At 67.9% G+C, this 114,196-nt stretch carries 99 protein-coding genes, 3 rRNA genes and 4 pseudogenes (2 of these 106 cut by a window edge); 57 read left to right on the top strand and 49 right to left on the bottom strand.

Annotated features, from left to right (window positions below):
* A protein-coding gene (gene araD, locus NQK81_RS14365; RefSeq protein WP_257488590.1) for an L-arabinonate dehydratase crosses the window boundary here: on the bottom strand, positions 1–821 show its start. It extends 898 nt beyond the left edge of the window; 821 of the gene's 1,719 nt are visible here — the first part of the coding sequence; it begins with the start codon at positions 819–821; its stop codon lies beyond the left edge, outside the window.
* Between the two features lie 35 nt (positions 822–856).
* Here araD and NQK81_RS14360 point away from each other — a divergent pair, with 35 nt between their 5' ends.
* The 3 genes from NQK81_RS14360 to NQK81_RS14350 are packed head-to-tail and all read left to right on the top strand — an operon-like array spanning position 857 to position 3,030.
* The gene (locus NQK81_RS14360) at positions 857–1,516 is read left to right on the top strand and encodes a GntR family transcriptional regulator (RefSeq protein WP_257488589.1); all 660 of its coding nucleotides are present in this window, start codon (positions 857–859) and stop codon (positions 1,514–1,516) included.
* On the top strand, positions 1,516–2,019 hold the full coding sequence (locus NQK81_RS14355; RefSeq protein ID WP_126735485.1) for a metallophosphoesterase family protein: 504 nt from the start codon (positions 1,516–1,518) through the stop codon (positions 2,017–2,019). Before NQK81_RS14360 ends, NQK81_RS14355 begins: the two co-directional genes overlap by 1 nt.
* Positions 2,020–2,037: 18 nt before the next feature.
* Entirely contained in the window at positions 2,038–3,030 is a 993-nt protein-coding gene (locus NQK81_RS14350; RefSeq protein WP_257488588.1) for a PHP domain-containing protein, read from the top strand.
* A gap of 244 nt (positions 3,031–3,274) precedes the next feature.
* On the opposite strand, the gene NQK81_RS14345 is transcribed toward NQK81_RS14350, so the two are convergent.
* Positions 3,275–4,444 carry a saccharopine dehydrogenase family protein gene (locus tag NQK81_RS14345; protein ID WP_257488587.1) on the bottom strand — a complete coding sequence of 390 codons (1,170 nt, stop codon included), beginning with the start codon at positions 4,442–4,444 and terminating at the stop codon, positions 3,275–3,277.
* Positions 4,445–4,464: 20 nt separating this feature from the next.
* A complete protein-coding gene (locus tag NQK81_RS14340; RefSeq protein ID WP_257488586.1) occupies positions 4,465–5,106 on the bottom strand; it encodes a GOLPH3/VPS74 family protein in 642 nt (213 codons plus the stop codon).
* A gap of 188 nt (positions 5,107–5,294) precedes the next feature.
* Between NQK81_RS14340 and NQK81_RS14335 the strand changes: the two genes are divergently transcribed.
* The 6 genes from NQK81_RS14335 (at position 5,295) to hrpA (ending at position 14,054) form a co-directional block, all read left to right on the top strand.
* Positions 5,295–6,764 carry an APC family permease gene (locus tag NQK81_RS14335; RefSeq protein WP_257488585.1) on the top strand — a complete coding sequence of 490 codons (1,470 nt, stop codon included), beginning with the start codon at positions 5,295–5,297 and terminating at the stop codon, positions 6,762–6,764.
* Positions 6,761–7,333 carry a GNAT family N-acetyltransferase gene (locus tag NQK81_RS14330; protein ID WP_257488584.1) on the top strand — a complete coding sequence of 191 codons (573 nt, stop codon included), beginning with the start codon at positions 6,761–6,763 and terminating at the stop codon, positions 7,331–7,333. The genes NQK81_RS14335 and NQK81_RS14330 overlap by 4 nt, the downstream gene beginning before the upstream one ends.
* Before the next feature lie 23 nt (positions 7,334–7,356).
* On the top strand, positions 7,357–7,668 hold the full coding sequence (locus NQK81_RS14325) for a hypothetical protein (RefSeq protein WP_257488583.1): 312 nt from the start codon (positions 7,357–7,359) through the stop codon (positions 7,666–7,668).
* A gap of 40 nt (positions 7,669–7,708) precedes the next feature.
* On the top strand, positions 7,709–8,917 hold the full coding sequence (locus NQK81_RS14320; RefSeq protein ID WP_257488582.1) for a cation:proton antiporter: 1,209 nt from the start codon (positions 7,709–7,711) through the stop codon (positions 8,915–8,917).
* A gap of 13 nt (positions 8,918–8,930) precedes the next feature.
* Entirely contained in the window at positions 8,931–10,094 is a 1,164-nt protein-coding gene (locus NQK81_RS14315; RefSeq protein WP_257488581.1) for a lactate 2-monooxygenase, read from the top strand.
* A gap of 123 nt (positions 10,095–10,217) precedes the next feature.
* Positions 10,218–14,054: an ATP-dependent RNA helicase HrpA gene (gene hrpA / locus NQK81_RS14310; RefSeq protein ID WP_257489757.1), complete on the top strand. Its 3,837-nt coding sequence runs from the start codon at positions 10,218–10,220 to the stop codon at positions 14,052–14,054.
* A gap of 464 nt (positions 14,055–14,518) precedes the next feature.
* On the opposite strand, the gene NQK81_RS14305 is transcribed toward hrpA, so the two are convergent.
* The gene (locus NQK81_RS14305) at positions 14,519–16,225 is read right to left on the bottom strand and encodes a bifunctional 3'-5' exonuclease/DNA polymerase (RefSeq protein ID WP_257488580.1); all 1,707 of its coding nucleotides are present in this window, start codon (positions 16,223–16,225) and stop codon (positions 14,519–14,521) included.
* A 150-nt stretch (positions 16,226–16,375) separates the two neighbouring features.
* Between NQK81_RS14305 and NQK81_RS14300 the strand changes: the two genes are divergently transcribed.
* Complete coding sequence (locus NQK81_RS14300; RefSeq protein WP_257488579.1) at positions 16,376–18,010, top strand: acyl-CoA synthetase; 1,635 nt, start codon at positions 16,376–16,378, stop codon at positions 18,008–18,010.
* Here NQK81_RS14300 and NQK81_RS14295 read toward each other — a convergent pair.
* Complete coding sequence (locus tag NQK81_RS14295; RefSeq protein ID WP_126735509.1) at positions 18,007–18,963, bottom strand: hypothetical protein; 957 nt, start codon at positions 18,961–18,963, stop codon at positions 18,007–18,009. The genes NQK81_RS14300 and NQK81_RS14295 overlap by 4 nt on opposite strands.
* A gap of 260 nt (positions 18,964–19,223) precedes the next feature.
* Here NQK81_RS14295 and NQK81_RS14290 point away from each other — a divergent pair, with 260 nt between their 5' ends.
* The 5 genes from NQK81_RS14290 (at position 19,224) to NQK81_RS14270 (ending at position 23,975) form a co-directional block, all read left to right on the top strand.
* Positions 19,224–20,474 (top strand): S8 family peptidase, encoded by a 1,251-nt coding sequence (locus tag NQK81_RS14290; RefSeq protein ID WP_126735511.1) that lies wholly within the window; start codon positions 19,224–19,226, stop codon positions 20,472–20,474.
* A gap of 102 nt (positions 20,475–20,576) precedes the next feature.
* Positions 20,577–21,329 carry an SDR family oxidoreductase gene (locus NQK81_RS14285; protein WP_126735513.1) on the top strand — a complete coding sequence of 251 codons (753 nt, stop codon included), beginning with the start codon at positions 20,577–20,579 and terminating at the stop codon, positions 21,327–21,329.
* Complete coding sequence (locus NQK81_RS14280) at positions 21,326–22,390, top strand: phosphotransferase family protein (protein WP_257488578.1); 1,065 nt, start codon at positions 21,326–21,328, stop codon at positions 22,388–22,390. The genes NQK81_RS14285 and NQK81_RS14280 overlap by 4 nt, the downstream gene beginning before the upstream one ends.
* Positions 22,391–23,047 carry a histidine phosphatase family protein gene (locus NQK81_RS14275; RefSeq protein WP_257488577.1) on the top strand — a complete coding sequence of 219 codons (657 nt, stop codon included), beginning with the start codon at positions 22,391–22,393 and terminating at the stop codon, positions 23,045–23,047.
* Positions 23,048–23,057: 10 nt separating this feature from the next.
* On the top strand, positions 23,058–23,975 hold the full coding sequence (locus NQK81_RS14270) for an SMP-30/gluconolactonase/LRE family protein (RefSeq protein WP_126735518.1): 918 nt from the start codon (positions 23,058–23,060) through the stop codon (positions 23,973–23,975).
* Here the strand turns inward: NQK81_RS14270 and NQK81_RS14265 are convergent.
* The 3 genes and pseudogenes from NQK81_RS14265 to NQK81_RS14255 form a co-directional block, all read right to left on the bottom strand.
* Positions 23,967–24,188 (bottom strand): annotated as a pseudogene (locus tag NQK81_RS14265) (VOC family protein); the annotation flags it as partial. The gene NQK81_RS14270 and the pseudogene NQK81_RS14265 overlap by 9 nt on opposite strands.
* A gap of 30 nt (positions 24,189–24,218) precedes the next feature.
* On the bottom strand, positions 24,219–25,145 hold the full coding sequence (locus NQK81_RS14260; RefSeq protein WP_257488576.1) for a helix-turn-helix domain-containing protein: 927 nt from the start codon (positions 25,143–25,145) through the stop codon (positions 24,219–24,221).
* 930 nt (positions 25,146–26,075) lie between these two features.
* Complete coding sequence (locus NQK81_RS14255; protein WP_257488575.1) at positions 26,076–26,444, bottom strand: recombinase family protein; 369 nt, start codon at positions 26,442–26,444, stop codon at positions 26,076–26,078.
* Positions 26,445–26,602: 158 nt separating this feature from the next.
* On the opposite strand from NQK81_RS14255, the gene NQK81_RS14250 reads away from it, so the two are divergent.
* Together NQK81_RS14250 and NQK81_RS14245 are read left to right on the top strand one after the other, a co-directional pair.
* The gene (locus NQK81_RS14250; protein ID WP_257488574.1) at positions 26,603–27,772 is read left to right on the top strand and encodes an NsdA family TPR-like regulatory protein; all 1,170 of its coding nucleotides are present in this window, start codon (positions 26,603–26,605) and stop codon (positions 27,770–27,772) included.
* Positions 27,773–27,781: 9 nt separating this feature from the next.
* Positions 27,782–28,372: an NUDIX hydrolase gene (locus NQK81_RS14245; RefSeq protein ID WP_257488573.1), complete on the top strand. Its 591-nt coding sequence runs from the start codon at positions 27,782–27,784 to the stop codon at positions 28,370–28,372.
* On the opposite strand, the gene NQK81_RS14240 is transcribed toward NQK81_RS14245, so the two are convergent.
* Positions 28,316–29,452, bottom strand: a complete 1,137-nt coding sequence (locus NQK81_RS14240) for an NsdA family TPR-like regulatory protein (protein WP_257488572.1) — start codon at positions 29,450–29,452, stop codon at positions 28,316–28,318. The two genes, NQK81_RS14245 and NQK81_RS14240, sit on opposite strands and share 57 nt — an antisense overlap.
* Before the next feature lie 182 nt (positions 29,453–29,634).
* Positions 29,635–30,015, bottom strand: a complete 381-nt coding sequence (locus NQK81_RS14235; protein ID WP_257488571.1) for a helix-turn-helix domain-containing protein — start codon at positions 30,013–30,015, stop codon at positions 29,635–29,637.
* Between the two features lie 167 nt (positions 30,016–30,182).
* Between NQK81_RS14235 and NQK81_RS14230 the strand changes: the two genes are divergently transcribed.
* From NQK81_RS14230 to NQK81_RS14200, 7 genes are all read left to right on the top strand, one after another.
* Complete coding sequence (locus NQK81_RS14230; RefSeq protein WP_125735442.1) at positions 30,183–30,374, top strand: helix-turn-helix domain-containing protein; 192 nt, start codon at positions 30,183–30,185, stop codon at positions 30,372–30,374.
* Entirely contained in the window at positions 30,371–30,691 is a 321-nt protein-coding gene (locus tag NQK81_RS14225; protein ID WP_257488570.1) for a WhiB family transcriptional regulator, read from the top strand. Before NQK81_RS14230 ends, NQK81_RS14225 begins: the two co-directional genes overlap by 4 nt.
* Positions 30,688–31,023 (top strand): hypothetical protein, encoded by a 336-nt coding sequence (locus NQK81_RS14220; RefSeq protein WP_257488569.1) that lies wholly within the window; start codon positions 30,688–30,690, stop codon positions 31,021–31,023. Before NQK81_RS14225 ends, NQK81_RS14220 begins: the two co-directional genes overlap by 4 nt.
* Positions 31,020–31,793, top strand: coding sequence for a hypothetical protein (locus tag NQK81_RS14215; protein ID WP_257488568.1), 774 nt, complete (start codon positions 31,020–31,022; stop codon positions 31,791–31,793). Before NQK81_RS14220 ends, NQK81_RS14215 begins: the two co-directional genes overlap by 4 nt.
* Positions 31,783–34,092: an FtsK/SpoIIIE domain-containing protein gene (locus NQK81_RS14210; RefSeq protein ID WP_257488567.1), complete on the top strand. Its 2,310-nt coding sequence runs from the start codon at positions 31,783–31,785 to the stop codon at positions 34,090–34,092. The genes NQK81_RS14215 and NQK81_RS14210 overlap by 11 nt, the downstream gene beginning before the upstream one ends.
* A gap of 590 nt (positions 34,093–34,682) precedes the next feature.
* Positions 34,683–35,519 (top strand): MFS transporter, encoded by an 837-nt coding sequence (locus NQK81_RS14205; RefSeq protein ID WP_257488566.1) that lies wholly within the window; start codon positions 34,683–34,685, stop codon positions 35,517–35,519.
* A 255-nt stretch (positions 35,520–35,774) separates the two neighbouring features.
* Positions 35,775–36,242, top strand: a complete 468-nt coding sequence (locus NQK81_RS14200; RefSeq protein WP_257488565.1) for a hypothetical protein — start codon at positions 35,775–35,777, stop codon at positions 36,240–36,242.
* Here NQK81_RS14200 and NQK81_RS14195 read toward each other — a convergent pair whose 3' ends face one another.
* Both NQK81_RS14195 and NQK81_RS14190 read right to left on the bottom strand, forming a co-directional pair.
* Positions 36,243–37,724: a recombinase family protein gene (locus tag NQK81_RS14195; protein WP_257488564.1), complete on the bottom strand. Its 1,482-nt coding sequence runs from the start codon at positions 37,722–37,724 to the stop codon at positions 36,243–36,245.
* A gap of 37 nt (positions 37,725–37,761) precedes the next feature.
* Positions 37,762–38,025 (bottom strand): annotated as a pseudogene (locus NQK81_RS14190) (VOC family protein); the annotation flags it as partial.
* Positions 38,026–38,087: 62 nt separating this feature from the next.
* Here NQK81_RS14190 and NQK81_RS14185 point away from each other — a divergent pair.
* Positions 38,088–39,047 (top strand): helix-turn-helix transcriptional regulator, encoded by a 960-nt coding sequence (locus NQK81_RS14185; RefSeq protein ID WP_257488562.1) that lies wholly within the window; start codon positions 38,088–38,090, stop codon positions 39,045–39,047.
* Positions 39,048–39,204: 157 nt separating this feature from the next.
* Here NQK81_RS14185 and NQK81_RS14180 read toward each other — a convergent pair whose 3' ends face one another.
* The 4 genes from NQK81_RS14180 to NQK81_RS14165 are packed head-to-tail and all read right to left on the bottom strand — an operon-like array spanning position 39,205 to position 42,942.
* The gene (locus NQK81_RS14180) at positions 39,205–40,032 is read right to left on the bottom strand and encodes an enoyl-CoA hydratase family protein (RefSeq protein ID WP_257488561.1); all 828 of its coding nucleotides are present in this window, start codon (positions 40,030–40,032) and stop codon (positions 39,205–39,207) included.
* The gene (locus NQK81_RS14175) at positions 40,029–40,721 is read right to left on the bottom strand and encodes an SDR family NAD(P)-dependent oxidoreductase (RefSeq protein ID WP_257488560.1); all 693 of its coding nucleotides are present in this window, start codon (positions 40,719–40,721) and stop codon (positions 40,029–40,031) included. The genes NQK81_RS14180 and NQK81_RS14175 overlap by 4 nt, the downstream gene beginning before the upstream one ends.
* Positions 40,718–42,220: a benzoate-CoA ligase family protein gene (locus tag NQK81_RS14170; RefSeq protein ID WP_257488559.1), complete on the bottom strand. Its 1,503-nt coding sequence runs from the start codon at positions 42,218–42,220 to the stop codon at positions 40,718–40,720. Before NQK81_RS14170 ends, NQK81_RS14175 begins: the two co-directional genes overlap by 4 nt.
* The gene (locus NQK81_RS14165; RefSeq protein ID WP_257488558.1) at positions 42,217–42,942 is read right to left on the bottom strand and encodes a creatininase family protein; all 726 of its coding nucleotides are present in this window, start codon (positions 42,940–42,942) and stop codon (positions 42,217–42,219) included. The genes NQK81_RS14170 and NQK81_RS14165 overlap by 4 nt, the downstream gene beginning before the upstream one ends.
* A 48-nt stretch (positions 42,943–42,990) precedes the next feature.
* Between NQK81_RS14165 and NQK81_RS14160 the strand changes: the two genes are divergently transcribed.
* The 4 genes from NQK81_RS14160 (at position 42,991) to NQK81_RS14145 (ending at position 47,011) form a co-directional block, all read left to right on the top strand.
* Complete coding sequence (locus NQK81_RS14160) at positions 42,991–43,812, top strand: PaaX family transcriptional regulator (protein WP_126735532.1); 822 nt, start codon at positions 42,991–42,993, stop codon at positions 43,810–43,812.
* Positions 43,809–44,591, top strand: coding sequence for a tryptophan 2,3-dioxygenase (locus NQK81_RS14155; RefSeq protein ID WP_257488557.1), 783 nt, complete (start codon positions 43,809–43,811; stop codon positions 44,589–44,591). The genes NQK81_RS14160 and NQK81_RS14155 overlap by 4 nt, the downstream gene beginning before the upstream one ends.
* A complete protein-coding gene (locus NQK81_RS14150) occupies positions 44,588–45,781 on the top strand; it encodes a PLP-dependent aminotransferase family protein (protein ID WP_257488556.1) in 1,194 nt (397 codons plus the stop codon). Before NQK81_RS14155 ends, NQK81_RS14150 begins: the two co-directional genes overlap by 4 nt.
* A 159-nt stretch (positions 45,782–45,940) precedes the next feature.
* Entirely contained in the window at positions 45,941–47,011 is a 1,071-nt protein-coding gene (locus NQK81_RS14145; RefSeq protein ID WP_126735538.1) for a Glu/Leu/Phe/Val family dehydrogenase, read from the top strand.
* A gap of 272 nt (positions 47,012–47,283) precedes the next feature.
* On the opposite strand, the gene NQK81_RS14140 is transcribed toward NQK81_RS14145, so the two are convergent.
* Both NQK81_RS14140 and NQK81_RS14135 read right to left on the bottom strand, forming a co-directional pair.
* Positions 47,284–47,472, bottom strand: a complete 189-nt coding sequence (locus NQK81_RS14140) for a DUF5302 domain-containing protein (RefSeq protein ID WP_076164687.1) — start codon at positions 47,470–47,472, stop codon at positions 47,284–47,286.
* A gap of 74 nt (positions 47,473–47,546) precedes the next feature.
* Complete coding sequence (locus NQK81_RS14135; RefSeq protein ID WP_257488555.1) at positions 47,547–48,512, bottom strand: winged helix-turn-helix transcriptional regulator; 966 nt, start codon at positions 48,510–48,512, stop codon at positions 47,547–47,549.
* A 97-nt stretch (positions 48,513–48,609) separates the two neighbouring features.
* Between NQK81_RS14135 and NQK81_RS14130 the strand changes: the two genes are divergently transcribed.
* A complete protein-coding gene (locus NQK81_RS14130; protein WP_257488554.1) occupies positions 48,610–50,085 on the top strand; it encodes a carotenoid oxygenase family protein in 1,476 nt (491 codons plus the stop codon).
* Here NQK81_RS14130 and NQK81_RS14125 read toward each other — a convergent pair.
* Together NQK81_RS14125 and NQK81_RS14120 are read right to left on the bottom strand one after the other, a co-directional pair.
* Positions 50,034–50,513 carry a hypothetical protein gene (locus NQK81_RS14125; RefSeq protein ID WP_257488553.1) on the bottom strand — a complete coding sequence of 160 codons (480 nt, stop codon included), beginning with the start codon at positions 50,511–50,513 and terminating at the stop codon, positions 50,034–50,036. The two genes, NQK81_RS14130 and NQK81_RS14125, sit on opposite strands and share 52 nt — an antisense overlap.
* 90 nt (positions 50,514–50,603) lie before the next feature.
* A complete protein-coding gene (locus NQK81_RS14120; protein WP_257488552.1) occupies positions 50,604–51,473 on the bottom strand; it encodes an alpha/beta fold hydrolase in 870 nt (289 codons plus the stop codon).
* A 61-nt stretch (positions 51,474–51,534) separates the two neighbouring features.
* Here NQK81_RS14120 and NQK81_RS14115 point away from each other — a divergent pair, with 61 nt between their 5' ends.
* Positions 51,535–52,272 carry a TetR/AcrR family transcriptional regulator gene (locus tag NQK81_RS14115; RefSeq protein WP_257488551.1) on the top strand — a complete coding sequence of 246 codons (738 nt, stop codon included), beginning with the start codon at positions 51,535–51,537 and terminating at the stop codon, positions 52,270–52,272.
* A 276-nt stretch (positions 52,273–52,548) separates the two neighbouring features.
* Here the strand turns inward: NQK81_RS14115 and NQK81_RS14110 are convergent, their stop codons facing one another.
* The gene (locus tag NQK81_RS14110) at positions 52,549–53,181 is read right to left on the bottom strand and encodes a TetR/AcrR family transcriptional regulator (RefSeq protein WP_126735552.1); all 633 of its coding nucleotides are present in this window, start codon (positions 53,179–53,181) and stop codon (positions 52,549–52,551) included.
* Positions 53,182–53,382: 201 nt separating this feature from the next.
* The gene (locus NQK81_RS14105) at positions 53,383–54,747 is read right to left on the bottom strand and encodes a sensor histidine kinase (protein ID WP_257488550.1); all 1,365 of its coding nucleotides are present in this window, start codon (positions 54,745–54,747) and stop codon (positions 53,383–53,385) included.
* A gap of 77 nt (positions 54,748–54,824) precedes the next feature.
* Here NQK81_RS14105 and NQK81_RS14100 point away from each other — a divergent pair, with 77 nt between their 5' ends.
* Genes NQK81_RS14100 through NQK81_RS14090 form a run of 3 tightly spaced genes read left to right on the top strand, consistent with a single transcriptional unit; the run spans position 54,825 to position 57,105 of the window.
* On the top strand, positions 54,825–55,337 hold the full coding sequence (locus NQK81_RS14100) for a P-loop NTPase family protein (protein ID WP_257488549.1): 513 nt from the start codon (positions 54,825–54,827) through the stop codon (positions 55,335–55,337).
* Complete coding sequence (locus NQK81_RS14095) at positions 55,334–55,993, top strand: ATP-binding cassette domain-containing protein (protein ID WP_257488548.1); 660 nt, start codon at positions 55,334–55,336, stop codon at positions 55,991–55,993. Before NQK81_RS14100 ends, NQK81_RS14095 begins: the two co-directional genes overlap by 4 nt.
* Positions 55,990–57,105 (top strand): ABC transporter permease, encoded by a 1,116-nt coding sequence (locus NQK81_RS14090; RefSeq protein ID WP_126735558.1) that lies wholly within the window; start codon positions 55,990–55,992, stop codon positions 57,103–57,105. Before NQK81_RS14095 ends, NQK81_RS14090 begins: the two co-directional genes overlap by 4 nt.
* Here the strand turns inward: NQK81_RS14090 and NQK81_RS14085 are convergent.
* The 5 genes from NQK81_RS14085 to NQK81_RS14065 all read right to left on the bottom strand — a co-directional run bounded on the left by NQK81_RS14085 (position 57,099) and on the right by NQK81_RS14065 (position 62,498).
* On the bottom strand, positions 57,099–57,803 hold the full coding sequence (locus tag NQK81_RS14085) for a response regulator transcription factor (protein ID WP_126735560.1): 705 nt from the start codon (positions 57,801–57,803) through the stop codon (positions 57,099–57,101). The two genes, NQK81_RS14090 and NQK81_RS14085, sit on opposite strands and share 7 nt — an antisense overlap.
* Positions 57,804–57,879: 76 nt before the next feature.
* On the bottom strand, positions 57,880–59,352 hold the full coding sequence (locus NQK81_RS14080; RefSeq protein WP_257488547.1) for an apolipoprotein N-acyltransferase: 1,473 nt from the start codon (positions 59,350–59,352) through the stop codon (positions 57,880–57,882).
* A 69-nt stretch (positions 59,353–59,421) separates the two neighbouring features.
* Entirely contained in the window at positions 59,422–60,228 is an 807-nt protein-coding gene (locus tag NQK81_RS14075; RefSeq protein WP_257488546.1) for a sugar phosphate isomerase/epimerase family protein, read from the bottom strand.
* A complete protein-coding gene (locus NQK81_RS14070; RefSeq protein ID WP_257488545.1) occupies positions 60,228–61,379 on the bottom strand; it encodes a dihydrodipicolinate synthase family protein in 1,152 nt (383 codons plus the stop codon). Before NQK81_RS14070 ends, NQK81_RS14075 begins: the two co-directional genes overlap by 1 nt.
* Before the next feature lie 78 nt (positions 61,380–61,457).
* Positions 61,458–62,498 (bottom strand): LacI family DNA-binding transcriptional regulator, encoded by a 1,041-nt coding sequence (locus NQK81_RS14065; protein WP_257488544.1) that lies wholly within the window; start codon positions 62,496–62,498, stop codon positions 61,458–61,460.
* Positions 62,499–62,536: 38 nt separating this feature from the next.
* Here NQK81_RS14065 and pip point away from each other — a divergent pair.
* The 4 genes and pseudogenes from pip to lpdA all read left to right on the top strand — a co-directional run.
* Positions 62,537–63,427, top strand: a pseudogene (gene pip, locus NQK81_RS45520) (prolyl aminopeptidase); the annotation flags it as partial.
* Between the two features lie 111 nt (positions 63,428–63,538).
* Entirely contained in the window at positions 63,539–63,946 is a 408-nt protein-coding gene (locus NQK81_RS45515) for a nitroreductase family deazaflavin-dependent oxidoreductase (protein ID WP_443092897.1), read from the top strand.
* Between the two features lie 63 nt (positions 63,947–64,009).
* Positions 64,010–64,780 (top strand): lysophospholipid acyltransferase family protein, encoded by a 771-nt coding sequence (locus tag NQK81_RS14055; RefSeq protein WP_257488542.1) that lies wholly within the window; start codon positions 64,010–64,012, stop codon positions 64,778–64,780.
* 47 nt (positions 64,781–64,827) lie between these two features.
* Entirely contained in the window at positions 64,828–66,213 is a 1,386-nt protein-coding gene (gene lpdA / locus NQK81_RS14050) for a dihydrolipoyl dehydrogenase (RefSeq protein WP_257488541.1), read from the top strand.
* A 520-nt stretch (positions 66,214–66,733) separates the two neighbouring features.
* Here the strand turns inward: lpdA and NQK81_RS14045 are convergent.
* Positions 66,734–67,105, bottom strand: coding sequence for a PH domain-containing protein (locus NQK81_RS14045; protein ID WP_257488540.1), 372 nt, complete (start codon positions 67,103–67,105; stop codon positions 66,734–66,736).
* 84 nt (positions 67,106–67,189) lie between these two features.
* Here NQK81_RS14045 and NQK81_RS14040 point away from each other — a divergent pair, with 84 nt between their 5' ends.
* Positions 67,190–67,960, top strand: coding sequence for an FHA domain-containing protein (locus NQK81_RS14040; protein ID WP_257488539.1), 771 nt, complete (start codon positions 67,190–67,192; stop codon positions 67,958–67,960).
* 19 nt (positions 67,961–67,979) lie between these two features.
* Here the strand turns inward: NQK81_RS14040 and NQK81_RS14035 are convergent, their stop codons facing one another.
* The 3 genes from NQK81_RS14035 to NQK81_RS14025 form a co-directional block, all read right to left on the bottom strand.
* Entirely contained in the window at positions 67,980–68,276 is a 297-nt protein-coding gene (locus NQK81_RS14035) for a hypothetical protein (protein WP_034312745.1), read from the bottom strand.
* Between the two features lie 74 nt (positions 68,277–68,350).
* The gene (locus tag NQK81_RS14030) at positions 68,351–69,430 is read right to left on the bottom strand and encodes a winged helix DNA-binding domain-containing protein (RefSeq protein WP_257488538.1); all 1,080 of its coding nucleotides are present in this window, start codon (positions 69,428–69,430) and stop codon (positions 68,351–68,353) included.
* A gap of 2 nt (positions 69,431–69,432) precedes the next feature.
* Entirely contained in the window at positions 69,433–70,560 is a 1,128-nt protein-coding gene (locus NQK81_RS14025; protein ID WP_257488537.1) for an epoxide hydrolase family protein, read from the bottom strand.
* Positions 70,561–70,621: 61 nt separating this feature from the next.
* On the opposite strand from NQK81_RS14025, the gene NQK81_RS14020 reads away from it, so the two are divergent.
* Positions 70,622–71,575: a helix-turn-helix transcriptional regulator gene (locus NQK81_RS14020; RefSeq protein WP_126735600.1), complete on the top strand. Its 954-nt coding sequence runs from the start codon at positions 70,622–70,624 to the stop codon at positions 71,573–71,575.
* On the opposite strand, the gene NQK81_RS14015 is transcribed toward NQK81_RS14020, so the two are convergent.
* The gene (locus tag NQK81_RS14015; protein ID WP_257488536.1) at positions 71,553–72,014 is read right to left on the bottom strand and encodes a GNAT family N-acetyltransferase; all 462 of its coding nucleotides are present in this window, start codon (positions 72,012–72,014) and stop codon (positions 71,553–71,555) included. The genes NQK81_RS14020 and NQK81_RS14015 overlap by 23 nt on opposite strands.
* Positions 72,015–72,113: 99 nt before the next feature.
* Here NQK81_RS14015 and NQK81_RS14010 point away from each other — a divergent pair, with 99 nt between their 5' ends.
* Positions 72,114–73,025, top strand: coding sequence for an NADP-dependent oxidoreductase (locus NQK81_RS14010; protein WP_257488535.1), 912 nt, complete (start codon positions 72,114–72,116; stop codon positions 73,023–73,025).
* A 13-nt stretch (positions 73,026–73,038) separates the two neighbouring features.
* Here NQK81_RS14010 and NQK81_RS14005 read toward each other — a convergent pair whose 3' ends face one another.
* A complete protein-coding gene (locus NQK81_RS14005) occupies positions 73,039–73,551 on the bottom strand; it encodes a hypothetical protein (protein WP_257488534.1) in 513 nt (170 codons plus the stop codon).
* A gap of 246 nt (positions 73,552–73,797) precedes the next feature.
* Between NQK81_RS14005 and NQK81_RS14000 the strand changes: the two are divergent.
* Positions 73,798–75,064 (top strand): annotated as a pseudogene (locus NQK81_RS14000) (HNH endonuclease signature motif containing protein).
* A gap of 207 nt (positions 75,065–75,271) precedes the next feature.
* Here the strand turns inward: NQK81_RS14000 and NQK81_RS13995 are convergent.
* From NQK81_RS13995 to pstC, 4 genes are all read right to left on the bottom strand, one after another.
* Complete coding sequence (locus NQK81_RS13995; protein WP_257488533.1) at positions 75,272–76,828, bottom strand: substrate-binding domain-containing protein; 1,557 nt, start codon at positions 76,826–76,828, stop codon at positions 75,272–75,274.
* Entirely contained in the window at positions 76,825–77,616 is a 792-nt protein-coding gene (locus tag NQK81_RS13990; RefSeq protein WP_192746877.1) for a phosphate ABC transporter ATP-binding protein, read from the bottom strand. Before NQK81_RS13990 ends, NQK81_RS13995 begins: the two co-directional genes overlap by 4 nt.
* A 101-nt stretch (positions 77,617–77,717) precedes the next feature.
* A complete protein-coding gene (gene pstA / locus NQK81_RS13985) occupies positions 77,718–78,842 on the bottom strand; it encodes a phosphate ABC transporter permease PstA (RefSeq protein WP_257488532.1) in 1,125 nt (374 codons plus the stop codon).
* The gene (pstC, locus tag NQK81_RS13980) at positions 78,842–79,831 is read right to left on the bottom strand and encodes a phosphate ABC transporter permease subunit PstC (RefSeq protein ID WP_257488531.1); all 990 of its coding nucleotides are present in this window, start codon (positions 79,829–79,831) and stop codon (positions 78,842–78,844) included. The genes pstA and pstC overlap by 1 nt, the downstream gene beginning before the upstream one ends.
* 259 nt (positions 79,832–80,090) lie before the next feature.
* On the opposite strand from pstC, the gene NQK81_RS13975 reads away from it, so the two are divergent.
* From NQK81_RS13975 to NQK81_RS13965, 3 genes are all read left to right on the top strand, one after another.
* On the top strand, positions 80,091–82,445 hold the full coding sequence (locus NQK81_RS13975) for a hypothetical protein (protein ID WP_257488530.1): 2,355 nt from the start codon (positions 80,091–80,093) through the stop codon (positions 82,443–82,445).
* Positions 82,442–83,350 (top strand): sortase, encoded by a 909-nt coding sequence (locus NQK81_RS13970; protein ID WP_257488529.1) that lies wholly within the window; start codon positions 82,442–82,444, stop codon positions 83,348–83,350. Before NQK81_RS13975 ends, NQK81_RS13970 begins: the two co-directional genes overlap by 4 nt.
* Before the next feature lie 252 nt (positions 83,351–83,602).
* Positions 83,603–85,495: a S8 family peptidase gene (locus tag NQK81_RS13965; protein WP_257488528.1), complete on the top strand. Its 1,893-nt coding sequence runs from the start codon at positions 83,603–83,605 to the stop codon at positions 85,493–85,495.
* Positions 85,496–85,567: 72 nt separating this feature from the next.
* Here NQK81_RS13965 and NQK81_RS13960 read toward each other — a convergent pair whose 3' ends face one another.
* Together NQK81_RS13960 and NQK81_RS13955 are read right to left on the bottom strand one after the other, a co-directional pair.
* Complete coding sequence (locus NQK81_RS13960) at positions 85,568–86,659, bottom strand: substrate-binding domain-containing protein (RefSeq protein ID WP_257488527.1); 1,092 nt, start codon at positions 86,657–86,659, stop codon at positions 85,568–85,570.
* Positions 86,660–86,815: 156 nt separating this feature from the next.
* A complete protein-coding gene (locus NQK81_RS13955; RefSeq protein ID WP_126735611.1) occupies positions 86,816–87,223 on the bottom strand; it encodes a YegP family protein in 408 nt (135 codons plus the stop codon).
* Between the two features lie 221 nt (positions 87,224–87,444).
* Between NQK81_RS13955 and NQK81_RS13950 the strand changes: the two genes are divergently transcribed.
* Positions 87,445–88,185, top strand: a complete 741-nt coding sequence (locus NQK81_RS13950; RefSeq protein WP_257488526.1) for an SDR family oxidoreductase — start codon at positions 87,445–87,447, stop codon at positions 88,183–88,185.
* Between the two features lie 202 nt (positions 88,186–88,387).
* On the opposite strand, the gene NQK81_RS13945 is transcribed toward NQK81_RS13950, so the two are convergent.
* Entirely contained in the window at positions 88,388–89,422 is a 1,035-nt protein-coding gene (locus tag NQK81_RS13945; protein WP_257488525.1) for an SDR family oxidoreductase, read from the bottom strand.
* Positions 89,423–89,493: 71 nt separating this feature from the next.
* Between NQK81_RS13945 and NQK81_RS13940 the strand changes: the two genes are divergently transcribed.
* Positions 89,494–90,393 (top strand): LysR family transcriptional regulator, encoded by a 900-nt coding sequence (locus NQK81_RS13940; protein ID WP_257488524.1) that lies wholly within the window; start codon positions 89,494–89,496, stop codon positions 90,391–90,393.
* Here NQK81_RS13940 and NQK81_RS13935 read toward each other — a convergent pair.
* The gene (locus NQK81_RS13935; RefSeq protein WP_257488523.1) at positions 90,373–91,815 is read right to left on the bottom strand and encodes a peptide ABC transporter substrate-binding protein; all 1,443 of its coding nucleotides are present in this window, start codon (positions 91,813–91,815) and stop codon (positions 90,373–90,375) included. The two genes, NQK81_RS13940 and NQK81_RS13935, sit on opposite strands and share 21 nt — an antisense overlap.
* A 100-nt stretch (positions 91,816–91,915) precedes the next feature.
* On the opposite strand from NQK81_RS13935, the gene NQK81_RS13930 reads away from it, so the two are divergent.
* Genes NQK81_RS13930 through NQK81_RS13920 form a run of 3 tightly spaced genes read left to right on the top strand, consistent with a single transcriptional unit; the run spans position 91,916 to position 94,387 of the window.
* The gene (locus tag NQK81_RS13930; protein ID WP_257488522.1) at positions 91,916–93,253 is read left to right on the top strand and encodes an LVIVD repeat-containing protein; all 1,338 of its coding nucleotides are present in this window, start codon (positions 91,916–91,918) and stop codon (positions 93,251–93,253) included.
* Positions 93,254–93,267: 14 nt separating this feature from the next.
* The gene (locus NQK81_RS13925; protein WP_257488521.1) at positions 93,268–93,708 is read left to right on the top strand and encodes a hypothetical protein; all 441 of its coding nucleotides are present in this window, start codon (positions 93,268–93,270) and stop codon (positions 93,706–93,708) included.
* Between the two features lie 28 nt (positions 93,709–93,736).
* Positions 93,737–94,387 (top strand): DUF6518 family protein, encoded by a 651-nt coding sequence (locus tag NQK81_RS13920; RefSeq protein WP_257488520.1) that lies wholly within the window; start codon positions 93,737–93,739, stop codon positions 94,385–94,387.
* On the opposite strand, the gene NQK81_RS13915 is transcribed toward NQK81_RS13920, so the two are convergent.
* The 5 genes from NQK81_RS13915 to NQK81_RS13895 all read right to left on the bottom strand — a co-directional run bounded on the left by NQK81_RS13915 (position 94,377) and on the right by NQK81_RS13895 (position 101,482).
* Positions 94,377–94,919, bottom strand: coding sequence for a DUF4232 domain-containing protein (locus tag NQK81_RS13915; RefSeq protein ID WP_257488519.1), 543 nt, complete (start codon positions 94,917–94,919; stop codon positions 94,377–94,379). The two genes, NQK81_RS13920 and NQK81_RS13915, sit on opposite strands and share 11 nt — an antisense overlap.
* A gap of 236 nt (positions 94,920–95,155) precedes the next feature.
* Positions 95,156–96,934: a choline/carnitine O-acyltransferase gene (locus NQK81_RS13910; RefSeq protein WP_257488518.1), complete on the bottom strand. Its 1,779-nt coding sequence runs from the start codon at positions 96,932–96,934 to the stop codon at positions 95,156–95,158.
* Positions 96,931–97,779: a class I SAM-dependent methyltransferase gene (locus tag NQK81_RS13905; protein ID WP_257488517.1), complete on the bottom strand. Its 849-nt coding sequence runs from the start codon at positions 97,777–97,779 to the stop codon at positions 96,931–96,933. The genes NQK81_RS13910 and NQK81_RS13905 overlap by 4 nt, the downstream gene beginning before the upstream one ends.
* Positions 97,780–97,935: 156 nt before the next feature.
* Positions 97,936–98,787: a HalD/BesD family halogenase gene (locus NQK81_RS13900; protein WP_257488516.1), complete on the bottom strand. Its 852-nt coding sequence runs from the start codon at positions 98,785–98,787 to the stop codon at positions 97,936–97,938.
* Between the two features lie 139 nt (positions 98,788–98,926).
* Complete coding sequence (locus tag NQK81_RS13895; RefSeq protein WP_257489756.1) at positions 98,927–101,482, bottom strand: bifunctional FO biosynthesis protein CofGH; 2,556 nt, start codon at positions 101,480–101,482, stop codon at positions 98,927–98,929.
* Between the two features lie 185 nt (positions 101,483–101,667).
* Here NQK81_RS13895 and NQK81_RS13890 point away from each other — a divergent pair, with 185 nt between their 5' ends.
* Positions 101,668–103,320: an IS1634 family transposase gene (locus tag NQK81_RS13890; protein WP_257488515.1), complete on the top strand. Its 1,653-nt coding sequence runs from the start codon at positions 101,668–101,670 to the stop codon at positions 103,318–103,320.
* Here NQK81_RS13890 and NQK81_RS13885 read toward each other — a convergent pair.
* The gene (locus tag NQK81_RS13885; protein ID WP_257488514.1) at positions 103,259–104,017 is read right to left on the bottom strand and encodes an SDR family oxidoreductase; all 759 of its coding nucleotides are present in this window, start codon (positions 104,015–104,017) and stop codon (positions 103,259–103,261) included. The two genes, NQK81_RS13890 and NQK81_RS13885, sit on opposite strands and share 62 nt — an antisense overlap.
* Complete coding sequence (locus NQK81_RS13880) at positions 104,017–104,820, bottom strand: alpha/beta fold hydrolase (RefSeq protein WP_257488513.1); 804 nt, start codon at positions 104,818–104,820, stop codon at positions 104,017–104,019. Before NQK81_RS13880 ends, NQK81_RS13885 begins: the two co-directional genes overlap by 1 nt.
* 460 nt (positions 104,821–105,280) lie before the next feature.
* On the opposite strand from NQK81_RS13880, the gene NQK81_RS13875 reads away from it, so the two are divergent.
* From NQK81_RS13875 to rrf, 3 genes are all read left to right on the top strand, one after another.
* A 16S ribosomal RNA gene (locus NQK81_RS13875) occupies positions 105,281–106,797 on the top strand.
* Positions 106,798–107,122: 325 nt separating this feature from the next.
* Positions 107,123–110,259: ribosomal RNA gene (locus tag NQK81_RS13870) — 23S ribosomal RNA — on the top strand.
* An 82-nt stretch (positions 110,260–110,341) separates the two neighbouring features.
* Positions 110,342–110,458 (top strand): 5S ribosomal RNA (gene rrf / locus NQK81_RS13865).
* The 16S, 23S and 5S rRNA genes sit together here, the layout of an rRNA operon.
* 455 nt (positions 110,459–110,913) lie before the next feature.
* Here the strand turns inward: rrf and cobF are convergent.
* Positions 110,914–111,678 carry a precorrin-6A synthase (deacetylating) gene (gene cobF, locus NQK81_RS13860; protein ID WP_257488512.1) on the bottom strand — a complete coding sequence of 255 codons (765 nt, stop codon included), beginning with the start codon at positions 111,676–111,678 and terminating at the stop codon, positions 110,914–110,916.
* Positions 111,679–111,774: 96 nt separating this feature from the next.
* Here cobF and NQK81_RS13855 point away from each other — a divergent pair, with 96 nt between their 5' ends.
* The 3 genes in view from NQK81_RS13855 to NQK81_RS13845 are tightly spaced (at most 41 nt apart) and all read left to right on the top strand, a layout consistent with a single transcriptional unit that may run on beyond the window.
* On the top strand, positions 111,775–111,981 hold the full coding sequence (locus tag NQK81_RS13855; RefSeq protein ID WP_126729947.1) for a heavy-metal-associated domain-containing protein: 207 nt from the start codon (positions 111,775–111,777) through the stop codon (positions 111,979–111,981).
* The gene (locus tag NQK81_RS13850) at positions 111,978–112,136 is read left to right on the top strand and encodes a hypothetical protein (RefSeq protein WP_185926948.1); all 159 of its coding nucleotides are present in this window, start codon (positions 111,978–111,980) and stop codon (positions 112,134–112,136) included. Before NQK81_RS13855 ends, NQK81_RS13850 begins: the two co-directional genes overlap by 4 nt.
* A gap of 41 nt (positions 112,137–112,177) precedes the next feature.
* Positions 112,178–114,196, top strand: partial view of a heavy metal translocating P-type ATPase gene (locus tag NQK81_RS13845; protein WP_257489755.1) — the 5' portion only. It continues 174 nt past the right edge of the window; 2,019 of the gene's 2,193 nt are visible here — the first part of the coding sequence; it begins with the start codon at positions 112,178–112,180; its stop codon lies off the right edge, out of view.

The raw sequence follows: 114,196 nt of genomic DNA, 5'->3' as shown, positions 1-114,196 counted from the left end.
TTGGTGGAGCCGCCCAGCGCCAGCACGGTGGTGATCGCGTCGGCGTACGCGCGGTCGTCGAGGATCTTCGTGATGGTGAGGTCCTCCCGGACCATCTCGACGATCCGGGCGCCGCTCGCCGCGGCCATCCGGTGGTGCGCCGAGTCGACGGCGGGGATCGACGCCGCGCCGGGCAACGTCAGCCCGAGCACTTCGGCGACCGACATCATCGTGGACGCGGTGCCCATCGTCATACAGGTTCCGGGAGAACGGGCCAGCCCACGCTCCAATTCGGACAGTTCGTCGTCGCCGATCAGCCCGGCTCGCTTGTCGTCCCAGTACTTCCACATGTCGGTGCCGCTGCCGAGCACTTCGTTCCGCCAGTGCCCGCGCAGCATCGGGCCGGCGGGGACGAAGATCGCGGGCAGTCCCGCGCTCGCCGCGCCCATCAGCAACGCCGGTGTCGTCTTGTCGCAGCCGCCCATGAGCACCGCGCCGTCGACGGGGTAGGACCGCAGGATCTCCTCGGTCTCCATCGAAAGCAGGTTCCGGTAGAGCATCGGTGTCGGTTTCTGGAAGGTCTCCGACAGGGTCGCGACCGGGAACTCCAGCGGGAATCCGCCTGCCTGCCACACTCCGCGTTTGACCTGTTCCGCCCGCTCGCGCAGATGCATGTGGCAGGGATTGATGTCGCTCCACGTGTTGAGGATCGCGATGACGGGCTTGCCGAGGTGCTCCTCCGGGTTGTAGCCGAGCTGCCTGCTCCGGGCCCGGTGGCTGAAACCGCGCAGTTCGTCGCCGCCGAACCAGCGGTGACTGCGGAATTCCTCAGGGTTCCTCATGAAGCCGAGTATGGCATCTCATATATGATCGCCCCATGTCCTCGACCTTCAGCCTGCCCGCTTCCCGGACCGAAGTGGTGCTCGAAGAGATCCGCCGCGGCATCCTCACCAGGGAGCTGAAGCCCGGGCAGCCGCTGGTCGAAGCCGAACTCGCCGCCCGGCTCGGAGTGTCGAAGACGCCCGTGCGCGAGGCGCTGAAGGTGCTCTCGAACACCGGACTGGTGACTTTCAGTCCGTACAAGGGCGCTTCGGTGTGCGTGGTCGACGCCGAGCTGGCGAAGTCCGTCTACGACGTTCGCATGGTGCTGGAGCCCGAAGCCGTGCGCCGGTCGGTCGAGCGCCGCTCGCCGGACCTGTTCGAAGACGCCGCGGAGGCACTGAAGGAGGCGTCGGCGGCGATCTCGGGCAAGGACCAGGCGGCGCTCAGCCTGCTCAACCGCCGGTTCCACCGCGCGCTCTACAGCGGCTGCGGGAACCCGCTGATGGTCTCCATCCTGGACGACCTCAAGGACCGCGCGGCGCTGATCAGCGTGGTCGGCTGGGCGGCGAACCCCAGCTGGCGCCGGGAATGGGCCGAGCACAAGGCGGTGCTGGCGGCGGCGAAGAAGGGGGACGCCGACGGTGCGGCCGGCCTGTTGCGCGCCCACATCGGCGACTTCCTGGCCCGGATCCTCGAGACCATCGGAGACGAATGATGCGCCTGCTGCTCATCGCCGACACGCATCTTCCGCAGCGCGCGAAGAAGCTGCCGGCCCAGGTCTGGCGCGAGGTCGAGGCCGCGGACGTCGTCATCCACGCCGGTGACTGGGTCGAAGTCGCCCTGCTCGACGAACTCGAAGCCCGGAGCAAGCGGCTCATCGGGGTCTACGGCAACAACGACGGCGCCGACCTGCGGGCGCGGCTCCCCGAGATCGCGCGGGCGGACCTCGGCGGCGTCCGGCTGGCGGTCATCCACGAAACCGGCGGCAAGCAGGGGCGCGAGCGCCGTTGCGACGAGCAGTTCCCGGACACCGACGTCCTCGTGTTCGGCCACAGCCACATCCCCTGGGACACGGTCACGCCGAACGGGTTGCGGCTGCTGAACCCCGGCTCGCCGACCGACCGGCGGCGCCAGCCGTTCTGCACCTATCAGACCGCCGAGATCCGCGACGGCGAGCTGCGCGAAGTAGCTCTTCATGAGCTGCCGCTTCGGCGCTGACCGGGTAGACAGGTAGCCATGGAACCGGCGCAGGCGTTGAGGGAGATCGCGTTCCGGCTGGAGCGCGCGGGCGAGCCGACCTACCGGGTGCGGGCGTTCCGGCAGGCGGCTTCGGTGATCGCCAAGGTCGAGCCCGACGACCTGCGCAAACGCGCCAAGGCGGGCACGCTGACCGCGTTGCCGAATATCGGCAAGGCGACCGCGGCCGTCGTCGAAGACGTGCTCGCCGGGCGTCGTCCCGCGTACTTCGAGAAGCTCGGCGAGCCGAAGCTGCCCGACGGCGGCCCGATGCGGGCGGCGTTGCGCGGCGACTGTCACACGCATTCGGACTGGTCCGACGGGGGAAGCCCGATCGAAGAGATGGCGGAGGCCGCCCGCTCGCTCGGCCACGAATGGATGGTGCTGACCGATCACTCGCCGCGGCTCACCGTCGCCAACGGTCTGTCGCCGGAACGGCTGCGGCGGCAGATGGACGTCGTCGCGGAACTGAACGAGACGATGGCGCCGTTCCGGATCCTGCACGGTATCGAGGTCGACATCCACCTCGACGGCACGCTGGACCAAGAGGAAGAACTGCTGGAGCAGCTGGATTTCGTCGTCGCGAGCGTGCCCTCGAAACTGCGGATGCCCGCGAAGGAGATGACGCCGAGGATGATCGCCGCGGTGCAGCACCCGCGGGTCCGCGTGCTGGGGCACTGCACCGGGCGGCTGGTGATGGGGGCGCGCGGGAAGCGGCCGGAGTCGGAGTTCGACGCCGAGGCGGTGTTCACCGCGTGCCGGGACAACGGGGTCGCCGTCGAGATCAACTCGCGTCCCGAGCGCCGCGACCCGCCGACGCGTTTGCTGAACCTGGCCGTGGACCTGGGCTGCGACTTCGCGATCGACAGCGACGCGCACGCGCCGGGGCAGCTGGAATGGCTGGTCTTCGGCTGCGAGCGGGCCACCGAGCTGGGGATCGAGCCGGACCGCGTGATCAACACACGGACCGCTGAGGACCTGCTGGCCTCGTGAGTGGTGAGGACGGTTCCAACCGTCCTCACCACTCACGAGACCGGACCCACTCGGTACCGCGGCTCGGCCGGGGGTTGCGAAAGCCACTTTCGCAACCTTCAACGTTGCGAAAGCCACTTTCGCAACGTCGGCCGCGCCCGGGCCCTGGTGATCATGTCGCGAAAGCCACTTTCGGGACATCAGACGTCCCGAAAGTGGCTTTCGCGACACCGGCTCCAGACCACCCGCGGTCAGAACCGCCCACTCACGAGAGCGTTGCGAAGCGCAGGCCCGCATCGCTCAACCGGTCGATCAGCGCCTGCCCCATCGCGGTCGCCGTGGTGACCTGCCCGGCCGTCGCGGGCAGGTCGTCCAGCGCCAGGCACAGCGCGGACTCGCCGAGCATCTTCGCCGTCTCGCCGTACCCCGGGTCGCCGCCGGACACCTCGGTGACGACGCGTTCGCCGCCGCTCTCGGCGTGGAACCGCACGGAAAACCACGACCGCGCCCGTCGCTGCTCGTCCGGGCCGCCGCCGGGCTTGAGCAGCTTCGACAGCGCCCGTCGCGCGGGCGGGATCTGGGCGGCGGCGAAGACGAGACCCATCCCGGCCGCGCCGGCGGCCACCACCGGAAGCCGTTTGATCGCGGCGAAATGCCGGTACGTGAAGTCGGGGCCGTACACCGGGAGCGCGGCGGCGGACCGCTCGACGATCATCGGGTCGATGGTCGGCAGCGGCACCGCCCAGAAACCGTCGGGGCTGCGATGCGGTGTGCCCAGCGGGGCGCGCGCACGACGGCCCTCCGGTCGCGGTTCGGCCGCCGCGCGGTCCCGGGCGGCGCGGAAACTGGACGGCAGCCGCGAGAACGCCGTCAGCGCCGAGAGGAAGGTGCCGCCCGAGGGTGCCGCGCCCGCGCGGACGTACCCGTCGATCCTGATCGGTTTCCCTTGCGGCAATCGGGAAACCGTGAAGAGCGCGCCGAGGTCGTGCGGGATCGAGTCGAAACCGCACGCGTGCACGAGCCGCGCACCGGTCTCGACGGCGCGGGCGTGATGGGCGAGGTACATCTTGTCGACGAACTCGGGCTCGCCGCAGAGGTCGGCGTAGTCGGTCCCCGCCTCGGCGCACGCGGCGACCAGTGGCTCTCCGAAGTGGACATACGGACCGACCGTGGTGGCGACGACCTTCGTCGACTCGGCGACCCTCCGCAGCGAGTCCGCGTCGGCGACGTCGGCACGCAGCAGCGGCAGTTCGGAGAGCGCCGGGTTGATCGAGAAAAGCTTTTCCCGCAACGCCTCCAGCTTGCCGGTGTTCCGCCCGGCCAAGGCGAGGCGCAGACCGGGCGGCGCGGCGCGGGCGAGGTATTCCGCCGTGAGGCCACCGGTGAACCCGGTGGCGCCGAACAGGACGACGTCGTGGTCACGATCGGCAGGCATGGGCGTCAGGCTACCGCCGGTCATCGCCTGTCGCCGGTGTAGACGACGGCGGCGCTCACCGCGTCCACCCCCGAGATCAGTTCGGCGAGCGCCTTCGGGAGTTCCCGGTGCGTGGACCCGGCCCAGGCCCGCAGGCCGGCGCGGTCGAGTTCCGGTTCGCAGAAATCGTCGATACCGATGGTCCAGGCCAGTAACGCGAGACAGACCGAATGCGGATCCGGCTGTTCGGTGCCGAGGACGGCCGCCCGCACCTTGCTGCGCGCGGCCGTCGACATCAGCAGATCCCGCGGCGGATACCGGTGATTCTTCCGCAGGAGCATCCGGTCGGTCGCGCGGTCGATCACTCCCGCGGCGAGCAGGTTCTCCGCGACCGTTTCCCCGAGATCGTGGCGGAGATGACCGACCCATTCCCGGACGGTGTGCCGCTCGGGTTCGCGGAGGATTTCCGAGAACACCCTGTCCAGCGGTGGATGGGCGAGGCCGCGGCGCGACAACGGCCGGATTCGTTTGCGTTCCACGGTGATCCGCTCGGCGAGGAGGAGATCGCAGAGCGCGGAACCGGCCATTCCGATGCCGAGTCCCGTGCGGCGCAGCGCGGGTTTTCCGGTGAACTCGTCGTGGGCGAGGAAGAACAGGGAATCGACCAAGGTCAGCCGACGCATGAATGGCACGCCCCCCGGCGTCGTAGTGCGGGACGGCCAAAGTAGCGGTAGCGCGCGGACCACTGCGACCCGAGGTCCGTTTTTAGCCTGAACGGACGTACCTCGCCGAGGTGGCCGGCCCTAGGGTGGGATGGCTCTCGCAAGATCAAGAAACTCCAGCGCCAAACCTACGTCCGGGGGACGGGTTCATGGGTACGCAAAGACCGCGGCGCGGTCTCGGCCATCGACGACTCGGAGCCGCTCAGATCGTGTTCTTCGTGGTGGCCGCGGCGGGTCCGTTGTTCGCCATCGCGGGCGGCGTCCCGACCAACTACGCGGTCACCGGCAGTATCGGCGTGCCGCTGTCGTTCCTCCTGCTCGCCCCGATCCTGGGACTGTTCGCGGTCGGATACGCCGCGATGAGCCGCTACATCACCAACGCGGGCGCGTTCTACCCCTACGTCGCCAACGGGATCGGCAAATCCACCGGCGCCGGGATCGCGTTCGTCACGCTGATCTCCTACAACGCCATCCAGATCAGCATCTACGGTCTGTTCGGCTGGTCGGTGTCGACCTGGCTCGGCACGCTCACCGGATCCCCGCCGCCGTGGTGGCTGTGCGCGCTGGTGATGGTGCTGATCATCGGCGCGCTCGGTGTCCTGCGGGTCGATCTCAACGCCAAGGTGCTCGGGGTGGCGCTGTGTCTCGAAGTCGCCGTCGTCGCGATCATCGACATCGCCTTGTTCGCGAATCCCGCCGGTGGCGGCGTTTCCTGGGTTCCGCTGGAGCCGTCGAGCCTGTTCACCACCGGGGTGGGCGCGGTGTTCGCGTTCTCCGCCGCCGCGTTCATCGGTTTCGAGGGTGCGGCGACCTACGGCGAGGAGACCCGGGAACCCAGCCGCACGGTCGGCCGCGCGACATACGCGGCGATCGGGCTCACAGCGGTGCTCTACGTCGTCTCGTCGCTCGCGCTGGCCGTGGGGACCGGGCCGGACGTCATCGTCACCACCGCGGCCGCGCAGGGCCCGGACCTGCTGTTCAACCTGGCGGGCGAGCACCTCGGCGAAACGTTCTCCAATGTGGCGTACACGCTGTTCGTGACCGGTCAGTGCGCGGCGCTGCTGAGCTTCCACAACGCGGTCGCACGGTACTTCTTCGCCCTGGGCCGGGAAGGGCTGCTGCCGCGCTCGCTGGCCAAGACCAGCAAACGCACCGGCGCCCCGGTGGCCGGTTCGCTCACGCAGACCGCGCTCGCGCTCGTGGTCGTGTCACTGTTCGCGATCGCGGGCCGCGATCCGGTGACCGAACTGTTCACCTGGCTCGGCACGACGGCGTCCACCGGGGTCGTGGTGATCATGATCGCCGTCTCCCTGTCGGTGATCGGCTTCTTCAAACGGCGCCGCGGCGCCGAAAACGCCTGGCGCCGCTGGATCGCGCCGGGCGCGGCGATGCTCGCGTTGTCGGCCGTCCTCGCGCTGATCCTGTTCAACTTCGATCTGCTGCTCGGTCCGGCCGGGACGTTCCTGTTGCGCTGGGGGCTGCCCGGTCTCGTGCTCGTCGCGGCTCTTGCCGGCTTCCTGCGCGCGGAAGTGTTGCGGACGAGGGATCCCGAGACCTACGCGGCGATCGGTGGCCCGCTCGAAGACGACGAACCCGTCAAGCTGGAGGTGGGACGATGATCATCCGCGCCGCTGAAGAGTCCGAAATGGACACCGTCGTCGACGTATTGTCCGAGGCCTTCCATGAAGACCCGGTGAGTATGTGGGTCTTTCCCGGTGACGAGCGCCGCGCGGTGGCGCTGCCGATCTTCCATCGGGCGGTCGTGCTGGGGATGCTCGCCGTGGGCGGCCACGTCGACGTCACCGACGACCTCTCCGGCGCCGCGGTTTGGGCGCCCGGTGGCGACGAGGACATCGACGACGAAGCGTTCGCCGGCCTCACCGGGGAGGAAATCGGCAGGCTCATGATGGTGTTCGAGCTGATGACGGAGCGCGCCCCCGCCGGCGAGTACCACCACGCGCAGTTCATCGGCGTCCGCAAGAACGCGCAACGGCGAGGGATCGGCGCACGGTTGCTGAAGCACGGCCTCGACCGGTACGGCGCGATGCCCGCGTACCTGGAGGCGAGCAGCGCGGAGAGCGCGAAACTGTACCGGCGCCTGGGTTTCCGCGATCACGGGCCGGCTTTCGCGGTCGAGGGTGGGCCGCCGATGCTGCCCATGTGGCGGGAGCCGTCGATTTGTCTATAAAGGACTGGTAAAGTGGCGGGCAGATGACGACGAACCGTGCCCCCGCCACACGGCACCGTTCCGTCTTCTTCCTGCTGATCTTGCTCGTCTTCGCCTTCGTCACGCCGACCGTCCCCCACGGGCACGGGCGGGCCGCGACGGAAGACCCCGTCGCCGTCTTCGCGACCCATCCGCTGCCCGCCTTCCACGGCGGGCAGGCCGTTCCCCTCGCCGACGCTCCTTCCGAAGCGGAGACCGTCGACCTCCCCGACGCGGGCCACGCCCCTGAGCAGGGCGAACCCGTCGTCATCACCCGAGCGGTGCCCCAGGCGCCCGCACGGGCACCTCCGCGCTGACCGGTCCCCAAGCCGCATCAGCCATCCATCGGAGGTCTCCATGAGTTCCGGTCATGCCCTGCTGGCCGTCGGCGGGGCGTTCCTCGCCGCCGGTGTCATCGCCAGAGCGGGCGCCCGTATCGGGCTGCCGACCATCCCCCTGTTCATGCTGGCCGGTTTCGTCTTCGGCCCCAACACCCCCGGACTGTCCCTTGTGGACGATCCGGCCGAACTCGGCGTGCTCGCCGGGCTCGGTCTCGTCTTCCTCCTGTTCTACCTCGGCCTCGAATTCTCCCTCGACGATCTGGCCAAGGGCGGGCGCAAACTCGTCTGGTCCGGGCTGATCTACCTGATCCTGAACATCGGCGGCGGTCTCGCGTTCGGCTTCCTGCTGGGCTGGGGGACCAGGGAAGCGCTGGTCATCGCCGGTGCCATCGGGATCTCGTCGTCCGCGATCGTCACCAAGCTCCTGCTCGAATCCCGCCGGATGAACAACCCCGAGTCCCGGCTGATCATGGGCATCATCGTGATCGAGGACCTGTTCCTCGCGTTGTACCTGGCGTTGCTGCAGCCGGTGCTCTCCGGCGCCGGGAGCTTCGGTACGGCGCTCGCCGACTTCGGCAAGGCCTTCGCGTTCCTGATCGTGATGGCCGCGCTCGCCCGCTGGGGTGGCCGGGTGATCTCGAAGCTGTTCGGTTCGGCCGACGACGAACTGCTCACCGTCTGCTTCGTAGGTGTCGCGGTGATGGGTGCCGCCGTCGCCGAAGAGGTCGGGGTGTCCGACGCCATCGGCGCGTTCATGGTCGGCATGATGCTCGGCGGTTCGAAGGTCGCGCCGCGTATCCACAAGCTGGTGCTCCCGCTGCGCGACGCGTTCGGCGCGTTGTTCTTCTTCATCTTCGGGCTCAGCATCGATCCGAACGCGGTCGGCTCGGTGGTCGTGCCGGTGCTGATCGCGGTGGCGCTGACGATCGTGCTGAACCTCGGCGCGGGCGCGCTGGCCGCACGAGTGAACGGTTTCGATCGCCAGGCCGGGGTGAACATCGGGCTCACCGTGCTCACCCGCGGCGAGTTCTCGCTCGTGCTCGCCGCGATGGCGACCGCGGCCGGGCTGGACTCGCGGGTCGCGCCGTTCGTCGCGGGCTACGTCCTCCTGCTGGCCGTGATCGGTCCAGTCGCGGTCATCCGCTCGGAGAAACTCACCTGGTTGCTACCGGCGAGTATTGTCCGAGGCTCGACCCGCCGCGACGAGCCGGCCAGGGCGACGTGACGAGGAGGCCTGGGTGACCGAACGGTTCGGCGGCTACCAGAACGAGATCTACCTGCAGGGGCTCGGCGGGACCTTCCCGCCGTGCTCCACCGACGCCACGAAGCTGGAGGAGTCCGCGCGGGAGATCCTCGAGCCCGGGCCGTTCTGGTACGTCGCGGGCTCGGCAGGGTCCGGCGCCACCGCGCGGGCCAACCGGGAGGCGTTCGACCGCTGGCGTCTCGTGCCCCGGATGCTCACCGGCGCCACCGAACGCGATCTGTCGACGACCGTGCTGGGGACGCCGGTACCGGCGCCGGTGCTGCTGGCGCCGGTCGGCGTCCAGTCGATCGTGCACGAGGGCGCCGAACCGGCGGCCGCGCGGGCCGCGGCGTCGGTCGGCCTGCCGTATGTCATGTCGACGGCGTCGTCCACGAGCATCGAGGACGTCGCCGAGGCCGGCGGTGAGGGGCCGCGCTGGTTCCAGCTGTACTGGCCGACCGACAACGAGGTCTGCGCGAGCATCCTGGCGCGGGCGAAGGCCGCGGGCTTCACCACACTCGTGGTCACGCTCGACACCTGGACCCTCGCGTGGCGCCCGAACGACCTCGACCACGCGTACCTGCCGTTCATCAAGGGCGTCGGGCTCGGTGTCCCGCTGAGCGACCCGGTGTTCCGCGGCCTGCTGGAGAAGACGCCGGAGGAGGATCCGCCCACCGCGATCCTGCGGTGGATCTCGATGATCACCGGTACCGACAGCACCTGGGACCGGCTGCCGTTCCTGCGCGAGCACTGGGACGGGCCGATCGTGCTCAAGGGCATCCAGCACCCCGACGACGCGCGCCGCGCCGTCGAGGCCGGGATGGACGGGATCGTCGTGTCCAACCACGGCGGCCGTCAGGTCGACGGCGCGGTCGCCTCGCTCGACGCGCTCCCGGAGATCGTGGCCGCGGTCGGCGACCGGCTGGAGATCCTGTTCGACTCCGGTATCCGCACCGGCGCCGACATCGCCAAGGCGCTCGCGCTCGGCGCGAAGGCCGTGCTGGTGGGGCGGCCGTGGGTGTACGGCCTGGCGCACGCGGGGGAGGAGGGCGTCCGGCACGTGCTGCGGAGCCTGCTCGCCGATCTCGACCTGACCATGGGCCTGTCCGGGCACCGGACCCTGGCCGACCTCACCCCGGGGGCGCTCACCCGCTCCTGACCAGCGCGATGTCGCCTCCGGCATATTCGGAGGCCCGGATCGTCACGCACGGCTATCCTGGTGCCGGTCATGGCTTCTCAACCTTCCCCGCTCGGCGCCCTGCGCGCTCGCCTGCCCGAACTCATGTCGCGCGACGAGCACCGCCTCCGGCGCCGGCTCGACGGTGCCCGGAAAGCGCGGAACGCCGAGTCGATCGCCGCCCAGCTCGAGGCCGACATCGAGGCCGCCGAGCTGCGGGTCACCCGCAGGCGCGACGCCGTCCCGAAGATCTCGTTCCCCGAAGAGCTGCCCGTCAGCCAGCGCAAGGACGAGATCGCCGCCGCCATCCGCGACCACCAGGTGGTGATCGTCGCGGGCGAGACCGGCTCCGGGAAGACGACCCAGCTGCCGAAGATCTGTCTCGAACTCGGCCGCGGCATCCGGGGCCAGATCGGGCACACGCAGCCGCGGCGGCTGGCCGCGCGCACGGTCGCCGATCGCATCGCCTCCGAGCTGAACACCGAGCTGGGCGATGCCGTCGGCTACAAGGTCCGGTTCACCGACCAGTCGGGCCAGGACACGCTGGTCAAGCTGATGACGGACGGCATCCTGCTCGCCGAGATCCAGACCGACCGGATGCTGCGGCAGTACGACACGCTGATCATCGACGAGGCGCACGAGCGCAGCCTCAACATCGACTTCATCCTCGGCTACGTCAAGCAGCTCCTGCCGCGCCGCCCCGATCTCAAGGTGATCATCACCTCCGCGACGATCGACCCCGAGCGGTTCTCCAAGCACTTCGACGACGCGCCGATCGTGGAGGTCTCCGGCCGGACTTATCCGGTCGAGGTCCGGTACCGGCCGATCATCGACCCCGACGACCCGGACGCCGACCAGGATCGCGACCAGACGCAGGCCATCTGCGACGCCGTCGACGAACTGCAGCACGAGGGGCCCGGCGACATCCTGGTGTTCCTCTCCGGCGAGCGGGAGATCCGCGACGCGGCGGACGCCCTGTCCAAACAGGACCTGAGGAACACCGAGATCCTGCCGCTGTACGCCCGGCTTTCGTCGTCGGACCAGCATCGGGTGTTCCAGCGCCACACCGGACGCCGCGTCGTGCTCGCGACGAACGTCGCCGAGACGTCGCTGACCGTGCCCGGTATCAAGTACGTCATCGACCCCGGCACCGCGCGGATCTCGCGCTACAGCCACCGCACGAAGGTGCAGCGGCTGCCGATCGAGCCGGTGTCGCAGGCGTCGGCGAACCAGCGCAAGGGCCGCTGCGGCCGGACGTCCGACGGTATCTGCATCCGGCTGTACTCCGAGGACGACTTCGACGCGCGGCCCGAGTTCACCGATCCGGAGATCCTGCGGACCAACCTCGCGTCGGTCATTCTGCAGATGACCTCGCTCGGCCTCGGCGACATCGCGGCGTTCCCCTTCGTGGAGCCGCCGGACCGCCGTCAGGTGACCGACGGTGTCCAGCTGCTGCAGGAACTCGGCGCGTTCGAGATGTCGGACGGCAAGAAGCTCACCGAGACCGGCCGCAAGCTCGCGCAGCTCCCGGTCGACCCGCGGATGGCGCGGATGGTGCTGGAGGCGTCCCGCAACGGCTGCGTCCGCGAAGTGATGATCATCGCCGCCGCACTGTCCATTCAGGACCCGCGCGAGCGTCCGGCGGAGAAGCAGCAGGCGGCGGACGAGCAACACGCGCGGTTCGCGGACAAGACGTCCGACTTCCTCGCGTACCTGAACCTGTGGGAGTACGTCACCGAGCAGCAGAAGGCGTTGTCCACCAACCAGTTCCGCCGGATGTGCCGCAACGAGTACCTGAACTACCTGCGCATCCGCGAATGGCAGGACATCTTCAGCCAGCTGCGTCAGCTGGCCAAACCGCTCGGCATCACCCTCAACACCTCCGGCCCGGTCGATCCGCAACGGGTGCACACGTCGCTGATCGCCGGGCTGTTGTCGCACGTCGGCCTCAAGGATCCGGCCAAGGGCGACTATCTCGGCGCGCGCGGGGCGCGGTTCTCGGTGTTCCCGGGGTCGGCGCTGTTCAAGAAGCAGCCGCGGTTCGTCATGTCGGCCGAACTCGTCGAGACCTCACGGCTATGGGGCCGGGTCAACGCGCGGATCGAGCCGGAATGGGTCGAGCCGCTCGCCGGGCACGTGGTGAAGCGGAACTACTCCGAGCCGCACTGGGAACGCAAGCAGGGCGCGGTGATGGCGAAGGAGAAGGTGACGCTGTACGGCGTCCCGCTCGTCGCCGACCGCCGCGTCAACTACGGCCGGATCGACCCCGAGGTGAGCCGCGAGCTGTTCATCCGGCACGCGCTCGTCGAAGGCGATTGGGAGACCCGGCACCACTTCTTCCGCGAGAACCGCGCGCTGCTCGAAGAGGTCGAGGACCTGGAGAACCGGGCCCGCCGCCGCGACATCCTGGTCGACGACGAGACGCTTTTCGAGTTCTACGACCAGCGCGTCCCGGCCGACGTCGTCTCCGCGCGGCATTTCGACAGCTGGTGGAAGAAGGCGCGCCACACCCAGCCCGACCTGCTGAGCTTCGAGAAGACGATGCTCATCAACGAGACCGCGGGCGGCGTGCGCGAGGCCGATTACCCCGACTTCTGGACCCAGGGCGGCCAGACCTTCAAACTCACGTACCAGTTCGAGCCGGGCGCGGACGCCGACGGTGTCACCGTGCACATCCCGCTGCCGGTGCTGAACCAGGTGACCCCGGACGGCTTCGACTGGCAGGTCCCCGGCCTGCGCGAAGAGCTGGTGACACAGCTGATCAAGTCTCTGCCCAAGGCGATCCGACGCAACTTCGTGCCGGCGCCTGATCACGCGAAGCTGGTGCTCTCGCGGGTCGGCCCGGCCGACGGGCCGCTGCTGCACGTCGTCGCCGACGAGCTGGAAGCGTTGCGCGGGGTGGTGATCCCCGACGACGCCTGGCAGCTGTCGATGGTTCCCGAGCATCTGAAGATGACCTTCCGCGTGGTCGACGTCCGCGGCAAGAAGGTGTCCGAGGGCAAGGACATCGAGGCGCTCAAACGGGATCTGAGCGGGCAGGTGCGCGCGACGATCTCCAAGGCCGCCGACAGCATCGAGCGCGAGGGCCTGACGACGCCCGCGTTCGGTGAGCTGCCGAAGGTGTTCGCGAGCAAGCAGCGCGGGCACGACGTCAAGGCGTATCCGGCGCTGGTCGACGAAGGCGCTTCCGTGGCGGTGCGGCTGCTGGACACACCGGGCCAGCAGGAACAGTCGATGTGGGCGGGCACGCGGCGGATGCTGCGGCTGAACATCCCGTCGCCGATGAAGTTCATCACCCGTAACCTCGGCAACTCGTCGAAACTCGTGCTGAACCGGAATCCGCACGGCTCCGTGGCGGCGTTGCTCGAAGACTGTGTGGACTGCGCGGTCGACAAGCTCGTGGCCGACAACGGCGGACCGCGCTGGGACGAGGCCGGCTTCGCGGTCCTGCTGGAGACGGTGCGCGCCGGGCTGAACTCCGGGGTGCTCGACGTGCTGACCAACGTCGAGAAGATCCTGCGCGCCGCGAACGACGTCGAAACGCGGCTGGCCGACACGCGCGGTCCGAAGGACTCGCTCGCGGATATCCGCTCGCAGCTGGATGGCTTGGTGCACAAGGGTTTCGTCACCGAAACGGGGCAGGACAGGCTCAAGCACGTCGTCCGGTACCTGCGAGGGATCGAACGGCGGCTGGAGAAGCTCCCGACCGAGCCGACGCGCGACATCCAGCGCACCGGCGACATCGCGTGGCTCCGGAACGAGTATCAGGCGGCGCTGGACGCGCTGCCGCCGGGCACTTCGTCGCCCGCGCTGCGGGAGATCCGGTGGATGATCGAGGAACTTCGGGTGAGCTTCTTCGCCCAGACGCTCGGTACCGCCCACCCCGTCTCCCTCAAGCGGGTCATCAAGGCCCTGGACGATGCCGCCGCCCCCCGCAATTAGCCAGCTAACTGCGGCGCTCTGCAACCTTCCCCCACTCACGCGACTTACGCCCCCACCCACGCGAGTCCCGCCCCCACGCACGCCAGTTACGCCCCCACCCACGCGAGTTACGCTTCCAAACACGCGAGTTACGCCCCCAATCACGCGAGTTCGCCGCCTGATCACGCGTGTCGTCCGTTCAATCACGCGCGTCGTCCATCTGATCACGTGAGTTCGCCATCTGGTCACGTGTTCCCGTCGCCTGAAAACGGGACTCGTGTGATCGAGGCCGGAACTTGCGTGATTGAGGGCGTAACTCGCGTGACTGGAGGCGGAACTCGCGTGATCCGATGGACGACGCGCGTGATCCGATGGACGACACGCGTGATCAGGCGGCGAACTCGCGTGATTGAGGGCGTAACTCGCGTGATTGAAGGCGTAACTCGCGTGATCAGAGGCGTAACTCGCGTGATCGGGGGCGTAACTCACTTAGCGTCGGCGTAGGTGTCCACGGAGGCGATGTGCAGCGGGAACCGGACCGGGCAGGCGGGACCGAAGAGCATCCGCGCCGCCTCGGCCATACTGTCCACAATGGACTCCGAGACCTCGTCGGCGAACTCGGCCGGGGTGTGTACCAGGACCTCGTCGTGCTGGAAGAACACCAGGTGCGCGGGGGAGGGGAGCCTGCTCCGCAGGGTCGCCAGCAGGACCGCGGTCATATCCGCCGCGCTCGCCTGCACGACGAAGTTCCGGGTGAAACGCCCCCAGTTGCGGGACGCCTGCCGCGCCTTCAGCTCGCCCGCCTCGTCCTCCGCGACGCCGCCGGTCAGCGCGCGCCAGGCCTCCGACGGCGCGGGCGACGTCCGGCCCAGCCGCGAACGGACGCGCTCACCGCGTTCCCCGGCCTGCGCGGCACGCTCCACATAGGACACCGCGTCCGGGAACCTCGTGCGCAGCAACGCCAGCAACGGTCCCGCCTCGCCGGAAGTGCCGCCGTACATCGCCGACAGCATCGCGATCTTCGCTCGATCCCGGTCGTCCCTGTCGTCCCAAGCGGGCACCGGCACGCGGCGCACACCGGAGAACATCGCCTCGGCGAGGCTCGCGTACAGATCCGTGGCCGCGGCGACCTCGGCCAGCTTCCGGTCGCCGGACAACGCCGTCAGTACCCGCGGCTCCAGCTGGGCGGCGTCGGCGACGACCAGCTTCCAGCCGGGATCGGCCCGGACGCAGGTCCGCAGGACCTTCGGGATCTGCAGCGCACCCCCGCCCCGGCTCGCCCAGCGGCCCGAAACGACCCCGCCGACGACGTAGTGCGGACGGAACCGGCCGTCGTGCACCCACTCGTCGAGCCACGTCCAGCCGTTGGCCGAATGCAGCCGCGCGAGCTCCTTGTACTCCAGCAGCGGCGGGACGGCGGGGTGGTCGATGTCGCGCAGCAGGTACTTCCTGGCCGACGAGACCTCGATGCCCTCCCGGCCGAGCGCCCGCACGACGCTGGCCGGGGCGTCCGGGTTGACCGGGCGTCCGCCGAACGCGTCGCTGATCTTCGCCGCCAGCTCGACCAGCCGCTTCGGCCGGTGCCCCGCCGGGACACGCGGCCCGAGCTGCTCGGCCAGCAGCGCCAAGTGCAGGTCGGCTCGCCAAGGCAGCCCGTCGGCCGACATCTCCGCGGCCGCCAGCGCGCTCGCCGACTCCGCCGCGAAAAGCAACCGGAGCCGCTCCGGACGCTCGGTGAGAGCGACTCGCTTCTCCTGCTCGGCCAGCACCCGGCGCGCCGCGTCGATCACCGTGACACCGGACGGCAGCCGCGGCCCCCGGGTCTCGAAAAGCGTGGGCTGGTCGTCCTCGGCCCAGAGCGGCGGCTCGTCGGCGGGCGCCTCTTGCCCGTTCGCCCTGGCCAGCGCGGCACGCAGACTCCGCGATTCCTGCGGGCGCCCTTCGTGGGCCAGGAGCAATCCCTCGGTCAGCGCCAGGTCGTGACAGCGCCGCACCCGCACACCCGCCTTGATCAGCGCCGGATACGTCCCTTCGACCGACGGGAACACCCAACGGGGTGAGTGCTCCGCCTCCAATCGCCGTACTTCGCCGACGAACTCCGGGAGCTTCATCCCCCGCCGCGCCGGCTGCCCGGAAAAAGCGATCGCGAAGTCGCCATCCTCCTCTTGACCTGCGATCGCCTGCACACTCACATTGTGGTGGTTCCCTCCGACATTTCTGTCACCAGACGGCTAGTGCGCCTGCGCTATCGGTCGGCTACTGTCGAGTAGCAACCCCATACCGCCGGTACGCGAACCGCCGGGGGCATGGTGTCTCGCCGCAGCAGCAACGGAGGTGCCCGGATGAGAAACCCCACCGGCCTCGCCACCCTGGTGGCGGGCAAGGTGACCGAGACCGTGCGCAGCATCGACGTGATGCGCCAAGCGGGCCTGCTCCCCATCCCGCGCGTCGACGAAGGTCTGCGTTCGCTGGTCATGGTGCGCAAATGGGGCCCGTTCGCCGGCGCGAACATGATCGCCGCCCGCCGGGACCCGACCGCGACCGGCATCATCGACGAGCTCGGCCCGCTGACCTTCAAGCAGCTCGACACCCAGTCGAACGCGCTGGCCAGGGCGTGGTCCGAACGCGGCCTCGGCCCGGGTTCGGTGATCGCCGCGCTGTGCCGCGATCACCGTGGTCTCGTGCTGACGATGCTCGCCTCGGGCAAGCTCGGCGCCAAGCTGCTGCTGATGAACACCGGGTTCGCCAAACCGCAGCTCGCGGACGTCGCCAAGCGTGAAGGCGTCACCGCGCTCGTGTACGACCAGGAGTTCACCGGCCTGCTGGACGCGGTCGAGGGCGACGTCGAGCACTACCTCGCGTGGGTCGATTCGGACACCGCACGCCCGGCAGGCGTCCCCGTCGTCGCCGAACTGGTCGCCAGCACCGACGACCGCGCGTGGCCCGCGCCCGCCAAACCCGGCGGGTTCATCCTCCTGACCAGTGGCACCACCGGGACGCCGAAGGGCGCGCCGCGGCCGCACACCTCCGCTCTCGCCTCCGCACAGTTCCTAGACCGCATCCCGCTGCGGACCGGTGAGGCGACCTACATGGGCGCGCCGCTGTTCCACGGCACCGGGTTGTCGCAGTTCATCCTGTCGTTCGCGCTCGGTTCGAAGGTCGTCATGCGGCGCAAGTTCGTGCCGGAGGAGACGTTGCGCGGCGTCGCGGAGAACCGCTGCACCACGCTGGTCCTCGTGCCGACGATGCTGCAGCGGATCGTCGACCTGCCCGAGGAGGTCCGCGCCAAGTACGACACCTCGTCCCTGCGGATCATCTTCGTCGCCGGCTCCGCGCTGTCACCGGATCTGGGGAACCGTGCGACCGCCGCGTTCGGCGACGTCGTCCACAACCTCTACGGCTCCACCGAGGTCGCGGTCGCCACCGTCGCGACCCCCGAGGACTGGCGCAAGGCGCCGGGCACCGTCGGCCGCGCGCCGGTGGGCTGCAAGGTCGCGCTGTACGACGAAAAGGGCGAGAAGATCACCGAGCCGCATGTCACCGGCCGGGTGTTCGTCGGCAGCGGGCTGAGCTTCCAGGGCTACACCGACGGGCGCAACAAGGAGATCATCGACGGCCTGCTCTCCAGCGGCGACGTCGGCCATTTCGACGAGGACGGCCTGCTGTTCATCGACGGCCGCGACGACGAGATGATCGTCTCCGGCGGCGAGAACGTCTTCCCGATCGAGGTCGAGAACCTTTTGGTCGAACGCGAGGACGTGCTCGAAGCCGCCGTGATCGGGGTCGACGATCCCGAGTTCGGGCAGCGGCTGAAGGCCTTCGTGGTGCGGGCCGAGAAGTCGGATCTGGACGTCGACGGCGTGCGCGAGTACGTCAAGGCCAACCTCGCCCGGTACAAGGTGCCGCGCGAGGTGGAGTTCCTCGACGAGCTACCGCGCAACGCGACCGGGAAGGTGCTGCGCAACAAGCTGCACTAGTACTCCCAGTCGATGCCGAACACGCCGGGGCCGAAGTCGAGCGCCACGGCGTGGACGCCGTTGCCCTGGTCCGGTTTGAGTTCCTTCCGGTCCCTCGGCCCCGCCGAGGCGCCGTGGGCGCTGTACTGCCAGCATTTCGCCGGCACGGTGCCCGGATCGAACCGGACCTCCAGCAGGTACTCGCGCACGGGACGCCGGAACTCGCGGTAATGCGTGTTCCGGCATTCCGGGTACGGCGGCCCGGGGTTGGTCAGCGAGTACTCGATCAGGTGGGTCTCGCCGCGGTCGATGGGCCGGTCGAAGAGCAGTTCGGCCACCGTGAGCCCGTGCTCGTCGTCGACCTCGGCGCGGCCGACGTGACAGTTGCGCAGCGTGTTCAGCACCGGCGGCCCGGCCTCCGGATCGCCCTGGGCGTAGACCAGCAGCCAGCGGTCCTGCCCGTCCGCGCCCGCCTGGAACACCGCCCGCGCGGTCACCGCGCGTTGCCCGCCGTCCTCGGCGATCTCGCACAGGTCGTGCAGGCCGACGAGTTTCAGCTGATGGTGTTGTTCGAGCGCGTTGGGCGCGCCGACCTTCTCCAGCAGCGCCTGGAGCGCTTCGAGCGGGAAGGTCAGCGGCTGCTCGGTGGTCGCCCGGCTGCGGCGTGACGACGCCCCGCGCGGTCGCGGCGGCGGCAGCAGGCTCAGCAGCGAACCGGCGGGGATCGCCAGGACCTCTTCGAGGACCCGGACCGCGGACAGCGAACTCTGCCGTTCCGGCTGACGTTTGCCCGATTGCCAGTAACTCAGCGCGGTCACGCTCACCGACGCGCCGCGCGCGAGCAGCCGGGCTTGGATACGGTCGAGACTCAGGCCGCTGGTGGCGATGGCCGATCTCAACGCGGTGGCGAACGCGGTACGCGGCTGATCTTCATCGTCCGTGGTCACTCGGTCCGCCGCGCTCCCCGCCACCATATGCTGCCCGACCGCCCCCGTCTGCCGTTCCCTGACACCGCCCGGTTGATAACAACACGAATAACTTTAACAGTCTGAGGTAACGCTTCAGGGGCGCCTTCTGCCAGGCGAAAACGACTTTACGGACGAGCGCGGTTACTCCGGATGGCCTAGTACTGGTAACTGTGAATCATTGCCCGCCACCAGGGCACCGGCTTGCATGGCTCTCAACAACGATCATCCTCCCGGGTGATCCGCACGGCGCGGCAGGAAGGGAACCAGTGAGCAAGTCCCGGAAGAACCTGAAGTCCCGAAAGACCCGTAGCGGCCTCGTGGCGGGAGTCGCCCTCGCCGGGGTGACCGCGGCGGTCGCCACGTTCGGCGCGGGTGCGGCCAACGCCGAGCAGCAGGGCGAGATCCGCGGCGCGGGTGCGGCCAACGCGGTCGGCGGCAGCTACATCGTCGTGCTCAAGCCCACCGCGGTCGGCCAGGGCGTGGCCGCGGCGCACGAGATCACCGCGAACGTGGCCGCCAAGGCGCAGGGCCTCACCGGTCAGTACGGCACCACGCTGTCCCGCACGTTCGGTTCGGCGCTGAACGGCTTCTCGATCAAGGCCGACGAAGCCGCCGCGAAGCGTCTCGCCGCCGACCCGCAGGTCGCGTACGTCGTCCAGAACAAGACGTTCAAGATCAGCGAGACCCAGGACAACCCGCCGTCGTGGGGCCTGGACCGCGTCGACCAGGCGGACCTGCCGCTCGACGACAAGTACACCTACCCGACGAAGGCCGACAACGTCACCGCCTACGTCATCGACACCGGTGTCCGCGGCTCGCACAAGGACTTCGGTGACCGCGCGACCGGTGGCAAGGACTTCGTCGACAACGACGACACCCCCAACGACGAGCACGGCCACGGCACGCACGTCGCCGGCACCATCGGCGGCACGGACCACGGCCTGGCCAAGGGTGTCAAGATCGTCGGCGTCCGCGTGCTGGACGCCAACGGCAGCGGCACCACCGAGGGTGTCGTCGCCGGTGTCGACTGGGTCGCGGCGAACGCCAAGGGCCCGTCGGTCGCCAACATGAGCCTGGGCGGCGGCGCGGACGACGCGCTCGACGCGGCGGTCAAGGGCGCCATCGACAAGGGCGTGACCTTCGCGCTCGCGGCGGGCAACGAGTCCTCCGACGCCGGCACCACTTCGCCCGCCCGGGTGAAGGAGGCCATCACGGTGGCCGCCAGCGACAAGACCGACAAGCAGGCCAGCTTCTCGAACTACGGCTCGGTCGTGGACCTGTACGCGCCGGGTGTCGACATCACCTCGTCGTGGGCGACCGGTGACGACGCCACCAACACCATCAGTGGTACCTCGATGGCCGCGCCGCACGTCGCCGGTGCCGCCGCGCTGTACCTCTCGGCGAACCCCGAGGCCACCCCGGCCCAGGTCGCCGAAGGCCTGGTCGGCGCCGCCGCGGACGGCAAGATCAGCAACCCGACCGGCGGAACGGCGAACAAGCTGCTCCAGGTCAAGTAAGACCCTTGTGGACAGGCTGCCCCCCGGCGAACCCCAGGCGCCGGGGGCAGCCCCATGTCCGAGGGGGTCCCAGACTTGTTACCAACGGGTAAGCTCCCTGCCATGGTCCTGCGGAAGAACATCCTGATCACCGGGGCGAGCTCCGGACTCGGCGAGGGAATGGCCAGGCAGTACGCCGCCAGAGGCCGCAACCTGGCGCTGGCCGCCCGTCGTGTCGACCGACTCGAAGCGCTCGCCGCGGAACTCAAGAAGGCGTACCCCGGCATCACCGTGGTCACCCGGAAGCTGGACGTGAACGACCACGACCAGGTCTTCGCCGTCTTCGAGGAGTTCCGCGAGGAACTCGGCTCACTCGACCGCGTGATCGTGAACGCCGGGCTCGGCAAGGGGCAGCGCATCGGCACCGGCCGGTTCGACGCCAACCGCGAGACCCTCCAGACGAACTTCCTCGCCGCGGCCGCCCAGATCGAAGCCGCCGTCGGCATCTTCCGCAAGCAGAAGAACGGCCACCTGGTGGTCGTGTCCTCCTTCCTCGCGCTGCGCGGTGTGCCCGGCAACGCGACCGCGTACGCCGCCTCGAAGGCGGGTATCTCGTCGTTCGCCGAGGGCACCCGGATCGAGCTGCTGAAGACGCCGATCAAGGTCACCACGTTGCATCCCGGGTTCATCGAATCGGAGATGAACGAAGACATCTCGAAGCTCCCTGGCGCCGTCAGGGCGGAGCCCGGCGCGCAGGCGCTGGTGAAGGCGATCGAATCCGAGACGGCGAAGGCGTTCGTGCCGACGTGGCCCTGGAGCGTGCTCTCGAAGCTCTTCCCGTTCGTCCCGGCGCCGTTGCTGAAGAAGTTCGGATGACGGTGGCCCCGGACAAGACCGTCGAGGTACGCGGAGAGGACTCGTTCGACCCGGCCGCGGTGCACGCGTGGCTGGCCGGACGGGTGCCCGGACTCGGCGACGCGCCGCCCGAGGTCCGCCAGTTCCCCGGTGGCGCCTCGAATCTCACGTACCTGCTGACTTACCCGGATCGCGAGCTGATCCTGCGGCGCCCGCCGCTCGGGCACAAGGCCGCGTCCGCGCACGACATGCGCCGCGAATTCCGGGTCCAGCAGGGTTTGCGGCCCGTCTTCCCGTACGTGCCCGAGGTGCTCGCCTTCTGCGACGACGAAACCGTGCTCGGCGGCGACTTCTACGTGATGGAACGGCTCGAAGGCCTGATCCTGCGCGGAGATCTGCCCGCCGGTCTCGAACTGTCGCCGGAGGATGCGCGCGAGTTGTGCGGCAAGGTGGTCGACAGGCTGGTCGAGCTGCACGCCGTCGACGTCGAGGCCGCGGGGCTCGCCGACCTCGGCAAGGGCGCCGGCTACGTCGAGCGCCAGGTGCGCGGCTGGTCGGAGCGATTCCTCAAGGCGCGCACGGAGAATGTCCCGGACTGCGCCGAGGTCATGGCGTGGCTGAAAGAGAATCAGCCGGCCGAGGTCAAGATCTGCTTGATCCACAACGACTACCGCCTCGACAACCTGGTGCTCGACGACGCTCTCGACATCGTCGGCGTGCTCGACTGGGAGATGGCCACCCTCGGCGATCCGCTGATGGAACTGGGCAGCACCCTGGCGTACTGGGTGCAGGACGACGATGACGACGTCATGAAGCTCAGCCGCCGTCAGCCGACGCACGTGCCGGGGATGTACACGCGCGAGGAGTTCGTGCGCCGGTACGCGGAACGCTCCGGCCTCGATATCGGCGACTGGACGTTCTACGAGGTGTACGGCCTGTTCCGGCTCGCGGTGGTGATCCAGCAGATCTACTACCGGTTCCACAGTGGACAGACGACCAATCCGGCGTTGAAGGACCTGTGGCAGTTCGTCGGTTACCTCGACGGGCGCTGCCGCCGGATCATCGGAGGAGGAACCGCGTAGATGGGTGCGATCTACCTGGTCCGGCACGGGCAGGCCTCGTTCGGCGCGGCGAACTACGACCAGCTCTCGCCGCGCGGCTTCGAACAGTCCACTGTGGTCGGTGAGGAACTGCTGCGGCGCGGTGTCGAATTCACCCAGGTGCGAGCGGGTTCCCTTGCCCGCCAACGGGACACGGCCGCGACGGCGTTGAAGGTGCTCGGCTCCGGGATCGCCGTCGTCGAGGACGAGCGCTGGAACGAGTACGACCACGTCGACATCGCGAAGCATCACGCGGCCGGTGTCCAGCAGACCGATTCGCGGGCGTATCAGGCCGCTTTGGACGGTGCGCTGAACGCCTGGGTCTCCGCCGGCGAAGACAGTCCGTGTGCCGAGACCTGGCCCCGGTTCTTGGAGCGGGTCAAAGGCGCGCTGGCCGACGTCGTGGCGTCGCTGGGCAAGGGCGAGCACGCCGTGGTCTTCAGCTCCGGCGGCGTGATCGCGACGGTCTGCGGCGCGCTCATGGGTACGCCGGAAGCGGGGCTGCTGAAGCTGAACCGGGTCACCGTGAACGCGGGCATCACCAAACTCGTGTCCGGCCGCGGCGGGGTGACCTTGCTGTCCTTCAACGAACATCCGCATTTCGAGGCGGAAGCCGCACAACTGCTCACTTATCGGTAGGAGACACGCGATGGCGTTCGGCGAGGTCACGGTCATCCCGGTCAACGGGCACGGTCCCGAGGACGTCGTGGTCGACGACCAGGGGCGGATCTACACCGGCGTCGACGACGGGCGGATCCTGCGCGTCACGCCGGACGGCAGACGGATCGACGTCCTGGGCGACACCGGCGGGCGTCCGCTGGGGCTGGAATTCTACGGCGAAGACCTCCTGATCTGCGACGCCAAGGCCGGTCTGCTCACCATGCCGCTCGCGGGCGGCCCCGTGACCACTTTGGCGACGTCGGCGGTGGGGCTCGATTTCGTGTTCTGCAACAACGCCGCCGTCGCCTCCGACGGCACGGTGTACTTCACCGACTCGTCGCGCCGCTTCGGCATCGAGAAATGGCGCGACGACCTGATCGAGCAGACCGGCGGCGGGCGGCTCCTGCGCCGCACGCCGGACGGCAAGATCGAGCAGCTCGCGGACGGTTTCCAGTTCGCCAACGGCGTCGCGCTGCCGCCCGACGAGTCCTATGTTGCCGTCGCCGAGACCGGCGCCTACCGGGTCGCGCGCGTGTGGCTCACCGGGGACAAGGCGGGGACGCGGGACTACCTCGTCGACGACCTGTGGGGCTATCCGGACAACATCTCGACCGGCAGCGACGGGCTGATCTGGATCACCGTGGCGAGCCCGAAGGTCCCCGCGCTTTCCCTGGTGCAGAAGCTCCCCGCGCCCCTGCGGGCCGGAGTCCGGGCGCTGCCGACGGCCCTGCAGCCCGCACCCGCGCGGGAATGCGGGGTGCGGGGCGTGACTCCGGACGGGAAGCTGGTCCACGAACTGCGCGGGGAGATCGACGGGTTCCATGTGCTCGTCGGCGTCCGCGAGCGGGCCGGGACCCTCTACTTCGGCTCGCTGGAGGACAACGCGATCGCCGTCACCTCAGTCTAGGCAGAATTCGTTGCCTTCCGGGTCGTTCATCACGATGAAGCCGAGGCTCAGCGGCTGCTCGGGCTCGAAGCGCTGAATCCGCTTCGCCCCGAGCGCGACGAGCCTGTCGCATTCGGCTTCGAGCGCCGCCATACGCTCGTCTCCCACGAGGCCGGGCGCGGCGCGGAGGTCGAGATGGACGCGGTTCTTCGCGATCTTGTCCTCCGGCAGTTGTAATAGAGACGTAACCGGGCTGCAAGTGCCCTACCAGGCGGAACCCGGCCGTCCGACCCCACGGAGTACGACGCCCTCGGCGAGCAGCACGCGGCGGGTCCGGCTATAGGTCATGTCGTGCTTTGTGGCTAGTTGCCGAATCGACCAGCCATGGTTATAGGCGTTGACCATTCCCGGTGGCGTCGGCGGTAGCTGTATCTTCGGGGGGCGCATGGTCACCCCCGCTTCCAGTAGTAGGTTGCGAACTGCTCGGTAGCTGCGGGAATACTCTTCGGCCAATCCTTCAAGGGTTTGTCCGCCGTTGTATTTGCGCACCATTTCGGCAGTCGTACTATCTGGGTCGACTTGGCTATCGGCGTTAATGGGCTTCGCGGCGATAGACGGTGTTCGTGCTGCCTTACCCTTGGCTGGATTGCTTTTCGGGCGCAGTTTCACTCCAGCCGCTATAAGCATGCGCCGGGCGGCATCATAGCTAACGCTGTACTCTTTTGCTACATCGTGAATGCTCGAACCGTTTGAGTAACTATTGACCATTTCTGGAGGTGCCGAGGGCGGTGTTGGTCCATTGCGTCGCAGTAATACGCCCTCGGCTAAGAGAGTTTCCCGTGCAGAGTAAAAAGTCAGGCCGTGAGAGTCGGCGAGTTCCCTGATTGTTGCCCCTGCCCTGTAATCTTGCGCTAATTTCTTTCCGGTATCGCCCGCGGAGCGGTCGTTCTGCTGAAAGGATTGGAGGCATTCTTCGGCTACTGCGAATAGGCGACGCGATGCATCGATGTGACTGGACAGCTTCTCTTTGCCCAGTTCCGTGAGTCGCCAGTAGGAGTGTTGACCTGCTCGCTTTGTCTCGGCATAGCGACGGCCGTTCAGCTTTTGTAGGTGGCCGGATAGGTCGCTCGATGTCATGCGCGTGGCTTCGGCAATAAGAGCGTACTCATGCCACTGTAGATCTACTAGCATCGTTGCAATGATTAGCCGCACTGGGAGCATGAACGTCCTATCTAGGCCAGCGGCGTAGTTGGAAGGCTTCAATAGGCGCGACGCTTCAAGGGTATTCGGTTTCATGATTCCTAGAGGGTTGTGGCCGGGGATTGTCCGGCTCAAGTGAAATCGGCTTATTTAAGGAGGAGCCGTCCGCATCTGCCTGCTAAGACGCGGACGGCTCGACTCCGGGTGTCCCTCTGGTCGCAGGTGGATCACTGCGGGGAGTAAGGAGTTAGACCCGCTCACCACCTTGGATTCCGCTTTCCCGGGGACGATGAATCCGGGGGGCGGTGACTTTAACGACACGTTGGGAAGGTTTAGCGGGAACGGTCAGAACGTTCTCTTTGATCCCCTCGGGTACAAGTGGGCGCGTAATGTCGTGGCCGTTTTGAGGACGGCAGGATTCCGGATCGTTGCCCTTCCTGAAGTGGGTCCGGCCCCGGCGCTCCATGTCGAATCTTGGGTATTGCTTGAGTGTCGTCGTTAGCTAATTCGAGTTCGACGCGTTTGCGTATGCCGGACACGGAGCGGTGCTCGTATTTAAGAAGGAACTTTCGTTGTCGGCGGTTGCTTGCGTACTCGTTAAGTGCCCACACAAGTGCTGCGATCATGGGAACTGCGACGACTGCTATCGAGAATAGTCCCCACCCGATCATTAGTCTGATCCCTCCTTTTTTAGTGAGGCGTACTCGTGGATCAGGTCGGATAGCTCTTTTAGCATGTCGGCGTACTTTCGCAGCCTTTCGGGTGTCATCTTTCCTAGCGTTAAAGCTTCGGCGATTGGTCCTGCGTATTCGGATACTGCTTGAAGAGATTCAATGAGTGCCTCAGTGTCTTCGTTCATTGCAGGATCGCTATTGCTCTTCGTGGGCTCTAGGTTGTTTTCCATGGTTCGTCGAAACCTGCCTATTCGATTGCTGTTCTAAGCCGCATCGCCAGAACTTGGGCGCGCGCTTTGAAGCTCAAGTGCTCTAACATTTGGTCTTGAAGCAGTCCATTTTGAGCAAGATGACGAAGGCTTGGCACGACTACGTGATGCGCGTCAGTGCGAACCAATTCGGCAACTAGTTCGTCGAAAGCTTCACGTGATCCACAATGGAACTCGAAAAAGAAGCCGACGAATCGGAGGCCGTTATTTTCGGCGAATGCGACTACTTGGTTTTCGAGCTTTCGAACCTTTTCGTCAGAAACATCGCAAGGAACACGCATGTAGCCGTAAGCGGGCGGTGTCGTCGCAGGGCGATCGAGAACCGCCGTTGACCTCGTTTCGCTCATGATCATTCCACTCGACTTGTCGTCCTGACCAGCCACAACGGCCGGATACGCTGAGATCAGCGTTCCAGATACACTGATTTCAGTGGAGGCTCTTGCGGGGCCATCTGCGGGCCACGTGAGGGCCACGTGAGGGCCATACAGAGCGGAAGGGGTGCAGCATGAGTGACGAGACGCAGTCACGTCGTCCGCATACGCTGCTTGAGCAACTGATTTGGGAACGGCGGGAAACCTTCGCCGACTTCGCCGAGTTCGCAACGAGGTTTGCCCGCGACTGCGGCGAGCCTGGGACCCTCAGTGTGCGCCACGTTAAGCGGCTGGCATCCGGCAAGGGGGACGGCGGGAAGCCTCTCGGGCGCCCTCAGCAACCTACCGCCAGGCTTTTAGAGCGGATCTTCGGCGTCGGGATAGATGACTTGCTTGCGCCCCCTCAGACTCTCCCTGTGCAGTCCGACGAAGATGCGGAGTTTCGCGCTCTGCTGCGGGCATCCGGTCGGATCGATGGTTCCGTGCTGCAACTCTTGCGCGATCAGTTGACCATGACGCGGAGGCTTGATCGGCAATTGGGCGCTGTACTCGCTCATGATGAGGTCGTCACCAAAATCGGGCAGGTCGGCAGGCTTATGGGGCACAGCGTCATGCCGTCGACACGCGAAGAACTGGCGGCCCTGCTCTCCGAGTTGAGAACGCTCGCCGGTTGGCAAGCGCTGGACCTTGGGCACGTGGCGCAATCCTGGCGGTACTACGAAGACGGGAAGATGGTCGCGAGGGAGTCAACTAACCCTGCGTTCGAGGCGCACACCAGCGCGGGACAGGCTTTCGTGTTGGTGGACTTCGGGGAGACGGCCTCCGCTGCCGAGTTGATGGCGAGCATTCGTCGGCGGGTCGACCGGAAGACTGATCGGCCGGTTAGGGCGTGGCTTGCTGCTGCGCACGGCGAGACGCTCGCCGCCGATGGACAACGTTCTGCGAGCCTCCGCGCGTTCGATCATGCCGCAGCGTTGCTGCCGGACGACGTTGGGCAGGATGATGGGCCGTATCTCGCCTTAGATTCGGTCCACCTTGCTCGCTGGCGTGGCCACGCACTCGCGAGAGTCGGTGAACCGGAAGCGATCGATGTGCTTACCGACGCTCTTGTCCGACTCGATCCCACGTTCGTCCGCGCGGAGACGGCGCTGCGGGTTGACCTGGCAACGGCGTTTGCGGAGATCCGTGAGCGTGATCAAGCTCATGTGCACATTGGACGTGCGCGGACGCTTGCCGCTGATATCGGCTCTGCGCGCCAGAATCGCCGACTAGAGGCGCTTATGACACGCGTAGGTTCGCGCTAGGCTCCCTGCGTGACTGGAGATGTTGGGTCCTGGAAGACCTTTGGTGAGCGGACTGTCTATGACAACAAGTGGGTACGCCTCGGGCTGACCGACGTTCAGGCGCCGAACGGGGAGCGGTGGGAGTACCACGTTGTGCACCTGGCACCCATCGCAATCGGGCTGATCGTGGATGATCAAGATCGTGTCTTGATGTTGTGGCGCTACCGGTTCGCAACGGACCAGTGGGGGTACGAGCTGTTAGGTGGCCTTGTTGAAGACGGCGAGGAACCCGCCGCGACTGCCGCCCGCGAGATCCGGGAGGAGAGCGGCTACCAGCCGATCGGTGAAGCGGAACACCTGATCGGCTTCGAGCCGCTTCCCGGACAGGTCACGGCGCCGACGGACGTCTACTTGTGGCGCGACGCTGAGAAGGTCGGCGAACCGACGGACACCGAGGAAGTTGGTCGGCTTGAGTGGGTTCCCCTCAGTCGAATCCCGGAATTGGCTCAGCGTAAGGAAATTCTCGGCGCTGGAGCGTTGGTCCCGCTGCTGTACTACATCGCCTCACGCAATGTCGCTGATGCTGCTTCCGGGCAAGATCAGCCCACCGAGACGGCGTAGTTGCCGGTCTGACTTGATCTGTGCGGCGAGTCGCCGCGCCTGCCGGGCATAGTCGAGTGAAGCATCTCGGTCGCCTGCTGCCGCGAAGGCGAAAGCTAGGTCCACCAACATGCCAGTCTTGGCGCGGATGAAATCCGATGGCAGGCGCGGTAACGCGTCGGTGAGCCGCTGGATTGCGTCAGGTTCACCGAGCTTGCTCAGCGCGTTGCCGCGCCATCGGTCGAGGTGTGCACCCCCTAGGAATAGGAAGGGTAGAGCGGGGTCCACGGGGTCAGTGGGCAAGTGGCTGTCTGCCGAGTCGAACGCGCGTAGCGCGTCGTCCCTCTGACCCGCCGCCGCGAGTCCCTCCCCGTGTGCCGCCGCCATCCAAGCTCGCAGGACTGGCGGAGCCGTGCGGTCGGCAAGCGCGCGTGCTTCGGCAAGTTGCCCGACGGCCGAATCTACTTCGCCGAGGTCAATCAAGATGAACGCCTGTTGCGCGGTCGAGTGCGCAAGCAGGAGCGGTGACCCCGCTTCGCGGGCGGCCGCCTTCGCTGTCTCGTGGTGCTCCCATGCCTGCCTGATCGCGTTGCGGTCGAGAGCTTCCCAACCGGCGAGCGCCGATGCCTCGGTAAGGACTCCGGCGAGCGCTTGGCGTTGACCGTGCATCGTGCTGAATCCAAGCAGGCTCTGTATCTGCTCGATGTTGCTGCGTAGCTGATCCAGTAGTGCCACGCCGCCGAACCGACGGTCCACGTGCCGAGCTTGGTCAACCTGCCGCTTGAAAATCTCGACTGTCTCAGCGTCAACCGAGCGCGCTAGCGCGAGTCGCGAGATCAGTTCGTCTGCCTCGTCGTTCACTTCCTCTTCGGGGAAGCCAAGTTCTTCGTTGGTGCGGCCGTAGACGTCGCGGAACAGGCGACGGTACGGCTGGCTGACAGCCTCACGGCCGTTCTCCCATCGGGAGAGTTTGGTCTTGAGGCTCGTTGCCGACATGACGGGAACAGCCAGACTGTCGGCACGGCGCAAGAGCATCTTTATGACGTCCTCGGCCTTGTAACCGAGCTGCCTGCGTACGGCTTGGAGTCTAGTCTCAGCCATCGGCCGCCGCCCGCCGATAACCGCGTTGAGCTGCGTAGTTAATCGTAGTTAATGGTTCCGCGGTTAACCCCAGCCACCTGCGCAGGGGCGCCTTGCTGCCGTTTCCTTGAGTCATGAACGACACCGGAAACCAGCTGACGCGATCCACGCGAAGGCAATCGAAACCGCTCGCCATTGGACTCCTAAGGTCCGCCCGGCCGGCTCAGCACGTCGGCAATTTCTGCCCGAAGTGCGGAGAGCTGTTCAGTAACGTCCGTAAGGCGTCGCTCAATGACGGCCAGTCGTGCCGACACTGCGTCTTCCATGTCCTCACGCGGTTGACCCGGCGCGGGGGGAATCCGACCGTGCAGCACCGCAAGCAGATGCTGCGGGTGCAAGCCGAGAGCCAACGCCAGAGCTTCCAACGTACGGTCACTTCGCTTGCGCTCCACGGTGTGGTTCTGGATCTCGCGAACGATCGCCTGGGAAACCTGCGAGCGTTCCGCCAGTTCGCGCTGTTTCCATCCGAGCTCGTGAACGCGCTCGTTGATGGCCTTCGCGACCGACGCCCAATCTTCCGACACCCATTCCTCCGTGGTCCGCCTCAGCGCCGAGATTAGCGCTTCCGGCTTTGCGTGGCGGCGAGATCGACACCGCGTCGCGCATTCGGACCACCTGCACGCCTAAATGCGACTAAATCAGCTCAAATTATGCGATGAAATCATCGCATCTGACTTAAGGACACAATCTAATGACGAACAACTTTCCCGCCGCCGGTGACCCGGCGTTCTACTCCTTGGCCGATGCCGCGTGGATTCTTGGTGTCGACCGCAATGAGGTTCACCGCGCTATCCGTGTCGGCACGCTGCGCGCCGTACGCCGACGTTCCAAGCTCGTGATTCCCGCCGCCGAACTGCGGCGTGTGCTTGGCGGTGCGCGATGACTGAAGACGAATACACGGAGTTGGCTGCTCAGCTTGACCGGTTGTCCGCCGTGCCGGATGACGTGTTGTCCGAAGTGGTGGCAAGGGACGGCCTGTGTTTGTGGGCGTTCGACCGGAGTGACTTCCCTGCGGAGGAGACGGACAGGGCGACTGCGGCACGGATGTGTGCCGGGTGCCCGGTGATAGATCAGTGCTTGGAACTCGACTTGCGCACGGCCGGTGAGAACACGGTCGGGGTGTGGGGCGCGCTGCCGGATACCGATCGGCGGTCGCTGTTCCCGGTGTGGCTGCGTCGTCGGGGTGGTGAGGCACGATGACTGTCTCTCTGACGACGACACAGATTCTGGCCGGGGCTGGTGTCCTGGTGCTGCTGTTCACGGTCTGGCGGGCCAGTGCCCGCAAGGCGCGTGCGGCGGCCGACGCGGCACGGGCTAGCGCCCGGGTGGTGTCGCTGGCCGGGCGGGTGCTGTTCACGGGTGCCGCGTTCGTGGGCGTTCAGTGGCTGGTGATCACGCACCCGGGTAGCCCGCTGCTGCTGCTCGTGGTGCTGGCGGTGCCGGACCTGATCGCGGCGCATGTCCTGACTCGGGCGCTGACGGTGACCACGGTGGACAACGCGCCGAGGCGTCGGGGTGGTGGTCGCCGATGATCACGAGCGAGAGTACGAGGGCTGATCGGCTGGCCCGTGAGGCGGCCGACGCTGCCGAGGTTCGGCGCTGGCAGTCCCACCCGGATGTGATCGCGTGGCGGGTGGAACGGGTCCGTCGTCAGGTGGACCGGTTGTGCTGGGCGGGGATCGTGCTCGGGTTGGCGTTCACGACGGCGAACGTTCAGTGGTTCGCCGCCGCTGGCGCCGATGTGGGTTCGCTGCCGTGGCTGACGGCGTGGCTGCTGGACCCGACGGTGTGCCTGGTCCTGCTGGCCATCCTGCGGGCCGAACAGATCACCGCGCGGTACCAGGTCCATACGGGACGGTGGGTGCGTGCGGCGAAGTGGCTCACGCTGGCGGCCACGTATGTCATGAACACGTGGTCATCGTGGGCGGCCGGTTCGCCTGCGGGGGTGGTGCTGCACTCGGTGCCCCCGGTGGTGGTGTTCGTGGCCGCCGAGGCGGTCACCGACCTGCGGGACAAGCTCACGGACGCGGTTCACGTCGCGGTCTCCACGTCCACGAACCGAACGGAAGTTCATGAACCGGCCGCGACCGAACCGGCCGTGGACGTGGCCGAGGCGGCGCGGCCGGAACGGCGGAAGCTGTTCGCCGACTATCTGGCCGACGCGCGGGCCGTGTGGTCGGCGGACGTGGCGATCACTCCGGCATGGGTGCGGGAAGCCACCGGGTGTTCGCGTGGTCTGTCGTCCCGGCTGGCCGCCGCGCTGGCGGCCGAGGTGGCCGAGGGGGTGCGCCATGACCAGTGACGCACGTAAGTCCGAAATGGAGTACGTCGGCCCGATCCTTGACGGCGAGTTGGTGGATGACACGTTGCCACAGCCACGTCGGCGGACGGTGCGGCGCCGTGTCGGCCGGTGGCTGCGTCGGGTGTGGCAGTCCGCGCCGGTGGTGCGGGCGCGGTCGCTGGCCGCCTACCGGGTTCGGCAGGCTCCGCGCGATGTGGTGCGGCTGGTCTGGTTCGTGGCGCGCGGCGTGTGGCGTTGGCTGCTGAAATTCTGGCAGTGGGCCACGTATGCCGACCTGCGGGCGGACGCGCGGCGGGCGCGGCTGGCAGGCGACGCCGAAGCACGCCGCGCCGCGCAAGAGTTGATCCGCTCCGACGCGACGGCACGATGGGCAAAGGTAGGTATCGCGCTACGGCGGCTGGTGATCGCGGTGCGGGTGGCCGCGCCGGTGGTGGCGGTGTTGTGGGCGGTGGCCGCGTTCATGGAACGGGCGGACATGTGGACGTGGCTCGCCGAGGTCTACACCGGACTCGACGCGGCATGGTCCGTGCTGGTGTTCCTCGGACCGGTGGTGTTGTGGGCGCTGCCGTTGGCTCTGGTGATCGCGGCCGCGTTCGAGGGACGCGACCGGACACCGGGCGCGGGGTGGCTCGTGCAGCCGGACCGAGACGACGCGGATTCGTGGATTGACGAACGGATGATCTCCCGCGCACTCGCTCACCTCGGTATCGCTCCGCTGGACAAGTTCTACCGCGACGGCGGGGAACTCGTGTACACGGTGGCCGCCCGCAAGGACGGCGACGGCACCGCCGCGCAGATCCGGTTGCCGATGGGTGTCACGGCCGACATGGTGGCCGCGCGCCGATCCAGGTTGGCGGCGAACCTCGGACGCGCCGCGCTGGAAACGTGGCCCACTAAGGGATCCGAGGACGGAATCCTAGATCTGTGGGTTGCGGACAAGGGTGTTCTCGGTGGCCGCGGCGCCGGCGACTGGCCCTTGGTTCACGATGGACAGGTCGACCTTTTCGAGGGTGTCCCGTTCGGACTCTCGCAACGCGGGCTGGTCATCAACGCGCCGTTGCTCGGGGTCAACTGGCTGATCGGAGGCCGCCCCGGGCAAGGGAAATCCTCGGCGCTGCGCACGCTCGTGCTCGGTGCGGCACTCGACCCGACGGCCGAGTTGTGGGTGTTCGTGATGGGCGAGTCTCCGGACTTCGCTCCGTTCGAGCCCCGGTTGTCCCGCTACCGCATGGGAATGGATGACAGCGTGGCCGAGGCGGCGACGCAAGCACTGGCGGACTTGCTGACCGAAATGGAGCGACGCGGCAAGGTCCTCGGCGAACAACCGGGACGGCCGCCGAAGGTGTCGCGCAAGCTCGCCGACAAGCGCGCGTTGGGCTTGCACCCGCTGGTGTGTGCGATCGATGAGTGTCACGAACTGTTCCAGCACCCCAAGTTCGGGAAGCGGGCGGCGGAGCTGGCGGTGCGGCTGATCAAACGCGGCCGGAAGTACGGCGTCGTTCTCCTGCTGGCCACGCAGTCGCCCACCAAGGACAGCATTCCCCGGGAGATCACGCGCAACATCTCCTGCGGCGTGGCGTTCTCCGTGGCCGATCAGGTAGCCAACGACGGGCTGTTGGGTTCGGGCCGGTACGCGGCTGGTGTCCGCGCGACCGAACTACGGATCAACACCGACCGGGGAACCTGTGTCGCCGTCGGCATCACCGATGAGGTTTTCGAGTTGGTGCGCACGTTCTATGTGCCGTTCGAGGACGGGGCCGACGACGTGACACCGGTCATCGCCCGCGCCATGGCGTCCATTGAGGACGCAGGCCACGCCATCGAGACCAGCGCACGGCCGGAACTCGACGCGGCACCCGCCGCCGTCGACCACCTGGCCGACGTGGACACGGTGATGAACGGCGAACGTCGCGTTCGGACACAGGTCGTCCTAACGCGGCTGACACAGCTCAACCCGGACGAGTACGAGGGATGGACGTTCCGGGACCTGACAGCCGCACTCACCAACTCCGGAATCACTCCGGTCAAGTCGGACGGAGTGAAGGTCATCCGCGCCGAGGACGTGTCCGCCGCGCTCGCCGACCGTGTCCGCGACCGCAGGGATTCGAGTGGGGACCCGGCAGGGACGCAGGGAGATCTCCCTGCCGAGTCCCTCCACGAAAGTCCCGACGTTGACCAGGGCGAACGCGGTTCAGGGACCCCAGGGACCCGCCGACCGCACGCCCCGGAAACCGGCCGAAACCCGGGTGTTTCCGGGACCCGCGAAGGTCCCTCCCTCACCACGGACGACGGGAGGTGACCGCCCTTGCCTGACCCTTCCCGTTCGACACGACCAGCGACCGCAGACACCCGCTCGAAAGGCAGCGACCATGACCACGACACCGACGAATCCGAGGACGGACACGGCACCGCAGACGGCCGACCGAACACACAGGACGGTGGCCACGCCGACGGCCCGCAGAACGCGGACCAGCCAGACGCCGACTCACTCCGGGACGGCGGACAGGGCACCGCCACCCGGAGCGCTCAGAGCGTCGTGGGGCCGGTTTTGGCCCTAGACGACCCGCTCACCCTCACCAGGGCCGCGCGGATCGTCCGGGCCGCTCTCGCGCGGCGTTACGACGCAGTTTGAGAGCTGCCTCATGTGGAAGCGCCCCTCCGGCCGTATGGCCGGAGGGGCGCTCTGTTCTTACTGCGGACGATGAGAGGACCGTAGACGGCGGCGACCAGCGCCGATAGGTGGCGTTCCGGCTGATCCGGGCGCATCCTGAAGTGATGGGTGGAGGACCAGGGTTCTTTGATCGGATGGCAGAGGCTGGCGAACGTGCCGCCGCTCGTGAGCGGTGGCACGCTGCCATTGAGCGGGGTCTCAGATACCCCGCGCTCGGGGTGGCGCTGCTGCTGGCACTGGTCGCGTGGGGGCTCTCGGGCTGGCAGATGTGGCCTTGGTTGTTCGGCGGCGTCGGCGGCTTGGTCGTCATGCTGCTGCTCGGGCGCGGCGTGCCGCTGGCGTGGCGGCTGACGGTGCCGCTGCTCGTGGTCGCGGTGTGGCTGTTGACCTATGTGGACCCGTGGTGGTGGGCCGTGATCGCGGGAGCGATCCTGGTCGTCGCCGCGATGATCGCCGCCGTCCACTTGCGACTCCGCACCCGCCGATCACAGACGCTCGGGGCGCTGGTCCTCGGGCTGGCCCTGGTGACGGCCGGTTCGGTCATGCTGGCCGTGCACGCGGCCGAGGAGACCCGCCAGACACAGGACGAACTAAATCAAGCTCATGCGGAAGCGGTCGCGCGGATTCTGCCGCCCACCCCGAACGCACTGGTATGGAACTTGGCCGTCCGACTGTCAGATCAGGCCACGGGCGGCCGACAAGCGGCGGCATCCGGAACCAGTGCCGCCGCCGACTTTTGCTTTCATTTCAGCCCGGAAGCGGCGGCCGCATTCGCCACTGCGCGGAGCGCGGTGGACTGTCCAGGCGCGTTCCTGGCACTGGCCGCCGAGGTCACCAACCCCCGCGACTACGTCACGCGCCTGTCGGTCCCCGGTAGCGCTGTGCGGTTCGAGCCGGATCGCATCACCAGCGTCGTGAACGCGTGCCGTCTGGAATTCGGGTCCGTCTTGGACGACACGCCGACCACCGCGCCCGGCCCGCAACTCGGCGAACTGACACTCAGACAGCAACTCGGGCAAGGGCATCTTGTGATCGGATATCAACCATGCACGTGATCTGTGAGTTTTGGGTCATGCCTGACGACCACCGGCGATGGCCTGTGCAGCTCTACAGCAAGACTATCGACGTTGAGCCTCCGTCAGGAGCAACACGGGACTACTGGGACGGCATCGCCGCGTCGTGGCTTGATGAGCAGCTAGCTCGCCTCACTTCGGACGGCCCGAAACGCGCGCAGGTCCGGAAGGCTCCGCAAAGCCCTATCCTTGGGGCTGCGGAGCGAGTCCACAAGAACGCAGGGGAGGGAGAAGGGCATGACGCGGAAGGTCTCGCGTGATGAGGCGGCCGAATTGTTCGGTGAGGTGGTGCACCGCTGGCCTGATCACCTTGAGGTGGTCGTCTGGTGTGATCAGTTGGTAGTTCAGGACGCCGCAGGTCGAGAGTACGGCTACACGCCCCGCGAAGGTCGCGAGCGCGGCCAGTACTTCGCCCTCGTTCCTGCGGGGCCGAACGTCAGTTCCCGGTACATGCAATCGAAACACTTGCCGTCCGCCCCAGACGACCCTATTGAAGCTGTGCGACTAGCGAGCGCGGATATTGAAAACCCGCTAGCCGGTGTGCTCGCCGACATTGGGGGCGTGTGGAGCGAGAACCCGAAACGTGTCTCACAGACGCCACCTTACGGCCACGATTCCCGGAATGCTCAGCATGCGGCAAGCGACCACGACGAAGATTTGGATGGGCTGGGTAGTCTTCATGCCCAGCGAACCGACGGTTTCTGATCAGCGGGGATCGGCTGGTGTGCGCCGTAGCGATCGCCACGTTACTTTCACTCGCTCCGGGTCATACGTCCGGAACGTACCCGGCGTTGCAGGGTGCACGGTGACTTTCTCGATGAACAGGCGCACGAACGCGCGTTGTTCGTCCAAGGTCATATCCGGCCATGCTTCGCGCGCACCCTGAATGTCCACATCGATCACCGGGGGCGGCAGTTCCGCGTACTCCGTGCGCAAGCGCTGTTCGTTTTTCGCGATCGTGCTCCGCGCCTTATTCCACTCTGTCATGGTCAACTCTCCTGGGGTTGCCCACAACGTCGCCAACTCCGCGCGCTGACGGTCAAGTGCTGCGAGTTGCTTAGTGATCTCCTCCCGGCGCGAACCGTGCTCATCGGCTGCGATCGCGTTCAGGAAGTCGTCTTTGTCGAGTTCGTCAAAGAGTCGGTCCACGACAACCTCCTCGGTCCTCTCCAGGATGATTCCGACACATCCACGGCCGCCGAGGTTGGGGTGACAGCTGAGATACGGAACCCGCCTCTTCCCGATCTTCTTTGGCGCGCCCGTCAGCCGATGCTTACAGACGCCACACACCGCTAGACCGCCCGTCAGCAGATACTTGCGACCAGTCGAATTGCCCTGGTGACGCTCGCTGATCTCATAAGTGCCCTTGCCGTCGGAACGTTTCACCCGGCGCGGCTGAGACAGCTTGAGCCGACATGCCTGCCACGTCTCCTCATCCAAGATCGGTTCCCAATTGCCTTTAGCGACGATCTGACCTCGGTACACTCGATGGCCCGCCACTGTTGGAACAGTCACCATGTTCTTAACGCCATTGGGGCCGATCTTGCCTCCGTGTGCTCCCCGCAATCCGCGCTCTTGCAACTGCTTCGCGATGTTCGCCAACGACCACCCCGAAAGCACCCATTCAGCAACCTGTCGGATGGCCGCCGCTTGCTCGGGTATCTGCTCGTAAGTCTTGGTGCCATCTTCGGTCTTCGAATGCCGATAGCCGAACGTGTGACTCCCCGGGGGCTGCCCCAACGCGGCTTTGTCCGCCAAAATGTCGTTGATCCGCCCCTTGAGACGGCGTACTTCGCCCGCGCCCAAAACGGCCTTGATTCCGGCTACGTCGTCTCGCACCCGGACAATGCCGTCCCGGTTGGTGTGGAGCTCGCCGATACCGGCCGCGTCCATTATCGCGGCGAACTCGAACCACTGAATTTCGCGACGCTCTACCCGGTACTGTTCCACCGTCCACACATGGACGATCTCGCCACGTTCGATCGCAGCACGCAATGCGTCATAGCCGGGCCGGACTACGTCGTCGGCCGCTGCTGACAGGTCGTTGTCTGGGAATACGCGAACAGGAACACCCGGCCATGTCTTCTCGGCGTACGCCCGCCCCCATCGCTCTTGAGCCTGGACACCCTCTTTGCGGCCAGAGCGGTCAACCGAAATCCGGCAGTACAGTGCAACGTACCTGGTCATGGGTCCATGTTGAGCCGCTTACGTCTCCGATGCAACTGCCATCCGGGACCTGCTGGAAGAAGATCCTCGGCCCTTCGCCGTCCGGGTCTTCGAGGGCGGAGCGGGTGTTGCGCTGATCCTCGGGCACTCCGACCCGTTCGAGGAACTCGTCCCACGCGTCCAGCGGATCGGTGCCTTCGGGAACCTCCACGCCGGGAGGGCCGGGGTGGACGTAGCCCAGGGCGTCACGCCAGAAGGTCGAGAGGGCTTTCGGGTCGTGGGCGTCGAAGCTGACCTGGAATTCGCGGCTCTTGCGGTTCATGGGAGAAGTCTGACACGCCTAGCGGACAGGATCGGTCCGCTATCTCTGGCACAGTGTCTGACATGGAGGACGAGCGCGGGACGACCGAGCGGGTGCTCACCCTGCTCGGCCTGTTGCAGCAGCGCGCGGTGTGGACCGGCCCGGAGCTGGGCGAACGGCTCGGCGTCACGGCGCGCACGATCCGGCGCGACGTCGAACGCCTGCGCGCGCTCGGGTATCCGGTGCAGGCGAGCAACGGCGTCGGCGGCGGCTACCAGCTCGGGCCCGGCCACGACATGCCGCCGCTGCTGCTGGACGACGAGGAGGCGATCGCCACCGCGGTGTCGCTGCTCGCCGGCGCGGGCAGCGGGGAGGCCGCGCTCCGGGCGCTGACGAAACTCGACCGGGTGCTGCCGACCAGGCTGCGCCGCGAGGTGAGCGCGCTGTCCGGCTCGGTGGTCGCCTTCGACGGAAGCCGCGCGCCGATCGACCCCGACGTGCTCATGACCCTGGCCCGCGCGTGTCGCGACGAGGTCGAAGCGGCCTTCGAATACCCGTCTTCGGGTTCCACGGTGCGGCGGGTCGAGCCGTATCGGCTGGTGGCTTCCGGGCGGCGCTGGTATCTGCTCGCCTACGACCTTGACCGCGACGACTGGCGCACCTTCCGCGTCGACAGGATGACCGGCGTTTCCGCGCGGTCGTGGCGTTTCCGCCCGCGCCCGGCACCCGACGCGGCGGCCTACGTGCAGGAGAACATCGCGAGCCGGGTCTACCGGCACCAGGCGCGATTCCTGGTGCACGCGCCCGCTCCCGTTGTGCGGGCGCAGATTCCGGCGTCGGCGGCGGTGGTGCGGGAACGGGGCCGTTCGCGGTGCGAGGTGCTGAGTGGAGCTGGGGATCTCGACTTCCTGCTGATGCACGTGGTGGTGCTGGGGCACGCGTTCGAGGTGATCGAACCGGCGGAATTGGGGGAGCGGTGCCGGGTACTGGCCGAACGTCTCTTGGGCGCGGCTGGTGCTTCTTCCCCGCACTTAGCCGACTGATCGCGGAGCGTCGGGTGCATGACCGGCCCGTTCAGGCATGACTGTGTGGGTTTCAGGTCATCTAACGTCCCGAAATCCACACAGTCGGGCCTCGCCGGTCCGGTCACGACCGGGGGTCGCCGCAGTTAGCCGACTAACTGCGGAAGAGGGGAAGAGCTCACCGGCCGGTCCATTGGGGCGAACGCCCAGCCGTCCAGGCCGCATAGAACTCCCCGTGGTCCTTCGCCGTCATCAGCAAAGCCTGCGTGATCGCCTCCAGTTCGATGGAGCTCCCCAGATCCATGTCCAGCTCACGCGTCAGCAGCACCTTCGTCGTGCTGTACGCCAACGCCGGCCCATCGGCCAAACGCCGCGCCAAAGCAGAGGCGGCGGAAGCCAACTCGGAGTCGGGAACGACCTGGGAAGCCAGCCCGATCGCCTCCGCGCGAGCCGCGTCGATCTTGTCGCCCAGCATCAGCAATTCGGTCGCCCGGCCCAGGCCCACCAGACGCGGCAGCAAGTACGCCGAACCCATGTCCGCACCGGCCAGGCCCACCTTCGTGAACAGGAAGGCGAACTTCGCCGACGACGCCAGCAGCCGGAAGTCGCTCGCCAGCGCGATCACCGAACCCGCGCCCGCCGCGACACCGTTCACCGCGGCGATCACCGGAATGGGGCACTCCCGCAGCGCCTTCACCACCGCGCCGGTCATCCGCGTGAACTCCAGCAGTTCCGCGGACTCCATTTTCTGCAACTCGCCGATGATCTCTTCGACGTCGCCGCCGGAGCAGAAACCACGCCCCTGTCCGGTGATGACCAGCACCCGGACGTCGCCGCGGTGCGGCAGCTCGGCCAGCAGATCGCGCAGGTCGGCGTAGCTGTCGAAGGTGAGCGCGTTCAGTTTGTCGGGGCGGTTCAGGGTGACCGTGGCGACGCCGTCGTCCACGGTGAACTCGAAGTGCTCCCAGTCCGTCGTGATCGGCGGCGTGGCGCGGAACGGGCTCATGACTGGATCCCACCTCCATCGAGGACGAGTGTCTGTCCGTTGATCGCGGCGGCTTCGGGTGCCGCGAAGAAGGTCACCGCGTGGGCGACCTCGTCGGGTTCGAGCAGACGGCCGAGCGGCGACGCGGCGGCGAGGGCGGCCTCCGCATCGGCTTCGTCGCGGCCGGTCCGTTCCTGGATCCGGGCGACCGAGGCGGCGGTCATGTCCGTGCGCACGAAGGCCGGGCAGACGGCGTTCGCGGTGACGCCGGTGCCCGCCAGTTCCGCGGCGGTCGCCCGCATCAGCCCGACGGCGGCGTGCTTCGACGCGGTGTACCCGGCCGTGTAGCGATAGCCGATATGCGACGCCGTCGAGGCGACGGTGACGATCCGGCCGGTGTCGCGCGACCGCATCCCGGGCAGAACCGCCCGTGTGCACAGGAAAGCGCCGGTCGCGTTGACCTCGATCTGCGTGCGCCACTGCTCCAGCGACGTCTTCGCCAGCGGCGCGCTCGCCGAGATCCCGGCGTTGTTCACCAGCACGTCCACCGCGCCGAGACCGTCGAAGTACCGCGCGACGGCGGCTTCGTCGGTGACGTCGCAGTCGGCCCGGCCGGGCGCGTGCACCTTGTCGCCGGCGGCCCGGAACCGTGCGGCGATGGCCGCGCCGATCCCGCGGGTCCCGCCGGTGACGACGACGATCCTGCTCACTCTGCCTCCACCCGGCGCAACGCGCGCCGATCGAGTTTTCCGTTGGCGGTGCGGGGGAGTTCGGTCACGAACACCACCTCGCGCGGGTATTTGTGCTTCGCCAGGTGGGCGCGCGCGTGGTCTTTCAGTTCCTCGGCCGTCGCGGAAGCGCCCTCGGCCAGGACGACGCACGCCCGCGGGACGACCAGGCCGTCGACCGTCACGCCCAGTACCGCGCAGTCGACGACCGCGGGATGGCCGATGAGACAGTCTTCGATCTCGCTCGGCGCGACGAACACCCCCGACACCTTCAGCAGGTCGTCCGCGCGGCCGTGGTGGTGGAAGTACCCATCGCTGTCGCGGCTGAACAGGTCGCTCGTGCGCAGCGTGTCGCCGTGGAACGTCCGCGCGGTCTTCTCCGCGTCGCCGTGGTACTCACGGGCGATGGTCGGCCCGGACACCTCCAGGGTGCCGATCTCCCCATCCGGTAAGGGATCGCCGCTCTCGTCCAGGACACGAGCGGTGTAGCCGGGCACCTCGCGGCCGAGGCTGCCGACCCGCTGCGCGCCGGGCACGTTGGACAGATAGATGTGGTACGCCTCCGACGAGCCGATCCCGTCGATCACCGGGACACCGAACACGTTGTCCCACTTGCGATGCAGCTCCGAAGGCAGCGCCTCGCCCGCCGACGTCGAGAGCCGCAGCGAGCTCATGTCCACAGTAGACGCCGCCGGATGGGCGATCATCGCGCTCATCATGGTCGGCACGTTCACCAGGATCGTCGGCCGGTACCGCTCGATCAGCGAGAACAGCAGATCGGCGGTACTGCGCTGCGGGAACACGATCCCGGACGCGCCGACGCCGAACGGGAACAACGCGGTCAGATCGCGCGCGTAGCCGAAGAACAGCTTCGGCACGGCCAGCACCCGGTCGTCCTCGCGGAGGCCGAGCACGCCGAGCGCGTACCGGTCGAAGCTTTCCAGCGCGCTGCGCGCCGGGTGGACGCACGCCTTGGGGGAACCGGTACTCCCGGTGGTGAACTTCCAGATCGCGACGTCGTCCAGCGTGGTCGGCGCGGGCTCCAGTTCGGCCGACGCCGAGGCGGCCAGCGAGTCGAACGAGTGCTCGCCGGGCTCCAGCGCGACATCGCCGACGACCAGCAGGTTCCGCGCGCCGGCTTCCCGCAGCGCGGGCAACGTCGAGCCGTCCGCGATGACGACGACGGCCTCGGTGTAGTCCAGGTAGTAGGCGTAGTCCTTGGCCTGGAGGAAGGAATAGACCTCGGCGGTGACCGCGCCGATCTTCTGCGCCGCGTACCAGACGGACACGAACTCGACGCCGTCGTTCAGCGCCAGCAGGACCCGCTGTCCACTTCGGACACCCAAGTCCCGCAGCACGTTCCCGGCCCGGTTCACCCGCGCCGCCAGCTCCGCGTAGGTGACTTCCTCGTCACCGCACAGCAACGCCGTCCGCTCGCCGGGGAGCCGGTCGACGAAATGGGTCGCCAGATTGAAGGTCATACGAGGTCTCGGATCGCTTCGACCAGGATGTCGGTGAGCGCCGAGAAGGTCTTCTCGCCTTCTTCGGCGGTCGCCTGGGCGGGCGTGCCGCAGTAGGCCTCGGTCATCCCGGCCGAGACGAAGTCCGCGGCATCGCTGCGCGCCAGGTCGACGTGCACCGGCGGTAGGTCGCGCTGGACGGCGGCGTCGACGAGATCGGGCCGGTCGGCGAGCACCAGCGACGTTTCGTACTGCCCGGCGTGACATTCACCGGAACGGAACTCGTCGGTGAGCCGCTCGGCGTACCGGCGGCGGACCAGGTCGACGAAGCCGACGCCCGCCGCCTCGGCCACGCGCCGCAGCACCGCCAGATGCGCCGGCTCGAAATGGTTGTTGACCAGAAGGATTCGCGTGAGGCCCTGCTCGGTGAGCGCGCCGCAGATCTCGGTCAGCAGCGCGTACAGGGTCTCTTCGCCGATCGAGATTCCGCCCGCGAACCCGGCGGCGAACCGCGTCACCCCGTACGGCACCTCGGGCAGGATCAGCACCCGGACACCGGGATCACCCGCCAGCCGCGCGGCGGCGCGTTCGCACATCCCGCGTGAGATCAGGGGATCGGTGCCCAGCGGCGCGTGCGGTCCATGCGGCTCGACGGCGCCCACCGGCAGCAACAGCACGGGAACGCGCTCGTCGGACGCGAGCGCGGCGACCTGAGGTGAGCTCAACTCCGCGAAGTACGTCACCCGAGTCAAGCTACACCGCAGCGGCCTGAGGTGTATAGAGTTGCTCGTATGCCCGAACCGGCCGCGCCCCACGGCGACCCAGGTCCCCAGGAACTGGTGATGACGCTGCTCGGCACCTACGTGTCGCCGCGTGAGAGCCGCCGTGTCTGGTCCGGCGGCCTGGTCGGCGTGCTCGCCGGGCTCGGCTTCTCCGACGGCGCCGCGCGGATCGCGCTGGCCAGGCTCGCCCGCCGTGACCTGCTCGCGCGGCACAAGGCGGGCAGGCTCGTCCACTACTCGCTGACCCGCCGCACGATCGCGCTCCTGGAGGACGGCGACCGCCGGATCTTCTCCCTCGGCAGGCGCGAACGCGAGGTCGGGGAGTGGACCGTGCTGTGGCAGAGCATCCCGGAGAGTCGCCGCCAGGCCAGGGAACGGCTGGTGCGGCGGCTGCGCTTCCTAGGTTTCGGGCCCGTCCAGGACGGCACCTGGATCGCCCCGCACGATCGTGAGGCCGAGGTGCTCGCCCTGCTGGAGGAGCTGGACGTCTCCGAACACGCCGGGTTGATGCTCGGGAAACCGTCGGCGGGCCTCGACGTCCGGCGCTTCGCCGCGCGGGCGTGGAACCTCGACGGCCTCGCCGCGCGGTACGACGCGTTCGTCCGGGATTTCAGTGGGTATCCGGGAGACCTGCCCGACGCCGAGGCGTTCCGGGTCCGAACCTGGCTGACGCACACGTTCCGCGCCTTCCCGTCACTCGATCCGGAGCTCCCGGTCGGGCTGGTGCCCGCTCCGCCGAGCCGGGCGGCCGCGGTCGAGGTGTTCCACGATCTCTATCACGCGCTGGCCCCGGCGGCGCAACGCCATTTCGACGAGGTGACAGAAAAATGAACGACACTCAGGCCGCATTGAGTTACACGTCCTACCTTTCACTGGACGAATTGCTGGACGCGCAGCATCCCCGGTCCGACGAGCACGACGAATTGCTCTTCATCGTGATCCACCAAGTGTATGAACTTTGGTTCAAACAAGTTCTCCACGAGGCGCTTTACCTGCAGGAGCAGCTCGAAGCGGGTAACACCGCTCACGCCGTCCGCACATTGAGGCGAATCCTGACTATCTTCAAGGTGGTGGTCGCGCAGATCGATGTGCTCGAGACGATGACTCCGAGCCAGTTCACCAGTTTCCGTGCGCGACTCGACGCGTCGAGCGGGTTCCAGTCGGCCCAGTTCCGTGTTCTGGAGGCCGTCCTCGGCCGCCGGGACGAGCGGGTGTTCGCGCATTACCCCGAAGGCGGTGACCAGCGTGCCCAGATCTCGGACGCGATGGCACGGCCGTCGCTCTTCGACTCCTTCGTCACCTACCTCGCGGTGAAGGGGTACGACGTCCCGACCGGGCGCGATGTCACCAAGCCACTCGAACCCTCTCCGGCGCTCCAAGAAGTTCTGTTGCGGGTCTACCGCGACGACACCGGGCCGTCCGTCGTGGCGGAGCACCTGGTCGATCTGGACGAAGGGATGCAGGAGTGGCGGTATCGGCACGTGAAGATGGTCGAGCGGACCATTGGAGACAAGACCGGGACGGGGGGTTCGTCGGGAGCGCACTATCTGCGTACGACGCTTTTCTCCCCGATGTTCCCGGATCTCTGGGCTGTGCGGAGCAGGCTTTGACGAACCTCGACGATCTCCGCCGCGATCCCAACGCGCTCGCGGCGCACTACACGGAATTCGGTGTGGCGGACCGGATGCTGTTGACCGGGCACTCGCACCAGGCCTGGCCGGACGTCGCACGCGAAGGTGTTCTCGAAGCCTTCGCCGACGCCGCCGAAGAGGTCGACACCAAATGGGCGCGGGCCTTCGCCAAGGCGGACGAGATGCGGGCCGGGTTCCGGGCGCTGCTCGGTGACCCGCGCGGCGACATCGCGCTCGGCGCCAGCACACACGACCTGGTGATCCGGTTCCTCTCGGCGATGGACCTGCCGCGCCGCCCGCGGCTGGTCACCACCGACGGCGAGTTCCACACGCTCCGCCGTCAGCTCGGCAGGCTGGCCGAAGAAGGGGTCGAGGTGGTCCGCGTCCCCGCGGCGCCGGTCGCCACGCTGGCCGAACGCGTCGCGGCCGAGGTCACCGAAGACACCGCCGCCGTGCTCGTCTCGGCCGTGCTGTTCGAGACCTCCCGCCTCGTGCCGGGTCTCGCGCATCTCGCCGACGTCTGCCTCGCGAAGTCGGTGAACCTCGTCGTCGACGCCTACCACGCGCTCGGCGTCGTCCCGTTCTCGCTGCACGACCTCGGGCTCACCAACGCCTGGGTGCTCGGCGGCGGCTACAAGTACCTCCAGCTCGGCGAGGGCAACTGCTTCCTGCGGATGCCCGCGCACGCGCAGGAACTGCGGCCGGTCGTCACCGGCTGGTACGCCGAGTTCGGCGCGCTCGCGGACGAGCGCCGTCCCGGCCAGACCGCGTACGCCTCCGGATCGGACCGGTTCGCCGGAGCGACCTACGACCCGACGAGCCACTACCGGGGCGCCCGCGTCTTCCGGTTCTTCGCCGAGCACGGGCTCACGCCCGAGTTCCTGCGGGAGGTTTCGCGGCATCAGGTGGGCTACCTCGCCGAGGGCTTCGACAAGCTGGGGCTGCCCGAGGACGTCATCACCCGTGACCGGGAGACGCCGCTGGACCGGATCGGCGGATTCCTTTCGCTGAAGTGCGCCGACGCCGGAGCGCTGCAGGCCGCCCTCGACGAACGCGGCGTCCGGACCGACAGCCGAGGCGCGTACCTGAGGTTCGGGCCGGCGCCGTATCTGTCCGACCGGCAGCTCGACTCCGCGCTCCACGTCCTCAAAGAGGTCGTCGACGGCTGAGACGGCTCGCCCCCGGCTTGGCGAACGGACCGGGGCGATCTAGGTTTGCGATGTGGCACCGTCGCCGCCGGACGACCTTCGTCGGGGACCGTGCCTTGTTGCAGGAACTTCGCACGTGAGCCACAAGCAGCGTGCATCCCAGGACAAGGAGTCACCACAGTGACCGAAGTGTTCGGCCAAGGTACCGGCCATGAACAGGTCGTCTTCTGCCAGGACCAGGCCACCGGCCTGAAGGCCATCATCGGGATCTACTCGACGGCGCTCGGGCCGTCGCTCGGCGGGACCCGGTTCTACCCCTACGAATCCGAAGACGCCGCGCTCGCGGACGTCCTCGCGCTGTCGAAGGGGATGGCCTACAAGAACGCGCTCGCCGGGCTCGACCTCGGCGGCGGCAAGGCCGTCATCATCGGCGACCCCCAGAAGCACAAGACCGAAGCGCTGCTTCGCGCCTTCGGCCGGTTCGTCCAGTCGCTGGGCGGCCGCTACATCACCGCCTGCGACGTGGGCACCTACGTGCAGGACATGGACATCGTCGCCCGCGAATCGGAGTTCGTCACGGGCCGCTCGCCGGAGAACGGCGGCGCCGGCGACTCCTCGGTGCTCACCGCTTTCGGTACCTACCAGGGCATGCGTGCCTCCGCGGACGCCGTCTGGGGCGTCCCGGACCTCGCGGGCCGCAAGGTCGGCGTCGCCGGGGTCGGCAAGGTCGGGCACATCCTGGTCGGGCATCTGATCGAGGCGGGCGCGCAGGTGGTCATCACCGACGTCTCGCCCGCCGCGATCGAACGCACCCGCGCGGCGTACCCCGGTGTCGAGGTCGTCGAAGACCTCGACACGCTGATCCGCACCGAGCTCGACGTCTTCGCGCCGTGCGCGCTGGGCGGGGTGCTCACCGACGAGACCGTCGGGCTGCTCCGGTCCAAGATCGTCTGCGGCGCGGCCAACAACCAGCTCGCGCATCCGGGCGTCGGCAAGCAGCTCGACGACCGCGGCATCCTCTTCGCGCCGGACTACCTGGTCAACGCCGGTGGCGTGATCCAGGTCGACGACGAGCGGCACGGTTTCGACTTCGCGCGCGCCAAGCGCAAGACGACGGCCATCTTCGACACCACCAAGGAGGTGTTCGCGCTGGCCAAGGCCGACGGCGTGCCGCCGGCGACGGCGGCCGACCGGCTGGCCGAGCGCCGGATGGCCGAGGTCGGCGGGCTGCGGTCGATCCTGACCGTGTAGCCGCTCCCTCCCTGAACGCCAGGAAAGGTCCCTTCCTTGCGAATTTCGCCAGGAAGGGACCTTTGCCGTGCCGCCTCCCGGAACGGCGCGGAGCTGAGGCCGGGGGTTGCGAAAGCCACTTTCGCAACCTTCAACGTTGCGAAAGTGGCTTTCGCAACGCCCGCAACCTCAGCTCCGCGCCGCCACAGGGCCCGGATGCCGCGAAAGCCACTTTCGGGACACCAGATGTCCCGAAAGTGGCTTTCGCGGCATGTTCGCCCAGGCGTGAGACCTCAGCCGCTCTTGCGACGGAAGGTGCGCTTGTTCGCCGCCGGACCGTGCGCGTGCAGGTTCTTCCCGCCGGCGTTCTCGTGCGCGGAGCCCGAGCGGGCCTGTGCCTGCTTGCGCTCCAGGGCCTCGCGGAACTTGCGCTTGGTGTCGTCCTCTTCGCCATCCGCTGGGGACGGTGCCGGTTCAGTCATTGCTACCTCCGAGGTGACGACATGTGACGTTCTCACCCTGTCAGGAACCGACCGGCTTGGCGAGTCGATTTACGTCACCTGGGCGGCGTGGGCAGCTGGACCGGGCCGCCGAACCGGACCCGGTTCCGCAGCAGCGGCCGCCAGCAGTGGTCGCACAGCAGGATCGGCTTCAGCCGGTTGCCGCAGTCCACGTGGTCGAGCGTGATGTCCGGCTCCTGGCCAGGGACCTCGAAACCCCGTGACCACTCGGCGATGAAGGCCAGCGCGGGGAAGAACGCGAGCCCCTTCGCCGTCAGCCGGTAGTCGTGCGCGTCGGTGCGGGTCTTCGCGGTGCCGGTCCGCAGCACGCCGACGTCCACGAGCTTCGACAGCCGTCCCGAAAGCACGCTTGGCCCGATGCCGAGTTCGCGTTCGAACTCCGAGAAGTGCCGTGCCCCGAGCAGCGCGCTCACCACGAGCCCGGTCGACCACCGGTCGCCGAGAAGTTCCATGGTGTCCGGGAAGAACATCAGCGGGTCGCCCGCGAGGGAGTCGGCGTCCTTGCGGCGGAAGCGTTTCGACGCGGTCGCTTCGACGACGCCGGTGTCGTCGAGCCGCCGCGCGCGGACGTCGCGGGCGTCGACCCGCCGTTCGCAGGCGGCGCAGCCGAGCGGTGCCGAGGTGGCCAGTTCGCAGTCGAGGTGGATCAGCGTCGGCAGGACGGCGCGCCGCCCCTCGACCCATTCCCGTTCCCAGGCCCAGATCGAGATCAGCAGCGGCCACAGTTCGAGGCCGCGTTCGGTGAGCCGGTACTCGTGCCGGGTGCGGCGCGCGTCCCGGTACGGCGTGCGGACGAGCACGTCCGCCTCGACCATCGCGCGCAGCCGCCCGGACAGCGCGGTGGGGGAGATCCCGAGCCGTAGCCGGAGTTCTTCGTAGCGGCGGAAGCGCAGGAAAAGGCTCTGCAGGATCAGCAACGTCCACTGATCCCCGAGCAGTTCGAGCGCGCGGCGCAGTGGATCGCCCGCCGGTCTGACGCGGTGCGCCGTCGCCTCTGTCACGTGCTTCCTTCCGAGGGGGTGTCGCGGTCAGCGTACTACTGACTACAGCAGTAGAAGCCTATTGACACCTGACTACAGCAATCGTAGTGTCTCGGCCATGACGAGCACCTCCGAGCAGCCGGTGCTGGTGGCAGCCCCCACCGGCGAATCCGAGGTCAACCCGTATCTGATGGGCGTCTACGCCCCGGTCGGGGAGGAGATCGACGCGAGCGATCTCGAAGTCGTCGGCGAGATCCCCGCGGACCTGAACGGCGTGTACCTGCGCAACGGGCCCAACCCCCGGTTCGAGCCGCGGGGGCGCTACCACTGGTTCGACGGCGACGGCATGATCCACGCCGTCCACCTGGAGAACGGCAAGGCCCGCTACCGCAACCGCTGGATCCGCACCAAGGCCTTCGAGGCCGAATCCGCGGCGGGCAAGGCGCTCTGGAAGGGCGTCATGGAATCGCCCGAGGGCAACCCGTTCGGCAACACGCACGGCCTGAACGTCAAGGACAGCGCCAACACCGACCTGATCTTCCATCGCGGCAAGGTGCTCTCCACCTGGTACCTGTGCGGCACGCCGTACGCGGTCGACCCGCTGTCGCTGGAGACGCTGGGCGCGGAGGACTTCCTCGGCACGCTGGTCGGCGACATGATGGCCCATCCGAAGGTCGACGAGCGCACCGGCGAGATGTTCTGGTTCGACTACGGGCCGCGGCCGCCGTACCTGCGTTACGGCGTGATCGGCGCGGACGGCGAGGTCGCGAGCACGACCGAGATCGAACTCCCCGGCCCGCGCCTGCCGCACGACATGGCGATCACCGAGAACCACGCGATCCTGATGGATCTGCCGCTGATCCAGGACAGGGAAGCGGCCCGCAACGGACGGCACAAGCTGCTGTTCGACCGCTCACTGCCGAGCCGGTTCGGGGTACTCCCTCGCTACGGTGACGGTAGCCAGATCCGCTGGTTCGAAGCCAGCCCCTGCTACATCTACCACGTCGTCAATTCCTGGGAGCAGGGCGAGGAGATCGTCCTCGACGTCTGCCGCGTGCAGCGGCCGCGGCCGCGCGCCGACGCGCACACCCCGCTCGCCAAGATGCTGTCGTACCTGCGGCTGGACGCCTCGCTGCACCGCTACCGGTTCAACCTGCGGACCGGGCAGTGCCTGGAGGACCAGCTCGACGACGACAACACCGAATTTCCGTCCGTCGACTCGAGGGTGGTCGGCGGCCGGAATCGCTTCTCCTACGCGGTGCACATCTCGCCGGATTCGACGCTCAAGTTCGACGGCCTGGTGTGCTACGACAATCGTGCCGGCGCCAAGACCGAACACCGTTTCGGTCCGGGCCGGTGGGGCAGTGAGGCGCCGTTCGCACCCCGCGACGGCGCGGCCGCCGGTTCCGACGACGGCTATCTGGTGACCTTCGTCCAGGACGAGCGTGAGGGGCGCTCGGAGCTGGACATCTTCGACGCCGCCGATCTCGCTGCCGGACCCGTGGCCAGGGTCCTGTTGCCCCAGCGTGTCCCGCTCGGTTTTCACGCGACCTGGGTCCGGGCGGACCAGCTGGAACCTTCCCGTAGCCGATGATCCCCTTCGTGCCCGCCCACCGGAGGGGTGTGGGCAGGCGCAGGGCCGGAAAGCCGTGTCCGAGTCGCCCCTTCCAGGGGGTGGGGCGACTCGGGCTCGGCGGCCGCCAGCCGGCGCCGTACCGCTCCGGCCAGTGAGCCGAACGCGGTCGCGGCGGCGAAAACGACCGCGGCGACACCGGTCTCGGTGGTGAACTGCAGCTCGCCCAGCGAGCCGACGGTGAATCCGGAATGGACACCCCAGGCGATCACCGCCGTCCCGGCGGTCGCGGTCGCGCTCGTCGCGATACCGGTGGCGAGTACGACCAAACCCAATGCCAGCAAGGAAATGATGTGATGTCGCGCCGAGCCGAGCAGCCCGGCCGCCGACGCCGCGACGACGACGGAGACACAACCGAACGGGAAGCCGAAACACTCGGGTTTCCTCATCCGTCCAGGGAACACCACGTCACCGGGCAGACCACCGGAGTGAACGGCTTTTCTACGCCTCCGCCGGGATTCTTGACGGGATGCTGACCCTCAGGCCTTACGCGCGTGCGCGACGATCGCGTCCGCGATCGCGGGCCACAGCTGCCGCGGCAGTTCGTGCCCCATCCCCGGGAACAGCAGCAGTTCGGCGTCCGGGATCGCTTCCGCGGTCGCCTTCCCGCCGCTGACGTTGATGAGCGGATCGCTCTCGCCGTGGATGACGAGCGTCGGGACGCGGACCTCGCGCAGTTTCGCCGTGCGGTCACCGGAAGCGACGATGGCGGCGGCCTGCCGCAACGCTCCTGCGGGGTGATTCGCCCGGTCGTAGTTCCGGGTGGCCTTCATGCGCAGGAATTCGTCGTCGGACGGGTGACCGGGTGAGCCGACGAGTTTGAACCACTCGACACCGTCTTCGATCGCCTGCTCCCGGGTGGCCGCCGGTGGCCGCGTCAGCCCGGCGAGCGCGGCGGGCTCGGGATGCCCGACCGAGGGATCCCCGGTGGTGGACATGATCGACGTCAGGCTGAGCAGCCGCTCCGGCGAGTCGATCGCGAGCTGCTGCACGATCATCCCGCCCATCGACGCGCCGACGACGTGCGCGCGGCCGAAGCCGAGCGCGTCGAACAGCCCGGTGACGTCGGCGGCGAGATCGGACAGCAGATACGGCGCGGACGTCTGGTCGCCCGCGGCGAGCGCGGCCAGATCCGGCGTGGGGAGATCGTCCAGATAGGACGAAAGACCGACGTCGCGGTTGTCGAACCGGACGACGTGGAACCCGCCGGCCGCGAGCAGCTCGCAGAAGCCGACCTCCCACGTCACCATCTGGGCGCCGAGGCCCATCACCAGGACGAGTGGCGGGTCCGCGGGGGAGCCGAAGGTGTCGTACTCGAGTTCGAGGCCGTTGACACGCGCGCGGGGCATGGCACGATCCTGCCGGAAGCCCCCGCCGGACGACCAGCCGAATGCGGATACGGTAGCCCGCATGCCGACTTTCCCCGAAGACGCGGGTCCCCGCCCCAGGTCCCGCGCGGCTTCCGGACGGCCGGCCGTCACCAGGGACCGGATCGTCGACGCCGCGCTGGAGCTGTCGGCCGAATCGGGACTGGAGAACTGGACGCTGCGGCAGCTCGCGGCCGCCGTCGACGCCTACCCCGCGGTCGTCTACCACCACGTGGGCGACCGGGACACCGTCGTCGTCGCCGTGCTCGACCGGGTGGTCGGCGAACTGACCCTGCCCGACGAAACCCTGCCGTGGCGGGAGTGGTTCGCCGAGTTCCTGCCGACCGTGCGGAAGGTGCTGCGCCGCTATCCCGGCTCGGCGCGGCGGCTGGCCCTGTTCGGGCCGTCGGTCGCCGCCGCGGTGCCGACCATGAACACCGGTATCGGCCGTCTGCTCGCGGCGGGTTTCGGCACCGAGTCGCCGTTCGCGTACAACCTGCTGCTCGCCACCGCCTGCCAGTTCGTCGCGATGGAGGACGACCGCGAGAGCGCGATGGCGCTCCAGCTCGACCGCTGCGAGGGCTACGCGTCGTACCGCACGCGCGAGGACTTGCCGGGGATGGCGGCGCTGGGCGAGTCGATCTCGGCGCTGGTCGCGGATCCCGACCTCGCAGCCGGTTACTACGAGCGTCTCTACGATTACGCGGTGCAGCGCTGCCTCGACGGACTGGCGCTCAGGCTCACCCAGTTGAACGCACTCGGAAGTTTGACAGAGCCGTGACAGCGAATCGGCGTAGTGTGGAGGAATACCGGTGCTCGTCACCGGTCATGAAGCCCCTGGCACCAACCTCCCCCTCGAGGTGCCGGGGGCTTCTCTATGGCTGAGGTCGCCGGTCCGTGAAGGCCTCCTTGCCTACCCTGAAGGTAGTGAAGAAGGCCTTCGCGGACTATGCGATCGCCGGCTCAGCCGAGGAAACTCGACGCGCAGTACATGAAGGCTCCTTTCCTTGCGCCAGGCGCAAGGAAAGGGGCCTTCATGTACTAGGGCGGGGCTTCTCTAGGCCCGCGGAGCCGCGCGCTGGATCTCGGGAAACACCTCGCCGACCAGCGTGACCAAAGACTTGCTGAGCAGCGTGTGCACCTGTGAGCGATCGAGCGAGCCGCGCACGAGCCATTCGCGGCCCGCCGCCTTGACCATCCCGCCGAACGCGCGGACCAGCGCGTTCAGCTCCTGCCCGTGTTCGCTCTCGCGGGAGAGCCCGACCGCTTCGAGTACCCGGTCGGCCGATTCGCGATCGGCCTCCTCCAGGATCCGTTCGACCTCGAGGTCGCGGCCGATGCCCTCCGGCGCGATCGCGGCCAGCCACATCTTCTCCTGGCTGGTGACCATGTCCAGGAACCAGTCGATGGCGACGTCGGCACGCAGTTCGAGCGGCCCTTCCGGCAGGATCTCGACCGCGAGCCGCGGCACGGTCAGCGCGCGCCGGATGATCTCCAGATAGAGCTCGCGTTTGGTGCCGAAGTAATGGTTGATCAGCCCCCTGGCGACCCCGGCCTCCGCCGCGATGTCCGAAGTGGACACTTCCGAGTACGGGCGGTCGGAGAAAAGGCGGGCCGCGCAGGCGAAGATCTGCTCCTTGCGCTCGTCCGGTTCCAGTCTCCGCCATCTCGGCGCCGGCTCGGTGGTCATGCGGACAATCTTCCCACGATCGATTCAGCCCGGCTGGGCAGTGGGCGAATCCCTGTGACATCAAAAAGCAAAGTGTCAGTTAATCCGGCGTGTACCGTCTGTTGGCCCGCTGGTCTTTACCGTCTTCATTCAGGTGGCATGCCGTGCGCGCTGTCGGGGCGCGTTTGCCTCCTACCGGCCCGGCCTGGCGAGTAACCCCCCCTAGCTCGCCAGGACCGGGCCTTCTTCTCGCGGTGAGGGACGTTCGGCTGGCAAGAGCAGCGTGAACGTCGTCGGCGACGGGCTGGTCAGCCGCAGCCGCCCACCCTCCGCTTCGGCCAGGCTCCGCGCCAGCCGCAGCCCGATCCCGTTGCCCTCGTGTTCCTCGGTCCGCTCGGCGGTCGCGAACGGATCGTGCCCGTCCGGGATGGCGCCCTCGTCGCTCACGTCGATGGCCAGCGCGTCCCCGGCGTCGCGCGCCAGGACGGAGACCGTGCCGCGCCCGTGCGTCGCCGCGTTGTCCAGCAGGACGGCGAGCACCTGCCGGACGGCCGCGTCCGCCGCCCGCGCCGGGAGCGCCTCGCGTCCGCTGATCCGCAGTGCCCGGCCCCGTCCGGCGAGCAGTCCGTGCCAGGTCTGCCGGACCTCTTCGAAGAGTTTGCCCAGGTCGAGCCGCGCACGCGGGGCCCTGGTCTGCTTGGCCAGCGCCAGCAGGTCGTCGATGGTGCGTTCCAGGCGGTCGGCCGACGCGATGCCGTCGCGGATCGTCGCGTAGGGGTCGCGATCAGGGCTTTCCAGCGCCGCCTCGAGTTGCAGGCGCAGCCCGGTCAGCGGCGTCCGCAGCTGGTGGGAGGCGTCGGCGGAGAAGGTCCGCTCGCGTTCCAGCGTCTCGCCGATCCGCTCGGACGTGACGTCGAGCGCTTCGGCGACCTGATCGATCTCGCGGACCCCCGTCCGGCGAGCGCGGACGGTGAAATCGCCCTCGCCGAGGCGTTCGGCGGTGGCGGCCAGATCCTCCAGCGGCCGGGCCAGCCGGGTGGCGATCCGCCGCCCGATCAGCCAGCTGGCCCCGATCGCGACCACGGCGAGCACGATCATCTTGAGCCAGGTCAGCCGGATCTGGGCGTCCAGTTCGGACCGGGGATGGGCGGCGCGGACGACCCCGACCAGCGACTGCCCGCTGAGCACCGGGACGGCCAGGACGACCTCGTCCTCGCGGGTCCCGGTCGCCATGTCGGTGTAGTGCGCTTCGCGGACGAAGCGGTCTTCGCTGGCAGGGCCGTTGCCTGCCAGAATCCTGCCGGTCGGGGTGTAGACCGCGACCCTGATCCCGCGGATGCGGTCCTTGTCCGGTTTGATCGGCAGGAGTTCCGGCACCCGGCCGTTGGCGAGATCGCCGGTCACGTCGAGCACTACGGCGTCGGCGACCCGTTCGAGGTCGTGGGTCGAATTGCCCTCGTGGAACCGGGCGACCGCGACGGCCAGCGGCGCCCCGAACAGGGTGATCGCCAGCACCGCGGCCAGCACGGTGAGGGTGACGATCCGGCGGCGCACGGACAGAGTGTGGCCGACGAGCGCGAGGATCACCCACTCGACGCGATATTTTGCCGTCCGTTGACCTGAGATCAAGGCGATGTTGACCCCGTTCGCCTTACCTTGGGGCCATGCGCCGACGTGCCGCCGTCATGGCAGGCCCGGGGCCCGGATCCGTCCCCCTCGTCCGGTTCGCCGTCCCGGGCGAGTGTGTGGCCGTGCTGCCCGCCGGAAGTGGCGACGCCCCCGGCGGCGCTCCAGGTGCCGGCATGCTGCTCAGGCGCGGCAACCTCTTCGATCACCTCACCGTCGCGCGGAACGTCGTGCTGGCGGGACGGCTGGCCGGCCGCTCCCTCCGCGCCGCGGACGACCTGCTCGAACTGGTCGGGCTGGCCGGCCGCGGCGACGACTATCCGGGCACGCTGTCGGCGCTGGAAAGCGCCCGTGCCGGAGTCGCGGTCGTGCTGGCCGGAGCCCCGGATACGGTCGTCGCCGACGAACCCGCCGGAGAACTCGACGGGCTCGCCGCGCTCGAACTCATGGATCTGCTGTGCGCCGTCGCGGCTCGCGGGACGGCCGTCGTCGTGGCGACCCGCGACCCCGAGATCGCGGCGGCCGCGCACCGGATCGTGAGAGTGGCGTGACGGCACCACTGGTCCGCACCGACGAGCTGGCGCACACCTACGGTTCCGGGCTGACCGCCGTGGTCGCCGTGCACGGCGTCACCTGCGAGATCCGCGCGGAGACCCGCGCGGTGGTGACCGGCAGGGCGGGCGCCGGGAAGACCACGCTGCTGCATCTGCTCGCCGGGATGAAGAAACCGACGGCGGGCACCGTCGACTGGCCCGCCTTCGATCCGTCGCCGCCGGGCCCCGACCTGATCGGGCTGATGCTGCAGGACGGCGGGCTGCTGCGGGATCTCGACGTCCGGCTCAACGTCGCCCTGCCGCTCGTGCTCGCCGGCCGGACCGGTACGGCGGTCCGCGACGCCGTCGACGGCGCGCTGGAGCTGGTGGGCCTGGCGGGGTTCGCCAAGAAGGCGCCCCGCGACCTGACCGGTGAGCAGATCCGGCTCGCCGTCCTCGCCAGGGCGCTCGCGCCCTCGCCGAAGCTGATCCTCGCCGACGACCCCGCGGGCTGGCTCGACCAGCGCGAGGGGGAGCGGCTCCTCGGCAGGCTCGTGCTGGCCGCGGACCAGCTGGGCGCCGGGCTGCTGGTGGCCACGGCCGAAGAGGCCCCGGGCGGGTTGTTCGGCGAGCGCTGGTCGATGGTCGACGGGAAGCTGGTGCGGGACCGGTGATCGCGGCGATGGCGTTGTGGGTCGGCGGGATCGCGCGCGTGCGCCCCGCCAGGCTCGGTGTCCCCGCGGCCGGGGTCGCGATCGTGACCACGCTGCTCGCGGTGCACGACTGGACCGGGAACCTCGCGCCGCGCTGGGTGCCCGCGATGGTGCTCGTGGTGCTGCTGACCACGCCCTCTGCGCGGGTGCTGCGGGCGGATCAGGATCTCCTGCGTGCCCGCGGCGCCACCGGTGGGCAGGTACTCGGCCTGGCCGCCGCCGAAGCCGTGACGGCGGGCCTGGCAGGTGGCGTCGCCGGGGCCGCCCTGTCGCTGGCCTGTGGCTTCTCGTCCGGCTCCGGGTTCGCGCTCGTCCGGGAAATCGTTCTCTTGCTGCTCGCCGGCACACTCGTGGCGGTACTGGCCATCCTGCCCCCGGCGCTGCGCGAGTGGTACTTCGTCCCGGCCGACGGCGGTCCGCCCTGGTGGTCGCCCTACGGCCTCGACTTCATCCTGCTCGCGCTCGCCTTCGTCTGGCCGTTGTTCGGCTGGGCGGGCGGCACGATGCTGCTGTGGCGCTTGGTGGAGCTGGGGCTGCGCAAGGGAAAGCGGGTCATCGGTGGTCTGCTCCGGCCGCTCGTCTCCGGGCTGGCGGGGGTGCTCGCGCTGTCCATTTCGTGGCGGAGCGCGCTTCTGGCGCGGTCCGTGGTGCTGGTCGCGCTGGCGGTGGCGTTCGCCATTTCGACCGCCTTCACCAAGGACGGTTGCGGCGAGGCCAAGGTGGACCTGATCGCTTCGCTGATCCTCGCGGCCGCCGCGGCGGGGCCCTCGTTCGGCGCGGCGCTCAACGAACGCAGGCGCGACCTGCTGATCGTGAGCACGCTCGGCGGGAAACGCCGCCAGGTGGCCGCGTTCATCGCGGGCGACGCGCTGGTCGTCGGGGGCGGGGGCCTGATCGGCGGGCACCTGCTCGGGGTGCTGTTCGTCTTCGTCGCGGGCCTGGAGCGAGTGCCTTCGCCGCACGGGTACTTCGGGCTGCTGGCGGCGGTGGTGGTCGTGTCGTGCGTGGCGGCGTCGGCGTGGATCGCGCGGCTCGCCGCCCGGGACGAGGTCTCCGACCTGCGCGACTACTGATTCTCGAAGGGCTGTTCGAGACGGTAGCCGTGGCCGCGCAGCGTCGAAATCCTCGGCGCCTGCTCGGGCGTGGGCGCCGACTCGGTCAGCTTCCGGCGCAGCGCGGCGATGTGGACGTCGAGGGTCTTCGTCGAGCCGTACCAGTGCGCGTCCCACACCTCCGACATCAGCGTGTCCCGGCTGACCGCGACGCCCGGCTGCTCGGCCAGCCGGGCGAGCAGATCGAACTCCTTGGCCCGCAAGGAGATCTCCCGTCCGCCGACGCTGACCCGGCGGCCGGCCGTGTCCACCCGCAGATGGCCGATGGCGATCGCGGGCCTGCTCTCCGGCGGAGCCGTCCCGCGCCGCAGATGCGCCCGGACCCTGGCGAGCAGCTCGCCGAGCCGGATGGGTTTGGTGAGGTAGTCGTCGGCGCCGGCCTCCAGGCCCACGACGACGTCCATCTCCTCCTGCCGTGCGGTCAGGATGACCAGGACGGCGCCGGGAAGCTCCGCCCGCAGCCGACGGCAGACCTCGACGCCGTCCAGATCCGGCAGGCCGAGATCGAGCAGGACGAAGTCGATGTCGCCGTCCGCGGCGGCCGCGAGCGCGGTGCGGCCGTCGCGCTGCCACGAAACCTCGTAGCCGTGCAGGCGGAGGGTCGATTCGAGGACACCGCCGATCGCGTCGTCGTCTTCCACCACCAGCAGTTTCGGCATGCGGGGGAGCTTAACCGTTGAACACTGTTCTTTTCGGGTATGACGTTAGGAACACCACCTCTTCCGTAACGGGGCGCTAACGTTTCCTTCGATATGTCCATAAAGGACAGAGTGCGGCCGCCGCGAGGCACAGCCAGGCGAACACGTCACCGACACGGCTGTACACGGTCTGTGTTCTCGGCTGCACCGGCAGATCCGCGACGAGCGTCTGCTGATCGGTGCGGTAGAAGTCGGCGTGCCCGAGGACGCGGCCCTGGCTGTCCACAGCTGTGGACTTCCCGTGGGTGGAGTGCCGGAAGAGGGCGTAACCGTTTTCCACCGCGCGGAAGCCCGCCTTTTCCGCGTGCAGCGTGCCGAAGCCCGGCCAGTCGTTGGCGGGGACGAGCATGAGCGAGGTCCCCTTGTCCGCGGCTTGGCGCATCAGGCCGGGGAAATCGGCGTCGTAACAGATCACCGCCGCGAGCCGTCCGTACGGTGAATCCGCGGTGGGGACATCGCCCGGGCCGGGGGTCATCGGTTCCATCGGTGTCGGATGCGTCTTGTCGTAGGTCCACAGCGCCTCACCGGACGGCGCGACGAGCACGACCACGTTACGGATGTAAGGAGCCTGCGACGTGTAGAGCGCGTACGCGAGCCCGACGTGGATACCGGCTTGCTTCGCCTGGTCGCCGACCCGCTTCAGCAGTGCCGCCTGATCGCGTTCCAGGACGCGGGCGTGGGTCTCCGGCCAGAGCACGATCTTCGCTCCCGCCGACGCCTGCTGCCCGGTCCTCGTCACTAGATCGTCGGTGACCGGCGCGAACGCCGCACCGACCGCGGCCGGGTCGGCGGCGGCGACTTCCTCGGCGCGCCAGTACTTGACCCCGGCGCGGTCCAAGGCTTCGGAACCGGCCCGGTCCGCCTCGGCCGACGGGCTGATCCCCGCGATCCGCACGGTCTCGGTCGTGGGAGCGTCGAGCAGCAACCGCAGGCCACCGGCCGCGAACACGACGCCGAGCAGGCAAACGTGGACGACGACCGTGCGCTTGACCGGCCGCCACCCTTCCGCCCAGACGGTGTTCGCCACCGAGGCGAACCACGCGAGGACGAAGGTGAGGCCGTACACGCCGGTCACGGACGCCGTCTGGAGCAACGGCAGGTTCGTGGCCTGGGTGCTGCCGAGCGCGCCGAAGTCCCCGAAGCCGGTGATCACCGTGAAGAGGTACTCGCCCGCGACGAGCGTCACCGGGAACACCAGCGTCCTCAGCGCCCCGGCGCGGCCGGCGAGCAGCCGATCGGCCAGGAACGCCGTCGTCTGCAACACCGCGAGCAGAGTGAAGGCGAGCAAGGCGGAGAGCACGAACAGCAGACCGGTGACCCCGAGCCAGAACAGCTGCCCGATCAGCAGGGACAGGCCCACCATCAGGATCGCGCGCCGCACCGGCACCAGGCGGGCGTAGTGGAGCAGGAAGACCGGGAACACCCAGGCCGCGAGCGGAACGTTCCAGTCGGTGTGGACGGCGAGCAGGAGCAACGCTGTGCCCAGCCACCAGAGCAGCCGTGGTTTCATACCGCGAACGGTAGGAAACCACGGCCGCCCGGACAGCGGACCTTGGGCAGCGAGGGACCCTTACTTTCGTCAGGAAACGTGGTCCCGGTAGGCCTGGACGGTCTCCGCGAGCACCTCGCCGCCGGGACGCCGCCAAAGGTCGGCGTCGAACACCTCGACCTCGATCGGTCCGGTGTACCCGGCGGCTTCGACGCACGCCTTGAGGTGCCGGTGGTCGATCGGGCCGTCCCCGGGCAGCGCGCGGCCGAGCAGGGTGTCGGTCAGCGGGACCTTCTGGTCGCAGACGTGGAATCCGGCGATCCGGCCCGCCGCCGCGGCGATCGACTCTTCGATCCGCGGGTCCCACCAGACGTGGAACTCGTCGACGATCACGCCGACCTGATCGGCCGGATGCTCACGTGCGATCGACAGCGCCTGGTCCACAGTGGACAGGACCGAGCGTTCGGCGCACTGCATGGGGTGCAACGGTTCCAGGCCGAGGAGGACCCCGCGTTCACCGGCGTACGGCGCCAGCTCGCCGACCGCGTCCGCGACCCGCTGCCGCGACGAGGCCAGGTCGCCGTTCACCCCGCCGACGACCAGGACGAGGACGTCCGCGCCCAGCGCGGCGGCTTCGTCGATCGCCTCCCTGGTCTGCGCGACACCGTCCACAGGGGACCCTTCGGGAGTGACCCCGGTGAAGAAACCGCCACGGCACAACGACGACACGCCGACGTTGTACTCCTTGAGCAGCCGGGCGGTCTCCTCGACACCGGTCTCGGCGACCTTGTCCCGCCACAGGCCGATCCAGCGGACGCCCGCCTCGGCGCAGCCCGCGACGGCTTCCGGCAGCGACCACGCCTTGGTGGTGATCTGGTTCAGGCTCAGCCGGTCCATCAGGCCACCCCCGCCGCGGCCAGCAGCGGCCGCATCCGCGCGACGGCGAGATCCGGGTCGGTGAGCGCGCCGGCGGCGTCCGCCAGGCGCAGCAGCTCGGCCAGATGCGTGATGGAGCGGGCCGACTCGCGGCCGGCGACCATACGGAAGTGATCCTGGTGCCCGTTGAGATAGGCGAGGAAGACGACGCCGGTCTTGTAGTTCCTGGTGGGCGCGCGGAAAATGGCGCGGCTCAGCGCCACCGTCGGGTCCAGCAGGCCGTGGAAACCGGCCTTGTCGCCTTCGTCGAGCCGGGCGAGCGCGGCGCCGGCGACCTGCGCGACGGCGTCGAAGATGCCCAGAAGCGCTTCGCTGTGGCCCTGGTCGTCCCCGGCGATGAGCTCCGGGTAGTTGAAGTCGTCGCCGGTGTAGCACTTGACGCCCTCGGGGAGCGCGCGGCGGAACTCGGTCTCGATCGACGCGTCGAGCACGGAAACCTTCACTCCGGCGATCACGTCGGCGTGCTCGGCGCAGAGCCTGCCCAGTTCCTCGGCCGCCTTACGGACATCGCCGTGTCCCCAGTAGCCCGCCAGTGCGGGGTCGAACTGCTCACCCAGCCAGTGCAGCAGGACCGGGCGGTCCGCGCCGGAGAGCAGTTTCCCGTACGCGGCATGGTAATCCGCGGGTCCGGAAGCCGACGCCGCCAGCGCCCGGCTGGCCATCACGACCGGGACCGCCCCGGCCTCGCCGACCAGGTCCAGCTGCTCGCGCCAGGCATCCACAATGGACCCCGCGGTAGCTTCGCCGTCGGGGAGCTGGTCGGTGCCGACACCGGCCACCCACGGCCGTCCGGCGGCGAGCGCCCCGGTGCGCCGGATGAGGTCCTTGGTGGTCGCCCAGTCCAGGCCCATCCCGCGCTGCGCGGTGTCCATCGCTTCGGCGACGCCGAGACCGCAGGACCACAGGTGCTCGCGGAAGGCGAGCGTGGTGTCCCAATCCAGTACCGCGCCTTCTTCGGGATCGGCGGGGGCGAGCGGGTCGGCGACCACGTGCGCGGCCGCGTAGGCGATCCGGGAGGTCGGCGGCGACGCCGGTTTCGCGGGCGTTTCCGCCCCTCGGGGCGTCCACTCCGCCAGTCCGCCGTCGGCGGTGGGCAGGGCGATCAAGGTCATCGGGTCTCCGTGGCGCGGGGGTGAGAAAGCGCTTTCTCGGGCCACGGTAAGTCACCTCATGGGCCGTACACAAGGGTTTCAGCGAGCGGGAGCGGCGGTGCTGCGGCGCAGGACGACCTCGCCGGACATCCGCACCATCCGCGGCCGGGTGCCGGGGGAGGCCTTGAGTGCCAGGTCCATGGCCCGTTCGCCCAGCTTCTCCAGCGGCAGCGCGACCGTGGTCAGCGCGGGCGTGAGATCGCGCACTACCGGGATGTCGTCGAAACCGGCGATCGACATCTCGCCGGGCATGGAGACACCGGCGTCGCGCAGCGCCGACATCGCGCCTATGGCCATCACGTCGGTCACCGCGAACACACACGTCGGCCACTGCTTCCGCGGCCGGGCGAGGACCTTCTCCATCGCCTCGTAACCACCGTCGCGGGTGAACGCCGCCTCGACGACGTCGTCCTCGGCCAGTTCGACGCCGTGCTCCAGCAGCTCCGCGGCGAAGCCGTCGAGGCGGTCCACGACGGTGGTCAGGCTCTTCGGCCCGGCGAGCACGGCGAACCGCCGGTGCCCGAGGTCGAGCAGGGCCTTCGCCAATTCGGCGCCGCCACCGCGGTTGTCGGGCTGGACGGTGTCCACCTTGAGCCCGCGATGCCTGCTGACCGCGGCGACGTGCCCGCCGCCGCGCCGGTACGGTTCGAGTTCGGCGGCCATCGCCTTTTCCCACGCTTTGTCCTCGAACGCGGAACCGATCAGCAGAATGGCCGACGCGCGCTGGGCGCGCAGCGTCGAAACGTAGGCGACCTCCTTGGCCGGATCGCGGAAAGTGCTCGCGAGCATCACCAGAAGATCGTTTTCGTTCGCCACCCGCATGACCCCGCCGGCGATCGCGGCGAAATACGGATCGCCGACGTCGTGGCAGATCACCCCGACGGTGGGCTGTGAGCCACCGGCCAATGCCTGAGCGTGAGCATTGGGGGTATAGGACAGCTCGGAGGCCGCGGCGATCACTCGTTCGCGGAGATCTCCCCGGACGGTGGCGGTGCCGTTGAGTACGCGGGACGCGGTCGCGAGCGACACGTCCGCGGTGCGCGCCACGTCCTCCAGCGTCACGTGGGGGCGAGCCTTCATCGATCCTCCAAGCGGGCGTTTGGGGCATAGTGGCGGACATGCTCGGCCTTTACCCGGAAATCGAACCTTACGTCCAAGGGATGTTGCCTGTCGGTGACGGCAACGAGATCTATTGGGAGGAGTGCGGTGATCCCGGGGGCAAGCCGGTGATCTTCCTCCACGGTGGCCCCGGTGGCGGTTCGACGCCGAGACATCGCAGATTGTTCGACCCCGAGCGATACCGGATCGTCCTTTTCGATCAACGCGGTTGCGGGCGCAGCACGCCGAACTGCGCCACCCCGGAGGCCGATCTCTCGGTCAACACGACGTGGCATCTGGTCGCCGACATCGAGCGCTTGCGCGAGCATCTGGACATCGAACACTGGATGGTCTTCGGTGGCTCGTGGGGGAGTGTGCTCGGGCTGACCTACGCGGAAACCCATCCCGGACGGGTCACGGAACTCGTTCTCCGCGGCATCGCCACCTTGCGGGTGAAGGAACTCCAATGGCTCTACGGCGGGGGAGCGGCGTACCTCTTCCCGGAGGCGTGGTCGCGTTTCCTGGCCCCGGTGCCGTTTTCGCGCCGGCAGGAGAACCTGATCGAGGTCTATCACGAACTGCTGAGCCATCCGGATCCCTCGGTGCACGGCCCCGCCGCGATCGCGTGGAGCCGCTGGGAGGGGGAGACGGTCAAACTGCGCCCCCAGGACGAGGTGATCGACGCGTTCAGCGATCCTTCGTTCGCCCTCGCGATCGCGCGGATCGAGAACCACTACTTCCGGCACGGCGGCTGGCTGGCCGAAGATCAGCTGCTGCGCGACGCCGGGAAGCTCCGGGACATCCCGTGCGTTCTGGTCCAGGGACGCTACGACGTGGTCACCCCGGCCATCACCGCGTGGGAGCTCAGCCAGGTGCTGCCTTCCGCCGAACTGGTGATGGTCGGCGACTCGGGTCACGCGTTCGACGAACCCGGCACCCTGCACGAGTTGATCAGCGCGACCGACCGGTTCGCGTCAGACTGGGAGGGCGCCGGTACACCCCAGGACGAGAGGAACGCAGACATGCTTTTCGGTGACGAGCACGTCCGTCGCTACGAAGAGACCGACGGCGAGGTGGGCCACGACTGGGAGAAGGGCGCGCCCTGCCTCGTCCTCACGACGAAGGGCCGCAAGACCGGTGAGGACCGCAAGTTCGCGCTGATCTACCAGTTCGACGACGAGGGCAACCCGGTGATCGTGGCGTCCAAGGGCGGCGCGCCGGAGGACCCGGGCTGGTACAAGAACCTGCAGGCCAACCCCGAGGCCAAGGCCCAGGTCAAGGCGGACAAGTTCACCGTACGGGCCCGGACCCTCGAAGGTGAGGAGCGCGCGAAGCTGTGGGAGAAGCTCGCCGCGGTCTGGCCGGACTACAACGAGTACGCGAAGAAGACCGACCGCGAGATCCCCGTGGTGGTGCTCGAGCGCGTGTGATCCGCGCCGCGTTCGCGCGCGGTTCCAGCCGAACCGGGGCTGGTTCGGCTACGAATTACGTCCATGGTGCTGAGACCCCGTGAACGCTGGACCGCGCTGAGCCCCGCTTCGGGTGACCTGCTGACGTTCCGCCAGATGATCGCCTTCGGCCGGCGCTTCGCCCGCGCCGGCCGGGGCGCCTGGTTCGCCTTCGCGATCAACGTCGTGTGGCCGTTCCTGGTGCTGTTCACCCGGTTCCGGGTGCGCGGCGGGGAGCACCTGCCGTCGTCGGGCGGCTTCCTGGTGGCGTCGAACCACCTCTCGTTCGCCGACCCGACGACGGTGACGGCGTACTGCCTCGCGCACGGACGCGTGCCGCGCTACCTGGCGAAGGCGAGCCTGTGGGACGCGCCCGTCATCGGCTCGGTGATGCGCTCCGGCAAGCACATCCCCGTCTACCGCGGCGCGGCCACGGCGTCGGACGCGTACCGCGACGCCGTCAGCGCCGTCCGTGAGGGTGAATGCGTCGTCATCTTCCCGGAGGCGACCTTCACGGATCACCCGGATGGGTGGCCCATGCGCGGCAAGACCGGCATCGCCCGGATCGCGCTGGAAACCGGTGTCCCGGTGATCCCGCTGGCGAACTGGGGCACGCACCACCTGCTGCCGTCCGACGCCGTGCTCCCGCGCGCCTTCCCACGCAAGACGGTGAACCTGGTCGCCGGGCCGCCGGTGGACCTCTCGGATCTCGTGACGCCCTCGCCGTCCCGTGAGGTACTGGAGGAGGCCACGAAGCGGATCATGACCGCGGTGACCGACCTGCTGATCGAGATCCGCGGCTCGCGGCCCGAGTAGGCAGTCTCACCCTTCGGACCGTCCCGGCGAGGGGTAGGTTTCGAGGTATGAGTGCACACTATGACGTCGTTGTCCTGGGGGCCGGAGTCGGCGGTTACGTGGCGGCGATCCGGGCGTCGCAGCTGGGGCTGAGCGCGGCGGTCGTGGAGGAGAAATACTGGGGCGGTGTCTGCCTCAACGTCGGCTGCATCCCGTCGAAGGCACTGCTGCGCAACGCCGAACTCGCGCACATCGTGACCAAAGAGGCGAAGTCGTTCGGGATCCAGGTCGAGGGGAAGGTCAGCTTCGACTACCAGGCCGCCTTCGACCGCAGCCGCAAGGTCGCGGACGGGCGCGTCAAGGGCGTGCACTTCCTGATGAAGAAGAACAAGATCACCGAATACGACGGGCACGGCACCTTCCTCGACGCCAACACCATCGAGGTCAACGGCGAACGGGTCACCTTCGACCACTGCGTGATCGCCACCGGCGCCACCGCGCGCCTGCTGCCGGGCACCACGCGCAGCGACCGCGTGGTCACCTACGAACAGCAGATCATGGAAAACGAGCTGCCGGAGAGCATCGTCATCGCCGGCGCGGGCGCGATCGGCGTCGAATTCGCCTACGTGCTGCACAACTACGGCGTGAAGGTGACCATCGTCGAGTACCTCGACCGGATGGTCCCGCTCGAAGACGCCGAGGTCTCCGCGGAGCTCGCGCGCCGCTACCGGAAGCTCGGCATCGAGGTGCTGACGTCGACGAAGGTCGAGTCCATCGACGACACCGGCTCCAGCGTGCGCGTGACCGTGTCGAAGAACGGCGAGTCCCGGGTACTGGAAGCGGACAAGGTGTTGCAGGCCATCGGTTTCCAGCCGCGGGTCGAGGGATACGGCCTGGACAAGACCGGTGTCGAGCTGACCGAACGCGGCGCCATCGCCGTCGACGCGCGGGGCCGCACCAACGTCCCGCACATCTTCGCGATCGGCGACGTCACCGCGAAACTGATGCTCGCGCACGCGTCCGAGTCCATGGGCGTCGTCGCCGCCGAAACCATCGCGGGCGCCGAGACCATGGAACTCGACTTCGTCATGATCCCGCGCGCGACCTACTGCCAGCCGCAGATCGCCAGCTTCGGCTGGACCGAAGAACAGGCCCGCGAAAAGGGCTTCGACGTCCAGGTGGCGAAATTCCCCTTCACCGCCAACGGAAAGGCACACGGCCTCGGCGAGGCTGTCGGCTTCGTGAAGATCCTGAGCGACGCTACGCACGGCGAGCTGCTGGGCGCGCACCTGATCGGCCCCGAGGTGACCGAACTGCTGCCGGAGCTGACTTTGGCGCAGCAGTGGGACCTTACGGTGCACGAAATCTCGCGGAACGTGCACGCTCACCCGACTCTTGGGGAAGCGGTGAAGGAAGCCGTGCACGGCCTCGCGGGCCACATGATCAACATGTAAGGCCTCGTGAGTGGTAAGGAAGGTCAGAACCGTCCTTACCACTCACGAGCTGGTTCTGGCCGCACCGGCGGTTCCCCGTGATCCGGCGGACGACACGCGTGATCAGAAGGACGACACGCGTGACTGCATGGACGACACACGCGTGACGGGGTTCCGCAGCGAGTCGTCCGTCTGGTCACGCGAGTCGTCCGCCCAATCACGTGTGTCGTCCGTCCGATCACGTGAGATCGCCATTCGCGCACGACAGCGGATATCCGGGGCACGGTGGCTCTGGCGGCCCGAGCCACTCGCGACAGGCAGGCCGAAGGTGACCGGGCGTTGCGAAAGCCACTTTCGCAACCTTCAATGTTGCGAAAGTGGCTTTCGCAACGCCCAGAGCCGCCGGAAGCCGCAGGAGCCAGGTGGGTCGTGAGTGGCGATCAGGGTTAGAACCCGAATCGCCACTCACGACCCACCCGGCCCAACGCCCACCGCAGCCCACCCAGCCCAACGCAAGTAGTCGACTAAATGCGGGAGGGGGCTAAAGAGTGTGCGTGGCGATCAGTTGGCCGATCGCCCGGATGTCCGAGCCCCGGAACTCCAGCCGCACGTTTCCCAGCCCGCTGAACCAGAGGTCCAGCTCGGCGTCGAGGTCGAAGGTGCCCGCGGTTTCGATCGAGAAGGCCTGGATCCTGTTGTACGGCAGCGAGGTGAAGTCCTTCTTCTTGCCCGTCATGCCCTGGACGTTCACCGCGATCAGCCGCTTGTTCGTGAACACCACGAAGTCGCGCACCGCCTTGAACGACGAGAAGATCTCCTCGCCGGGGATGATGATCGGCTGCACCGTGGGCGCGATGTCCTTCGGCTTGCACGGCGTGAGCTTGAAGACGGTGTCCTTGGAGAAGTCAATCATGTACTCCAACATACGGATGAACGCGATATCGGGACCCGTCCCCGGCGGCGTCCCGCATACTGCCGGGCAACAGGAGGAGGCACGATGAAGCGGCTCACGACGACGCACGAGAGCCTGGCGCTCGGCGTGCCGCCGTCGGCTCCCGGCGCGGTGTTCGCGCTCACGCTCGCGGGTGGCGTGTCCGTCGACCCCGGCGAGGGCGGCGAGATCTCCTTCGGGCGCAACCGGCCCCAGGTCGACGTCTGCGTGGGGGAGAACGACCTGCAGGTCAGCCGCAGGCACGGGCTCCTGAACTTCACCGGCGGCCAATGGTGGGTCAGCAACACCGGCCAGCTGCCCATCCGCTTGCCGAATTCCCGCTGGCTGTCCCGCGGCGAGGAGCCGATCCCCCTGTCGGACGGCTACACGCCGCTGTTCGTCCGCGGTTCGGGCAGGCGGGAGCACCTGCTCGAGTTGTACGTCGCCGGGCCCGAGGGAGGACAGCCCGTCACCCGGCACGACGACGTCACCGTGCCGCCCCGCCGCTGGCGCCTCAGCGCGGAAGAACGTCTGGTCCTGGTCGTCTTCGGGCAGCGCTACCTGCTGCACGACCTCAATCCGCAGCCGTTGTCCCGCCAGCAGACGGCCGAGGTGCTCACCGAACTCCGGCCCGGTGAGACGTGGACCGCGCGCCGGGTCGAGCACGTCGTCATCGACGTCCGGACGCGGCTGTCCGCCGGCGGTGTTTTCGGCCTGCGGCGCGAGGAGGTCGGCGAGCCGGTCGGCAACGCGTTGAACGACAACCTGTTGCGAGAGCTCGTGTTGTCCACGACGCTCGTCCCGCCGGACCTCGCCCTGCTCGAAGCGCTCGACTGAGCGTGTCCACAGAGGACGGTCAGCTCACGCCTTCCATCGCCGTCTTGGCGACGTCGCTTCCTCTTTCCGCCTCACCCGCGACCTTCACCAACGCCGCGGTCGCCTGATCCCGGCTCTCTTCGGCCTTCACGCGTCCCGCCGAGGCCGCGTTCACGCCGAAGAAGGCGCCCACCACGGTGCCGATCACCGTTCCCGCCGCGGTGATCACCGCCGTGACGTCCGACGTGTTCGGGTACCGCCAGACCGCCGCGACCGCGATCACCGCGAGTGCGCTCAGCCCCGCCAGCACCGTCATGAACCCGTAGTTCTTGCTCATGGCCCGCTCCCTTCAGGCTCTTGGCGGCTGCTTCGCCCGAACGGCGCCCATCGTTACGGCGAAAGGCCGGACTGTTATCCGCCGATGCCGAAACGGACCTCGTGCGCCGAGCCCGGCACTACGAATTCCAGGAGCCGCGCGCCCTCCGCAGCGATCGAATCCTGATCCGGCAACGGCTTCCGCGATTCGATCGTCAGTGTCGCCCCTTTGATCGCCCAGATGGCCAGGAATTCACCATCGACGAGCAGGGTGCCCCGGCGGCCGCCGTTACCCGGAGGCAACGGCACGCGGCGGCCGTCGGGGATCACCCGCGCGCGGTCGGCGTGGGAGAGCAGGACGTTGTCGTACTCGGGCAGGAACCGGGGCGGCGCAGGGGTTTCCGGGTCGGGGCGCGGCGCGTCGGGAAGGTCGAACAGTTCCTTGCCCTCGACATCGGTGAAGGTGACCAGCTCGGGCCGCAGCCGCTCGAAGACCTCTTTCAAACGAGTCAGCCCCGACCAGACCTGCGCGTCACGGACGGTCGCCGGGCCGAACGCCGCGAGATAGCGCAGCACCAGGTCGTCGAGGGTGACGCCGTCTGTGATCGGTGCGCCGACCCAGTCTTCGAGCAGGGCGAACGCGGCCGGCCCGGTCTGGCCCCACAGGCCACGCGGCGTCACGTGGGCGAGGGGGAGCAGGCTGTTGACCGCGTAGCCGAGCGTCGGCAGGTCCGCGTCGGGCCACCGAGGCGCCAGCGCGGTCCGGATCTCGGCACGCGTGCGGGGCCGTTCGGCGAGCAGGGCCCGTCCCGCTTCGGCGATCGCGGCGAGGTCGAGTCCGGCGATCTCGCGTGAGTAGTGGCCGAGGAAACCGCGCTCGACCACCGGTTTGAGGGTGGGCCACCAGGCGAGGGCGTCCTCGGCCGTCACCAGGTGCACCGTGCCGCGCAGCAACGTCGTCCGGACGACTTCGCGGGCGGCCAGCGGTTTCGCCAGCTCGTCCGTCTGGAAATCCCGAAGCCGCGACCACAGCCCGACATACGAGGAGTCGGGGGCCTGCGCCTGGAGGCCGGCCAGCCGCTCGATCGCGGTAACAGCGGGAAGATCGGCGCGCTCGAGCAGGAACTGCCTGGCCAGGGTCGCGCGGTTGAGGGCCCGGGGGCTCAGCTGCTTCATCGTCAGACGCACTTTCGCAGGAAGGAACGGAGGTCTTCGGCGAACAGACCGGGGACCTCCATCGCCGGGAAATGGCCGCCGCTGTCGTACTCGGACCAGTGTTCCACCGGGCCGTCCTGGAGGCTCCGGATCGTGGTGTCCCCGGCGAAGACGGCGATCGCCCGCGGCGGCCCGGCGGGCGCTTCGTCCCAGCCGCCTTGCGACATTTGCCGATACACCTCCATACCTTCGTACACGGCGTGCGCGGAGGAAGCGCCCGCGCCGGTGAACCAGTACAGGCTGACCGCGGTCAGCAGGTGGTCGCGATCGACGGCGTCGTCCGGCAGGGCTTTGGCCGGATCGGTCCACTCGGCGAACTTCTCCACGATCCACGCGAGCTGGCCGGTGGGGGAGTCGTTCAGCGAATAGGCCAGCGTCTGCGGCCGGGTCGCCTGCAGGTGCAGGTAGCCGAGGCCGTCGGACTGGAACCGGTTGAAACGTTCGCCGCGCTCGCGATCCTTCTCGTCGAGACCGTCCAGCTCGACGGGCGGGCCGAACGGCATACCCGCGCTGGTCCCGGTGAGGTGCACGCCGGCCACGCGGTGCGGGGCGATCATCGACAGGATGCCCGCGACCCCGGCGCCCGCGTCGGTGCCGTGGACGCCGAAGCGCTCGTAGCCGAGGCGGTCCATCAGCGTGACCCACGCCTGGGCGACGCGGAACAGGTTGCCCCAGCCGGGGCCGCTCACCGGGTTCGAGAACCCGTAGCCGGGCAGGGACGGGACGACCAGGTGGAACTCGTCGCTCAGCTCTTCGACGACTCGCCGGAATTCGAACGGCGAGCTCGGCCAGCCGTGTGTGAGAACCACCGGCAGCGCGTCCGGGGCGGTCGAGCGGATGTGCAGGAAGTGGATGGTCTGGCCGTCGATCTCGGTGGTGAACTGCGGGAACTCGTTCAGCTCGGCTTCCTGGGCGCGCCAGTCGAAGCCGTCGGCCCAGTATTCGGCCAACCCCTTGAGGTACGCGACTGGGACGCCTCGGCTCCAGTCTCCGGTGACCTCGCGAGGCCAGCGGGTGCGGTGCAGGCGGTCATTGAGGTCGTCGAGTTCGGCCTGGTCGATGGCGATGCGGAAGGGCTTGATCTCGGTCATGGGGCTAGATTAGGAACGATTGCGGAAAGGTTCGTTCCGCGATTGCGGACAAGGTGGATTCATGGCGGAAACTTCGGCGAGACTGCTGCGACTCCTGTCGTTGCTGCAGGCCAGGCGCACTTGGACGGGCCCGGAACTGGCGGACCGGCTCGACGTCACGACCAGGACCATCCGGAACGACGTCGAGCGGCTTCGTGGTCTGGGCTATCCCGTCGATGCGACGCCCGGCGTCTCCGGGGGCTACAGCCTGGGCGCCGGCGCGGCGATGCCCCCGCTGCTGCTCGACGACGAGGAGGCCGTCGCGGTGGCGATGGGCCTGCGCACGGCCGCGGGCGGCACGATCGCGGGGATCGAGGAGACGTCGGTGCGCGCGCTGGCGAAACTGGAGCAGGTGCTGCCGTCGCGGCTACGGCACCGTGTCGCGGCGCTGAATTCCGCGACGCTCGCGGTGCAGGGCGGCGGGCCGACGGTCGACGCCGAGGTGCTCGCGGCCATCGCCGCCGCCTGCCGTGACCGCGAGACTCTGCGCTTCGATTACGTGGGACACAACGGATCCGAGACGCGGCGGCAGGTCGAGCCGCATCGCGTCGTGCATATGAGTCGCCGGTGGTACCTCGTCGGCTGGGACGTCGACAAACAGGACTGGCGCACGTTCCGTGCCGATCGGGTGCGGCCGCGCACGCCCAACGGACGACGTTTCGAGGAGCGCGAACCACCCGAAGGCGGCGTGATCGCCTACCTCCAGCGGGGCGTCGGCGCCGCGTTGTGGCGGCACCACGCCACGATCCGGCTGCACGCCCCGGCCGCCGAAGCCGCGGCGAAGGTGCCGCCCGCCGTCGTCGTCGAAGCCGTCGACGAGCGGACCTGCCTGCTCAAGGCCGGCGCGGACACGCTGGAGTACCTGGCGCTCTACCTCGGCCTGCTCGACGCCGACTTCGAGGTCGTCGACTCGCCGGAATTCGCCGGGCACCTGCGCAAACTGATCGGCCGGTTCAGTCGTGCGGTGGACGCTTGACGTCGAAGACCAGCTCCGGGCGCTCCCAGGTGATCTTCGGCGGGCTGGGCGGTACGACGCCGACACGGCGGGCACCCATCCGCTCGTAGAACCCGGCGGCAGGCGGATGGGAGACGACGCGGAGCTCGGTCATGCCGAGGTCCGCGGCCTGCCCGAGCATATGCTCCACCAGCCACGCGCCGATGCCCGTGCCCTGGGCCGAATCGGCGACGAACAGCAGGTCGAGCTCGGCCGGGTACTCGATCAGGCTGTAGAAACCGACCACTTTCCGCTGCGCGTGCGCGACGAACGCGGGATGGGTGGCGAGATAGTCCTCCGTGACCTGGTAGTTCTCGAGGATCGACGCGTACTCCCCTTGGTAGGCGGCCGATTCGTGCATCAGCGCCGTCAGCCTGCCGGCGTCGGAAGCGCTTGCCCTGGAGATGCGGTAGCTCGTCACGAGCGCAGCTTAGAACGTCACACCGACAGTTCTTGACCTCCAGCTATCTGGAGGTATGAGGCTGGGTTCCGACAGCTGGGGACGAACTGGAGGAACAAGATGAAAGCGGCCGCGTTCACGGAAGCCGGTGGCCCGGAAGTGCTCCGGGTGCTGGAGTTGGAGGAGCCGCACGCCGGGGCGGGGGAGGTCCGGGTGCGGGTGAAGGCGGCGGGGGTGCAGCCGTACGACGCGGCCGTGCGGGCGGGCTGGGAACCCGCGGGCCTGGAGCTGCGTTGGCCGCGTGTCCCGGGGAACGAGTTCGCCGGGGTCGTCGACGAGGTCGGTTCCGGGGGCACCGGCCTCGTCGCGGGGACCGAGGTGCTCGGCTTCACGGCCGTGCAGGCGTACGCCGAGTACATCGTGGTGCCCGCGGAGAACGTCACGCCGAAGCCGGCTGAGATGCCGTGGGAGGTCGCGGGCGGGTTCACGGCGGGCACGCAGACGGCGTACCTGGCACTGGACGCCCTGCGGGTCGCCCGCGGCGAGACGCTGCTGATCCACGGGGCGGCCGGCGCGGTGGGCACGGCCGCAGTCCAGCTCGCCACGCTGCGCGGGGCGAGGGTGATCGGGACGGCGAGCGAGGCGAACCAGGAGTACGTCCGCTCGCTCGGCGCCGAACCGGTCGTCTACGGCGACGGCCTCGCCGACCGGGTGCGCGCCCTCGCGCCGTCCGGAATCGACGCGGCGCTGGACGGGGCCGGCGGGGTCGCCTTCGACCTTTCGCTGGAGCTGGTCGGGGATCCGGACCGCGTGCTGACCCTGGTCGAGCACGGGCGCGCGCCCGAGGCCGGGGCGCGAGTGGTCACCGGGACCCGGTCGGCCGACCGGCTGGGGATGCTGGCGTCGTTGTACGTCAAGGGAGAACTGCGTTTCCTGGTGCGGCGGACGTATCCGTTCACCGAAGCCGCGGCGGCGCACCGGGAGATCGAGACCGGGCACGGGCGGGGGAAGGTCGTGCTGACCTTCCCGTGAGGTGTCGCCCCGGTCAGCCGCAGGAAACGCTGACGATCTTGACGGTCACCTTGGTTTTCGAGGACGGCGTCGAAAGCACCGAACGACGCACGGTCACGTCCGTCCCGACGAAACTGAGCGTATCCGTGACCGGACCCGATTCGTCGCCGGTGATGTCGTAAGTCATCGAGCACATTCCGTGGCTCAAAATGGTTTCCGCGGAACCTTTGTAGGTCAGGGTGGGTTCGACGACCACGTTGCAGCCGGCGGAGCCGAAGCATTTTTTGGAATAGGTCTTCAGATCGAGGGTGAAGTCCGCCGGAGTGAGCGGCGGCGGACTGGTCGTCGTCGGTGCCACATAGGCGGGCGGGGTCGTGCGGGTGGTGCTTTCGTAGGAGCCGTCGGCCAGGATCCAGCCGTTGACGCCTCGGCACGGCGGCTTGAGTGCCGAGTCCCGGCAAGGTGATGCGGTCGATTTCGACGCGACCTCCTTCCTGTCGCGTTCGTTGCCGAGTAGCACGAGCGCCATCGTCGCCGAGAGCGCCACGGCGACGATGGCGGCGGCGAGTATCCAAGGCCAGCGTCGGGGTTTGGCCGGACGTGCGGCCGGTTCGGGTGGGGTGTACATGGCGCGCTCCCGCTTTGTGGTGGCACTTGCCGGACGTACTCGCTCGATCCGCGCGCGGTGTTACAACACCTCCCGTCGATATCACCCTTTCGGTGGTAAATGAGCGCGCGCATTGTCGCTTAAAATTACGAACATCTGTTCGATTTTTTCGGGTATTATGGAGGTGTGTCCGAGACCTTCCTTCCCGAGTTGCCGCAGGAACTGTGGCGTGCCGGCAAGCTGGAGCTTGCCCATGGAGCTTGCCCATGGTGTGCAGCAGTCGTTGCAGGTGATTCGGATGGCTACCGCGGGTTTGGGGCGGTTTCTGGCGGAGGTCGAGTCCCGGGGCGCGAAAGACTTGTTCGGGCATGGCAGTACGGCGAGTTGGTTCGCGGAGATGGCGGGGTTGTCGCGGGCTGAGGCGGGTGCGGTGGTGAAGCGGGCGGTCGCTTTGAATCCGACCCGGGCTTTGGATGGCACGGAGGTTCCTCCGGTCGCGCCTGCGACCGCCGCGGTCGCCGCGGAGGGGTTGGTCGGGGATGAGCGGATCGATCAGATTCTGGAGATCTTGAAGAGACTCCCCGCCGACACCTCCGCCGAAGATAAGGCGGTCGCGGAGAAGATCCTCGCCGAGTTGGCCCCGACCGCCGGTCCGCAGCAGCTCGCCAAGACTGAGGCGAACCTGCTGGGCTGGCTGGACCCCGACGGCAACGAACCCCAAGACCCCGAACCCAAACAACCACGCCGCGAAATCACCCTCGAGCGGCGCAGGGACGGCTTCTGGAAACTCACCGGCCTCCTCGATGACGAGACCGGTGCCCGCACCGCCGCCGCGCTGGAGGCCTACGCCCAACCACGGCCAGTCGACGAGTTCGGCCAAGCCGACCTGCGGATGAAGTGCGAACGCCTGGGCGACGCCTGGGCCGAACTCCTCGACCTAGCCATCGCGTGCCCGGACCAGCCCGGAACCAGCGGCTACCGCACCCTCGTGCACGTCACCATCGGACTCGACGAGCTGAAATCCGGCCTCGGCACCGCGTGCCTGGATTTCGTCGGCACGATGACCGCGCGGGAAGCCCGGCTGGCGGCCTGCGACTGTCTGATGTTGCCGGTCGTGATGAGCGCCGCCGGAGAACCCCTCGACGTGGGACGACTCAGACGATTCGTCACCCCAGGCCAGAGACGCGCGTTGAACATCCGGGACGGCGGCTGCGCCTTCCCCGGCTGCCATCGGAAACCCAAGAACTGTCACGCCCATCATATTGAGCACTGGGTGGACGGCGGGCCGACGGATCTTCGGAATCTGGTGCTGCTGTGCGGATTCCACCACCGGCTGATCCACCACGGTGACTGGGAAGTACGGATGGCGGCCGATGGGTTACCGGAGTTCATCCCGCCGCAGTACCGGGATCCGCTCCGACAACCCCGCCGCAACACCCTGCACCGCGTCTGAGCACCGAGGAGCCCGCCCGCCACACCGGCGACGGGCCTCTCGGCATGCCCGACATAGGCCAGGACCGGCGACTGTGTGGATTCTGGGACATCTGACGTCCAAAATCCACACAGTCCGTGGCCGATCAGAGAATCTCTGGACTCGCCGCCACCTCGGCAACGAAGACTGCCGCCACGCGTGCCCGCGTGGGTGTGGATCTCGGCATCGTTAAGTCCCTCGCAGCTTCCGGATCACCCCGCGCACCACGAGCGGAGTCACGATCGCCAGGAACAACACCAGCGCCGCCCAGCCCCCGAAACCGCCGAACCCGCCCTCGTCGTAGGACGCCGGTGCGGCTTCCCGCCAGTTCTTCGAGCCGCCGCCCGCCGATTCCTCGTCGGGGCTCGCCGTCGCGGTCGCGGTCTTGTCGCCGGTGGCCGGGCCGTTCGCGGGCCCGGCCGACTTGCTCGGTCCGCCCGCACCCGGCCCGGCCGCGGGTTTGCCGTTCGGGGCGATGATCCCGGCGGTCACCAGCGGGTCGGGCGGGCTGGTGGCGCCCGCGCCGAGACTGCCGCGGAAGGTCGGGTTGGCGCAGTTACTCGCGTTCAGCTGCTTCGGCGGCTGCCCGGTGAGCCGCGAGTTGGAGTTCATGATCTCCTGCGACAGGTTCGGCGGCAACGGCGAGTAACCGATCCGGGCCATGTTGATCTGGCCGTCGCACGCGACGTGTTCGAGGAACGCGGTCATCGTGTCGGTCTTGCCCTGGTCGCCATAGCCGCCGCGGCAGGTGTCCCGGCCGCTCGTGCACGGCATCATGATGTAGGAGTACGCCGAAATCGGGTACGTCTTCGGATCCGCGTTCGAGTAGACCTTGTCGAGTTTCTGGCTGAGGTCCGGGCGGAGTTCCGCGTGCTTCAGCGCGGAGGCGATGTTCTCCGCGTAGGGCTGCGTGTACTGCCCCGCGCCGTTCTGCACCCATGCCGACGGCACGTTGTGGCGCTGCGCGTAGGCGAATTCGTCGTAGGCGATGGAGAACGGGATGGTCGCTTTCCCGATGGCCTGCGCGATCTGGTCCGAGTCCGCGAGCAGCCGGTACCAGTCGGCGTCCGGTCCTCGTTCGGGCAGCTGGATCGGGCGCACCCCGGCGGGCAGGCTGCCCATCCCGTTGCCGACGTTGCGGGCGACGAAACGCTGGTACGCGTCGGGTGCCGCGTGCGCGACGAAGTCGTAGAACAGCGCCGTCGTCCCGGACTGCCCGGTCCGCCCGACCAGCGTGATGGGCTGGTCCGGCAGCGACTTCCCGCCGTTGGTCGCGGTGATCGCCGGATCGCTCCAGCGAGTGATGTCCCGGCTGAAGATCCGGCCGATCACCTCACGGGTCAGGTGCAGGTAGTCGACCCGCTTCCCGGCCTGGTCGGTGACGTTGTACATGACGGCGACCGCGCCGGCGACGTCCGGGACGTACTGGTAGCCGCGGGTCTGCGCGGTCACGCCGCCACCGCCCGCCGCGAGCAGCGAGGAGACCTCGGCCTCGGTCCCGCCGAAGTCGACCGTCCGATCGCCGTACTGGTTGACCCCGGCGGGTGAGTTGGTCGCCGAGTAGTTGACCGGGATACCCCGCGACGTCGCGCCGTTCTGCCAGTCGGTCATCGCCACACCGACATAGCTGGACCCCGAGCCCGTGACCCTGCTGAGCGCCGCCGCGCCGGGCGCGCCCGCCACGGAGATCGAGAGCAGCAGCGCCGAGATCCCGCCCAAAGCGCCCACTCTGCGCAAGGTCGTCATCCGAATCGCCCGTTCACGTAGTCGTAGGTGCGTTCATCCGACGGCGCGTTGAAGATCGTGTCCGTCGGACCGTGTTCGATCACCCGGCCGGGTTCGTTCTCGGCCGCGAGGAAGAACGCGCAGTGATCCGAAACCCGTTGGGCCTGCTGCATGTTGTGCGTGACGATCACGACGGTCACCTCGTGCCCGATCTCGGCGATCGTCTGCTCGATCCGCCGGGTCGACGTGGGGTCGAGGGCGGAGCAGGGCTCGTCCATCAGGAGCACGTTCGGCTGCACCGCGAGCGAACGGGCGATGCAGAGCCGCTGCTGCTGCCCACCGGAGAGGGCGCCGCCGGGCGAGCTCAGCCGGTCGCGGACCTCACGCCACAGCCCGGCGCGTTCGAGACTCTGCTCCACCAGCGCGTTCTTGTCGTCGCATTTGACGCCGGCGAGTTTCAGCCCGGCGAGCACGTTGTCGCGAATGGACATCGCCGGGAACGGGTTCGGCTTCTGGAACACCATGCCGATACGCAGCCGGACCTGCTGCGGCCGGGTTCCGTCGGCGTAGATGTCCTGCCCGTCCAGCAGGACTTCGCCGGTCAGCGACGCGGACGGGACGAGCTCGTGCATCCGGTTGAGGATGCGCAGGAAGGTCGACTTGCCGCAGCCCGACGGTCCGATCAGCGCGGTCACCTCTTTGGCGGGCATCCGCAACGACACGCCTTCGAGGACCAGCCGGTCGCCGAACCAGGCGCCGATTTCGCGCGACTCGAGTTCCGCCGCGCCGGGAGGCGGGCCGCCGGTCAAAGTGACCTGAGGCCTGCCCTCCGCGTCGCGGGGGGTGAGATAGCCGGTGGAGTACGGGTTTTCCCCGCTATCGTCCACAGTGGACAATTCGGTGGTGTCGGTCACCGGTTCTCCTTCGTTCTTTTCGCCTTGCGCTTCGACCGGTCGCGTCCGACGATCCTGGCGATCGCGAACAGGCCGAAGATGAGCAGGATCAGCACGAGCGCGCCGACGTAACCGCGCTGCTGGACGTTCTCCAGCGGCTGCTTGATGAAGCGGAAGATGAACAGCGGGATGCTCTCCTGCGGCGCGGAGAACGGGTTGGCGTTCATCGCGAGCGAGCCGAACGAGGTGAACAGCAGTGGGGCCGTTTCGCCCGCCACCCTGGCGATGCCGAGGATCACGGCGGTGGTGACGCCGGTGCGCGCGGTGGGCAGCACGACCGACCACACCGTCCGCGCCCGGCTCGCGCCGAGTGCCAGCGACGCCTCGCGCAGGCCGTCCGGGACCAGCCGGAGCACCACGTCCACGGTCCGCGTCACCGTTGGCAGCATGACCATCGTCAGTGCCAGGGTGGCCATCAAACCGTTGTAGCTGAACAGTCCCACGCCCGCCTGGATACCCGGGATGATCAGCGCCGCGTAGATGAACAGGCCGGCCACGATGGACGGGAGACCGCTCATCGCGTCGACCATGATCCGCACCGGGCGGCGGAACCGCGACCGGGTCTCGTTCAGGAAGATCGCGGTGAGCACGCCCAGCGGAACGACGAACACCAGGGTCAGCGCGGTCTGCTGAAGGGTGCCGACCACCGCGTGCAGACCGCCGGTCGCGGTGACCGGATCGGTCGGCGCGACCGCGGACATGTCGTGGGTGAAGAAGCCGAGGCGTAGATACGGCGCGCCCTCGATCACGATGTAGGTCAACAGGAACAGCAACGGGACGAGCAGGGTGAGCGCCCCGGAGACCACGATCGTCGAGACGAGCCGGTCCGACGCGGCGAGCCTGCCGAGGCGGTCGCGGGTGACCAGGTAGAGCATCGCCAGGTACAGCAGGTAGGCGACGATCAGATCCGCCAGCCAGCCGGGTGAATCCAGCAGCAGATGCATGACGAACCAGGTGAGCAGGGTTGCCGACACCGCGCAGCCGAGCGCCGCCAGCCGATCCTGCCGGGTGGTCTCCGACGGGCGGCGTTTGACGAGTTTGCGCGGGCCGGACGAGACCGGGGGAGTGACTGTCGTGGTCATCAGGCATCCACTCCCGCACCGGATCGGCTCTTGGAGATGATCACCGATGCGGTGAAGTTCGTGGCCAGGGTGAAGACGAACAGCACCAGCCCCGCCGCCATCAGCCCGGACAGGAAGAGCCCCGAGGCGCCGGAGTTGTTGGCGATGAACCCGGAGATGGTCGCGCCACCGAACTGGAGGATGTGCTTAGTGATCTCCGGAACCTGGGGCAGCAGCAGGGAAACGGCGATCGTCTCGCCGAGCGCGCGGCCCAGTCCAAGCATCGAGCCGCCGATGATGCCGCCCCTGCCGAAGGGCAGCATGACCGTTTTGACCATCCCCCAACGGGTACTGCCCAGTGCGAGCGCGGCTTCCTTTTCCCCGGGCGGAGTCTGCGCGAAGACCTCGCGGATCACCGAGGTCGTGATCGGGAGGACCATCAGGGACACCACCAGCCCGGCGATGAACATGGACTGGATGTAGAGCGTGTTCTCCTTGGACGCGAACAAGGGGAACCAGCCGAGATTCTCGGTCAGCCACGTCGAAACCGGGACGATCTGCGGGCCGAGGAAGCTGAATCCCCACAGGCCGTACAACAGGCTGGGAATGGCGGCGAGCAGGTCGACGAGGCCGGTGAGGAAGCCGCGGATCCGGCCGCTGGAGTACTCGGTGATGAACAGCGCCGCGAGGATGCTCAGCGGCACGGCGACCAGGACCGCGATGAGCGCGACCACGATCGTCCCGTAGAGCAGTCCCAGCACACCGAGGACGCCGGAGGCCGGGTCGAACCGGATGGTGGTGAAGAACCCGAAACCGCTGTTGTCGAAGGCGGGCCCGGACCGGTAGACCAGGAAGAAGCCGATGACCAGAAGGATTCCCAGCATGGCCAGCCCGGCGCCGGTGGTGACCCGGCGGAACGCCCGGTCGGCCCGGGAAAGGACTTCGTTGATCGCCCGTCGCACCAGGGTTCCCGGTGGGGACGGGTCGGGCCGGGGTGGCGCGACGGTCACGAGCGGCCTTCCTTCTTATCGGTGGGCAAACGAGTTCAGGGCACACCACGTCGCCCCTCGATGCGGCCAGTATGTGGTGCCCGAAACCGCGAAAGGTGTCCAAGCGGAGAACGCCCGACGGGGCGCGTGTGAATCTGTGCCGGGGCGGGTCCGGGTGCGGTTGACCCCGAACGGGCGACTCGGGGACGTTGGCTCCGGGCGCGGCTCGTGATCGAGTCCCGCTCTCCGCCGTATGCCCGCGCACCTTGGGGAGTCGTCCGTGTTCTTCGTCCGTGCGAGACAAGTCGGGATCTTGCTGATCTGCGGGGTGCTGATGGTCACGGGGGTGTCCGTCCCCGCGGCGCAGGCGCAAGCGCCGGCGAACCCGCCGTACACCCTCAAAACCGAGCCCGCCGATCTGTCGGCGGCCCGGAACGGCGAACCGGTGCGGATCACGGTGTCGGGATTGGCGAGCGGTGCCCAGGCGTCCCTGAAAGTCTGCCCCAAAGTCCTGCCGGACAATCTGATCAAGGTCGCCGGGAAACCGCCGTGGAACCGGGAGAGTTCTGTCAGCGCGCGGGTCAATGCCTACTGCGGAGGGCTGAAGGACGAGTTCATCGCGGACGCGGCCCATATGGACAGTGCCACGGGCCGCCGGAGCAGCCGGACCGGTGACATCGTCATCGACACCCAGATCCCGCTCGGCTCGTCCACCCCGAAACCGATCATCTGGGACCCGCTGTACACCACCTTCAACAAGAACGCCGAAGGTCAGGCGGACAAGCCGCCCACGGTCTCCTGGGCGGCCAATCCCGACGTCGTCGATCCGGCGACCGGTGCGAAGACCCGCAACAAGTACTCGTTCCGGTGCGACGAGAACAACCCCTGTTCGGTCGCGGTCACGATCACCGCGAAGAAGGCGGACGGCGCGTTCGCGACCTGGATCGACACCTCGATCGCCTTCACTCCGACGCAGCAGGCGATCGGAGTCGAAGGGTGTAAGGGCGCCGGTCAGAACACCATCAGCGCCAGCATGCCGGAGCGGCTCGGCCGCACCGCGGTCGCTTGGAACCAGGCGCTCTGCGCGCCAACGCAGGCCGAGCAGCCGGCGAACATCGTGAGCGAGACGGAAGACGCCGGCCTGACCGCGTTCGACAAGGGCAACTCGGATCTGGTGATCACCGGCAGCGGGAACGCGCTCGCCACCCAGACCGTCCGCGACCGGCAGTACATCCCGGTCGGGATCAACGCGGCCGTCGTGGCCGCGGTCGGCTGGTCGCCGACCGACACCGACGACAACGGGAGTTCGCTCAACGCGAAGTTCACCGGCACCCTGCGGTTCACCCACGACGAAGTGGCGAACATGATCACCAAGGGCGGGCAGCAACCCGATCTGGACGGCCGGGGCGGAATCTTCCGGAACGGGACCCCGCTGGTCGGCCGCAATCCGGCGCTCGCCTCCGTCACGCGGGAGAACGATGCGAACGCGGCCAGGGCGAGGGCAGGCGCCGAGAGTCTGGACTTCTTCGGAGTGACCGGGGAATCCGGACCGGGCACCATCCCGCTCGCGTTGAGCAAGGTGCTCGCGGGTGCCGCACCGGCGGCTTGGGTGTTCCCCAAGAAGGGGACCGATTACTTCGGTGAGCTGGACGGGAAATCGCCGGGGGTGATCTCCGATCTGAACGCGCTCGATCCCGGCGCTCTCTCACTGCGCAACGTCGATGCGAAAACCGGTCAGCTCGCCGTGCGCAAGACGGTGCAGAACGGCGTCGTGGGAACGGGATTCGTCTGCACCGGCGGCTGCATGAGCTGGGTCGTCACCGATCTCGCGACGGCGAGGGCCTACGGCTGGGCGCCGGTCGCGCTTCCGGACGGCAAGGGGAACTTCGTCGCGCCGACCAAGGAAAGCCTGCAGCTGGCGGCCGATTCGATGCAGGTCGGCGCGGACGGCACCGTGCAGCCGGGCACCGTGACCAAGGACGGCGCGTACCCGCTGACCTTCGTGGAATACCTGGCCGCGCCGGTCAATCCGTTGATCGACGCGACCTGCAAGCCGATGACCGAGAAGCAGGCACAGCTGAAGGCGGTCGCCGAACTGGCGAGCGGCTACGGCCAGTCGCTGCTCCCGCCGGGGATGACCCCGTTGAGCCCTGGCCTGGCGGCCACCGTTCCGGCGCGAGTGGCCAAGATCGGCACCGGCACGGTCCAGGAAGCCTGCCAGGAAAGGGAAGAAGCGAAGAATCCGCCGCCGGCGGGCGGGACCGGCGCCACGACGGCCGCCAATTCCTCGCTGACCGGCCCCAGCGGGGGAACGGGTTCACCCGCCGGGACGTCGGCGACGGTTGCCGCCACCGGACCCGCCCCCGCGGCCGCTCCGACCCCGGAAAGCGTGCTGGCGGCCAAGAATCTCGCCGAGTCGATCGACATCCCGAAGTTCGCGGGCGCGGGAGTGCTGGGCGCGCTGATTCCCTTGGTGGCGTTGGTGATCCTGGCGACGCTCCCGTCCGCGACGGCGTACGTCGCCGCCGGACGCCCGGTGCCGAGGTGGCTGGTCGTCGCGCTGGCCGAGATCGCCGCCGCGTTCGCCATGCTCTTCGGCCTCCTGCGGGGTAAATCGGCAGGAGGAGCGGCGTGAGCACCACCGTCGAAGGCAGGCACGCGGCGCCCGAACCGGAAGCCCGCTTCCTGAGTTTCGGTCCGGGATGGATCGGCACCGTCCTCGCCGCCTGGCTGGTCACCACCTTGGTGGCGCTGGCCCTGGTCGTCTACGCGCTGGGGCCGATGCTCCAGTCGAGCGACCAGCGGAAGGCGCTGACCGAGATCCGCGGCGAGATCGGCCTGGCGCTGGGGGCCAGCCAAAGCCTCTTCGGTGCGCCTCCGCCCACCGAGCCGGTCGAGTTCGGCAAGCCGGTCGCCGTCCTGGAGATTCCCGCGCTGAAGCTGCAGCAGGTCGTCGTCGAAGGCGCATCGAGCGGGGAGACCGCGTCCGGGCCGGGCCATGTACCGGGCACCGCCGGACCGGGGCAGCCTGGCAACGCCGCGATCGTGGCGCGCAACGCGGGTTACGGCGGCCCGTTCGGTTCGCTGGGGGCGCTGGAGCCGGGTGACGAAATCGTCGTCGCGACGACTCAGGGCAAATCCGTCTACCGCGTGACCGAGAAGGCCACCCGCCCGCTCGACGAGGGGGCGGACTACGGCAAGACGCAGAACGATCGGCTGACCTTGGTGACCTCGGCGTCCTGGTGGCCGCTGGCGTCGGAGGAAGCGACCGTGGTGACCGCTGTCCTGGAGGGCAGGCCGTTCCGGCCAACCCCGCAGAACGGCAAGGCGGACGCGCAGGACGGCCGGACCGGCGACTCCGACGCGTGGGCCGGGCTCGTGCTCGCCTTCGGCGGGTTCGTGGTGGCGGCGGCCGGGGCGACCTTCCTCTACCGTCGGTGGCGGCCGGTCTCCACCTACGTCATCACCGGTCCGGTGCTGCTCACCTTGGCGTCGCTGGCGGCGTTGGCGCTTTGGCGGCTTTTCCCGGCTTGGGCCTAGGCCGCGTCCTGCAAATCATGTTCGCGGTACAGGGCACGACCTGGAGCGATTTCGGGCTTTTCGGACCGAAATCATTCCCAGCATGTGGATCTTCCCCCGATACCGACTTTGGTCGGTGGACTCCTCACTGATCGCTCTTTAGATTCTCCCCATTACACCCGGTCAGGGGTAATTCATTCGGGCGGCCGAAGGAATTCCTGTCACGGGCTGTGCCGTGTGGGCAGTGCTTCTGAAAAGCCAGGGGAGATTTCAATGAGCAGATTCAGCCGGGTGGTCACATGCTCGGTTCCGGTCGCGGTCGGCGCTTTGCTGCTGTCGACCGCCGTTTCCGGTGCCCAGCCGTCGGAAGAGGTGCGCACCCAGGCCGGGATCAGCGCGCTGCAGAGCATCAAGAAGAGCCTCACCCCGGCCGAGCGCAAGCAGTCGAGTCAGCTCGTCGTCGAGAAGCGTCTCCGCGCCGACAAGGGCCTGGCGGGCAAGCTGCCCGAGTACCGGACCGGGCTGGGCGTCAGCGACGCCGGCACGGTCGCGGTGGACATCAAGGGCGCCGGACCGTCCCTGGTGAACGCCGTCAAGGCGGCGGGCGGCATCGTCCGTTACGCCTCACCCGCCGGTGCGATCCGCGCCGACCTCCCCCTGACCGCCGTCGACGCGATCGCCGGACGCGGTGACGTCGCCGAGGTCAAGGCCGCCTCCCAGGCCATGACCTGGAACGAGTCCGCCCCGCAGGACCGGCGGCAGGCCGCGGCCAAGAAGACCGCCGCCGCGCTGCAGGTCGCCGAGGGCGACAAGGCGCACGGCAACGACACCGCCCGCACCAAGTACGGCGTCACCGGCGCGGGCCAGAAGGTCTGCGTGCTCTCGGACGGCATCAAGTCGCTCCAGGCGTCGCAGACCGCCGGCGAACTCCCCGCCGTCGACGTCCTCCCCGGCCAGGCAGGCAGCGGTGACGAAGGCACCGCGATGCTGGAGATCATCCACGACATGGCGCCCGGCGCCGCGCTCGGTTTCGCGACCGCCTTCACCAGCGAGCAGAGCTTCGCCGACAACATCCGCGCGCTGCGTACCACCGGCAAGTGCACGATCATCGTCGACGACGTCTCCTACTTCGACGAGTCGCCGTTCCAGGACGGCCCGGTCGCGCAGGCCGTCAACGACGTGACCGCCGACGGCGCGCTCTACTTCTCCTCCGCGGGGAACTCGGGCAACCTGACCGACGGCACCAGTGGCTACTACGAGGGCGACTTCCGCGGGTCCGCCAGCAAGATCTCCGGGATCACCGGGACGCCGCACGACTTCGACCCGAGCGCCACGACCCAGCTGTACAACGCGCTTTCGCCGAACTCGGTCGGCCGCTACGTCACCCTGTTCTGGTCCGACCCGTGGGGCAAGGCCACCAGCGACTACGACCTGTTCGTCCTGAACTCGTCCGGCGCGGTCGTCGCCTCCAGCGAAGGCGCGCAGAACGGCACCCAGAACCCGTACGAGATCGCCCAGGTCCCGGCCAGCGGCTCGGGCTTCAAGGTCGCCGTGGTCAAGTACAGCGGTGAGGACCGGTTCATCGCGCTCAACGTGATCCGCGGCCGCTTCGTCGCCTCGGGTGACCTGAAAGCCTTCAGCACCAACGGTGTCACCTCCGGACACTCGGCGGCCGTCAACGCCTTCAGCGTCGCGGCCGCTCCGGCCGCCGTCGCTTTCGGCCGCGCGCTCGAAGCCGGTGACCCGGCGAACCCGGCCGGTCCGTACCCGGGGCTGTTCACCAGCGCCAGCAAGTGGGAGCGGTTCACTTCGGACGGTCGCCGTCACCAGTTCTACAACCCGGACGGTTCGGTGATCACCCCCGGCAACGTGTCCTCGACCGGTGGCGCGACGCGGAACAAGCCGGACATCACCGCGGCCGACGGCGTCGCGACCTCGGTGAGCGGCTTCCAGCCGTTCTTCGGGACCTCGGCCGCCGCGCCGAGCGCCGCCGCCATCGCCGCGCTGCTGAAGCAGGGCAAGCCTGCCGCGACCCAGGCGGAGATCCGGAACGCGCTCGTGTCGACCGCGATCGACCTCGGCGCCCCGGGCTTCGACCCGGTCACCGGCGCGGGCGTGATCATGACCGGCCCGGCGCTCGCCGCGCTGGGCGTCGCCCCGAAGTAATCCTGTAGCGCGTGAAGGCCCCCTTCCCTCGGCTCAGCCGAGGGAAGGGGGCCTTCACGCGCTAGGAGGGGGTCAGGACTTGACGCAGGACAGGCCGTTCGGGCCGGAGACGGTCAGGAAGCCGTACCGCTTGATGGTGGTGGCGAGCTGGCCACCGCACAGCGGGCTGGCGGTCGCGGCCGTGTCACCGGCGGCGAAACCGACGGCGCGCTGGGCCTGGTCGTAGCTCGGCGTGCGGGTGTCGAGCACGTGGTAGACGCTGCGCGAACCCAGGAACGCCGTGGTGAAGGCCGGGGTGTAGTTACCGGCCGAGCCGGCGACCGGGGAGCCGTCGAAGCCGGCGCCGGTCAGCGGGTTCACGGTGAAGCCCGCGCGCTTGTCCGCGGTCACCGCGTTGCCCTGGGCGATCCACTGCGCGATCGAGAACGGGGCGATCGCGTTGGCGCGGTCGGCGGCGGGGATCGAGTTGCCGTCGTGCTCCTGGAACCGCTTGATGGTGACCGGCTTGGTGGTGGGGTCGAAGCCGAGGACGGTGGTGGTGAAGAAGCTCAGCGTGCCGGAGCCGGTCTGGGGCAGGTAGACGACGATGGCGGCGTTGGCGCCACCGACCTGGTTCCAGTTGGTGATGGAGCCGTCGTAGATGCCGCGCAGCTGCGCCAGCGTGAGGGACAGGCCCGCGCCCGAACCGGTCGCCGAGGAGGACCAGGTGACACCGTCGGTGGCGAAGGAGTAGTACTCGAACGACGCGGGGTCGGACGAGCCGCGGGGCGACGACGACCGCGCGATGTCGATCTTGCCGTCACCCGCGTCACCGGAGGCCTTGAGCGCGGCCTTGCCCTGGGACGAGCCGTTCGGCGGCAGGGTGGTCGTGGTGTTGTAGACGACCTCGTCGGCGTACAGGTCACCGCGAACGGTGAAGGTGCCGCCCGCGGCGAGCAGCGGCGGGATGTTGACGTGGTTGTCGGGGTCGCTGTTCCAGGCGGCGCCGTTGGCGTTGGCCAGGATCGCGCCGGTGATGTCGACGGTGGTGTCCGAGCCCGCCGCGGCCAGGACGTCTTCGAGGCCGTTGGCCGGGGCGACCGCCGAGGCGGTGCCGGTCAGGGTGAGGCAGGCACACGCGGCGATCGCGGTGGCGCCGAGAAACCGAGTGGTACGAGCACGCATCTTGTTTGCACTCTTTCTCTAGTCCCCAAGTCGTCACGGGATTCCGTGACTTGGCCCAATCCTCGCTCCGCAACACTGTCCGGCGGCGGTGCTTCGCGTTCCCGCCCGACGTCCTGGTGGTTAATCTCCGGGGAACGCACTTTCCGTGAGCGGCCGTCACGGAGAACGATTCGGTGAAATACCGCCGGAATCACGCCGGTATTTCCGGCGCCAATCGGCTATCGTCTCGATCCCTTCGCCGATGGACGCCTCGGTGGTGGCCGAGCGGAATCTGTCGAGGCCGCGCTGCGCCTCGATACGCCGTCCGTAGGCGTGGCTGGCGATCGCGACGATCCGGTCCTCCCGATGCAGGCGCCAGCGCCAGCGTCCACCGCTGAGATGACTGAAATCGCTGGTCAGCTCGGAGACGTGCGAGCTGAGCCAGGCGATCGCGGCGAGGCATTCCTCGGCTCGCGGATAGTCGTCGGGCGCCGAACCCAGCGACACGTTGTTGCCGCCGAGCAGCCGCCATCGAATGGTCTGCTCGCCGGTCTGGACGAGCTGAAAGCGTGGATTCTTCTTCACCGTTCACCGTCCTGACGGCGAGGTGAACGGTGTGAATTCCCCCTGATCACATCCGGTGAATCGCCGCGATGTGGTGAAGGGGTTACCGGTTTTCGTGAAGGCGCGACGGCCGACGGGTGAACGTTTTCCTTCGACGGCGGCGCGCTAGCCTGAACGGACGCGGGTAATCGGAAAACAATCACCGAGCCGGATCGGTCCGGCACGGTCTGCGAGGAGGTTCGATGGGCAACGGCAGGACCGCGGTCGTCACCGGGGCGGGTTCCGGGCTCGGCAGGGAGATCTCGCGCGCGTTACTCGGCGCCGGCTACCGGGTCGCCCTCGCCGGCCGCCGCGCGGACGCGCTGGCCGAGACCGCCGAGGGTGATCAGAACGCGCTTGCCGTGCCCACGGACGTCGCCGATCCCGATTCCGTCGCCGCGTTGTTCGAGACGGTCCGCTCTGCGTGGGGGCGGCTGGATCTCCTGGTGAACAACGCGGGTGTTTCGGTGGGCGGGACCGTCGACGAACTGTCCTTCGCGGACTGGAAACGCGCCGTCGACACGAACCTGACCGGGATGTTCCTGTGCGCGCAGCAGGCCGTGCGCCTGATGAAGGCGCAGGACCCGCGCGGCGGCCGGATCGTCAACAACGGCTCGATCTCCGCGCACGCCCCGCGCCCCGCGTCCGTCGCCTACACCGCGACGAAACACGCGGTGACCGGGCTGACGAAGTCGATCTCCCTCGACGGGCGGGCGTGGAACGTCGCATGTGGACAGATCGACATCGGCAACGCCGCCACCGAGATGACGCTGCGGATGGCCGACGGGATCCCGCAGGCCGACGGCAGCGTCAAGGCCGAGCCGACCTTCGACGCCCGCCACGTCGCGGACGCCGTGCTGTACATGGCCGGGCTGCCGCTGGACGCGAACGTGCAGTTCCTGACCGTCACGGCGACCGCGATGCCGTACATCGGGCGCGGCTGAAGGGACTTCTCTTCACCCCTGGCTCTCCTGGTCCGCGGTGGAGGGACGTGTCGCGAAAGTGGCTTTCGCGACACGCCTGACCGCGAGCTGCCCTGAACTGCCGCGACATCGTGGCGAGGGGCTCTTTCCCCGCTCGTCGGGCGTTGCGAAAGTGGCTTTCGCAACCTCCACTCGGCCGGCGACCACCCCCGAAGCCTCCGGCCTACGGGATCACCTTCGCCTTCCGGAACTCGTCGAACAGCCGGAAGAACATCGCCGACGTCTCCGCGTACTCGTGGAAGCCCGCCCGCCGTGCCTTCGAGCCGTCCGCGAACATGTCGTAGTCCCAGCCGAACACGAAGTCCGCGAAGCCCCACGACGACGAAACGGCGCTGTACGGCACGTCGAGGCCGTACTTCGCGGCGATCGAGGTCCAGAGTTCTTCCTTGTCCGCCATGACGACGTCCAGCGACATCGGCAGCGGCGGCGCCACCTCCAGGTCGAAGTACCGCGCGATCCGCGGCCAGAGGTCGCTCCACCGGAACAGGTCTCCGTTCGCGATGTTGTACGCCTCGTTCTCCGAGCCGGTCGCCCACACGGTGGCCTTCGCCAGCAGCCCGGCGTCGGTCATCTCGAGGAGGCTGTCGTACGCGCCGGGTTTGCCGGGGAACCGCAGCGGCAGCCCGAGTTCCTTCGAGATCGACGCGTAGACCGCGATGGCCAGCGCGAGGTTCATCGGGTTGCCCAGCGCGGTCCCGCCGACCACCGACGGCCGGATCGCCGACCACGTCCAGGTCTTCCCCGCTTGGCGCTGCTCCAAAAAGGACTGCTGATCGACGTTGAACTCGGGCGGCATGTGCCCGGCGTCGTCCTCGCGCGCCGGGGTCTTGAACGGGCCGAGGTGGGCGCCGTAGACCTTGTAGCCCTGCATGAGACTGATATGGCGCAGCCCGGGCGCGGCGGGTTCGATCGCGTCGACGAGGTTGGTCAGCATCGCCAGGTTCGGCGCGACCAGTTCCGCCCAGGTCGGCTTGTCGACATAGGTCGCGTAGAACACGTGCGTGACGTCGTCCAGGCCGCCGAGTTTCGCGCGGGTGTCGTCCGCGTCGAGTAGGTCGACCGCGATCTGACCCGGGCCGCCGCGCCGCGACAGGCCGATGACGCGCCAGCCCGGCAGGGTCACCAGGTGTTCGATCAGGTTCTTGCCGATGACCCCGTTGGCCCCGGCGACCAGGGCGACCTTGCGTTCTTCGTTCATGTCATCGATCTTGGACCCGCCCCGAGGATAAGTCCAAGGCATAGATATCACTACTCCGATAAACTCTCTTCATGACCAGTCTGCGGCAACTCGAGTACCTGGTGACCGTCGTCGACACCGGCTCCTTCACCAAGGCCGCCGAATTGCTGCACGTGACGCAGCCCGCGCTGTCGCATCAGGTGCGCGCGCTGGAGAAGGGCGTCGGCGGCCCGCTGCTCGAACGGCTGCCGCGCAGCGTCCGGCTCACCCCGATGGGTCGCGCCATGCTGCCGCACGCCCGCGCCACCCTCGCCGACGCCGAACGCGCGCGGTGCGCCGCCCGGCAGGCGTCCGGGCTGGAGGCCGGCGAGCTCCAGATCGCGACGGTCTACTCGGTCGGCATCGGGGTCCTGCCCGCGGCGTTGCGGGTCTGGCGCCGGGAGCGGCCGGACGTCGACGTCCGGCTGGTGGAGTTCCGGCACGCGGACGAGCTCCGGGAGGCCATGGCGGCGGGGGAGGCCGACGTCGCGGTCGGCCCGGTCCCGCCGGGCTGGGACGGGCCGGTCCGCGAGATCGGTGCGGAGGAGTTCGTCGTGGTCCTGCCGATCGACGGGCCGCGCGAGGACGACGGCACCGGCGTCGTCGATCTGGCGACCCTCGCGGACTGCGCGTGGGTGCACTACGCGCCGGGCAACGGGCTCGCCGATCTCGTCGACCAGGCGTGCGCCGCGGCGGGTTTCCAGCCGAGAGCCGCGGTCCGGACCGAACAGAGCGCGGCGGCCCCGGTGCTCGCGGCGGCCGGACTCGGCCCCGCGCTGGTCCCGGCCAACGTCCTGCCCGAAGGTTTCCACGGCCGCGTCCTGCGGCCCGAACCGGCGATCCGGCGCACGCTCGCCGCCTACTGCCGCAGCACGCCCGACCCCCTGACCTCGGCCTTCATCGACGTCGTCGCGGGGGAGTGCACGCTCGGATCACCGCACGGTGGCACCTGACAGGTCCACGCCGCCGAACGCCGTCGCCTTGACGTCGCCGACCCGGTCCGCCCAGACGGCATGCCCGTGCCCGGACCACAGCGGCACGACCGGGAGGTCCCGGAGCAAGTGGTTCTCCACCAGCCGGTAGACCTCGCCGCTCTCGCCCGCTTCGATCTCCTCGGCCGATTTCAGCAGGTCGGCGAACCCGTCGCTCTGGTATCCGGTCGCCTTCGCGATCTCGGCCAGCACCTCCTGCGGGCTCGGCGTCAGCAGGGCCACGTCGATCGCGAACGGACCCTGTCCGGGCTCCGGGGCGAGCGGGACGCCGACGGCCGCGCTGACCTGCTCCGCGAGCGGGCGCAGCCAATTCGCCTGTGACTGTCCGAAGTGGACAGGTGTGGCAGGGAACTCCGCCTGGGTCAACAGGGATTTCCCCGCTCCGGCGTCGAAGGTGCAGGGGCGGCAGGTGCTGCTGCGCTCGCCCGGCGCGACGGCGGGTGGCAGCAGTGACTTCGCCGGATCCACCTGCTTGCCGAGGGCGCCGGCCTCCAGCGCCGCGCGATCGATCCCGAGCGCGAAGCCGTGCCGGACGGTCGCGTCGGAGAAATGCGGTGCGGTCAGGGGAAATCCGAGGTAGGCGACGGTGGGCAGGGCCCACATCACGTGCCGCTGCGCGAAATCGGCGTGCATGGCCTCGTGGCGATCGCCGGGGACGAACGTGGAAAGGTCGAGTCTCCCGGCCTTGACCTCGTCGTACTGCGCCGCCGCGTCGCCGGTCTTGAGCTCGATCACGCGCGCCTTGCCCGGCGCGTCCGTCACGCGGATCAGTTTGCCGCCCGTCGGCTGCCACGTGCCCTCCAGCCGGAACGGCCCGTTGCCGACGGGCCGTAGCGCGAAACCGGCCCAATCGCGCGAAGTCAGTACTGATGCGGGCAACGGGACCAGCGCGGGCGACGACAGCAGGGCCGGGGCCTGACCCGACGGCCGGTCGAGCACGAGCCGGATGGTCAGCGGATCCGGTGCGCTGATCTCCTTGGCGCGCAGGAGATCCTTGATCACCCGAGACGCCTGCCACTGCTCCGCGCCGATCGTCTTCCAGGTGTCCACATAGGACTGTGCGGTCACCGGGGTGCCGTCGTGGAACTTCCCGCCGTCCTTGAGCTTCACCGTCCACGTGATCCGGTCGGCGCTGGTGAACGATTCGGCCGCCCGCGGCGCCGTCTTGCCCGTCGCCGGGTCGTAGTCGGCCAGCGGCGTCCACAGCGCGCCGGCGAGCATCCGCCCGGACTGGTCGCGGACGTCGGCCGGCAGCAGGGTCGCCGGAGCGGCCAAGCCCACGCGAAGAACGTCCGGTGCGGGCGGTTCGCCGGATTCCGTGCAGCTCACCGCGACCAGGGCGGCGGCCAGGAGCGGGACCAGAAGACGCAAGCGCATGGTCATGTCATAGCAGTCCCACACCGACCATTGGCGGTTGTGCGGGCAAAGTGGCGATCATAAGGTGCAGGGACCAGCCTGGGAGGTTTCTGTGCGAGGAAACTGGTTGCTCCGTTCGTGCCTGGCGCTCGCCACGGTCACCGCGACCCTGATCGCCACCGGCCTGCCCGCCGCGGCCTGCGGCGAGGAGGACAAGCCGGCAGGCGAGAAGGTCCGGGTCGCGGGTGCCCCCGGCGCGGTGAAGAACGTCAAGGCCGTCGGCAACGTGCCCGACGCGCAAGGCGCCATCGCCATGGGGTTCCTGCAGTACGGCAAACGTGACGTCATGGCCGTTTCCGGCGAGTTCGGCCTGAAGGTCTACGACCTCACGAAGAACCCCACCGCGCCGAAGCTGATCGGCGAGGTCAGTCTCCCCGGTCTGTGGGAGACCGAGGACACCGAGGTCGACGTCAAGCGCAAGCTCGTCTTCCTCGCGCGCGACCCGCGGGCCTACGGCGGCACCACGCAGACCGGCGAGTCCGGTATCTACATCATCGACTTGAAGAACCCGGACAAACCGGTCCTCCTGAGCTACACCAAGGTGCCCGCCGGTCACACCACCAGCTGTGTCGACGACTGCCGGTACCTCTGGACCGGTGGCCCCGCGAAGGCCGCGAACCAGCCCGCGGAGTGGGGCGGCCGCCCGATCTGGGTGACCGACATCCGCGACCCGCGCAACCCCAAGACGTTCCCGAACCCGATCGAACTCGCGCGCAACGACGGCAAGACCGACTACGTGCACGACGTCCAGGTCGACGCCGAGGGCGTGGCGTGGGTGTCCGGCCGGGGCGGCGTCCGCGGCTACTGGACCAACGGCTACCACCGCGATCCGGTGCAGGGGAAGGTCCGCCGCGCGACCGCGTTCGACCCGGTGCCCTACGCGGGCGGCGGGATCGAGGAGACGGCGGCGCCGTCGAAGTTCATGCACAACAGCTTCCACCCGGCCGGGCACCGCTCGGCCGACGGCGCCGACTCGAACCGCTGGCGCGGCCGCGACCTGATCTACGCCACCGAAGAGTCCTTCCTCGACGGGTGTGCCGGTGACGGCGTGCTGACGATCTCGTCGCTGCAGAACTCCTACAACGGCGAAGGCTGGCGTTCGACGCCGGAGAAGCCGTTCCGGCTGAAGTCCGTCGGAACCTGGAGCGTCGCCGGGCAGGAAGGCAGCGACCCGGCCTCGGGTGACTGCTCCGCGCACTACTTCGACATCCGCGGCAAGGTCCTCGTGCAGTCGTTCTACGCGCAGGGCACGCGGTTCCTCGACGTCAGCGACCCGACCGACCCGAAGCAGATCGCCTACTTCCGCCCGGCGGACGCCAGCGCGTGGGCGCCCTACTGGCACAAGGGTTACGTCTACGTCGCCGACAACACTCGCGGAATCGACATCCTGAAGCTCACCGCCTGAGCGAAGATGTCCCCATGCGCACCATGGGGAAGACGTTGGGGATCACGGCCGCGGTCGTCCTGATCGCGGCCTGCTCCTCGCCGCCACCGCCTGCGGAGATGGCCGTCCGGACCGATTCGGCGCCGGTCGCCGAGGACTTCCCGGAGGTGGGCGAGATCGTCGCGGCCTCGTGGGTCGAGGAGAGGATGGGCGCCTCGGAAGGCCGGATCGAGGCACCCGGACCGTCCGTCTTCAAGCTGTCCGCGGTGGTGAAACTTCGGCCCGAAGCGGTGTCGAAGATGATCAGCGAGCTCAAGTGCACGTCCGGGGCCCCGGACGTGCCGAAACAGCTGAAGGGGCTCGTGACGCCCGGCGTGGCGTGGCTGTCCTGTGGCCTGCCCACGACCACCAAGGCGCGGACCGCTTTCGTGGTCGAGGGCTCCGAACAGGCGTTCCTGCGGTCGAGCACGATGTAGCGGCTCAGCTTTTGAGCGAGGGGAAATGATGTCGGTCGAGGCGGCGCGTGAACCCGTGTCCGGCCACTTCGGATTCTCCGATGTGGTGGTGATCGCGGCCGGTGCCGTGTCCGGTGCTGTCGGCGCCTACGCCTATTACAGCGAACCGCTTCGGCCACTGGCGCACAGCTTCACCCTTTGGATCGTGCTGATCGTCGCGGTCGTCCCTGGGATGCCGAGACGGCGTGCAGTGGTCCGAGCGGTTTGCGCGCTGATCGCGGCGGTCCTCGTGTTCTATCTCGGCAAGGCGGTGATGTACGGCGTCAAGTACGCGGGCATGCCCTACCGGATCGACCTGCCGACGCTCGTACTGTGGTGTGGTCTGGCGGTTGCCGGTGGCGTCGTCGCCGGACTTCTGCTCGATGCCGTGGGGCGGACCGACCGGCGCGGCACCATGGCCACCGCGGCGGTCGTGGGTCTGCTGGTCGCCGACCTCGTCCGGCGGTCCGACCGGTCCGGAGTCGGAACCTTGGCGGTCGCGACGGCCTTCGCGATCGCCTTCGTGGCTTGGCGGGGAATCCGCACGCCCCGGCAGGCCGCCCGGGTCGCCTTGGCCGCTCTGCCGATGGGACTTGCCGGTCTCGTGGTCGTGTCGGCGCCGGACTTCTTCGAGGGCTTGTCCGGCAGCCTCAGTTCTTGAGCTTCGGGTTCCAAGCCGTCAGCGTCAGCTTGCCCGTGGTCCCGAGGTCGGTGTCGACCGTGATCCGCTGCTCCGGGTCACCATTCGCGGCCGCGACCGTCACGTAGGCGCCTGCTTCCGGCGAACCCACGGTGACAGTGTTCGACCACGAGACGACCGAGAGCAGTGTCGCGCCGGGTTGAATCGTCTGCGCGCTGACACCGGGATCGATCGCCATGTACGACGTCCCGTGCTCGACCTCGACCGCCATCGGCCGCTTTTCCTTGTCCAGCAAGCGGACTTCGGGGTAGCCGGTGAGCGTGCGCGGGGTCGTGCCGCAGTTGGTGAGGGTGAGCACGATCGCGCGATGGCCCAGCGCGGCCTCGACCGGCCCGGATTTCACCGTGACCCCCGTGCCGAGACAGCCCGCCGGTTCGACGGTGCCCGGCACCGGCGTGGGCACGGGCTGGGGGACCGGCGCCGGTGGCGGCGGCGCACCGCACCCCGCCACGACGAGCAGCAGTCCACTCACCAACCCCAGTTTCCCCAGCACGCCGAAACCTTATCCAAGTCCGTGAAGGCCCCCTTCACGGACTTGGCTGGGTTATGGAGGCATGGCAGGCGAAGGTGGCGTGTTGCGAAAGCCACTTTCGCAACCTTCAACGTTGCGAAAGTGGCTTTCGCAACGCCTCGGCCGACGTGAGCCCCAGCCCCGACGGCCGCACCTGGGCCGAAGGCGTCCTTCACCGCATCCGACGCGGTGAAGGACGCCTTCACCCACCACAGAACTCAGGCCAGCAACTCCTGCAGCTCCCGAATCGCGTTGTCCAGTTCGGTCGCGAACAGCTCCATCTCGTGTGCCACGTGCTTCGGCGTGCACAGGTACAGATTCAGCGACTCCGGCAGCAGCACGTACGCGACACCGATGCACTGCGGGCTGGTCGACCCGAAGCCGAAGTACTGGATGTTCACCGACGGCGCCGAGCTGGTGCTCAGGTAGTCGTCGCGCATCTTCAACCAGCCGGGTGACGAGTACAGCGCCGGGGAGTCCTCGACGCCGCGCCGCTTCTGGATCAGCTGCAGCTCCCACAGGTGCTGCTCCGGCGCGTCACCCGCCTGACACTCCTTCGCCCGCGTGACGTGCTTCGCGGCCGCCGCGCGGAAGGCCGCCTGACGCGTCTGCCGATCGGCCTGCGGGTCGTCCATCACCTGGACGAACCACTGCACCTCGGGCGTCACCACTCGCATCGCTTCGGTGCGCCCGTTCTGATACTGCCGCGTCGCGATCGACTCGTACGTCGCGCCGGTGATCCCCTTCGCCCGCTTGTGCGCGAGCTGGTACGCCATCTGCGCGAAGGCGTCCGGGGACATCCCCAGCTCCTTCGCCCGCTTCGCGCCGAAGTCGGTGAAGGACACCGTCCTCGTAGCGGTCGCGTCGGCGTACTCGGCGAAGGACGCGGCAGCGGCGCGGGCATCCTCGCGCAGCGCCTCACCCAGGACGAACTCGATGACCTCCGACGACGGAACGCCGTCGGCGGGCGGCCGCTCCAGCCGTGTTCCGCTCAGCAGCGCGTCGGTGAACCCGAGGATCGTGGTCCCGTCCAGTTCGCAGTGCTCGACGTTGATCCCCGCCGTGCCGTCTTCGAACACGATCAGCGAAACGGCCTTGTCGAACCAGCGGTTCCCGCTGTCGCCGTGCAGCAGGTTGTCGCAGGCCTCCTGCGTGTTCGCCGGCGTGAAATCCTCCAGGCACAGGCAGAACAACGCCGTCTCGATGTCGTCGAGCGCGGCCGCGTTCCCGGCGGCGAGCAGCGCTTCCCGCGTCGCCGCCCACTCCGCCCTCGCCTTGGTGGTGAAATGCCCGGCGGCGGTCCGCGGGTCTTCCACGAAGTTCCCCGACTTCACGATCGTCTGCAGTCCCGCGACCAGCTGATCGGGGGAGTACGGGCGGCCGTCCGGCGCGATGACGTCCATCCGGAACGGGGTGTCGCGGTGGAAGACCACGATATGCCGCGCCTTCGACGGCCCAGGCCAGTCCTCGCGGTACGGCGTGCGCGCGGTGTCCTGCACGGCGCCGGGGATCCGCGTCGCCGAGAACAGGAACTTGTGCTGCACCATCGACTGCGGCTGCCCGCGCAGCACGATCGGCGTTACCAGTTCCTCGTCGAGCTTCAGCTTGTAGTCCACCGCCGACGCCGCCAGTTCGGCCGCGCGCTCCAGCTGACCCAGCGGGGATTCGGTGAACAGGAAGAAGAAGTTCGCGTTGAGCGCGATCCGGTCGCGGCGGCCGAGGTAGCGGTACGGCCAGAAGGTGTCGAGCCAGCTGCGGACGCCTTCCCGCTTGTCGTAGGCCTCGAGCGCGCTCTGCAGTTCGTGCGCCGGGCTTCCTTCCGCGAGGAACTCGGCGACGGCGCCTTCGGTCGCCGCGAGTTCGCCGGGGGTGAGCAGCGGCGAGCACCACTCGAGAAACCGGCGGCAGGTGTCCTCCAGGCTGGGGACGGGGACCCGCGGCAGGATGTCCTCGTTGCCGAACGTGCGGGTGGACGGTTCCGGACTGCTCACGATCATCCTTGATCTCGAAGGGGAAGGGCGTTCAGCGCGGAGGCGAGCCCGCCCGCCGCGCCGTTCGGCCGGGAGACGTACAGCCGCGCGTACAGGCGGCCGCCGTCCTCCAGCCCACGCGGGTCGACGCCCGCGACGGACAGATTGTCCAAGATCTGCGACTGTTCCTCATCCGAAGCGAATCGCCGCTGCCGGAACACGCCGTCGATGCCGGTCGTCTCGTACCCGAAGTCGGCCAGGCTCTCGGCGACCGGCCCGTAGGAGAACATCCGCAGGACGAAATGCGCCATCCACGGCTGGTTTTCCCGCGCTATCCGGACGAGGGTCTTCTCCGTGACGTAGCCGACGCAGCCGGTCGAGATGACGATGTCGACGTCGGCCAGCAGCGCGCGCTGCTCCTCCGTCGGGTCTTCGCTCTCCAGATCCGCGTGGATCGCTTCGTCGATGAAGCCCGCGGCCAGCGCGTAGTCCAGAGCGGGCGCGGAGGCGTCGAGGCCGATGAAGCGGACACCATCACCGGCGGCGAGCTCTCCGACCATCCGGCGATCACGCGCGATCAGTTCGGCCCGGCTCAGCGACTCGCCGTCCCGGTAGTGGTCGTACAGCCGCTCCATCGAGGTGCCGCAGCGGTGCAGCGCCGCGTTGACGCCGTAGGAACAGCCGAGGTCGAGCACCGTCGGGACCGCGACGCCTGCCTCCGCGCGGTACTCGTCGATCAGTTTCGCGAAGTAGGCCTTCGCCTGCTGCGGGATGTCGTAGTCCAGTCTGCGCAAGGTGCCGAAGAACGCACGGGGATCGGGCTCGGTGTAGATGTGGTCGAAAGAGATCTTGCCGGTCGAATCGAAAGGCACGGCCAAGCTCCTGACTGAGTGTCTGTAGGTGAACCCGCGACCGCGATCGACGTCGGCAGGGCGCTGCCCTGCCACCGCGATAGCGGGGCCTACGGCCGGGGCGGGTTCACACCTGTGGTCACCTTTCAGGTACTCCTTCAGCTCCGCCAACAGGCGCTAGTCGAGCAGCTGATCGCCCCGGACAGCCGCCGAAGCGACGTGTTCCGGCAGGACCCGGCCGAACAGCTGTCTCGTCCGTTCCGGACTGCCGATGACCCCAGGACGCTCGCTGTACGCGAAGATCGCGGAATGGCGGGCGACTGCCCCTTGAACACTACTCACCCGGTGCAGCGCGAAGCGTCCGCGAAACAGCTGAAGATCGCCAGGACGCAGAGTGAGCCGCCTGATCAGGTGATCACCTTCGCCCGCCAGCACGGCACGGACGTCGTCGAAGTTCTCGGCCGTTTCGGAGCGGATGTTCGGGCAGTATTCGAAGACGCCGCCGTCGGCCGCTTCCTGGGTGAGCATGCTGACCGTGTACTCGTTGGTGTCGAAATGCCACGGATGCGCGCGGCCCGGTTCGATCACGTTGAGCACCAGGCCGGACAGCGGATCGGCGAGTTCGTGCAGTTCGGGGAGCTCGAAGCAGTCGGCCACGAACCGCTGGAACTCGCGGCTCGTGTACAGCTGCTGGATCACCGCGGTCGCCGGGATCCGGTCACGCGCCACGAAGGCGTTGCCGCGTTCCATGATCGTGCGGCCGGGATGGTCTTCCGGCAGCGGAGTGTCGATGGCGATGTTGTAGGCGTTGACGCGTTCGACCTTCGCGTACGCCTCCGGAGCGATTCTCGCGCCTTCTTCACGAAGGGCGTCACGCAACTCCGGACGGATGAAGTCGGCCAGCACACTGCAGCCCGTTTCCCGCAGTTCGGCGCGGGTCCGGGAAACGATTTCGCGCCACGCGGGGCTTCCCGGTTCGGACAACGGATAGCGGGCGGTATCGGCCACCTGGACTGCGCTCGCGGTCATCGACGTCCTCTCGGCTGCCCCGGAAGTGATTCTCGGGTTTAGCACAGAAAACGCCCGCCGCTCCCGCGCCTTGTGAGCGGTGCCACACGGAACGTGACGGCCTCCTGACTCGAGTCAGGAGGCCGTCAGGGACTATTCGTCAGCTGGTGACAAGCGGCAGCAGCGGACGGCGCACCGCGGTCGCGACGCCGTCGGACGCCTGGGCGGCGGCGATCCGCTCCGCCGTCGGCGTGCCGTACTCCGTGGTCCGCTGCCGAAGCGGACGGCCCAGCGGCTCGACCATCGCACGCATGTCGCTGATCGTCTTGTACGACCCGTTGGCCGCACCCGCCATCCGGCTGATCGTCTCCTCCATCAGCGTCCCGCCGATGTCGTTGACCCCGCCCTGGAGCACGGCGCGGCTGCCCTCTTCACCGAGTTTCACCCACGAGCTCTGGATGTTGTCGATCATCCCGTGCAGCAGCAGCCGGGCCAGCGCGTGCACCGCGCGGTTCTCGCGCAGCGTCGTCCCCGCCCTGGCGAGACCGGCGAGGTAGATCGGGGAACTCTGGTGGATGAACGGCAGCAGCACGAACTCGCTGAACCCGCGCCGCCCGTTGCGCTCCAGGCCCTCCCGCTGCAGTTTCGCCAGCAGCTTCAGGTGCCCGACCCAGTGCGCCGGGGTGTCGACGTGGCCGTACATCATCGTCGACGTCGTCGTGATGCCGAGTTTGTGCGCGGTGGTGACGACGTTGATCCATTCGGACGTCGGCAGCTTGCCCTTCGTCAGCACCCAGCGCACGTCGTCGTCGAGGATCTCCGCGGCCGTGCCCGGCAGCGAGTCGACACCGGCCTCCTTCGCGCGCGCCAGCCAGTCCTCGATCGAGAGGTTCGTCCGCGAAGCGCCGTTGACGACTTCCATCGGTGAGTACGAGTGCAGGTGGATGTCCGGCTGACGGCGTTTCACCTCCGCCGCGAGATCGAAGTACGCGGTGCCCGGCAGATCCGGGTGGATGCCGCCCTGCATGCAGATCTCGGTCGCGCCGGCGGCCCACGCCTCGTCGACCCGGTCGCCGACCTGTTCCAGCGAAAGCGTGTACGCGTCGGCGTCGGTGCGGCGCTGGGCGAACGCGCAGAACCGGCAGCCGGTGTAGCAGACGTTGGTGAAGTTGATGTTCCGCGTGACGACGAAGGTGACGTCGTCGCCGTTCACCTCGCGACGCAGGTCGTCGGCGATCTTGGTGAAGGCTTCGAGTTCCGGCCCGTCGGCGTGCAGCAGCGCCAGAGCCTCGTCGTCCGAAAGCCCGGCCGGGTTCTTTTCCGCGCTGCGCAAGGCATCCCGGATGTCGAGGTCGAACCGCTGCGGCGCGGTCTTGATGTTGCCCTTGATCTCGGCCCAGTCGCCGTAGACCGAGTCGAAGTCGCTGCGGCGGTCTTCCGTGCGCCCGACGGTGTCGACCTCGACGTGGAGATCGGTGCGCCCGGCCTCCTTCCAGCCGCCGTCCGGCTCCTGCCACGGGATACCCTCCGGGATCGCCTCTTCGATCGCGAGCCCGGTTTCGGTATCGGTCAGCGGCGCGAGGTGCGCGTTCATCCGCGGGTCCAGCCACGGCTCGCCGGCCTTGACGTACTCCGGGTAGATCGGCAGCCGCTCGCGCACGGTGAACCCGAGTGCTTCGGTGCGGCGTTTGAGCTCGTCGATCTGCGGCCACGCGCGTTCGGGGTTCACGTGGTCGGGAGTCAGCGGCGAGACGCCGCCCCAGTCGTCGATACCCGCGTTGAGCATCAGTTCGTACTGCTGGCCGATCAGGTTCGGCGGCGCCTGGATACGCATCCGCGGCCCGAGCACGAGCCGCGCGACGGCGATGGTCGCGGCGAGTTCTTCGAGGTCGGCGTCCGGGGTCGCGCGCATCTTGGTGTCCGGCTTCGCGCGGAAGTTCTGGACGATGACCTCCTGGATGCCTCCGTAGGTCTTCGCGACCTTGCGGATGGCGAACAGCGAGTCGGCGCGTTCCTCGAAGTTCTCGCCGATGCCGATCAGGATGCCCGTGGTGAACGGGACCGAACTGCGGCCGGCGTCCTCCAGCACGCGCAGCCGGACGTCGGGATCCTTGTCCGGCGAGCCGTAGTGCGGGCCGCCCTTCTCGGTGTACAGCCGCTTCGCCGTCGTCTCCAGCATCATGCCCATCGACGCCGAAACCGGCTTGAGCCGCTGGAAGTCCTGCCAGCTCAGCACGCCCGGGTTGAGGTGCGGGAGGACACCGGTCTCTTCGAGGACCCGGATCGCCATCGCCCGGACGTAGGACAGCGTGTCGTCGTAGCCGTGCGCGTCGAGCCAGTCCTTCGCCGCCTTCCAGCGGTCCTCCGGACGGTCGCCGAGGGTGAACAGCGCTTCCTTGACCCCCATCTCGGCACCCTTGCGGGCGATGTCGAGCACCTCGTCGGGGGAGAGGAACGGCGATTCGACGCGGCCGGGGACGGTCGCGAAGGTGCAGTAACCGCAGCGGTCCCGGCACAGCCGGGTCAGCGGGATGAACACCGAACGGCTGTAGGTGACCACGCCGGGGCGGCCTGCCGCGACGAGCCCGGCGTCGCGGACCCGGGAGGCGTGCTCGGACAGCGTCTTGAGATCGTCGCCGCGCGCCTGGAGCAGGATCGAGGCCTCGGTGATGTCGAGGGTCTTCCCGTCGCGCGCCCTGGCGAGCGCCCGGCGCATCGCCGAGGTGGTGGGGGCGTTCGGGTCAGCAGGGGATGCCATTCCCGCACGCTATGGCCGGACTCGCTCCACCTGCCAGTGTGCAACCCGCCACCGCGTCACCCACGTGGGTAAGGTCACCGTTTCCGCTGGTCAGCGCGCGATCTTGGTTGCCGATCAGCGGGTGCGAGTGTATTACCTAAAGTGTGGCTTCGGTGATCGGCAAGAAGGTCGGCGGGCGGACGTACTACTACCTCGTCACCTCCGCGCGGGTCGACGGCGAACCGCGCGTGGTTTCGCAGCGTTACCTCGGCACGGCCGAGGAGATCGGGCGCGCGATGGAGGGCGACGTCTCAGCCCCCGGCGAAGCGCGTCACCGGACCTTCGGCGACGTCGCGGCGGTATGGGCCACGCTGCGACGGCTCGACTTCGTACGCCGGGTCGACGAAGCCGTCGGACCCCAGCGCGCCGCGACAACCCTCGGGACGCATCTCGCGCTCGCCGTCCTGCACCGGGCGACAGCTCCCGAAACGCGATTAGCCGACTGGTGGCGAGACTCCGTCGCCCGGGAATTCGTCCGGGCGGACCTCCCGAATCACTGGCGCGCCCTGCACCGCCTCACGCCCGAACGGATCGCCCGGATCGAGACCGCCGTCGCCGACGCCGTGCTCTCCTGGTTGGGGACGGGCGACGCCGCGCTCGCCGTGGACGTCCCGCAGTTCGCCACCTTCACCACGGCCGATCCCTGCCGCTGCGAACTCGCCGGACTCGGCCTGGTGGTGACCAAGGACGGCGCGATCCCGCTGGCGTCACACGTGTACCGGAGGGATGAGGCTCCACCGTTCGCCGAGCTCGCCGAGCGACTCCGCTCGCTGTATCCCGTCACGCTGGTCTTCACCGCGGGCCAGGCCGCGCAACTGGACCTCGGGCGGCACTTCGTCGGCGCGCTCCCGCTTTCGGAGCATCCGGAGCTGCTGTCGAAACCGCCGTCCGCGCGCAGACCCGTCGATCCGGAGCGCTTCGCCGGGCTGACCGCCCTCGACACGAGAGCCGTCGTCGCGGGTGTGCGCCGGCGCGTGATCCTGACCCATTCGGAGACCCTGCACAACGCGCAGGCCCGCGCGTTCGGCGAGGAACTGAGCACCGCGACGCGCGAGCTCGCCGGCCTCGACGCCGCGCTGGCGTCGGGCGTCTACCGGGGCGATCGCGGTCAGGTGAACGCCGAAATCGCGCGGATCACCCGCGGCCGCCGCGTCGAACGGGTGCTCTCCCCTTCCCTGACGGGGACGAAGCCGGGGGAAATCCGCCTGACCTGGAAGGTCGACGACGCCGCCGTCTCGCGGTTGCACGACGAGTTCTTCGGCAAGCAGGTGCTGGTCACCGACCACGACTGGCCGGTGTCCGAGGTCGTTACCGCGTACCGGGCCCGGACCCACCTCGACTCGACGTTCCGCTGGCTGACCGGCCCCGCCGTCACCGGCCCGGCCCCGCGCTGGGAATGGACGCCGCATCGGATCGCGGTGCACACACTCGTCACGGTGCTTGCGTCCACGGTCACGCACCTCATGCGGCGCGAGGCCGACCGCGCCGGGATGAACCTGTCGGTCCGTGAACTGATGGACAGCCTCGCGGGGATAGGGGAGACGGTGCTTCGGTATCCGTCCACCGGCGGCCGCCCGCGGACGCGGCGCCTGCTGACCGAGCGGAGCCCGGAACAGCAGGCGCTCTTCGACCTGTTCGACCTCCCCGGACCCCGCCCCACCACCACCCTCAACGGACAGGCTCCGCCTGACCGGCCTACTCCGACCGATGGATATGCAGCGCGGAGAAGCTCTGCACCACCGGCATCAACTCGATGACGTTGATGTTCACGTGCTCCGGCTGCGAAGCCGCCCAGAAGACGGACTCGGCCACGTCGGCGGCCGTCAGCGGCGTCGTGCCCTTGTAGACGTTGTCGGCCTTGCTCTGGTCGCCCTCGAACCGGACGACGGAGAACTCGGTGCCGCCGACCAGGCCGGGCTCGACGTTGGTCACCCGGACGCCGGTGCCCTGCAGGTCCGCGCGCAGGTTCAGGCTGAACTGGTGCACGAACGCCTTGGTCGCCCCGTAGGCGTTGCCGCCGGGGTAGGGGTAGGAACCCGCGACCGACCCGATGTTGATCACGTGCCCGCGGCCGCGCTCGACCATGCCGGGCAGCAACGCGCGGGTGAGGTGCGCGAGCCCCTTGATGTTCGTGTCGATCATCTGGTCCCAGTCGTCGAGCTTCGCCCGGTGGGCGGGCTCGAGCCCCTTCGCGAGGCCGGCGTTGTTCACCAGCAGGTCGACCTCGGCGAATCCGGCGGGCAGCGTGCCAGGGAGCGCGGCCACCGCGTCGGCGTCCCGGACGTCGAGTTCGAAGGGGAGGACGTTCTCGCCCAGCTCGCCGGCCAGCTTGTCGAGCCGGTCCTTGCTGCGCGCGGCCGCGACGACCTTGGCGCCGTCGGCGGCGAACCGGCGGACGATCTCGACGCCGAACCCGGCGCTGGCACCGGTCACGAAAACAGTCTTCTGGGGCATCAATCAATCTCTTTCAAGAACCGTGCGAACACGTCGTTGAACTCGGCCTCGCGCTCCAGGTTAGGCATGTGCGCGGCGCCTTCGATCACCGCCAGGGTGGAGCCTGGGATGAGGTCGTGCATGAGCTCGGCGTCCGAGACCGGCGTGAACTCGTCCTCGGTTCCGACCACGACGAGGGCCGGTACCGCTACGTGCGTGAGGCTCTCCCTGTAGTCCGGCCGCTCGGCCCGTCCTCTTAGTGCGGCCGCCGCCCCTTCCGGGGGAGTCGTGCGCATCATGCCGAGCACGTGCGCCGCCACGTCCGGCATCGTGCGGACGTTCTCGGGGGAGACCATCTTCGTCAGCACTTCCTCCGCGTAGGGGTTCAGTCCCTCCGCGAGGAGGCGGTCCGCCATCTCGTTGCGAACGCGCTTGCCCTCCTCTGTCTCTTCCTGGGGAGAGGTGTCGGCGAGCAGGAGCCCGGCGACACGGTCGGGGTAGGTGCGGTGGAACTCCATGACGATCTGCCCGCCCATGGAGAGGCCACCGAGCACGAAGCGCTCCAGACCGAGGTGATCGGCGAGTCGCGCGATGTCGGCCGCGAAGACGTCGAGTCCGGTCTTCGTGCTCTCCGGCGGCTTGGTCGTTGCGCCGTACCCACGAAGGTCCGCGGTGATGACCCGGTAACCCTCCTGGCTGAAGCGCTCGGCCTGGGGACGCCACATCGAACGGTTGAAGGGATGGCCGTGGACGAGGACGACCGGCAACCCGGCGCCGAGGTCGTCGTAAGCGACGGAGATGCCGTCGAGTTCCGCAGTGCTCATGAACCCGACGCTAATCGGAGCAATCCTCGCGATCAATACGGTGCAATGTACTCGGAGCAATGTTCTTGCCCAGGAGTTCACCTGAGGTCTCTTGGAGCGATCACCGCGTGATCGCCGGGTCAGGGCTCGTTTATGGCCTCTGACCTGCGCGAATGTCGTTAAGGTACCCCCCTGTTTTCGGGGGTTTCCGGCCATGTAAAGTTCTCTTCGTCGCCAGGGAAACCGGGCGGCCGACCGGGACACGAACCAAGCTCTCGCTCAGTGCGATTGAGTGGGTGTCTCACCAAAAACTGCTAGGAATGACTGCTTCGGATAAGGCCGCGTGACTGTGGTGCGATCTGGGGTGTGTTGCTTGAGAACTCAACAGTGTGCTAGTGAACTAAGCCAGTAGAGCTTATGTATTTGAACCTCGTTTTGAGGTTCCTTTGAGAGCATTAAATTGCCTCGATCAAATTTGACATTGTTGGAGAGTTTGATCCTGGCTCAGGACGAACGCTGGCGGCGTGCTTAACACATGCAAGTCGAACGATGAAGCCTTTCGGGGTGGATTAGTGGCGAACGGGTGAGTAACACGTGGGCAATCTGCCCTGTACTTTGGGATAAGCCTGGGAAACTGGGTCTAATACCGGATATGACTGCTGATCGCATGGTTGGTGGTGGAAAGCTCCGGCGGTACAGGATGAGCCCGCGGCCTATCAGCTTGTTGGTGGGGTAATGGCCTACCAAGGCGACGACGGGTAGCCGGCCTGAGAGGGTGACCGGCCACACTGGGACTGAGACACGGCCCAGACTCCTACGGGAGGCAGCAGTGGGGAATATTGCACAATGGGCGCAAGCCTGATGCAGCGACGCCGCGTGAGGGATGACGGCCTTCGGGTTGTAAACCTCTTTCGCCAGGGACGAAGCGCAAGTGACGGTACCTGGATAAGAAGCACCGGCTAACTACGTGCCAGCAGCCGCGGTAATACGTAGGGTGCGAGCGTTGTCCGGAATTATTGGGCGTAAAGAGCTCGTAGGCGGTTTGTCGCGTCGTTCGTGAAAACTCCACGCTTAACGTGGAGCGTGCGGGCGATACGGGCAGACTTGAGTTCGGTAGGGGAGACTGGAATTCCTGGTGTAGCGGTGAAATGCGCAGATATCAGGAGGAACACCGGTGGCGAAGGCGGGTCTCTGGGCCGATACTGACGCTGAGGAGCGAAAGCGTGGGGAGCGAACAGGATTAGATACCCTGGTAGTCCACGCTGTAAACGTTGGGCGCTAGGTGTGGGCGACATCCACGTTGTCCGTGCCGTAGCTAACGCATTAAGCGCCCCGCCTGGGGAGTACGGCCGCAAGGCTAAAACTCAAAGGAATTGACGGGGGCCCGCACAAGCGGCGGAGCATGTGGATTAATTCGATGCAACGCGAAGAACCTTACCTGGGCTTGACATGCGCCAGACATCCCTAGAGATAGGGCTTCCCTTGTGGTTGGTGTACAGGTGGTGCATGGCTGTCGTCAGCTCGTGTCGTGAGATGTTGGGTTAAGTCCCGCAACGAGCGCAACCCTTATCCTACGTTGCCAGCGCGTTATGGCGGGGACTCGTGGGAGACTGCCGGGGTCAACTCGGAGGAAGGTGGGGATGACGTCAAGTCATCATGCCCCTTATGTCCAGGGCTTCACACATGCTACAATGGCTGGTACAGAGGGCTGCGATACCGCGAGGTGGAGCGAATCCCTTAAAGCCGGTCTCAGTTCGGATCGCAGTCTGCAACTCGACTGCGTGAAGTCGGAGTCGCTAGTAATCGCAGATCAGCAACGCTGCGGTGAATACGTTCCCGGGCCTTGTACACACCGCCCGTCACGTCATGAAAGTCGGTAACACCCGAAGCCCATGGCCCAACTCTTCGGAGAGGGAGTGGTCGAAGGTGGGACTGGCGATTGGGACGAAGTCGTAACAAGGTAGCCGTACCGGAAGGTGCGGCTGGATCACCTCCTTTCTAAGGAGCAACACATCCACAGTCCTCGGGATACCCGAGATCAGCGCTGTGGAGTGGCCAGGGTTTCACCACCGAATGTGTGGTAGCGCTGGTTGCTCAAGGAATTGTGGAACTACTGGTTAGGGTTCGAGATTGGGTTGCCGGCGGGGGCGAGTACTGCTCCGCAAGGAGCGTGGAAAGTGTTACGCCGGATTCAGTCGAGAATTGTTCACTATGCACGCTGTTGGGTCCTGAGGCAACACGCCGAGGGGCTTACACGAGCTCCAGGGTTGTTTGTTTCTGGTGTGGTGTTTGAGAACTGTAGAGTGGATGCGAGCATCTTTGTGGTCAAGTTGTTAAGGGCACATGGTGGATGTCTTGGCTTCAGGAGCCGATGAAGGACGTGGGAGGCTGCGATATGCCTCGGGGAGCTGTCAACCGAGCTGTGATCCGAGGATTTCCGAATGGGGAAACCCAGCACCAGTTATGTGGTGTTACCCGCATCTGAATATATAGGGTGTGTGGAGGGAACGCGGGGAAGTGAAACATCTCAGTACCCGTAGGAAGAGAAAACAACCGTGATTCCGTGAGTAGTGGCGAGCGAAAGCGGAAGAGGCTAAACCATGCACATGTCAAGCTGTCAGGCGTTGTGTGTGTGGTGTTGTGGGACCCGCCTTGGAAGATCTGACAGTCTTCCGGGTTTACGCGTGTGTTAGTGGAACGCCTTGGGATGGGCGACCGGAGTGGGTGAGAGTCCCGTACGCGAAAACACATGTTTGTGGACCTTGGTGGTGTTCCCGAGTAGCAGCGAGCTCGTGGAATTTGCTGTGAATCTGCCGGGACCACCCGGTAAGCCTAAATACTTCCTGAAGACCGATAGCGGACTAGTACCGTGAGGGAAAGATGAAAAGTACCCCGGGAGGGGAGTGAAAGAGTACCTGAAACCGTGTGCCTACAAGCCGTCAGAGCCCGAGCACATCCTTGTGATGTTGAGGTGATGGCGTGCCTTTTGAAGAATGAGCCTGCGAGTTAGTGCTGCGTGGCGAGGTTAACCCGTGTGGGGTAGCCGTAGCGAAAGCGAGTCTGAATAGGGCGATTGAGTCGCGTGGTCTAGACCCGAAGCGGAGTGATCTACCCATGGCCAGGCTGAAGCGTCGGTAAGACGACGTGGAGGGCCGAACCCACTTAGGTTGAAAACTGAGGGGATGAGCTGTGGGTAGGGGTGAAAGGCCAATCAAACTCCGTGATAGCTGGTTCTCCCCGAAATGCATTTAGGTGCAGCGTCACATGTTTCTCCACGGGGGTAGAGCTACTGGATGGTCTAGGGGCCTTACCGGGTTACCGAAATCAACCAAACTCCGAATACCGTGGTGTGAGAGTGTGGCAGTGAGACGGCGGGGGATAAGCTTCGTCGTCGAGAGGGAAACAGCCCAGAACACCAGCTAAGGCCCCTAAGTGTGTGCTCAGTGGGAAAGGATGTGGGATTGCCCAGACAACCAGGAGGTTGGCTTAGAAGCAGCCACCCTTGAAAGAGTGCGTAATAGCTCACTGGTCAAGTGGTCCTGCGCCGACAATGTAGCGGGGCTTAAGCACACCGCCGAAGCTGTGTCATTGACACATATAGATCGGCGTTCTCCTTGCGGGGACGTCTAGTCGTGTTGATGGGTAGGGGAGCGTCCTGCATCCAGGGAAGCGGCGGCGGAAGCCAGTCGTGGAGGGTGTGGGAGTGAGAATGCAGGCATGAGTAGCGAATGCAGAGTGAGAAACTCTGCCGCCGGATGACCAAGGGTTCCTGGGCCAGGCTAATCCGCCCAGGGTAAGTCGGGACCTAAGGCGAGGCCGACAGGCGTAGTCGATGGATAACGGGTTGATATTCCCGTACCCGAGCACGTGCGCCCAGGATGAGGCGGTTGATACTAACCACCCGAAGCGCCATCCAAGACCCTTCGGGGTGGAGGGTGGTTGTGGAGCGTGGGATCTGATTCCGTAGTAGTCGAGTGATGGGGTGACGCAGGAAGGTAGCTCCGCCAGTGAGTGGTAGTACTGGTGTAAGCGTGTAGACCGAGTGGTAGGTAAATCCGCCGCTCATCAAGGTTGAGACGTGATGCGTAGCCGATTGAGGCGAAGTAGAGTGATCCTATGCTGCCGAGAAAAGCCTCTAGCGAGTGCGTGCACGGCCCGTACCCCAAACCAACACAGGTGGTCAGGTAGAGAATACTAAGGCGATCGGGTGAACTGTGGTTAAGGAACTCGGCAAAATGCCCCCGTAACTTCGGGAGAAGGGGGGCCAAACACTCTGAAGTCCCTTGCGGACTAGGGGTGGGTGGCCGCAGAGACCAGCGGAAAGCGACTGTTTACTAAAAACACAGGTCCATGCGAAGTCGCAAGACGATGTATATGGACTGACGCCTGCCCGGTGCTGGAACGTTAAGAGGACCGGTTAACCCTTCGGGGTGAAGCTGAGAATTTAAGCGCCAGTAAACGGCGGTGGTAACTATAACCATCCTAAGGTAGCGAAATTCCTTGTCGGGTAAGTTCCGACCTGCACGAATGGCGTAACGACTTTCCGGCTGTCTCAACCACAGGCCCGGCGAAATTGCACTACGAGTAAAGATGCTCGTTACGCGCGGCAGGACGGAAAGACCCCGGGACCTTTACTATAGTTTGGTATTGGTTTTCGGTTCGGCTTGTGTAGGATAGGTGGGAGACTGTGAAGCCGGCACGCTAGTGTTGGTGGAGTCGTTGTTGAAATACCACTCTGGTCGGATTGGGAATCTGAACCTCGGACCATGATCTGGTTCAGGGACAGTGCCTGATGGGTAGTTTAACTGGGGCGGTTGCCTCCTAAAGAGTAACGGAGGCGCCCAAAGGTTCCCTCAGCCTGGTTGGCAATCAGGTGTTGAGTGCAAGTGCACAAGGGAGCTTGACTGTGAGACAGACATGTCGAGCAGGGACGAAAGTCGGGACTAGTGATCCGGCACCACCTGGTGGAAGGGGTGTCGCTCAACGGATAAAAGGTACCCCGGGGATAACAGGCTGATCTTGCCCAAGAGTCCATATCGACGGCATGGTTTGGCACCTCGATGTCGGCTCGTCGCATCCTGGGGCCGGAGTAGGTCCCAAGGGTTGGGCTGTTCGCCCATTAAAGCGGCACGCGAGCTGGGTTTAGAACGTCGTGAGACAGTTCGGTCCCTATCCGCCGCGCGCGTAGGATACTTGAGGAAGGCTGTCCCTAGTACGAGAGGACCGGGACGGACGAACCTCTGGTATGCCAGTTGTCACGCCAGTGGCATGGCTGGTTGGCCACGTTCGGAAGGGATAACCGCTGAAGGCATCTAAGCGGGAAGCCTGTTCCAAGATGAGGTATCCCACCCCTTTGTGGGTTAAGGCCCCCAACAGACCATTGGGTTGATAGGCCAGAAATGGAAGCACAGTAATGTGTTGTCGAGTTGACTGGTACTAATAGGCCGAGGACTTGCCCACAAAGATGTTACGCATCCACTCTACAGCTCTGAAACACCACACAACCACCAGCAAGATCGGTGGGAGTGTTGTTTCGTAGTGTTTCGGTGGTTATAGCGTCAGGGAAACGCCCGGTCCCATTCCGAACCCGGAAGCTAAGCCTGACAGCGCCGATGGTACTGCAACCGAAGGGTTGTGGGAGAGTAGGACACCGCCGGACTAACTTTAAAGAAAAGGGCCCAGGTCGGTCGAGAACCCAGAGTTCTCCCGACCTGGGCCCTTTTTTTCATGCCTAAACCCCGCCACACGCGTGACTTAACCCGTATCTCACGTGATCAGAGACGTATCTCGCGTGATTGAACCCGTCACTCACGTGATCAGAGACGTGACACGTGTGATCACACGGACGACACCCGTGTCTACCGGGACGACAAGCGTGATTGGCTGGCCGACACGGCACCCCGGCCACCTGATCACACGTGTCGTCCCCCTGATCACGCGTGTCGTCCACGCAAACACACGCGCCGGCCGCCTGACCACGTGAGTTACGAGCCTGGGCACGCGAGTTACGGGCTCAAGCACGCGAATGACGCCTCTGGACACGCGAGTTACGCCTCTGATCACGTGAGTGACGGGGTAGGGCACGCGAGGGGGTAAGCGAGGGGGGTAAGCGAGTTAGGGGCGGGTCGGGCGGCGTAGGTGGTAGATGTCCATGATCCAGCCCTTGCGGGAGCGCGCGGAGGCGCGGACGGAGCGGATCTCCGCGGCGAGGTCGGCGGACAGGGGACCGGAGAGCAGGAGCTCGTCGGGCGTCCCGAGGTACGCGCCCCAGTAGATCTCCAGGCCCGTGTCGACGAACTGCGAGAAGGTGCAGTTCGCGTCCAGCATGACGAAGACGTCGTCGACGTCCGCGGGCCAGCCGGCTTCGAGGCGGCGGCCGGTCGTGACCAGGACCGGGCGGCCGATCTGGTTCATCGTGGTCCGGTGCCGGGAGGTCAGCGCGGCCACGCTGCTCACGCCCGGGATGACGTCGTACTCGAACTCGACGTTCCCCCTGGCGAGCACGGCGTCCAGCAGGGTCAGAGTCGAGTCGTAGAGCGCAGGGTCTCCCCACACGAGGAACGCGCCCCGCTCGTCGGGACCTAGTGAAGCGATCATGTTCTCGTAGACGTCGGTCCGGAGCCGGTGCCAATCGGCGACGGCCTTCCGGTAGTCGTCCGGAGTACGGTCGCGTTCGGGGTCCGGCGCCCGGACGACGCGGTAGCCGGGCCGTTCGACGAACCGGTCGAGGATCTCCTGGCGCAGCGCCGTCAGGTCCTGCTTCTCCGAACCCTTGTCGAGGACGAAGAACACATCGGTCTCGTTCAGCCGCCGGACGGCCTGGACGGTCAGGTGTTCCGGGTCGCCGGCGCCGATGCCGATGGCGGAGATCTTCCTCATTTCCGCAGTGTCCCCGCACCCTCCGTGCACACCCCTACCCCCACGGGGTATAAAGGAAGTGATCGCTCCACCTGTCCTGTAGAGGAGTTCGTACCGATGGCCGAAACCACCTACACCGTGAAGGGCATGTCCTGCGGGCACTGCGCCTCCTCCGTCACCGAGGAGGTCAGCGGGATCGCGGGTGTCAGCGCCGTGAACGTGGACGTCGCCAGCGGCAAGGTCACCGTCACCAGCGACGCGCCCCTGGACGTCCAAGCCGTCGACGCGGCCGTCACCGAGGCCGGTTACCAGCTCGTCTCGTGAGCACCGCCGTCAAGGTGTCGGCGTTCGCCGCGGCCCTGGTCGCGGTGTTCGCCGTCGCCTGGGCGATCGGTTCCGCCGTCGGGCCGCTGGACGAGCCGCCCGCGCCGGCGCCGGCCAGCGAGCATCACGGGCACCATCCGGGAGGTACGCCGTGAGCGCCGCGACATCCCAGCGAGTCGAGCTGGCCATCGGCGGGATGACCTGCGCCTCCTGCGCCGCGCGGGTCGAACGCAAGCTCAACAAGGTCGACGGCGTCTCCGCCACGGTCAATTACGCCACCGAGAAGGCGCAGGTCGACTTCCCCGCCGCGCTCTCGGTCGAAGACCTCGTCGGTGTCGTCGAGTCCGCCGGCTACACGGCTCAGCCGCCCCGGCCCGACGAAGACGAAGACCAGACCGGCTCCCTGCGAACCCGTCTCGTGGTCTCCGCCGTGCTCGCCGTGCCGGTGATCGTGCTGGCGATGGTCCCGGCCTGGCAGTTCACCTACTGGCAGTGGGTCTCGCTGGCATTGGCCGCGCCGGTCGTCACCTGGGGCGCGTGGCCGTTCCACCGCCCGGCCTGGACGAACCTCCGCCATGGCGCCGCCACCATGGACACCCTGATCTCGCTCGGCGTCGTCGCCGCCACGCTCTGGTCGCTGTACGCCCTGCTGTTCGGCGCCGCCGGCGTACCCGGCATGCGCCACGGCTTCGAGCTGACGATGCAGCGCGGGTCCGGCGCGGGCAACGTCTACCTCGAGGTCGCCGCCGGGGTGACCACGTTCCTCCTGGCTGGCCGGTACTTCGAGGCCAGGTCCAAGCGCCGCTCCGGAGCCGCGCTGCGGGCGCTGCTCGAACTCGGGGCGAAGGACGTCGCGGTCCTCAAGGACGGCCAAGAGAGCCGCGTCCCGATCGGTGCGCTGAAGGCGGGCGACGAGTTCGTCGTACGGCCGGGGGAGAAGATCGCCACCGATGGTGTCGTGACCGACGGCGGCTCGGCCGTCGACCTGAGCATGCTGACGGGTGAAGCCGTCCCGGTGGAGGTCGGCGCAGGGGACGCCGTCGTCGGCGGGACGGTCAACGCGAGCGGGCGGCTCGTCGTCCGCGCCACCCGGGTCGGCGCCGACACACGGCTCGCGCAGATGGCACGGCTGGTGGAGGACGCGCAGAACGGCAAGGCGCGGGTCCAGCGGCTCGCCGACCGGGTGTCGGCCGTGTTCGTCCCAGTGGTGATCGCGCTCGCGGTCGGCACACTCGGCTTCTGGCTCGGCGCGGGCAGCGGAGCCGACGCCGCCTTCACCGCCGCCGTCGCGGTCCTGATCATCGCTTGCCCGTGCGCGCTCGGCCTTGCCACACCGACAGCGCTGCTGGTCGGCACTGGGCGCGGCGCGCAGCTGGGCATTCTCATCAAGGGGCCGGAGGTGCTCGAATCCACTCGTGCCGTCGACACCGTCGTCCTGGACAAGACCGGCACGGTGACCGCCGGGAAGATGAGTCTCACCGATCTTTTCGGCGCCGATGAGACCGAGGTGCTGCGCCTGGCAGCGGCGGTCGAGCACGCGTCCGAACATCCGATCGCCCGCGCGATCGTCGAGGCCGCCGAGGAGCGGCTGGGTGAGCTGCCGCCGGTCGGCGGATTCCGCAACGTCGAGGGCCTTGGCGTCATCGGCGAGGTCGAGGGTAAGACCGTTCTCGCCGGGCGGCCCGCGCTCCTCGACCAGCACGGTATCGCGGTCGGCGACGAGTATTCCCAGGTCAAGACGGCCGCCGAGGATCGTGGCGCGACCGCGGTGGTCGTCGCCTGGGACGGCGAGACACGTGGCGTGGTCGTCGTCGCCGACACGGTCAAGCCGACGTCGGCCGAGGCCGTGGCGGAACTGAAGGCGCTCGGGCTCCGCCCTGTCCTGCTGACCGGCGACAACGCCGGTTCCGCGAAGGCCGTCGCCGCCGAAGTGGGGATCGACGAGGTGGTCGCGGAGGTCCTGCCCGTGGACAAGGTCGACGTCGTCAAACGGCTGCAGGCCGAAGGACGCGTGGTCGCCATGGTCGGCGACGGCGTCAACGACGCGGCCGCGCTCGCGCAGGCCGACCTCGGTCTCTCGATGGGGACCGGGACGGACGCCGCGATCGAGGCCGGTGACCTCACCCTGGTGCGCGGCGACCTGCGCGCGGCCGCGGACGCCATCCGGCTCGCGCGCCGCACCCTCGCCACGATCAAGGGCAACCTGTTCTGGGCG

Source organism: Amycolatopsis roodepoortensis (genome assembly GCF_024628825.1).
Lineage (GTDB): Bacteria > Actinomycetota > Actinomycetes > Mycobacteriales > Pseudonocardiaceae > Amycolatopsis > Amycolatopsis roodepoortensis.
The sequence above is the reverse complement of the archived record's forward strand: the minus strand, read 5'-3'. Positions and strand labels throughout refer to the sequence as shown.

Bases quoted from the DNA above. Each gene is read 5' to 3' on its own strand.
- NQK81_RS14360 (WP_257488589.1), top strand. From the start codon at position 857: ATGTCCTCGACCTTCAGCCTGCCCGCTTCCCGGACCGAAGTGGTGCTC.
- NQK81_RS14355 (WP_126735485.1), top strand. From the start codon at position 1,516: ATGCGCCTGCTGCTCATCGCCGACACGCATCTTCCGCAGCGCGCGAAG.
- NQK81_RS14350 (WP_257488588.1), top strand. From the start codon at position 2,038: ATGGAACCGGCGCAGGCGTTGAGGGAGATCGCGTTCCGGCTGGAGCGC.
- NQK81_RS14345 (WP_257488587.1), bottom strand. From the start codon at position 4,444: ATGCCTGCCGATCGTGACCACGACGTCGTCCTGTTCGGCGCCACCGGG.
- NQK81_RS14340 (WP_257488586.1), bottom strand. From the start codon at position 5,106: ATGCGTCGGCTGACCTTGGTCGATTCCCTGTTCTTCCTCGCCCACGAC.
- NQK81_RS14335 (WP_257488585.1), top strand. From the start codon at position 5,295: ATGGGTACGCAAAGACCGCGGCGCGGTCTCGGCCATCGACGACTCGGA.
- NQK81_RS14330 (WP_257488584.1), top strand. From the start codon at position 6,761: ATGATCATCCGCGCCGCTGAAGAGTCCGAAATGGACACCGTCGTCGAC.
- NQK81_RS14325 (WP_257488583.1), top strand. From the start codon at position 7,357: ATGACGACGAACCGTGCCCCCGCCACACGGCACCGTTCCGTCTTCTTC.
- NQK81_RS14320 (WP_257488582.1), top strand. From the start codon at position 7,709: ATGAGTTCCGGTCATGCCCTGCTGGCCGTCGGCGGGGCGTTCCTCGCC.
- hrpA (WP_257489757.1), top strand. From the start codon at position 10,218: ATGTCGCGCGACGAGCACCGCCTCCGGCGCCGGCTCGACGGTGCCCGG.
- NQK81_RS14300 (WP_257488579.1), top strand. From the start codon at position 16,376: ATGAGAAACCCCACCGGCCTCGCCACCCTGGTGGCGGGCAAGGTGACC.
- NQK81_RS14295 (WP_126735509.1), bottom strand. From the start codon at position 18,963: ATGGTGGCGGGGAGCGCGGCGGACCGAGTGACCACGGACGATGAAGAT.
- NQK81_RS14285 (WP_126735513.1), top strand. From the start codon at position 20,577: ATGGTCCTGCGGAAGAACATCCTGATCACCGGGGCGAGCTCCGGACTC.
- NQK81_RS14280 (WP_257488578.1), top strand. From the start codon at position 21,326: ATGACGGTGGCCCCGGACAAGACCGTCGAGGTACGCGGAGAGGACTCG.
- NQK81_RS14275 (WP_257488577.1), top strand. From the start codon at position 22,391: ATGGGTGCGATCTACCTGGTCCGGCACGGGCAGGCCTCGTTCGGCGCG.
- NQK81_RS14270 (WP_126735518.1), top strand. From the start codon at position 23,058: ATGGCGTTCGGCGAGGTCACGGTCATCCCGGTCAACGGGCACGGTCCC.
- NQK81_RS14260 (WP_257488576.1), bottom strand. From the start codon at position 25,145: ATGCTAGTAGATCTACAGTGGCATGAGTACGCTCTTATTGCCGAAGCC.
- NQK81_RS14255 (WP_257488575.1), bottom strand. From the start codon at position 26,444: ATGAGCGAAACGAGGTCAACGGCGGTTCTCGATCGCCCTGCGACGACA.
- NQK81_RS14250 (WP_257488574.1), top strand. From the start codon at position 26,603: ATGAGTGACGAGACGCAGTCACGTCGTCCGCATACGCTGCTTGAGCAA.
- NQK81_RS14240 (WP_257488572.1), bottom strand. From the start codon at position 29,452: ATGGCTGAGACTAGACTCCAAGCCGTACGCAGGCAGCTCGGTTACAAG.
- NQK81_RS14230 (WP_125735442.1), top strand. From the start codon at position 30,183: ATGACGAACAACTTTCCCGCCGCCGGTGACCCGGCGTTCTACTCCTTG.
- NQK81_RS14225 (WP_257488570.1), top strand. From the start codon at position 30,371: ATGACTGAAGACGAATACACGGAGTTGGCTGCTCAGCTTGACCGGTTG.
- NQK81_RS14220 (WP_257488569.1), top strand. From the start codon at position 30,688: ATGACTGTCTCTCTGACGACGACACAGATTCTGGCCGGGGCTGGTGTC.
- NQK81_RS14215 (WP_257488568.1), top strand. From the start codon at position 31,020: ATGATCACGAGCGAGAGTACGAGGGCTGATCGGCTGGCCCGTGAGGCG.
- NQK81_RS14210 (WP_257488567.1), top strand. From the start codon at position 31,783: ATGACCAGTGACGCACGTAAGTCCGAAATGGAGTACGTCGGCCCGATC.
- NQK81_RS14200 (WP_257488565.1), top strand. From the start codon at position 35,775: ATGACGCGGAAGGTCTCGCGTGATGAGGCGGCCGAATTGTTCGGTGAG.
- NQK81_RS14195 (WP_257488564.1), bottom strand. From the start codon at position 37,724: ATGACCAGGTACGTTGCACTGTACTGCCGGATTTCGGTTGACCGCTCT.
- NQK81_RS14185 (WP_257488562.1), top strand. From the start codon at position 38,088: ATGGAGGACGAGCGCGGGACGACCGAGCGGGTGCTCACCCTGCTCGGC.
- NQK81_RS14180 (WP_257488561.1), bottom strand. From the start codon at position 40,032: ATGAGCCCGTTCCGCGCCACGCCGCCGATCACGACGGACTGGGAGCAC.
- NQK81_RS14170 (WP_257488559.1), bottom strand. From the start codon at position 42,220: ATGACCTTCAATCTGGCGACCCATTTCGTCGACCGGCTCCCCGGCGAG.
- NQK81_RS14160 (WP_126735532.1), top strand. From the start codon at position 42,991: ATGCCCGAACCGGCCGCGCCCCACGGCGACCCAGGTCCCCAGGAACTG.
- NQK81_RS14155 (WP_257488557.1), top strand. From the start codon at position 43,809: ATGAACGACACTCAGGCCGCATTGAGTTACACGTCCTACCTTTCACTG.
- NQK81_RS14140 (WP_076164687.1), bottom strand. From the start codon at position 47,472: ATGACTGAACCGGCACCGTCCCCAGCGGATGGCGAAGAGGACGACACC.
- NQK81_RS14130 (WP_257488554.1), top strand. From the start codon at position 48,610: ATGACGAGCACCTCCGAGCAGCCGGTGCTGGTGGCAGCCCCCACCGGC.
- NQK81_RS14125 (WP_257488553.1), bottom strand. From the start codon at position 50,513: ATGAGGAAACCCGAGTGTTTCGGCTTCCCGTTCGGTTGTGTCTCCGTC.
- NQK81_RS14120 (WP_257488552.1), bottom strand. From the start codon at position 51,473: ATGCCCCGCGCGCGTGTCAACGGCCTCGAACTCGAGTACGACACCTTC.
- NQK81_RS14115 (WP_257488551.1), top strand. From the start codon at position 51,535: ATGCCGACTTTCCCCGAAGACGCGGGTCCCCGCCCCAGGTCCCGCGCG.
- NQK81_RS14110 (WP_126735552.1), bottom strand. From the start codon at position 53,181: ATGACCACCGAGCCGGCGCCGAGATGGCGGAGACTGGAACCGGACGAG.
- NQK81_RS14100 (WP_257488549.1), top strand. From the start codon at position 54,825: ATGCGCCGACGTGCCGCCGTCATGGCAGGCCCGGGGCCCGGATCCGTC.
- NQK81_RS14085 (WP_126735560.1), bottom strand. From the start codon at position 57,803: ATGCCGAAACTGCTGGTGGTGGAAGACGACGACGCGATCGGCGGTGTC.
- NQK81_RS14080 (WP_257488547.1), bottom strand. From the start codon at position 59,352: ATGAAACCACGGCTGCTCTGGTGGCTGGGCACAGCGTTGCTCCTGCTC.
- NQK81_RS14075 (WP_257488546.1), bottom strand. From the start codon at position 60,228: ATGGACCGGCTGAGCCTGAACCAGATCACCACCAAGGCGTGGTCGCTG.
- NQK81_RS14070 (WP_257488545.1), bottom strand. From the start codon at position 61,379: ATGACCTTGATCGCCCTGCCCACCGCCGACGGCGGACTGGCGGAGTGG.
- NQK81_RS14065 (WP_257488544.1), bottom strand. From the start codon at position 62,498: ATGAAGGCTCGCCCCCACGTGACGCTGGAGGACGTGGCGCGCACCGCG.
- NQK81_RS45515 (WP_443092897.1), top strand. From the start codon at position 63,539: ATGCTTTTCGGTGACGAGCACGTCCGTCGCTACGAAGAGACCGACGGC.
- NQK81_RS14055 (WP_257488542.1), top strand. From the start codon at position 64,010: ATGGTGCTGAGACCCCGTGAACGCTGGACCGCGCTGAGCCCCGCTTCG.
- lpdA (WP_257488541.1), top strand. From the start codon at position 64,828: ATGAGTGCACACTATGACGTCGTTGTCCTGGGGGCCGGAGTCGGCGGT.
- NQK81_RS14045 (WP_257488540.1), bottom strand. From the start codon at position 67,105: ATGATTGACTTCTCCAAGGACACCGTCTTCAAGCTCACGCCGTGCAAG.
- NQK81_RS14040 (WP_257488539.1), top strand. From the start codon at position 67,190: ATGAAGCGGCTCACGACGACGCACGAGAGCCTGGCGCTCGGCGTGCCG.
- NQK81_RS14035 (WP_034312745.1), bottom strand. From the start codon at position 68,276: ATGAGCAAGAACTACGGGTTCATGACGGTGCTGGCGGGGCTGAGCGCA.
- NQK81_RS14030 (WP_257488538.1), bottom strand. From the start codon at position 69,430: ATGAAGCAGCTGAGCCCCCGGGCCCTCAACCGCGCGACCCTGGCCAGG.
- NQK81_RS14025 (WP_257488537.1), bottom strand. From the start codon at position 70,560: ATGACCGAGATCAAGCCCTTCCGCATCGCCATCGACCAGGCCGAACTC.
- NQK81_RS14020 (WP_126735600.1), top strand. From the start codon at position 70,622: ATGGCGGAAACTTCGGCGAGACTGCTGCGACTCCTGTCGTTGCTGCAG.
- NQK81_RS14010 (WP_257488535.1), top strand. From the start codon at position 72,114: ATGAAAGCGGCCGCGTTCACGGAAGCCGGTGGCCCGGAAGTGCTCCGG.
- NQK81_RS13995 (WP_257488533.1), bottom strand. From the start codon at position 76,828: ATGACGACCTTGCGCAGAGTGGGCGCTTTGGGCGGGATCTCGGCGCTG.
- pstA (WP_257488532.1), bottom strand. From the start codon at position 78,842: ATGACCACGACAGTCACTCCCCCGGTCTCGTCCGGCCCGCGCAAACTC.
- NQK81_RS13965 (WP_257488528.1), top strand. From the start codon at position 83,603: ATGAGCAGATTCAGCCGGGTGGTCACATGCTCGGTTCCGGTCGCGGTC.
- NQK81_RS13960 (WP_257488527.1), bottom strand. From the start codon at position 86,659: ATGCGTGCTCGTACCACTCGGTTTCTCGGCGCCACCGCGATCGCCGCG.
- NQK81_RS13950 (WP_257488526.1), top strand. From the start codon at position 87,445: ATGGGCAACGGCAGGACCGCGGTCGTCACCGGGGCGGGTTCCGGGCTC.
- NQK81_RS13945 (WP_257488525.1), bottom strand. From the start codon at position 89,422: ATGAACGAAGAACGCAAGGTCGCCCTGGTCGCCGGGGCCAACGGGGTC.
- NQK81_RS13940 (WP_257488524.1), top strand. From the start codon at position 89,494: ATGACCAGTCTGCGGCAACTCGAGTACCTGGTGACCGTCGTCGACACC.
- NQK81_RS13935 (WP_257488523.1), bottom strand. From the start codon at position 91,815: ATGACCATGCGCTTGCGTCTTCTGGTCCCGCTCCTGGCCGCCGCCCTG.
- NQK81_RS13925 (WP_257488521.1), top strand. From the start codon at position 93,268: ATGCGCACCATGGGGAAGACGTTGGGGATCACGGCCGCGGTCGTCCTG.
- NQK81_RS13920 (WP_257488520.1), top strand. From the start codon at position 93,737: ATGTCGGTCGAGGCGGCGCGTGAACCCGTGTCCGGCCACTTCGGATTC.
- NQK81_RS13910 (WP_257488518.1), bottom strand. From the start codon at position 96,934: ATGATCGTGAGCAGTCCGGAACCGTCCACCCGCACGTTCGGCAACGAG.
- NQK81_RS13900 (WP_257488516.1), bottom strand. From the start codon at position 98,787: ATGACCGCGAGCGCAGTCCAGGTGGCCGATACCGCCCGCTATCCGTTG.
- NQK81_RS13895 (WP_257489756.1), bottom strand. From the start codon at position 101,482: ATGCGCCGGGCGCTCGCCAGGGCGCGCGACGGGAAGACCCTCGACATC.
- NQK81_RS13885 (WP_257488514.1), bottom strand. From the start codon at position 104,017: ATGCCCCAGAAGACTGTTTTCGTGACCGGTGCCAGCGCCGGGTTCGGC.
- NQK81_RS13880 (WP_257488513.1), bottom strand. From the start codon at position 104,820: ATGAGCACTGCGGAACTCGACGGCATCTCCGTCGCTTACGACGACCTC.
- cobF (WP_257488512.1), bottom strand. From the start codon at position 111,678: ATGAGGAAGATCTCCGCCATCGGCATCGGCGCCGGCGACCCGGAACAC.
- NQK81_RS13855 (WP_126729947.1), top strand. From the start codon at position 111,775: ATGGCCGAAACCACCTACACCGTGAAGGGCATGTCCTGCGGGCACTGC.